General features: G+C 72.9%; 102 protein-coding genes and 1 riboswitch (1 of these 103 cut by a window edge). Of the genes, 42 read left to right on the forward strand and 60 right to left on the reverse strand.

The window, feature by feature from the left end:
- Positions 1-116 precede the first annotated feature (116 nt).
- Positions 117-1589 carry a CoA transferase gene (locus ACFV88_RS02615; RefSeq protein ID WP_385485205.1) on the forward strand — a complete coding sequence of 491 codons (1473 nt, stop codon included), beginning with the start codon at positions 117-119 and terminating at the stop codon, positions 1587-1589.
- Between the two features lie 35 nt (positions 1590-1624).
- Positions 1625-2719, forward strand: coding sequence for a CopD family protein (locus tag ACFV88_RS02620; protein WP_385485207.1), 1095 nt, complete (start codon positions 1625-1627; stop codon positions 2717-2719).
- 15 nt (positions 2720-2734) lie between these two features.
- On the opposite strand, the gene ACFV88_RS02625 is transcribed toward ACFV88_RS02620, so the two are convergent.
- The 4 genes from ACFV88_RS02625 to ACFV88_RS02640 all read right to left on the reverse strand — a co-directional run bounded on the left by ACFV88_RS02625 (position 2735) and on the right by ACFV88_RS02640 (position 5892).
- Complete coding sequence (locus ACFV88_RS02625) at positions 2735-3778, reverse strand: zinc-binding dehydrogenase (RefSeq protein WP_385485209.1); 1044 nt, start codon at positions 3776-3778, stop codon at positions 2735-2737.
- A gap of 51 nt (positions 3779-3829) precedes the next feature.
- A complete protein-coding gene (locus tag ACFV88_RS02630) occupies positions 3830-4552 on the reverse strand; it encodes a lysoplasmalogenase (RefSeq protein WP_385485211.1) in 723 nt (240 codons plus the stop codon).
- Between the two features lie 219 nt (positions 4553-4771).
- Entirely contained in the window at positions 4772-5503 is a 732-nt protein-coding gene (locus ACFV88_RS02635) for a VIT family protein (RefSeq protein WP_385485213.1), read from the reverse strand.
- Between the two features lie 62 nt (positions 5504-5565).
- Positions 5566-5892, reverse strand: a complete 327-nt coding sequence (locus ACFV88_RS02640) for an antibiotic biosynthesis monooxygenase family protein (protein ID WP_385485215.1) — start codon at positions 5890-5892, stop codon at positions 5566-5568.
- A 268-nt stretch (positions 5893-6160) separates the two neighbouring features.
- Here ACFV88_RS02640 and ACFV88_RS02645 point away from each other — a divergent pair, with 268 nt between their 5' ends.
- The 4 genes from ACFV88_RS02645 (at position 6161) to ACFV88_RS02660 (ending at position 11766) form a co-directional block, all read left to right on the forward strand.
- On the forward strand, positions 6161-8755 hold the full coding sequence (locus ACFV88_RS02645) for an MXAN_6230/SCO0854 family RING domain-containing protein (protein WP_385485217.1): 2595 nt from the start codon (positions 6161-6163) through the stop codon (positions 8753-8755).
- A 154-nt stretch (positions 8756-8909) separates the two neighbouring features.
- Positions 8910-9947, forward strand: coding sequence for a DEDDh family exonuclease (locus tag ACFV88_RS02650; protein WP_385485219.1), 1038 nt, complete (start codon positions 8910-8912; stop codon positions 9945-9947).
- 185 nt (positions 9948-10132) lie between these two features.
- The gene (locus ACFV88_RS02655; protein ID WP_385485221.1) at positions 10133-10936 is read left to right on the forward strand and encodes an SURF1 family protein; all 804 of its coding nucleotides are present in this window, start codon (positions 10133-10135) and stop codon (positions 10934-10936) included.
- Positions 10937-11013: 77 nt separating this feature from the next.
- Positions 11014-11766 (forward strand): SDR family oxidoreductase, encoded by a 753-nt coding sequence (locus ACFV88_RS02660; protein WP_385485222.1) that lies wholly within the window; start codon positions 11014-11016, stop codon positions 11764-11766.
- A 24-nt stretch (positions 11767-11790) separates the two neighbouring features.
- Here ACFV88_RS02660 and amaP read toward each other — a convergent pair whose 3' ends face one another.
- The 5 genes from amaP to ACFV88_RS02685 all read right to left on the reverse strand — a co-directional run bounded on the left by amaP (position 11791) and on the right by ACFV88_RS02685 (position 14136).
- Complete coding sequence (gene amaP, locus ACFV88_RS02665) at positions 11791-12378, reverse strand: alkaline shock response membrane anchor protein AmaP (RefSeq protein ID WP_385485224.1); 588 nt, start codon at positions 12376-12378, stop codon at positions 11791-11793.
- Positions 12375-13040: a DUF6286 domain-containing protein gene (locus tag ACFV88_RS02670; RefSeq protein ID WP_385485226.1), complete on the reverse strand. Its 666-nt coding sequence runs from the start codon at positions 13038-13040 to the stop codon at positions 12375-12377. Before ACFV88_RS02670 ends, amaP begins: the two co-directional genes overlap by 4 nt.
- Complete coding sequence (locus ACFV88_RS02675; protein ID WP_385485228.1) at positions 13037-13378, reverse strand: Asp23/Gls24 family envelope stress response protein; 342 nt, start codon at positions 13376-13378, stop codon at positions 13037-13039. Before ACFV88_RS02675 ends, ACFV88_RS02670 begins: the two co-directional genes overlap by 4 nt.
- A 3-nt stretch (positions 13379-13381) precedes the next feature.
- Complete coding sequence (locus ACFV88_RS02680) at positions 13382-13567, reverse strand: hypothetical protein (RefSeq protein WP_385485230.1); 186 nt, start codon at positions 13565-13567, stop codon at positions 13382-13384.
- A gap of 74 nt (positions 13568-13641) precedes the next feature.
- Positions 13642-14136 carry an Asp23/Gls24 family envelope stress response protein gene (locus tag ACFV88_RS02685; RefSeq protein WP_385485232.1) on the reverse strand — a complete coding sequence of 165 codons (495 nt, stop codon included), beginning with the start codon at positions 14134-14136 and terminating at the stop codon, positions 13642-13644.
- Positions 14137-14227: 91 nt separating this feature from the next.
- Between ACFV88_RS02685 and ACFV88_RS02690 the strand changes: the two genes are divergently transcribed.
- Complete coding sequence (locus ACFV88_RS02690) at positions 14228-15022, forward strand: nucleopolyhedrovirus P10 family protein (RefSeq protein ID WP_385485234.1); 795 nt, start codon at positions 14228-14230, stop codon at positions 15020-15022.
- A gap of 39 nt (positions 15023-15061) precedes the next feature.
- Here ACFV88_RS02690 and ACFV88_RS02695 read toward each other — a convergent pair whose 3' ends face one another.
- From ACFV88_RS02695 to abc-f, 3 genes are all read right to left on the reverse strand, one after another.
- On the reverse strand, positions 15062-15871 hold the full coding sequence (locus ACFV88_RS02695; protein WP_385485236.1) for an enoyl-CoA hydratase/isomerase family protein: 810 nt from the start codon (positions 15869-15871) through the stop codon (positions 15062-15064).
- A gap of 187 nt (positions 15872-16058) precedes the next feature.
- Positions 16059-16280, reverse strand: coding sequence for a helix-turn-helix domain-containing protein (locus ACFV88_RS02700; protein ID WP_249590717.1), 222 nt, complete (start codon positions 16278-16280; stop codon positions 16059-16061).
- Between the two features lie 441 nt (positions 16281-16721).
- A complete protein-coding gene (gene abc-f, locus ACFV88_RS02705; RefSeq protein WP_385485238.1) occupies positions 16722-18320 on the reverse strand; it encodes a ribosomal protection-like ABC-F family protein in 1599 nt (532 codons plus the stop codon).
- Between the two features lie 313 nt (positions 18321-18633).
- On the opposite strand from abc-f, the gene ACFV88_RS02710 reads away from it, so the two are divergent.
- Positions 18634-19047, forward strand: coding sequence for a VOC family protein (locus ACFV88_RS02710; protein ID WP_385485240.1), 414 nt, complete (start codon positions 18634-18636; stop codon positions 19045-19047).
- Positions 19048-19066: 19 nt separating this feature from the next.
- Here ACFV88_RS02710 and ACFV88_RS02715 read toward each other — a convergent pair whose 3' ends face one another.
- Together ACFV88_RS02715 and ACFV88_RS02720 are read right to left on the reverse strand one after the other, a co-directional pair.
- Positions 19067-20557, reverse strand: a complete 1491-nt coding sequence (locus ACFV88_RS02715; protein ID WP_385485242.1) for a hypothetical protein — start codon at positions 20555-20557, stop codon at positions 19067-19069.
- Between the two features lie 246 nt (positions 20558-20803).
- Complete coding sequence (locus ACFV88_RS02720) at positions 20804-21934, reverse strand: alpha/beta hydrolase family protein (RefSeq protein ID WP_385485244.1); 1131 nt, start codon at positions 21932-21934, stop codon at positions 20804-20806.
- 393 nt (positions 21935-22327) lie between these two features.
- On the opposite strand from ACFV88_RS02720, the gene ACFV88_RS02725 reads away from it, so the two are divergent.
- From ACFV88_RS02725 to ACFV88_RS02755, 7 genes are all read left to right on the forward strand, one after another.
- Positions 22328-23584, forward strand: a complete 1257-nt coding sequence (locus ACFV88_RS02725; protein ID WP_385485246.1) for an anion permease — start codon at positions 22328-22330, stop codon at positions 23582-23584.
- A 9-nt stretch (positions 23585-23593) separates the two neighbouring features.
- Positions 23594-23830, forward strand: coding sequence for a hypothetical protein (locus ACFV88_RS02730; protein WP_385485248.1), 237 nt, complete (start codon positions 23594-23596; stop codon positions 23828-23830).
- 181 nt (positions 23831-24011) lie between these two features.
- Positions 24012-24138, forward strand: a riboswitch (cobalamin riboswitch).
- A gap of 144 nt (positions 24139-24282) precedes the next feature.
- The gene (locus ACFV88_RS02735; protein WP_385485250.1) at positions 24283-25260 is read left to right on the forward strand and encodes a cobalamin biosynthesis protein; all 978 of its coding nucleotides are present in this window, start codon (positions 24283-24285) and stop codon (positions 25258-25260) included.
- Positions 25260-26801 (forward strand): cobyric acid synthase, encoded by a 1542-nt coding sequence (locus tag ACFV88_RS02740; protein WP_385485992.1) that lies wholly within the window; start codon positions 25260-25262, stop codon positions 26799-26801. Before ACFV88_RS02735 ends, ACFV88_RS02740 begins: the two co-directional genes overlap by 1 nt.
- Positions 26802-26991: 190 nt before the next feature.
- Positions 26992-29115: a putative cobaltochelatase gene (locus tag ACFV88_RS02745; protein ID WP_385485252.1), complete on the forward strand. Its 2124-nt coding sequence runs from the start codon at positions 26992-26994 to the stop codon at positions 29113-29115.
- Positions 29115-29741 carry a cob(I)yrinic acid a,c-diamide adenosyltransferase gene (cobO, locus tag ACFV88_RS02750; RefSeq protein ID WP_385485254.1) on the forward strand — a complete coding sequence of 209 codons (627 nt, stop codon included), beginning with the start codon at positions 29115-29117 and terminating at the stop codon, positions 29739-29741. Before ACFV88_RS02745 ends, cobO begins: the two co-directional genes overlap by 1 nt.
- 19 nt (positions 29742-29760) lie before the next feature.
- A complete protein-coding gene (locus ACFV88_RS02755) occupies positions 29761-31185 on the forward strand; it encodes a cobyrinate a,c-diamide synthase (protein WP_385485256.1) in 1425 nt (474 codons plus the stop codon).
- A 50-nt stretch (positions 31186-31235) separates the two neighbouring features.
- Here the strand turns inward: ACFV88_RS02755 and ACFV88_RS02760 are convergent, their stop codons facing one another.
- Complete coding sequence (locus tag ACFV88_RS02760; RefSeq protein ID WP_385485258.1) at positions 31236-31964, reverse strand: ZIP family metal transporter; 729 nt, start codon at positions 31962-31964, stop codon at positions 31236-31238.
- A 107-nt stretch (positions 31965-32071) separates the two neighbouring features.
- On the opposite strand from ACFV88_RS02760, the gene ACFV88_RS02765 reads away from it, so the two are divergent.
- Both ACFV88_RS02765 and cobC read left to right on the forward strand, forming a co-directional pair.
- The gene (locus tag ACFV88_RS02765) at positions 32072-32644 is read left to right on the forward strand and encodes a cobalamin biosynthesis protein (protein WP_385485260.1); all 573 of its coding nucleotides are present in this window, start codon (positions 32072-32074) and stop codon (positions 32642-32644) included.
- Positions 32634-33719, forward strand: coding sequence for an Rv2231c family pyridoxal phosphate-dependent protein CobC (gene cobC / locus ACFV88_RS02770; protein ID WP_385485262.1), 1086 nt, complete (start codon positions 32634-32636; stop codon positions 33717-33719). The genes ACFV88_RS02765 and cobC overlap by 11 nt, the downstream gene beginning before the upstream one ends.
- 166 nt (positions 33720-33885) lie before the next feature.
- On the opposite strand, the gene ACFV88_RS02775 is transcribed toward cobC, so the two are convergent.
- From ACFV88_RS02775 to ACFV88_RS02785, 3 genes are all read right to left on the reverse strand, one after another.
- Positions 33886-34827, reverse strand: coding sequence for an SCO1860 family LAETG-anchored protein (locus tag ACFV88_RS02775; protein ID WP_385485264.1), 942 nt, complete (start codon positions 34825-34827; stop codon positions 33886-33888).
- Between the two features lie 337 nt (positions 34828-35164).
- Positions 35165-36256, reverse strand: coding sequence for an amidohydrolase family protein (locus ACFV88_RS02780; protein ID WP_385485266.1), 1092 nt, complete (start codon positions 36254-36256; stop codon positions 35165-35167).
- A gap of 75 nt (positions 36257-36331) precedes the next feature.
- Positions 36332-37201: a hypothetical protein gene (locus tag ACFV88_RS02785; protein WP_385485268.1), complete on the reverse strand. Its 870-nt coding sequence runs from the start codon at positions 37199-37201 to the stop codon at positions 36332-36334.
- Positions 37202-37538: 337 nt separating this feature from the next.
- On the opposite strand from ACFV88_RS02785, the gene ACFV88_RS02790 reads away from it, so the two are divergent.
- The 5 genes from ACFV88_RS02790 (at position 37539) to thpD (ending at position 42504) form a co-directional block, all read left to right on the forward strand.
- Positions 37539-38582, forward strand: a complete 1044-nt coding sequence (locus ACFV88_RS02790) for a pyridoxal-phosphate-dependent aminotransferase family protein (protein ID WP_385485270.1) — start codon at positions 37539-37541, stop codon at positions 38580-38582.
- Between the two features lie 557 nt (positions 38583-39139).
- Positions 39140-39694, forward strand: a complete 555-nt coding sequence (ectA, locus tag ACFV88_RS02795) for a diaminobutyrate acetyltransferase (RefSeq protein WP_385485272.1) — start codon at positions 39140-39142, stop codon at positions 39692-39694.
- 88 nt (positions 39695-39782) lie between these two features.
- Positions 39783-41054: a diaminobutyrate--2-oxoglutarate transaminase gene (gene ectB / locus ACFV88_RS02800; protein WP_385485274.1), complete on the forward strand. Its 1272-nt coding sequence runs from the start codon at positions 39783-39785 to the stop codon at positions 41052-41054.
- 147 nt (positions 41055-41201) lie between these two features.
- Positions 41202-41600, forward strand: coding sequence for an ectoine synthase (locus ACFV88_RS02805; protein WP_385485276.1), 399 nt, complete (start codon positions 41202-41204; stop codon positions 41598-41600).
- Between the two features lie 4 nt (positions 41601-41604).
- The gene (gene thpD / locus ACFV88_RS02810) at positions 41605-42504 is read left to right on the forward strand and encodes an ectoine hydroxylase (protein ID WP_385485278.1); all 900 of its coding nucleotides are present in this window, start codon (positions 41605-41607) and stop codon (positions 42502-42504) included.
- A 79-nt stretch (positions 42505-42583) separates the two neighbouring features.
- Here the strand turns inward: thpD and ACFV88_RS02815 are convergent, their stop codons facing one another.
- Positions 42584-43630, reverse strand: coding sequence for an aminotransferase class V-fold PLP-dependent enzyme (locus tag ACFV88_RS02815; protein ID WP_385485280.1), 1047 nt, complete (start codon positions 43628-43630; stop codon positions 42584-42586).
- A 182-nt stretch (positions 43631-43812) separates the two neighbouring features.
- Between ACFV88_RS02815 and ACFV88_RS02820 the strand changes: the two genes are divergently transcribed.
- From ACFV88_RS02820 to ACFV88_RS02830, 3 genes are all read left to right on the forward strand, one after another.
- Complete coding sequence (locus ACFV88_RS02820) at positions 43813-45105, forward strand: sensor histidine kinase (RefSeq protein WP_385485282.1); 1293 nt, start codon at positions 43813-43815, stop codon at positions 45103-45105.
- 82 nt (positions 45106-45187) lie between these two features.
- Positions 45188-45880, forward strand: coding sequence for a response regulator (locus tag ACFV88_RS02825; RefSeq protein ID WP_385485284.1), 693 nt, complete (start codon positions 45188-45190; stop codon positions 45878-45880).
- 103 nt (positions 45881-45983) lie between these two features.
- Positions 45984-47453 carry a peptidoglycan D,D-transpeptidase FtsI family protein gene (locus tag ACFV88_RS02830; protein ID WP_385485286.1) on the forward strand — a complete coding sequence of 490 codons (1470 nt, stop codon included), beginning with the start codon at positions 45984-45986 and terminating at the stop codon, positions 47451-47453.
- A gap of 43 nt (positions 47454-47496) precedes the next feature.
- On the opposite strand, the gene ACFV88_RS02835 is transcribed toward ACFV88_RS02830, so the two are convergent.
- The 3 genes from ACFV88_RS02835 to ACFV88_RS02845 all read right to left on the reverse strand — a co-directional run bounded on the left by ACFV88_RS02835 (position 47497) and on the right by ACFV88_RS02845 (position 49554).
- Positions 47497-48042: a GNAT family N-acetyltransferase gene (locus tag ACFV88_RS02835; RefSeq protein WP_385485288.1), complete on the reverse strand. Its 546-nt coding sequence runs from the start codon at positions 48040-48042 to the stop codon at positions 47497-47499.
- A gap of 53 nt (positions 48043-48095) precedes the next feature.
- Positions 48096-48683, reverse strand: a complete 588-nt coding sequence (locus tag ACFV88_RS02840; protein WP_385485994.1) for a TIGR03086 family metal-binding protein — start codon at positions 48681-48683, stop codon at positions 48096-48098.
- A gap of 268 nt (positions 48684-48951) precedes the next feature.
- Positions 48952-49554 (reverse strand): TetR/AcrR family transcriptional regulator, encoded by a 603-nt coding sequence (locus ACFV88_RS02845; protein WP_385485290.1) that lies wholly within the window; start codon positions 49552-49554, stop codon positions 48952-48954.
- Between the two features lie 97 nt (positions 49555-49651).
- Here ACFV88_RS02845 and ACFV88_RS02850 point away from each other — a divergent pair, with 97 nt between their 5' ends.
- From ACFV88_RS02850 to ACFV88_RS02860, 3 genes are all read left to right on the forward strand, one after another.
- The gene (locus ACFV88_RS02850) at positions 49652-50218 is read left to right on the forward strand and encodes a hypothetical protein (RefSeq protein ID WP_385485292.1); all 567 of its coding nucleotides are present in this window, start codon (positions 49652-49654) and stop codon (positions 50216-50218) included.
- A 50-nt stretch (positions 50219-50268) separates the two neighbouring features.
- The gene (locus ACFV88_RS02855) at positions 50269-51462 is read left to right on the forward strand and encodes an MFS transporter (RefSeq protein ID WP_385485294.1); all 1194 of its coding nucleotides are present in this window, start codon (positions 50269-50271) and stop codon (positions 51460-51462) included.
- Between the two features lie 75 nt (positions 51463-51537).
- The gene (locus tag ACFV88_RS02860; protein ID WP_385485296.1) at positions 51538-52770 is read left to right on the forward strand and encodes a TerD family protein; all 1233 of its coding nucleotides are present in this window, start codon (positions 51538-51540) and stop codon (positions 52768-52770) included.
- A 115-nt stretch (positions 52771-52885) separates the two neighbouring features.
- Here the strand turns inward: ACFV88_RS02860 and ACFV88_RS02865 are convergent, their stop codons facing one another.
- Positions 52886-54445, reverse strand: a complete 1560-nt coding sequence (locus ACFV88_RS02865) for a hypothetical protein (RefSeq protein WP_385485298.1) — start codon at positions 54443-54445, stop codon at positions 52886-52888.
- Positions 54446-54796: 351 nt separating this feature from the next.
- Between ACFV88_RS02865 and ACFV88_RS02870 the strand changes: the two genes are divergently transcribed.
- Complete coding sequence (locus tag ACFV88_RS02870) at positions 54797-56644, forward strand: endonuclease/exonuclease/phosphatase family protein (RefSeq protein WP_385485300.1); 1848 nt, start codon at positions 54797-54799, stop codon at positions 56642-56644.
- Positions 56645-56695: 51 nt separating this feature from the next.
- On the opposite strand, the gene ACFV88_RS02875 is transcribed toward ACFV88_RS02870, so the two are convergent.
- From ACFV88_RS02875 to ACFV88_RS02895, 5 genes are all read right to left on the reverse strand, one after another.
- Positions 56696-57862 (reverse strand): hypothetical protein, encoded by a 1167-nt coding sequence (locus tag ACFV88_RS02875; RefSeq protein ID WP_385485302.1) that lies wholly within the window; start codon positions 57860-57862, stop codon positions 56696-56698.
- Complete coding sequence (locus ACFV88_RS02880) at positions 57859-58440, reverse strand: SigE family RNA polymerase sigma factor (protein WP_385485304.1); 582 nt, start codon at positions 58438-58440, stop codon at positions 57859-57861. Before ACFV88_RS02880 ends, ACFV88_RS02875 begins: the two co-directional genes overlap by 4 nt.
- Positions 58441-58606: 166 nt before the next feature.
- On the reverse strand, positions 58607-59596 hold the full coding sequence (gene dapD, locus ACFV88_RS02885) for a 2,3,4,5-tetrahydropyridine-2,6-dicarboxylate N-succinyltransferase (RefSeq protein ID WP_385485306.1): 990 nt from the start codon (positions 59594-59596) through the stop codon (positions 58607-58609).
- 87 nt (positions 59597-59683) lie between these two features.
- Complete coding sequence (locus ACFV88_RS02890) at positions 59684-60226, reverse strand: TetR/AcrR family transcriptional regulator (RefSeq protein WP_385485308.1); 543 nt, start codon at positions 60224-60226, stop codon at positions 59684-59686.
- Positions 60226-60546, reverse strand: coding sequence for a DMT family transporter (locus ACFV88_RS02895; protein ID WP_385485310.1), 321 nt, complete (start codon positions 60544-60546; stop codon positions 60226-60228). Before ACFV88_RS02895 ends, ACFV88_RS02890 begins: the two co-directional genes overlap by 1 nt.
- A gap of 194 nt (positions 60547-60740) precedes the next feature.
- On the opposite strand from ACFV88_RS02895, the gene ACFV88_RS02900 reads away from it, so the two are divergent.
- A complete protein-coding gene (locus ACFV88_RS02900) occupies positions 60741-62207 on the forward strand; it encodes an MFS transporter (RefSeq protein WP_385485312.1) in 1467 nt (488 codons plus the stop codon).
- Positions 62208-62290: 83 nt separating this feature from the next.
- Here the strand turns inward: ACFV88_RS02900 and ACFV88_RS02905 are convergent, their stop codons facing one another.
- The 8 genes from ACFV88_RS02905 to ACFV88_RS02940 form a co-directional block, all read right to left on the reverse strand.
- Positions 62291-62626, reverse strand: a complete 336-nt coding sequence (locus ACFV88_RS02905; RefSeq protein WP_385485314.1) for a metal-sulfur cluster assembly factor — start codon at positions 62624-62626, stop codon at positions 62291-62293.
- Positions 62623-63081 (reverse strand): Fe-S cluster assembly sulfur transfer protein SufU, encoded by a 459-nt coding sequence (gene sufU / locus ACFV88_RS02910; RefSeq protein ID WP_385485316.1) that lies wholly within the window; start codon positions 63079-63081, stop codon positions 62623-62625. The genes ACFV88_RS02905 and sufU overlap by 4 nt, the downstream gene beginning before the upstream one ends.
- 10 nt (positions 63082-63091) lie before the next feature.
- On the reverse strand, positions 63092-64360 hold the full coding sequence (locus ACFV88_RS02915; RefSeq protein WP_385485318.1) for a cysteine desulfurase: 1269 nt from the start codon (positions 64358-64360) through the stop codon (positions 63092-63094).
- Positions 64357-65121: a Fe-S cluster assembly ATPase SufC gene (gene sufC, locus ACFV88_RS02920; RefSeq protein WP_385485320.1), complete on the reverse strand. Its 765-nt coding sequence runs from the start codon at positions 65119-65121 to the stop codon at positions 64357-64359. Before sufC ends, ACFV88_RS02915 begins: the two co-directional genes overlap by 4 nt.
- Before the next feature lie 7 nt (positions 65122-65128).
- The gene (locus ACFV88_RS02925) at positions 65129-65446 is read right to left on the reverse strand and encodes a non-heme iron oxygenase ferredoxin subunit (RefSeq protein ID WP_385485322.1); all 318 of its coding nucleotides are present in this window, start codon (positions 65444-65446) and stop codon (positions 65129-65131) included.
- Positions 65443-66627: a Fe-S cluster assembly protein SufD gene (gene sufD, locus ACFV88_RS02930; protein ID WP_385485324.1), complete on the reverse strand. Its 1185-nt coding sequence runs from the start codon at positions 66625-66627 to the stop codon at positions 65443-65445. The genes ACFV88_RS02925 and sufD overlap by 4 nt, the downstream gene beginning before the upstream one ends.
- Positions 66628-66704: 77 nt before the next feature.
- On the reverse strand, positions 66705-68126 hold the full coding sequence (gene sufB / locus ACFV88_RS02935; protein ID WP_385485326.1) for a Fe-S cluster assembly protein SufB: 1422 nt from the start codon (positions 68124-68126) through the stop codon (positions 66705-66707).
- On the reverse strand, positions 68123-68977 hold the full coding sequence (locus tag ACFV88_RS02940) for a helix-turn-helix transcriptional regulator (RefSeq protein ID WP_385485328.1): 855 nt from the start codon (positions 68975-68977) through the stop codon (positions 68123-68125). Before ACFV88_RS02940 ends, sufB begins: the two co-directional genes overlap by 4 nt.
- 254 nt (positions 68978-69231) lie before the next feature.
- On the opposite strand from ACFV88_RS02940, the gene ACFV88_RS02945 reads away from it, so the two are divergent.
- From ACFV88_RS02945 to ACFV88_RS02955, 3 genes are all read left to right on the forward strand, one after another.
- Positions 69232-70164 (forward strand): ABC transporter ATP-binding protein, encoded by a 933-nt coding sequence (locus ACFV88_RS02945; protein WP_385485330.1) that lies wholly within the window; start codon positions 69232-69234, stop codon positions 70162-70164.
- Positions 70161-70976 carry an ABC transporter permease gene (locus tag ACFV88_RS02950; protein WP_385485332.1) on the forward strand — a complete coding sequence of 272 codons (816 nt, stop codon included), beginning with the start codon at positions 70161-70163 and terminating at the stop codon, positions 70974-70976. The genes ACFV88_RS02945 and ACFV88_RS02950 overlap by 4 nt, the downstream gene beginning before the upstream one ends.
- Positions 70977-71051: 75 nt before the next feature.
- The gene (locus ACFV88_RS02955) at positions 71052-72047 is read left to right on the forward strand and encodes a heme A synthase (RefSeq protein ID WP_385485334.1); all 996 of its coding nucleotides are present in this window, start codon (positions 71052-71054) and stop codon (positions 72045-72047) included.
- Positions 72048-72110: 63 nt separating this feature from the next.
- On the opposite strand, the gene ACFV88_RS02960 is transcribed toward ACFV88_RS02955, so the two are convergent.
- The 4 genes from ACFV88_RS02960 to ACFV88_RS02975 form a co-directional block, all read right to left on the reverse strand.
- A complete protein-coding gene (locus ACFV88_RS02960; RefSeq protein ID WP_385485336.1) occupies positions 72111-73214 on the reverse strand; it encodes an amidohydrolase family protein in 1104 nt (367 codons plus the stop codon).
- The gene (locus tag ACFV88_RS02965; protein ID WP_385485338.1) at positions 73214-74551 is read right to left on the reverse strand and encodes a glutamine synthetase; all 1338 of its coding nucleotides are present in this window, start codon (positions 74549-74551) and stop codon (positions 73214-73216) included. The genes ACFV88_RS02960 and ACFV88_RS02965 overlap by 1 nt, the downstream gene beginning before the upstream one ends.
- 621 nt (positions 74552-75172) lie before the next feature.
- Complete coding sequence (locus ACFV88_RS02970; RefSeq protein ID WP_385485340.1) at positions 75173-75559, reverse strand: hypothetical protein; 387 nt, start codon at positions 75557-75559, stop codon at positions 75173-75175.
- A 68-nt stretch (positions 75560-75627) separates the two neighbouring features.
- Positions 75628-76569 (reverse strand): heme o synthase, encoded by a 942-nt coding sequence (locus tag ACFV88_RS02975; protein WP_385485342.1) that lies wholly within the window; start codon positions 76567-76569, stop codon positions 75628-75630.
- Between the two features lie 605 nt (positions 76570-77174).
- On the opposite strand from ACFV88_RS02975, the gene tkt reads away from it, so the two are divergent.
- From tkt to pgl, 5 genes are read left to right on the forward strand one after another with little or no spacing between them, the layout of a single operon-like run.
- Positions 77175-79262, forward strand: coding sequence for a transketolase (tkt, locus tag ACFV88_RS02980; protein ID WP_385485344.1), 2088 nt, complete (start codon positions 77175-77177; stop codon positions 79260-79262).
- Positions 79263-79304: 42 nt separating this feature from the next.
- Positions 79305-80423, forward strand: a complete 1119-nt coding sequence (gene tal / locus ACFV88_RS02985; RefSeq protein ID WP_385485346.1) for a transaldolase — start codon at positions 79305-79307, stop codon at positions 80421-80423.
- Positions 80424-80427: 4 nt separating this feature from the next.
- Entirely contained in the window at positions 80428-81960 is a 1533-nt protein-coding gene (zwf, locus tag ACFV88_RS02990; RefSeq protein ID WP_385485348.1) for a glucose-6-phosphate dehydrogenase, read from the forward strand.
- Complete coding sequence (gene opcA / locus ACFV88_RS02995; RefSeq protein WP_385485350.1) at positions 81957-83024, forward strand: glucose-6-phosphate dehydrogenase assembly protein OpcA; 1068 nt, start codon at positions 81957-81959, stop codon at positions 83022-83024. Before zwf ends, opcA begins: the two co-directional genes overlap by 4 nt.
- On the forward strand, positions 83021-83821 hold the full coding sequence (pgl, locus tag ACFV88_RS03000) for a 6-phosphogluconolactonase (RefSeq protein ID WP_385485352.1): 801 nt from the start codon (positions 83021-83023) through the stop codon (positions 83819-83821). The genes opcA and pgl overlap by 4 nt, the downstream gene beginning before the upstream one ends.
- 94 nt (positions 83822-83915) lie before the next feature.
- Here the strand turns inward: pgl and pgi are convergent, their stop codons facing one another.
- The 13 genes from pgi to ACFV88_RS03065 form a co-directional block, all read right to left on the reverse strand.
- Complete coding sequence (gene pgi / locus ACFV88_RS03005) at positions 83916-85568, reverse strand: glucose-6-phosphate isomerase (RefSeq protein ID WP_385485354.1); 1653 nt, start codon at positions 85566-85568, stop codon at positions 83916-83918.
- 254 nt (positions 85569-85822) lie between these two features.
- Positions 85823-86158 carry an RNA polymerase-binding protein RbpA gene (locus ACFV88_RS03010; RefSeq protein WP_173263245.1) on the reverse strand — a complete coding sequence of 112 codons (336 nt, stop codon included), beginning with the start codon at positions 86156-86158 and terminating at the stop codon, positions 85823-85825.
- Positions 86159-86364: 206 nt separating this feature from the next.
- On the reverse strand, positions 86365-86601 hold the full coding sequence (gene secG, locus ACFV88_RS03015) for a preprotein translocase subunit SecG (protein ID WP_385485996.1): 237 nt from the start codon (positions 86599-86601) through the stop codon (positions 86365-86367).
- Between the two features lie 180 nt (positions 86602-86781).
- Complete coding sequence (gene tpiA, locus ACFV88_RS03020; RefSeq protein WP_385485356.1) at positions 86782-87564, reverse strand: triose-phosphate isomerase; 783 nt, start codon at positions 87562-87564, stop codon at positions 86782-86784.
- A gap of 7 nt (positions 87565-87571) precedes the next feature.
- Positions 87572-88783: a phosphoglycerate kinase gene (locus ACFV88_RS03025; protein WP_385485358.1), complete on the reverse strand. Its 1212-nt coding sequence runs from the start codon at positions 88781-88783 to the stop codon at positions 87572-87574.
- 162 nt (positions 88784-88945) lie between these two features.
- The gene (gap, locus tag ACFV88_RS03030; protein WP_385485360.1) at positions 88946-89956 is read right to left on the reverse strand and encodes a type I glyceraldehyde-3-phosphate dehydrogenase; all 1011 of its coding nucleotides are present in this window, start codon (positions 89954-89956) and stop codon (positions 88946-88948) included.
- A gap of 237 nt (positions 89957-90193) precedes the next feature.
- Entirely contained in the window at positions 90194-93148 is a 2955-nt protein-coding gene (locus ACFV88_RS03035) for a M14 family zinc carboxypeptidase (RefSeq protein WP_385485362.1), read from the reverse strand.
- 134 nt (positions 93149-93282) lie between these two features.
- Positions 93283-94284 (reverse strand): DNA-binding protein WhiA, encoded by a 1002-nt coding sequence (gene whiA, locus ACFV88_RS03040; RefSeq protein ID WP_385485364.1) that lies wholly within the window; start codon positions 94282-94284, stop codon positions 93283-93285.
- Complete coding sequence (gene yvcK, locus ACFV88_RS03045) at positions 94275-95327, reverse strand: uridine diphosphate-N-acetylglucosamine-binding protein YvcK (RefSeq protein ID WP_385485366.1); 1053 nt, start codon at positions 95325-95327, stop codon at positions 94275-94277. The genes whiA and yvcK overlap by 10 nt, the downstream gene beginning before the upstream one ends.
- Positions 95324-96217 (reverse strand): RNase adapter RapZ, encoded by an 894-nt coding sequence (gene rapZ / locus ACFV88_RS03050; RefSeq protein ID WP_385485998.1) that lies wholly within the window; start codon positions 96215-96217, stop codon positions 95324-95326. Before rapZ ends, yvcK begins: the two co-directional genes overlap by 4 nt.
- Before the next feature lie 149 nt (positions 96218-96366).
- Positions 96367-98535, reverse strand: coding sequence for an excinuclease ABC subunit UvrC (gene uvrC, locus ACFV88_RS03055; RefSeq protein WP_385485369.1), 2169 nt, complete (start codon positions 98533-98535; stop codon positions 96367-96369).
- A gap of 246 nt (positions 98536-98781) precedes the next feature.
- On the reverse strand, positions 98782-99693 hold the full coding sequence (locus tag ACFV88_RS03060) for a hypothetical protein (RefSeq protein ID WP_385486000.1): 912 nt from the start codon (positions 99691-99693) through the stop codon (positions 98782-98784).
- Positions 99694-99698: 5 nt separating this feature from the next.
- Positions 99699-100361 carry a papain-like cysteine protease family protein gene (locus ACFV88_RS03065; protein ID WP_385485371.1) on the reverse strand — a complete coding sequence of 221 codons (663 nt, stop codon included), beginning with the start codon at positions 100359-100361 and terminating at the stop codon, positions 99699-99701.
- 229 nt (positions 100362-100590) lie between these two features.
- On the opposite strand from ACFV88_RS03065, the gene ACFV88_RS03070 reads away from it, so the two are divergent.
- Positions 100591-101538, forward strand: a complete 948-nt coding sequence (locus ACFV88_RS03070; protein ID WP_385485373.1) for a hypothetical protein — start codon at positions 100591-100593, stop codon at positions 101536-101538.
- 64 nt (positions 101539-101602) lie between these two features.
- Here ACFV88_RS03070 and ACFV88_RS03075 read toward each other — a convergent pair whose 3' ends face one another.
- The gene (locus ACFV88_RS03075; protein ID WP_385485375.1) at positions 101603-102034 is read right to left on the reverse strand and encodes a Rieske 2Fe-2S domain-containing protein; all 432 of its coding nucleotides are present in this window, start codon (positions 102032-102034) and stop codon (positions 101603-101605) included.
- A gap of 327 nt (positions 102035-102361) precedes the next feature.
- Between ACFV88_RS03075 and ACFV88_RS03080 the strand changes: the two genes are divergently transcribed.
- On the forward strand, positions 102362-103270 hold the full coding sequence (locus ACFV88_RS03080) for a carbohydrate kinase (protein WP_385485377.1): 909 nt from the start codon (positions 102362-102364) through the stop codon (positions 103268-103270).
- A gap of 57 nt (positions 103271-103327) precedes the next feature.
- Here the strand turns inward: ACFV88_RS03080 and uvrA are convergent, their stop codons facing one another.
- Positions 103328-106384 carry an excinuclease ABC subunit UvrA gene (uvrA, locus tag ACFV88_RS03085; protein ID WP_385485380.1) on the reverse strand — a complete coding sequence of 1019 codons (3057 nt, stop codon included), beginning with the start codon at positions 106382-106384 and terminating at the stop codon, positions 103328-103330.
- 230 nt (positions 106385-106614) lie between these two features.
- Here uvrA and ACFV88_RS03090 point away from each other — a divergent pair, with 230 nt between their 5' ends.
- Entirely contained in the window at positions 106615-107301 is a 687-nt protein-coding gene (locus tag ACFV88_RS03090; protein WP_385485382.1) for a maleylpyruvate isomerase family mycothiol-dependent enzyme, read from the forward strand.
- Between the two features lie 105 nt (positions 107302-107406).
- Positions 107407-108063: an MBL fold metallo-hydrolase gene (locus tag ACFV88_RS03095; RefSeq protein WP_385485384.1), complete on the forward strand. Its 657-nt coding sequence runs from the start codon at positions 107407-107409 to the stop codon at positions 108061-108063.
- 12 nt (positions 108064-108075) lie between these two features.
- Here the strand turns inward: ACFV88_RS03095 and aroQ are convergent, their stop codons facing one another.
- From aroQ to ACFV88_RS03120, 5 genes are all read right to left on the reverse strand, one after another.
- Positions 108076-108558 (reverse strand): type II 3-dehydroquinate dehydratase, encoded by a 483-nt coding sequence (gene aroQ / locus ACFV88_RS03100; RefSeq protein ID WP_385485386.1) that lies wholly within the window; start codon positions 108556-108558, stop codon positions 108076-108078.
- Between the two features lie 101 nt (positions 108559-108659).
- Positions 108660-109769: a calcium:proton antiporter gene (locus ACFV88_RS03105; protein WP_385485388.1), complete on the reverse strand. Its 1110-nt coding sequence runs from the start codon at positions 109767-109769 to the stop codon at positions 108660-108662.
- A 216-nt stretch (positions 109770-109985) separates the two neighbouring features.
- Complete coding sequence (locus ACFV88_RS03110; protein ID WP_385485390.1) at positions 109986-110972, reverse strand: TerC family protein; 987 nt, start codon at positions 110970-110972, stop codon at positions 109986-109988.
- A 314-nt stretch (positions 110973-111286) separates the two neighbouring features.
- On the reverse strand, positions 111287-113266 hold the full coding sequence (locus ACFV88_RS03115) for a TerD family protein (protein ID WP_385485392.1): 1980 nt from the start codon (positions 113264-113266) through the stop codon (positions 111287-111289).
- Positions 113267-113366: 100 nt separating this feature from the next.
- Positions 113367-113963, reverse strand: partial view of a TerD family protein gene (locus ACFV88_RS03120; RefSeq protein WP_385485394.1) — the 3' portion only. The gene runs 39 nt beyond the window's last position; 597 of the gene's 636 nt are visible here — the last part of the coding sequence; its start codon lies off the right edge, out of view — the gene reads right to left on this strand; it ends in the stop codon at positions 113367-113369.

Here is a 113963-nt window from a genome sequence, read left to right on the forward strand (position 1 = left end):
GGGGCGCCGCGGACGCCCTGGACGCCGACAGCAAGTAGGGGCAGCGGGGGCGCGCCGCCCGCCGCCGGCGCGCCCCCGGTTCCCGATCGCGCCACGGGTGCCCTACCTTCGCGTCCATGATCCACGAAGCCCCTCCGAACGCCCCGGACCTCCGGTCCGCCTGGACCGCGCTGGGCGGCGACCCCGCGCTGCCGTCCCGGGTCACCACCGTCGTCCGGGCCGGCGCCCTGCCCTCGCCGCTGCCGGTACGGGAACTCGCCCGCGCCTGTGTCGGGGCCGCCTCGCTGGCTGCGGCCGAACTCGCCGCGGAGCGGGGCGCGCCCGCCGGGGTGCCCGCCGTCGAGGTGGACGACGGGGCGGTGGCCACCTCGTTCGTCAGCGAACGGCACCTAAGGGTCGGCGGTCGGGCGCCGGTGGCGTTCGCCCCGCTGTCCCGCTGGTGGCGGACGGCCGACGGCTGGCTGCGCACCCACGCCAACTACCCCCACCACCGGGCGCGCTTGCTGACCTCGCTGGGGCTGCCCGCGGACACCGGCGACGAGGACGCCGTGGAGCGGGTCGCGCAGGTGCTGGCCCGGTGCGACGGCCCCCGCGCGGAGGACGCCGTGTACGCGGCCGGAGGTCTGGCGGTGGCCCTGCGCACGCCCACCGCCTGGGCCGCGCACCCGCAGGGCGCCGCGGTGGCCCGGCTGCCCCTGGTGGACCGCGCGGTGCTCCCCGGCCGGCCGGACGGGGCACGCCCGCTGCCCCCGCCGGACGGTGTGCCGCTGCTGCCCGCCGCCGGGGTGCGGGTCCTGGACCTCACCCGGGTGATCGCCGGGCCCGTCGCCACCCGCACCCTCGCCCTGCTCGGTGCGGACGTGCTGCGCATCGACTCCCCGGAGCTGCCCGAACTGCCCGACCAGTACGCGGACACGGGGTTCGGGAAGCGGTCCACGGCCCTGGACCTCGCCTCCCTCTCCGGGCGCCGGGCCTTCGACGCCCTGGTGGAACGGGCCGACGTCGTCGTGACGGGGTACCGGCCCGGCTGTCTCGACCGCTTCGGGCTCGACCCGGCCGCCCTCGCCGCCCGACGGCCCGGGCTGGTGGTGGCCCGGTTGTCGGCCTGGGGTCCGACCGGTCCGTGGGCACGGCGGCGGGGCTTCGACAGCCTGGTGCAGGCCGCCTCGGGCATCGCGGCCACCACGGGGTCGCCCGAGCGGCCCGGCGCGCTGCCGGCCCAGGCACTCGACCACGGCAGCGGCCATCTGCTGGCGGCCGGGGTGCTCCGCGCCCTGACCCTGCGCCAGCGGGACGGCGCCGGACGGTCCGTCGAGGTGTGCCTGGCCCGCACCGCGGCCTGGCTCACCGGCACTGCTCCCGGTGCCGTGGCCAAGACGGCCCCGGGTCCGTCCCGTACGGTCGGCGCGCCGTACCGACCGCAGGCGCCGGGCGGAACGGACCGGTGGCTGACCGAACGGGACGGGCCACAAGGGCGACTGCGGTACGCGCTGCCGCCCGTGCGCTTCGCGGGCGGCCCCGCCGACTGGGCGACCCCGCCCGGCCCGTGGGGAACGGACCCGGCCCGCTGGCGGGGCGATCCCGCCTGACTTGCCCCGTCCGTCCCCGGTGGTGAAGATTCGGTGTGGACTCCCTACCCCCGATACCCGGGGCGGACGACGCGGCGTTGGCCCGGCCCTCGCCCCTGTCCGCCGCCGCCCGGCCGGCGTGGCGCGCCCCCCTCGCCCGTACGGTCACCGTGCTCCTCCTGCTGCTGCTCGCCGGTCTGATCCCGCTGCTGGGACCGTCGTTGGCCCTCAGCGGCACCGGGGAGGACCCGGCCCCCGGAACCGCCGGCATCGGCCTGTTGCGGACGGTCCTGTTCGCGGCGCTGGCGATCCAGTGCGGGGAACTCTTCGGCGGGCTGCTGGCGCGCCGGGTACCCGAGGTGCCGGAAGCGGGCCCACCGCCCCCGTGGTCGGGGTACGCGGCGCTCGCCGGGACGGTGGCCGCACTGGGCCTCGCCTCGATCGTGGCCACCGGGAACCTGGTGCCCGGCCGGCTGTCGGACATGGACGTCGGAGGGCTCTACCAGACCCGGGACGGGGCGCTGGCCCTGGTGGAGGTGAACGCCTTCCTCGTGGCGGGGTTGCTGTCCCGGTCGCGCAGGACCGCGGTGCGGGCGCTGCCGCTCGTGGCGGTCGTGGTCGCCGAGGCCCTGCGGGCGCACCCGGTGACGGAGTTGCGGCCGCTGGTCGGGGCGGGGCTGACCCTGGTGCACCTGACGAGCGCCTCCCTGTGGGTGGGCGGTCTGGTGTACGCGGTGCGGGTCGGCTGGCGGTGGCGGGAGCGGGACCCCCGTGCGGGCACCGTACTGCTGGCGCTCTACGCGCGGGTGGCGGTGGTCCTGCTCGCCGCGGTGACGGCCACGGGACTGGTGAGCACGGTGCGCCGGATGCCGCCGGACACCCTCTTCGAACAGCTGCGGACCACCGCCTACGGGCGGGTGCTGCTGGCCAAGGCACTGCTGATGGTGGTGGTCACGGTGCTGGCGCTGGTCGCCCGGCGCCGGTTGCTCCGGGCGACCCGGCCGCGCCGTAGAAGGGCCCGGCCGGCCGATCCGCTGGGCGCGTTCGCGCCCGCGCGCGTCGAGGTCGTCGTCCTGGGCCTGGTGGTGGCGGTGTCGGCCCTGCTGACGGCCCTGCCGGTGCCGATCCGGTGGGGTGCGCTGTGGTGGTGAGGCGGCGCGGCGGGTTCACGGGGTGACGAGGACCTTGAGGGCGGTGCGCTCGTCCATCGCCCGGTAGCCGTCGGCGATCTGCTCCAGACCGACCGTCAGGTCGAACACCGGTGAGGGGTCGAGGGTGCCGTCGAGGACGTCGGGCAGCAGGTCCGGCAGATAGGCGCGGACGGGGGCGACACCGCCGCGCAGGGCGATGTTCCGGGCGAACATGACGCCGAGGTCCACCCCGGAGGCGCTGCCGTGCGGCACGCCGACGAAGCCGACCGCCCCGCCGTCGCGGGCGATGCCGAGGGCGGTGCGCATGGACTGTTCGGTGCCGACCGCCTCGACCACCGCGGGGGCGCCCTCGCCACCGGTGAGCTCCCGGACCGCCTCGACCGCGGCCTCCCCCCGCTCGGCGACGACGTCGGTGGCACCGAAGCGACCCGCCAGCGCGGTGCGTCGGTCGTGTCGCCCCAAGGTGACGATCCGTTCGGCCCCGAGCCGGCGGGCGGCCAGCACCGCGCACAGGCCGACCGCACCGTCCCCGACCACGGCGACCGTCACACCGGGGCGCGCGCCCGCGCCGAGGGCCGCGTGGTGGCCGGTGCCGAGGACGTCGGACAGGGTGACGAGCGCGGCCAGCAGCCGGTCGTCGTCGAGCGCGTCCGCGGGCAGGGTGACGAGGGTGCCGTCGGCGTACGGCACGCGCACCGCCTCGCCCTGACCCCCGTCGTACCCGGGACCGCCCCAGGCGCCCCCGTGCACGCAGGAGGACGTCAGCCCGTCCCGGCAGTACGCGCACACGCCGTCGGACCACAGGAACGGCGCCACCACCAGGTCCCCGGGACGCACCCGGGTCACTTCGGCGCCGGCGTCCTCGACGAGGCCCAGGAACTCGTGCCCCATGCGCTGCCCCGGCCGGCGCCGCGCGGCGCCCCGGTAGGCCCACAGGTCGCTGCCGCACACGCACGCCCGGACGACGCGGACGACGGCGTCGGTGGCGTACTGGACGCGGGGCGCGGGCACGTCGTCCACCCGGATGTCACGGGTGCCGTGGATGGTGGTGGCGCGCATGGGCGAGTCCTGTGCCGTGCGGGCCCCCGGACCGGGTCCGGGAACCGCCGTTCAGATCCGTTCCTCACGGTACGCCGGGTTGCCGCCGGGGTGCGCGGTGGCGGCGGCGAGGACGCCGGTGGTCAACAGGAACTGGGCGGTGAGGTAGGTGAGCATGACCCAGAAGTCGGGGCGCGGCAGCTGGGGCCAGTCGGCGATGCCGGTGGCGATGAGGGTGTCGGACAGCAGGAAGAGCGCGCCCCCGAGCCCGGTGACCGGCCCCAGGAGCCCGGCGCGGAACGCCATCACGGTCAGGAGCACGCTGTAGAGGGCCACCGGGACGCGCAGCCCGGCCGGGAGGTCCGGCCACAGCAGGGCGACGGTGCCGACCAGGGCGAGGGCGTACGCGGCGCCGAGGGCGGCGCGCCCGTTCCGGGCCCGGGGGTCACGGCCCGGGCGGCCGTAGCGGGCGAAGAGCGCCAGGTAGCAGAGGTGGCCGACGGCGAAGGAGGCCATGCCGGCGAGGAACGCCAGGTCGTGGTCGACGAGCAGCAGGACGTCACCGCCCCAGCCGAACAGCAGCGCCACGGTGAGCAGGCGCGGGCCGCCGCTGAGGGCTGCGTAGGCGGCGAGCAGGAGCAGCAGTACGGGTTTGACGGCGGTGTGGCCGGCGGGGGACCCGGCGAGCAGGGCCACGAGGTCGGCGGTGGCGGCCACGGCGTAGGCGGCGAGCAGTCCACGGAGCAGGGTGGCGTGCCGGGCGGTCGGCTCGGCGGGCAGGAGGCGCGGGATCACTCGGGGTCTCCGGGGGACGGGACGGGAGCCGTGGGGGGTCGGGCGGCATCCGTCAAAGGGGGCATGGATGCACCGTAGGGGGCGTTCCGGGCCACCACCAGACGTGATTACCCACAAGTATTACCGCTGAGTAGGTCGCCACTTCTGTGCACTTCGCCCCTTGTCAGGACGGTGCCGGGGCCGGCCGGACCGGCGCAGGCCCTGCCGGGGCGGGCCGGGTCAGACGCCCGCCGCGCCGAGCAGCGAGCCGACCGCGTAGGTCACGCCCATCGCGAGCGCGCCGCCGACCACGTTGCGCAGTACCGCGCGCCGCGGGTCGGCGGCCCCGAGGCGGGCACTGGTCCACCCGGTGGCGACGAGCGCCGCCAGCACCGACAGGACGGTCACCGCGAGGCGCCAGTGCGCGGGCGGCAGCACCATCGCGAGCAGCGGCAGCAGGGCGCCGGCGGTGAAGGCCAGGAAACTCGCCCAGGCCGCGTGCCAGGGGTTGGTCAGCTGGTCCGGGTCGATGCCCAGCTCCACCCGTGCGTGGGCCCGCAACGCATCGCGCGCGGTGAGTTGCTCGGCCGCTGCCCTGGCGACGGCGGCGCTCATTCCGCGGTCGGTCAACAGGCCCGTCAGCTCCGCGAGTTCGGCCTCCGGCTCGTCCCGCAGCTCCCGACGTTCCTGGGCGAGCGCCGCCTGCTCGGAGTCCCGTTGGGTGGACACCGACACGTACTCGCCCGCGGCCATCGACATCGAGCCCGCGAGCAGTCCCGCGAGGCCGGCCGTGAACAGGGCCGACCGGTCACCGGTGGCGCCCGCGACGCCGACCACCAGGCCCGCCGTCGAGACCACGCCGTCGTTGGCGCCCAGGACGGCCGCCCGCAACCAGTTGAGGCGCCCGCCGAGCGCACCGCCGTGGGCCTCGTCGTGCGGCGGCTGACCGCCCGGGGGTGTCGGTTCGCTCACCGCTGGAGCGTCTCACCCCCGGGCGACGGCACGGGGACGCCGCTCCGGGGCGCCCGGCGGCGTCAGCCCTGCTTGGGCGCGGCCTGCTGGACGACCTCGAAGGACCACACCGTCGAACCGGACGCGGCGGGCTTGGGCCGCTCACCCGGGGCGGCGCCGCCCCGGTGGGCCGCCTGCATGGGCCCGTCCATCCACTTCTGGAAGTCCTCCTCGCTGCGCCAGCGGGTGTACACCAGGTACTGGTCGGTGCCCTCGACCGGGCGCAGCAGCTCGAACCACTCGAAGCCGTCGGAGCCCTCCACCGATCCCGCGCGGGACGCGAACCGCTGCTCCAGCACCTCGCGCTGTTCAGCCGGGACGGTCAGGACGTTGATCTTCACGATACTCATGCGTCCATCCTGCCGTGCCCCGATCCGGGGGTGACGGAGGGGGGCTCTCCACGGCACGGTGCCGACCGGTGCGCGCCCGCGCCGGGTCGCCCACGCGCGCCCGTTCGCCCGGGAGCGGGCGGCCCGTCCCGTGGCGGGGCGTGCACGGCGCCCCATAGAATCCCCCTTCGCGGGGGCGGCTCCGCGGCGTGCTTCCTTCTCCTCCTCTGCACGAGATCCGTAGTGCGCCCGCTCTCCGCCCCCGCTCATCACGTCCCGGGGGGCCCAGATGACCGAACTCGCTCTCGTGCTGCTCCGCCGGATGCGCACCGTCTACCTCGACGCACCCGCGCCCGCGACGGGCCACGAGCCGGTGGCGGACTCGTCGACGATCGTGGCCGGCGAATCGCTGTTGCTGGAACGGGGCCACACCCTCAGCAAGCCGCTGCGCGACGCACTGGCGGGGCTCGGCCGGCTCCGGCAGCGGATGGCGCTCAACACGCTGGTCAAGCAGCTCGACTCGCTGGTGGGCGCCGACCGTCCGCACTTCCCGCTGTTCCGTCGTTTCCCGCTGTCCCCGCCGGACGACACGCACGAGCTGTACGTGCAGCGGGTGTTCACGCTGCTCCTCCAACACCCCGAGCAGCCGTGCGTGCGGTGCGCGCGGGCCGGCTCGGTGCACCCGGTGTCGCCGTGCGCCCATCTGGTGTGCCGGTCCTGCTGGGACGGCGCCGACTACACGGGCTGCCCGTTGTGCAACCGCCGCATCGACCCGGACGACCCCTTCCTGCTGCCCGCCGCTCCCCCGGACCCGAAGCGGTTCACCGTTCCCGTCGGGCCGCTGAGCCCGCTGGTGCTGGGGGGTGACCGGGCCGCCGACTGCGGGCGGGCGCTGGCCCGGCTGCTGGCCCGCCGCACCCCGTTGTCGCCGCAGGACCGGGACGACCTGACGGTGCTGCTCGCGCACGCACCGTGCCCCTCGCGGTGGCTGCCCCTCGACATCCCCGTCCGGGAGACGAAGGCCCTGGTCCTCGGCACCCTGCTGCGCGAGCCCGCCACCCGCGAGGCGGTGCGCCCGCTGCTCGACGGGCGGCTGACCACCGCCACCGACGTGCTGCGGCTGCTGCGGGTGTGGTCGGACGGCGGAGGCGACCTGATCGGCGGGCATCCGCTGCGGTCCCTGCCCCGTGCGCTGCGCCGTGACCTGTTGGCGGCCCTGGACGGTCTTGAAGTGTCCTCGTCGGTCGAGGACATGGCCCGGCACCCCGGTCTGTGGAAGGCCGCGGGGCAGGTGCTGCACCCCTTCGAAGGGCACCAGCGGCATCCGCGGGCGGCCCTGGCGTTCGCCGTCGTGCGCGGCACCCCGCTCCGGGACGACGCGCTCGGTCGTGCACTGCGCGCGACGGCCCACGCGCACCCGGACGCGGTGCGGCGCGACGGGCGGCGGCTGCGGCCCGTGCGGTTCGGCGCAGGGGTGGAACGGGCGCTCGCCGCACGGGACACCGGGGAGGCGTTCGCCCTGCTCGCCCGGCGGCCCGGCGAGCTGCTGCGCCGGCTCGACCACCTGCTGCGGCTGTCGGGCGACCCGGAGCTGCCCGGGGCGACGGCCGATCTCCTGCGTCAGGCGCTGCCCCGGGCGGGCGCGGGACCGCTGCTCGCCGCGTACGGGCGGTTGCGGGTGCGCCACCTGCCCGGCGGACGGCGGGTGTTCCTGCCCCGGGGCCGGGCGACGCACGCCTTCACGATCTCCGACACCAGGGCGCCGCTGCCGGCGGAGCTCACCGCCCGGGTGGGCGCGCTGCTGGAGGACGAGGTGCTGCGCAGGCTGTCGCGGGCGCCCGGCGTGGACCTCGCGGTACTGGACGCCTCCCTCGTGGACCTCCCCGTGCCGGCGGCCGAACACAGCGCGGCGAAGAGCCTGGTGTCCCTCCCGCGCGGCAGTGTGCGCCCGCTGCCGCAGGGGCCGATCGTCCGGCTGTTCCTGCACTGGCGGCAGCGCGGGCAGCAATCCGTCGACCTGGACCTGTCGGTGGCGCTGTACGACGCGGACTGGGCGTTCACCGGCCTGTGCGACTTCACGGAGCTGACGTTCGGTGAGCGCGCGGCCGTGCACTCCGGTGACCTGACCTCCGCGCCCGCGCCGCACGGCGCCACCGAGTACGTGGACCTGGACCCGGTGGCCCTCGCCCGGACGGGGGCGCGTTACCTAGTCCCGGTCGTGTTTAGCTTCGACAACACCCCCTTCGACGCGTTGGCGGACGGGTTCGCCGGGTTCATGGCCCTGCCGTACGAGGGCCGCAATGCGCGCTTCGAGCCGGGGGCGGTGCGCCAGCGCTTCGACCTCGCGGGTCCCGGTCGGGTCCAGCTGCCGATGCTGGTGGACCTGGAGCGGAGGGTGAGCGTGTGGACGGACGTGCAGGTGCCGACCTCCGAGGGGTACCACCACGTCGCCCGCCACCGCTTCCGGTTGGGCCGCGTGGGGCGGGACCTCCAGGCGCACCTCGGGGCCGGCCGCACCACGCTGTGGGACCTGGCGGTGTGGCACGGTGCCGCGCGCGCCGAGGAGGTCGCCGTGGTCCGCCGGGCGCCGGGGCCCGAAGAACCGGACGAGCTGTGGGTGTACCGCAGGGCGGACAGGGAAGGGCGTGCCCGGTTCGCGGCCCGGATCCGCGACGGCGGCCCGCCCGAGGAACGCCGCCCCGGTGCGGTGGACGCGCTGGCCGCCGCGGCGGCCCGGGGCAAGCGGGTCCTGCTCGCCCTGGTGGAGGGGGACGTCGCGCCCGACGAGGTCAGCGGGGAGGTGTACCGACTGCTTCCGGGGCCCGTCGACGGGTGCGGTCTCGACCGGCTCGCGGCCCAGGACCTGGTGGCCGCACTCGGTTGACCCGACGTCGGGACGAGCACGCGGTACCGGGTGGGCCGTCAACCTCGTGCCGCACCGCGCCAGTTGTACGTCGACCGGGCGGGGCGCCGCGTTCCGGGGCGCGGCCGGGTGGCGCCGGACGCGGTGTCAGCCGCGGGACGTATCCTCAATGACCATGCTCGACGACCGTACGACCGCAGCGCACCCGCCCGAGTGGCCGACCGCGTACCCCGAGGGGTACGCGGTGGTCGACGTCGAGACGACCGGTCTCGCCCGGGACGACCGGATCGTGTCCGCCGCGGTGTACCGGCTGGACGCGCGCGGGGACGTCGAGGACCACTGGTACACGACGGTGAACCCCGAGCGTGACCCGGGACCGGTGTGGATCCACGGTCTGACGAGCGAGGCACTGGCCGACGCGCCGCTGTTCGTGGACATCTCCGAGGAGTTCGCCGCCCGGCTCGACGGCCGGGTGCTCGTCGCGCACAACGCGGTGTTCGACTGGTCGATGATCGCCCGGGAGTACGCGCGCGCCAGCCGGACTCCCCCGGTGCGCCAGCGGCTGTGCACCATCGCCCTGTCCAAGGAGCTGGGCCTGCCGTTGCCCAACCACAAGCTGGAGTCGTTGGCGGCGCACTTCGGGGTCGTCCAGCAACGGGCCCACCACGCGTTGGACGACGCACGGGTGCTCGCGGAGGCGTTCCGCCCGAGTCTGCGGGCGGCGGCGCGGGGCGGTCTGCGGCTGCCGCTCTTGGAGTGCCGTCCGCTGACCGAGTGGTCCCCGGGCTCAGCGGCCCCGGCGGCGGTGATCGGCCGCCAGGCGTCGTACGGCGGTTCGTCCGGGTACGCCGGGAGCTGGCGGCAGTCCCGCAAGCGGCCCCCGTGCCCGTACCCCAATCCGGGCCGTTACGCGGTGGGCGGGGCGTTGAAGCAGGGCATGCGGGTGGCCTTCTCCGGTGACACCTCCGTCGATCGGGAGCTGTTGGAGGACCGGGCGATCGAGGCGGGGCTGCACATCGCGACGAGCCTGTCCCGGCTGACGAGCCTGTTGGTGACCAACGACCCCGATTCGGGCACCTCCAAGACGGTGAAGGCCGCGCAGTTCGGCACCCCCGTGATCGACGAGGCGGCCTTCGGGCAGTTGCTGCGGGACGTGGAACCGGCCGATCCGGTGCCCGCGAAGACCGCGCGCCCACGAGCGGCTGACGGCTGACGGCACCCCTGTGCGAGCACTGCCGCGTCCAGCTCATCGGGCAGGGCGTCGAGGGCGAGGGGCGCGGGTCCTGCGGCGCCCACTGCTCCCGGGCGGACGGCCGCACGGGCATCGTGGACCGGGTCCGACGCCGACGCCGGGACCCTGACGCGGAACGACGCGGGGGCGAGTTGTACGGTCGTGGGGTGTACCGCTTCCTGTTGTCCCGGCAGTGGGTGATCCTCACCCTCCTCGCCCTCGTCCTCATCCCCGTGATGATCGAGCTGGGCTTCTGGCAGTTCCACCGGCACGAGAACCGCGTCGCCCACAACAAGCGGATCGAAGCAGCGATCACGGCGGCTCCCGTGGCGGTCGGGGAACTGACCTCACCGGGGCACGCGGTGACCGACGCCGAACGGTACCGCCGGATCACGGCGACCGGCAGCTACGACGACGAGAACCAGTTCGTGGTGCGCCGCCGCACCAACAGCGACGACCAGGTCGGCGTGCACGTCCTGACTCCGCTCGTCCTCGACGACGGCAAGGTGCTGCTGGTCAACCGGGGCTGGATCGCCGCCGACGGACCGCAGACCCAGCTGCCGCGCATCCCCGCGCCGCCGGGCGGCGAGGTCACCGTCACCGGGCGGCTGATGCCCGACGAGACCACGGCGAAGAGCGGCATCAAGGACCTCAAGGGCCTGCCCGACGGAATGATCATGCTGATCGGCAGCGCCGCGATGGCCGAAGTCCTGGATCGGCCGGTGCTCGGCGGCTTCGTCGAGCTGTCCGCCCCCGACCCCGCCGGCGGCACACCGCAACTGCTGTCCGCCCCCGACCACGGCAGCATCGGCGCCCACATGGCCTACGCCGTGCAGTGGTGGCTGTTCACCGCCGCCGTTCCGGTGGGGTGGGTGATCCTGGTCCGTCGGGAGTTGCGGGACCGGGCCGCGGCGGCGGCGAAGGAGTCCGGCACCACCCCGACCGGGCCGCCCGCGACCGCGACGGTCTGACCGGCGGGACGACGGGGACCGGCCCCGACTGCCGGGGTCGGTCCCCGTCGTCCCGCACCCCGGGGCAGGATGGGGCCATGGATCTTGGACTGAAGGACCGTGTCTACGTCGTCACCGGCGCCACCCGGGGACTGGGCAACGCCACCGCCCGTGCACTCGTCGCCGACGGCGCCAAGGTGGTGATCACCGGGCGCGAGGAGTCCGGCGCCGTCGAAGCCGCGACCGCACTGGGCCCGAACGCGGTCGGGGTCGCCGCGGACAACGCCGACCCCGCCGCCGCGGACCGCCTGGTCGCGACGGCCCGGGAGTTCGGCGGCTTCGACGGCATCCTCATCAGCGTGGGCGGACCCGCACCCGGGTACGTGGCGGACAACACCGACGACGAGTGGCGGGCCTCCTTCGAGTCGGTCTTCCTCGGTGCGGTCCGGCTCGCCCGGACGGCCGCCGCCGAACTCGGCGAAGGCGGGGTGATCGGCTTCGTGCTGTCGGCGTCCGTGCACGAGCCGATCCCCGGTCTCACCGTCTCCAACGGACTGCGCCCGGGCCTCGCGGGCTTCGCCAAGTCGCTCGCCGACGAACTCGGGCCCCGGGGCATCCGGGTGGTGGGCCTGCTCCCCTCGCGGATCGACACCGACCGGGTGCGACAGCTGGACGCGCTGTCCGCCGACCCGGAGGCGACCCGGGCCGGCCACGAGTCGAAGATCCCGCTGCGCCGCTACGGCACGCCCGAGGAGTTCGGCCGGGTGGCGGCGTTCACCCTGTCGCCCGCGGCCTCGTACCTGACGGGGATCATGCTGCCCGTCGACGGGGGCGCCCGGCACGGCTTCTGAGCACCGGCCGGTCGGGCGCGCGGGTCAGCTCACGCGTTCCGCGTGGTGCCGGACCGTGCGCAGTCGGACCGTGGCGGGCAACCGGGCCAGGCCGGTGGAGGTCCGGGCGCCCGCGAGGACCTCGTCGTCGAGCCGCCGCAGGGTCCCGCGGGGCGCGGCGTGCGGCTCCAGGGTGAGTCGTACCCGGGCCGCCGGGGTGGTGCGGCGGCCGGTGAGGGTGACCTCGGCGCGCTCCACCCCGTCGAGGTCCTCCGCCTCGGCGGCGAGGGCGGCCTCCAGGGCGCGGCCCCGCACAGTGGCGTCGTCGCCGTCCCCGGTGTCGACGAGGACGGCGGCGAGACGGCGGCGACGCAGCACCGAGGACAGCCACCACAGGGCGAGCAGGACGAGGACCGCCAGGACCGCGATCACCGTGGGCCACCACCAGCCCTCGTCCCGCCAGCGGGTTCGCCGGGCGGTCGTGAGCAGGACGTCGTGACGGTCGTCGTACACCCACCAGGAGGGCGGCCGCACGCCGAGTCCGACGGCGAGGACGGAGCCCCCGCCGAGCAGCAGGACGAGTCCCAGCGCGCCGAGGAGCACCCGGTTGACGGTCCTGAGCACGGGCCTCACCTCTTCTTGCCGGGTCGTCGCACCCGTAGCCGGAGCGCGGGGGGACGGCCGAGGCCGAGTTCGTCGACGCCCTCGGCGAGGGCGGATTCCAGGTCGGCGCGGACGTCGTCCAGTTCGCGGAAGTGGGAGACGGCGCGGACCTCCGCCTTGCGGCGCCGCACCCGTACCCGTACCGACTGCACCCCGGACACCTCGGCGGCGCGGTCCCGCAGCGCGGTCGCCGCGGCCTTGCGGTGCAGTGCGGCCCGCAGGTCCGGGTCGGTGCCGCGCATGGGGAGCAGGGAGCGTTGACCGGGGGTGAGCGCGAGGACGAGGAGCAGGAGGCCGAGTGCGGCGGCGACGCCCGCGCCGGTCAGGACCCATGGATCGTCCAGGGGGCGGGTGGCGAGTCCGTCGGCGAGGGTGCGGCGCCAGCCCATCGCGGGGCGGCCCGCGCGCACGGCGGCGACGTCGTAGAGCAGCAGGCCGGTGCCGGCGACCAGGAGCAGGGCGACGATCCCGGCGGGCACCCGGCGGGCCGACCAGAAGCGGCGGGGCCCGGCGCTCTCGGAGGGGTCCGTGGCGTGCGGGGCCGGGGTGTCGGCGGGGTCGTGGGGCCGGTCGAGCACGGGGGTCCGGCGGGGGCCGCCGGTCGCCTTCGGGGGCGGCTCGGGCTCGCTCATCGAATCCTCTCCCGCGCTCCGCCCGCCGAGGGCGGGTGCAACCGTTCCACGTGCACCGTGACTTCGGGGACCTCCATGCCCGCCAGCGCCCTCACCCGTTCGGTGACCCGGCGGCGCACCGCGGCGCACTGGGCTCCGAGGTCGCCGGGGTAGTCGAGTTCGAGGGTGACGCGGACCCGGGCGCTGTTCTGGTGGACCTCGACCGTGGTGTGCGGGGCCCCGCCCGCGGGGACGGCCCCCAGCGCCTCGCGGGCCGCTCGCGCGGCGATCTTCGCGATGACGCGGTCGGCGATCCGGGTGGCCCCGCGCTCGGCGGCCTCGACGACCTGAGCGGCCACCCGTCACCCCCGCCGGTCGCCGCGGGAGCGGAAGAACTCGCCGGGTTCCAGGTCGCCGTCCAGGAACCGGCCCGCCACGAAGCCGACGGCGCCGAGCGCCGCCACCAGCAGGAAGGCTCCGAAGCCGCCGAAGTACCCGGCGAAGCCCAGTGCCATTCCGGCGATCATGCCGACCAGGGCCATGCTCATCGTGCGCTCCTCTGCGCGAGTTGCGGTGCTGCCGACGTGTGGACTCCCCCGCCCCGCCCGGTGGCCCGGTGGGCTCACTGGAGCCGTGACTCGGGTTCTTCGTCCTCTTCGTCGGGCAGCTTGACGTCGCTCACCGCGATGTTGACCTCGACGACCTCCAGTTCGGTCATCCGCTCCACCGCCGTGACGACGTTCTCCCGCACGGCACGTGCCACCTCCGCGATCGACACGCCGTACTCGACGACGATCTCCAGGTCGAGGGCGGTCTGCACCTCGCCGACCTCGGCCTTGACCCCGCGGGACACGGACTTGGAGCCGCCGGGCACCCGGTCGCGGACCGCGCCGAAGGTGCGGGAGAGTCCGCTGCCCATCGCGTGGACCCCGACGACGTCGCGGGCGGCCAGCCCGGCGATCTTCTCGACCACTCCGTCCGCGATGGTGGTGCGACCGCGGGTCGCCGGGTCGCCGCCGCCCCGCCTCGTCGTCGGGGACTTGCGCAGCGACTCGCGCTGCTCGTTCGAGGACTGTGCCGGATTGTCCGGGCCCTTCCGCTGCGTGGTGTCGGTCATCGCCGTTCCCTCTCCACCGGGGTCGTGGTCCTGGAGCCCACACTAAGCGCGGTTGCCGGCTCGCGCGTCCGGGATGGGGCAGGGTGGAGCAATGACCGCTGACGGGTGGACGCAGGTGGTACGGGAGCAACTGGGACTGGGGGCTCTGCTGCCCTTGGGCGGGCCGGGTGACGGTGTCTGGATCGCGGAGTCGGCGGCCCGTGCTGGGGTGCGCCGTCAGGTGGGGGCGCTGCCCGGGGCACGGCTCGGTGCGCTCGGTTTCTCCGCCGTGGAGGACCGGGTGGCGGCGGACACGGAGACCGGGGTGCCGGCGCCGCCGACCGCGTTGCCGCCGGGTCCGTTGCGGATCACCGGGGAGCTGACGGCGACGCTCGACGCCCCGCTGCCGGTGACGGTGGCCCGGGCGAGGGCGGCACTGGCAGCGGCGGCCCGGGTCGTCGGGCTCGGGGTGGTGGAGGTGGACCTCCGGGTGACGGAGGTGCTGGATGCGGGCCCCGGCGGGGCACCGGAGCCGTCCGAGGGGGCGGCCCACCCCTCCGGGGCCGCTTCGCCCGCCCCGGACGCTCCCGACGACTCGGGTGATGCCGGTCATTCAGGTGATGCCGGTGACGATGTGGCGCGGGTTGCGGCGGTGGCGGTCCGGGTGCCGGGGGTCGCACGGCTGACCGGGGCCCTGGGCGGGCTGGCCGCCCCGGTGCGGATCACCGAGCCCACCGCTGCGGAGCCGGGCGGTGCGCCGGCGCTGCCCCGCCGTCACGTCCGGGTCGAGCTGGCGGTGGCGGCGGACACGGGTCCGTTGGAGGTGGGGCGGGCGGTGCGCCGGGCCGTCACGGACGCCTTCCCGGACCATCCCTCGGTGGCGGTGCTGGTGACGGCGTGGGGCTGACGGCCCCGTGCCGGCGCGTGGCTCGGTCGCCGCGGCCGGTCAGTCGCCCAGGCCGGTGAGGTCGCGCAGCCGCCGGGCCTGTGCGGCACGCTCCGCGGCCCGCTGTTCCTCGTAGCCGCGCGCGGCGGCGCCCTGGAGGAGGGCCTTGGTCTCGATGACGGCGTCCCGGGGGGCGGCGAGCAGCGCGGCGGCGAGGTCGGCGGTCGCGGCGGACAGCTGACCGGTCGGGACGACGAGGTTGGCGAGGCCGACCCGTTCGGCTTCGGCGGCCTTGACGAAGCGGCCGGTCACGCACAGTTCGAGGGCGCGGGCGTAGCCGACGAGCTCGACCAGGGGGTGGGTACCGGTGAGGTCGGGCACCAGTCCGAGGCTCGTCTCGCGCATGGCGAACTGCACGTCCTCGGCGACGACCCGCAGGTCGCAGGCGAGGGCGAGCTGGAAGCCGGCGCCGATGGCGTGCCCCTGGACGGCCGCGACGGACACCAGGTCCCGTCGCCGCCACCAGGTGAACGCTTCCTGGTACCCGGCGATGGCGGCGTCGAGCGCCGCATCGGTGCGGTGGGCCAGATCGGTGAAGGACGGTTCGCCCGGAAAGCCCTCCGGGGTGAACGCCTGCCGGTCGAGCCCGGCGGAGAAGGACATGCCCTCGCTGCGCAGCACCACGACCCGGACGGTGCCGGGCAGCGCGCGGCCGACCTCGGTCAGGGCGCGCCACAGGGCGGGGCTCTGGGCGTTGCGCTTGGCCGCGTTGGTCAACGTGACCGTGGCGAGTTCACCGTCCACGGTCAGCCGAACGCCGTCCCGGTCGAGTAGGGGTTGCGGTGACCGGGGCAGTGACTGTGACGACACGGGGCGCCTCCGAGGTGCGGTCCGGTGGTGCCGGACATCACACTCGGTACTCGGCACACGAGGCGCGCCGTGTGACCGGTGTACGCGGGCACCCGTAAGTGACTGCACAGTAACCACCCGGTCGGTCGGACGACCGACCGGGTGGCCACACCGGAGCCGAGGTAGAGCCGGTGGAGCCGCCCGGACGTCAGCCGGCGGCTGCCTTCTTCCCTCGTGTCGCCCCGCCGCGTCCCCGCAGCGTGACGCCGGACTCACTGAGCATCCGGTGGACGAAGCCGTACGAGCGGCCGGTTTCCTCGGCCAGCGCTCGAATGCTCGCACCGGAGTCGTACTTCTTCTTCAGGTCTGCCGCGAGCTTGTCGCGCGCGGCGCCGGTCACCCGGCTGCCCTTCTTCAGAGTCTCGGCCACCCGTGCCTCCTCATGGGAAGTGCGCTCTGGACTTCTCATGATCACCCCTCCCGCGCTTCCTGGCCACCCATTCGGCAAGGTCGGTACGACACCGGGAGCCGTTTGGGAAGCGATCAGCACGGGGGGAACCTTTGCCTCCGCTTCATCGCGAGCGGGACCGCATGCGGAGCCGTCGGCGAATCAGCAGGTCAGGAGGGTCGCCCACGCGAGAAGCGGAACCTTTTCCTCCGTCCACAAAAATCCGTGTAGGACGCACCGCTGCACTAGGCGATCTCACACCATTGATGGATCACCACTAGGCCGAATGATCCATACGCAGTGGATCACCCTTTCGATCAAGCACGTTCCCGCCCTCACTCGTCCGGGGTTCGGGTGCCCGCCGGCGGAGGGAAACGCGCGATCGGGCACCCACCCCGATCGGCGGGTGCCCCACGGGCGGGATCAGGCGAGGCTGACCAGGTCCGCGTAGTCGGCGCCCCACAGGTCCTCGACGCCGTCCGGCAGCAGGATGATCCGCTCGGGCTGGAGCGCCTCGACGGCACCCTCGTCGTGGGTGACGAGGACGACAGCGCCCTGGTAGGTGCGCAGCGCGCCGAGGATCTCCTCGCGGCTCGCCGGGTCGAGGTTGTTGGTGGGCTCGTCCAGGAGCAGCACGTTCGCCGCGGAGACGACCAGGGTCGCGAGGGCGAGGCGGGTCTTCTCCCCGCCGGAGAGCACGCTCGCCGGCTTGTCGACGTCGTCGCCGGAGAAGAGGAACGAGCCGAGCGTCTTGCGCACCTGGACCAGGTCCAGGTCGGGGGCGGCCGAGCGCATGTTCTCCAGAACCGTGCGCTCCGGGTCCAGCGTCTCGTGCTCCTGGGCGTAGTAGCCGAGCTTGAGGCCGTGGCCCTCGACGACCTCGCCGGTGTCGGGCTTCTCCACCCCGGCGAGCAACCGGAGCAGGGTGGTCTTGCCGGCACCGTTCAGGCCCAGGATGACGACCCGGGAGCCCTTGTCGATGGCCAGGTCGACATCGGTGAAGATCTCCAGCGAGCCGTACCACTTGGACAGGCCCTCGGCGGTGAGGGGGGTCCGGCCGCAGGGCGCGGGGTCGGGGAACCGCAGCTTGGCGACCTTGTCGGACTGCCGGACGTCTTCGAGTCCGGACAGCAGCCGCTCGGCACGGCGGGCCATGTTCTGCGCGGCGACCGTCTTGGTGGCCTTGGCGCGCATCTTGTCGGCCTGCGCGTTGAGTGCGGCGGCCTTCTTCTCGGCGTTCTGGCGCTCGCGCTTGCGGCGCTTCTCGTCGGCCTCGCGCTGCTGCTGGTAGAGCTTCCAGCCCATGTTGTAGACATCGATGGCGGAGCGGTTGGCGTCCAGGTAGAAGACCTTGTTGACGACCGTCTCGACCAGGTCGACGTCGTGGGAGATCACGATGAAGCCGCCGCGGTACGTCCTGAGGTAGTCGCGCAGCCAGACGATGGAGTCCGCGTCGAGGTGGTTGGTCGGCTCGTCGAGGAGCAGGGTGTCGGCGTCCGAGAAGAGGATGCGGGCCAGCTCGATCCGGCGGCGCTGGCCGCCGGAGAGGGTGTGCAGCGGCTGACCGAGGACCCGGTCGGGCAGGTTGAGCGCGGCGGCGATGGTGGCGGCCTCGGCCTCGGCGGCGTACCCGCCCTTGGTGAGGAACTCCGTCTCCTGCCGCTCGTACTGCCGCAGGGCCTTCTCGCGGGTGGAGCCCTGGCCGCTGGCGATGCGCTGCTCGTTCTCGCGCATCTTGCGGATCAGGGTGTCCAGACCTCGGGCGGACAGGACGCGGTCGCGGGCGAGCATGTCGAGGTCGCCGGTGCGGGGGTCCTGCGGGAGGTAGCCGACCTCGCCGGAGCGGGCGACCGTGCCGGCGGCGGGGATGCCCTCCCCGGCGAGCACCTTGGTGAGGGTGGTCTTGCCGGCGCCGTTGCGGCCGACGAGGCCGATGCGGTCGCCCTTGGCGATGCGGAAGGTGGCGGACTCGATGAGGACGCGGGCGCCGGCGCGCAGCTCGATACCGGAAGCGGTGATCACGGACGGACTCCTGGGCGGATGGACGGCGAGATGGGCGGCGAGGGCGGTGACGCCGTCTAATGCACGAGGAGAACAGCCATGGGACAAGTCTAACGGGCGTACGCAAGCGGATTCCCCGCCGCGGGGCGGGCTCCCGAGGTGCGCGGGGGTGTGCGGCCCGTGGCAGCGGGGGCCGACCGGGAGGGGCCGGGGGTGGCGGGCGGCGGCTCGACAGGGCGTTGTCGGACCCCGGTGCCAGACTGGTCAGCAGTCACGTTTTCGACGACGGGACCGGCCCGGGAGCCGGGTCGGTCCGGCCGAGGAGGGACTTCCCATGGCGCGCACGAACGACGGCCCCCCGACCGTCTACCCGTCGCTGCTGTACGCGGACGCGCACGCGGCGATCAAGCTGCTCACGGAGGCGTTCGGCTTCACCGTGGTGAGCGTCTTCGAGGGGGAGGACGGCCGGGTGCTGCACGCCGAGCTGTCGTACGGCAACGGCGCGGTGATGCTCGGTTCCCTGGGGCGCGGCGGACCCTTCGACCAGGCGTTGTCGGGTGCCGGCCCGTGGGGGACGTACGTGGTGGTGGACGACGTCGACGCCCACCACCGGCGGGCGGTGGCGTACGGCGTGCAGATCGTGCTGCCGCCCACCGACCAGGACTACGGGTCGCGGGACTACCTGGCCCGCGACCACGAGGGCAACGTGTGGAGCTTCGGCACCTACGCGCCCTCGATCGGCGGCTGAGCGCACCGCAGCCGGCCGGTCAGCCGCCGCCGGTGTGCACCTGGAAGGCCGCCCGGCGCACCGCCTTGGCGAGGGCGGGGTCGGGGTGGGCGGCGGCGAGCGCGACGAGCACCTGCACGGTGCGCGGATGTCCCACGCCCCGGATGTCCTCCAGCAGCGCCGGGACGGTGGGGTGGGGCGCGGACTCCAGGTGGCGCACGAGCAGTTGGGCCTCGCCGTGGTCGGCGACGGCCGCCGCGGTGTCGACCCAGAGCCAGACCTCCTCGTCGTGGGTCAGCACGGCGTGCGCGTCCTCGGGGTCCACCCCCTCTATCTCGGCGAGCCAGAGCAGGGCGTACGGCCGGAGCGAGGGCTCCTCCCGGACCTGGCGGACCTCCGCTTCGGCGGGTGCGCCGACGACCCGCAGGGCGTCGAAGGCCAGTCCGCGCAGCAGGGCGTCCTCACCGCGGGCCGCGGCGATCAGCTCGGTGACGGCACTGGAGACCGTCCGGGCGGCGAGCCAGGCGCGGTACTCGGCGCGGGCCTCGCTGGGCCGCAGTCGGGCACAGCCGCGGAGCATCGCCTCGGCGGAGTGTTCGATGTTGCCCCCGGCGGTGCTCTGGGCGGCGACGCAGATCTGTTCCAGCTTGACCCACACGGCCCAGCTGCCGAGCGGGGTGAGGGTGGCCTGGCCGGCGGAGCAGGTCAGGGCGCCGACGGCGGTGAGCGCGTGCAGGGCCCAGTCGAGCAGTGCCGACACCCGCGGCGGGGCGACCGGGTCCGGCGCGGTGCCCACGGGTTCGGGTCCCGGTCCGTAGGGGATCTCGCAGCGTTCGGTGCGCAGTTCGGTGACCCGCTGTTCCAGCAGGTCGAGCAGTTGCGGCACCGGGACGGGGCCCGCGGACAGCTGGAGGAACGACAGGACCTGCGGCATGGCCTCCACCACCTCGGCGACGGCCGCCGCCTCGGGCTCCCCGGGGGCGGGGTGGGCGAGCGACCAGGCGTCGAACAGGGCCACCCAGCCGCGGAGCACCGCGGCGTCGTCCCGGTCCCAGGCCCGTAGCCGCCAGCCGGCGCGGGCGTAGTCGCCGTGCACCTCGACGAGCCCGGACAGTCGGGCGGTGTCCCAGTCGGCGCGGACCTGACGCGGGGACAGCCCCAATTCGGCGGCGGCGCGTTCGGCGGTCGCCGCCGAGAGGTTGCCGCCGCCGTCGGGGAGGGTGGCCAGGGCCGGGGAGGGGACGTCCGGGGCCGGTCCGGTCGGCTGGGCGGGGACGCTGCGCGGGGCGCCGGCCCCCGGGTCCCGGTGGGCGGAGGGGCGTAGCGCGGCGTCCGCCCAGCGGGCCACCCGTACGGCCCCGGCGAGGCCCGCCCGGGCGGTGCGGGCCAACTCCCAGGGCGCAGGGGTGCCCTCGGGCGGCCTCGGTGCGGGGCGGCGGGAACGCCTTTCCCCGACCGCCGGGGTGGCGGCGGTCAGGGAACGCGGACGGACGAGTCGGAGCCTGGAGTCGCGCGGGGTACGGGACGTCACAGGGGCAGTCTTCCGGTTGACGGTCCGAAAACCCAAACGGAATGCCCCGCGAGGAGCGGGTGAACCCCTGTGCGGTGGTCCGTGTCCTGTTCGAGAGAGCCGAAGCGGAGCCGCCCGGGAGGTGGGGCGGGTGGGGCTGAGGGGGCTGGTGCGGGCAAGGCGTCGACCACAGGGGGTATGGGGCCCGGTCGCCCGGGCTGAGGACGACGGGGAGCAGGGGTCGGCCCGGGGGACGGGACGTCGGGGTCAGCCCAGAGGGGTGAGGAAACGACGCAGCGCCTCCTCGTACCCCGTGGGGTCCGCGTTCCACATGGCGCCGTGCGGGGCGCCGGGGACGGCGTGCAGGGTGACCAGTTCGGGGCGGCTGCGGGCGAAGGCCCGGGACAGCGCCCAGGGCGCGACCGCGTCGTCCGGGCCGTGCACCACCAGCGCGGGCACCCGGAGGTCACGGATGTCGGCCCGTTCCCGTACCCGGTGCGGGCGCAGTCCGGTGCGGCCCTGGGCGGCGCGGACGGCCAGCGGCAGCAGGGCGTCCGGCACGTGTCGCGCGGTGGCGAGGGCACGGACGGTGGCCTCCCAGTCGAGCACGGGCGAGTCGAGGACCAGTCCGGCGACGCGGTCGCGCAGCGCGGAGTGGGTGGCGGCGCGCAGTGCCATGGTGGCGCCGGTGGACCAGCCGTGCAGGACGATGCGCTGCGCGCCCTGGCGGACGGCGTGGCGCATCGCGGCGTCCAGGTCGCGCCATTCGGTCTCGCCCAGGTGGCTGAGGCCGTCCGGGGCGCGGGGCGCGCCGCGGTCTCCCCGGTAGGCGAGGCACAGCACGGGGAAGCGGCGGCGGTGCAGGAAGTCCATGACGACCATCGGGTGTTCACGGGTGGTGCCCAGGCCGTGCACCGCGATGACCCAGGTGTCGCGGGCGGAGGGCACCAGCCAGGCGGGCAGCGGGCCCGTCTCGCCGAGGATCTGGACGTCCTCGTGGTCCAGGCCGAGGGCGGTGCGGGGGTCACCGACGTGGACCTGGGGGGTGAGCCGGACCTCGGCGCCCGCGTCCAGGGTGCCGTGGGTGACGCGTTCCAGGCGGCGCACGACCGTGTCGGCGGTGTGGGGGGCGTCCGGGAGGACCGGGCCCACCACCGCGTGGACGCCGTGGCCGGTGAGGCCGTAGGTGCCGGGGCGCAGGCTGGAGAGGTCCCGGGTGAGGGTGACCCGGTCGGCGGTGACCGTGTGGACGGTGAGCCGGGGGTCGGTGGGCAGCGGGTGGCCGGGACGGGGTCTGAGGGCGGCGTTGCTGGCGAAGCGGCCCGCGGCCAGGGCCAGCAGGGCGGTGGTCGCTGTGGTGGCGGTGGCGGCCGCGGCCGCCACTCGGGCTGTACGCACGTCTCCCAGTGTCGGGGTGGGCGGGGCCCGCGGCCAGCGGGGACGCGCCGCGGCGGGGGGTGCGGGCGGGGTGTGATCGTCGGGTGGGAGGGTGGGGTGATGTTCCTTACTTATTTGGGGCAAAGCGGATCGTCGGGTCGCCGGGTGGAGTGAGGGTCGTACAGTCGGATGAGGTGGTGAACCGACCCCCCGGCAGAGTGCGGCAACCGCTTGCGCCGGGAGCCCCGGAGCCCACCGTTCCGGCCTCGCGGCACCGCCCGATCATCCGGTCCCCCCATGCGGAATAGCCTTGCTCCAGATTGAGACACCGCGATGCCCGCCTCAGTTCATCTTCCGTTCACTCAGGTTGCCTACGTTCCAACCGCCACTGTCGTCCAACAGAAGCCTGGGTAAATGGAAAACATCACGCTCCTCCTCGGAATCGTGATCGTCACCGCTCTCGTGTTCGATTTCACGAACGGTTTCCACGACACAGCCAACGCGATGGCGACGACCATCTCGACAGGCGCAATGAAGCCCAAGACGGCGGTGGCCATGTCCGCCGTGCTCAATCTGGTCGGAGCCTTCCTTTCGGTCGAGGTCGCCAAGACGATCTCGGGCGGCATGATCAACGAAGACGGCATACAGCCAGAGGTGATCTTCGCGGCGCTCGTCGGCGCCATCCTCTGGAACCTGTTCACGTGGCTCCTGGGCCTGCCGTCCAGCTCTTCGCACGCCCTGTTCGGTGGCCTCATCGGTGCCGCCGTCATGTCGGCCGGCTGGGACTCGGTGAACGGCTCGACCGTCGTCACCAAGGTCCTGATCCCCGCCGTCGCCGCTCCGCTGGTGGCCGGTCTGGCCGCGATGCTCGCGACCCGCCTGACCTACAAGATCGGCAAGAAGGCCGACGACAAGTCGACCTCCAAGGGCTACCGCATCGGGCAGATCTCCTCGGCCGGACTCGTCTCCCTCGCGCACGGCACCAACGACGCGCAGAAGACCATGGGCATCATCACCCTGGCGCTGGTCACCGGTGGTGCCCTGGCTCCCGGGTCGAACCCGCCGGTCTGGGTCATCGCCTCCGCCGGTATCGCCATCGCGCTCGGCACCTACCTCGGCGGCTGGCGCATCATCCGCACGATGGGCCGCGGTCTCACCGACCTCCAGCCCCCGCAGGGCTTCGCCGCCCAGACCAGTGCCGCGACGGTCATCCTGGCCTCCTCGCACCTGGGCTTCTCGCTCTCCACCACGCAGTCCTGCTCCGGTGCCGTGATGGGCGCGGGCCTCGGCCGCAAGGGCGGGGTCGTCCGCTGGTCGACCGCCACCCGGATGTTCGTCGCCTGGGGTCTGACCCTGCCGGCCGCCGGTGTGGTCGGTGCGCTCGCGGAACTGCTCACCAAGCAGGGCCCCTGGGGCATCGCCGTCACGGGCGCGCTGCTCGTCGCCGGGTCGACCGCGATCTGGCTGATCTCCCGCCGGGAGGTCATCGACCACACCAACGTCAACGACGTCGACGAGCCCGCGGGCGTCGTCACCACCGCCATCGCCGCGGTGACCCCGCCGCCGGCCGGTCCGGTCGCCGACGCCACCGCCCTGGGTGACCTCACGGCCACCCTCCCGGCGAAGCAGGACCCCTCGACGGAGTCCGCGCCGCGGACCGCCAAGGTGTAAGGAACCTCCATGAATATCGACTGGGCAGCACTCGCCTCCGTGTTCGGCGTCAGCCTCGTGGTCACGGTGGCTCTCGTGGGTCTCTTCACCCTCGGCATCGTCGGACTCTCCAAGCGGGAGGCGGCGCTCGCCGCGGAGGGCGGTCCCAAGGGCGGATCGGCGGCCGTCGCCGCCACCGGCGCCTACGCCTGCTTCGCCCTGTGCGTGGCCGCCGTCACGTACGGCATCTACCTGATCGTCGCCTGATCACCCCCTGATCCACCGGACCCGCACGGGTCCTGACGGTCCGGCCGGTCACCGCTCCCCCGCGGTGACCGGCCGGACCGTTCGCATGTGGGTCTTCACACACTGCCCCGCCGCAGGTCAGCGCGCGGTTGACGGGTGTTCTCGGGGCGTGGTGGACTTCCCGAGCCATTACGGCGGCAGCAGAGGAAGCCGGTGCGAATCCGGCGCGGTCCCGCCACTGTCACCGGGGAGCGCTCCCCCACACCGGACGTCACAGCCCCAGCGGCTGGAAGACCGGGGGAAGCGCCGATCCGGGAGCCAGGAGACTCTCGCCGACGTATCCGTCGACCCAGGGCGCGGACCCTGAGTGAGGACCACCACGATGCCGGGGCGCCCGTCTCCCGGTCCCGTACGCCACGGCGCGGGACCCCTCCACCCTTCGAAGGTCCTCCGGGGCACGGCGGACTGAGCCGATGCGGGCCGGGCGAACCTTCGCGTACGGCGCCACCGCCGGACTGATCGGCGACCTGTTGTTCGGTGACCCCCGACGGGGCCACCCGGTCGCTGCCTTCGGTCGTGCCGCGGGCGCCGTCGAACACGTGCTGTGGCGCGACCACCGCGGCTGGGGCGCACTGCACACCGCGCTGTGCGCCGGGGGCGTGACGGCAGCTGCCGCGCTGGCCGCCCGCGCGGCCGACCGCTCCCCCGCCGCGTCCGTCGCGCTGACCGCCGCCGCCACCTGGACGGTGCTCGGCGGGACCAGTCTGGGCCGGGAGGCCCGGGCGATCGGCGCCGCGCTCGCCGCGGGCGAGGTGGCGGCGGCCCGCGCACGGCTGCCGCACCTGTGCGGGCGCGACCCGCGGTCCCTGGACGCCGACGGGATCGCCCGCGCGGTGGTCGAGTCGGTCGCCGAGAACACCTCCGACGCCGTGGTCGGCGCGCTGGTGTGGGGGGCCGTCGGCGGGGTGCCCGGACTCGTCGCCTTCCGGGCCGTCAACACCCTGGACGCCATGGTCGGCCACAAGTCGCCGCGCCACCGCCGCTTCGGCTGGGCCTCGGCGCGGCTCGACGACGTCATGGGCTGGCCCGGGGCCCGACTCACCGGTGCCCTCGCGGTACTGGCCGGCGGCGCCCCCGCGGCCTCGGCCCGGGCCTGGCGCGCCGATGCGGGACGCCATCCGAGCCCCAACGCGGGCGTCGCCGAAAGCGCGTTCGCCGGCGCCCTCGGCGTCCGGCTCGGGGGCACCCTGTCCTACGGCGGGCGGATCGAACACCGACCGGTGCTGAACGGCGCCGGACGGGCCGTCGCGCTCGGGGACGTCGAACGGGCGGTACGGCTGTCGCGGCGGGTGGGCTGGCTGACGTTGGCCGTGTGCGCGGCGGGGCGCGGGCTGCTCACGGCCCGCCGCGTCCGGCGCACCGGTACGGGCACCGGACGGGAGCGGGGATGATGCGGGGCGGACTGCTGGTCGCGGGGACGACGTCCGACGCGGGCAAGAGCGTGGTGACCGCCGGGATCTGCCGGTGGCTGGCGCGCCAGGGCGTGAAGGTCGCGCCGTTCAAGGGACAGAACATGTCCCTCAACTCCTTCGTCACCCGGGACGGCGCCGAGATCGGCCGGGCCCAGGCCATGCAGGCCCAGGCCGCCGGGGTGGAGCCCAGCGCGTTGATGAACCCGGTGCTGCTGAAGCCGGGGGGCGACCGCACCAGTCAGGTCGTGCTGAAGGGGCGCCCGGTCGGCGAGATGAGCGCCCGCGGCTTCTTCGGCGCGCGCGGCGGGCCGACCGAGGGCGAGCCGGTGCCCGGGGGGCGCGAGGCGCTGCTAGGCACCGTCGTGGAGTGTCTGGAGGAACTGCGGGCCACCCACGACGTGGTGGTCTGCGAGGGTGCTGGCAGCCCCGCCGAGATCAATCTGCGGCGCACGGACATCGTCAACATGGGGATCGCCCGGGCGGCGAGGCTGCCGGTGCTCGTCGTCGGCGACATCGACCGCGGCGGGGTGTTCGCCTCGTTCTTCGGCACCACCGCGCTGCTGGCCCCCGAGGACCAGGAACTCGTCGCCGGCTACCTGGTGAACAAGTTCCGCGGCGACGTCTCGCTGCTGGAGCCGGGGCTCGACATGCTCCGCAGCCTCACCGGCCGCCCCACCTACGGGGTGCTGCCCTTCCAGCACGGGCTGGGCATCGACGAGGAGGACGGCCTGCGGGTGTCGCTGCGGGGCACCGTCCGCGAGTCCTCGGCCGCTGCTCCGGTCGGCGCGGAGGTCCTGCGGATCGCGGTGTGCGCGGTGCCGTTGATGTCCAACTTCACCGACGTGGACGCGCTCGCCGCCGAACCGGGCGTCGTGGTGCGCTTCGTCGACCGGCCCGAGGAAGCGGCGGACGCCGACCTCGTGATCGTCCCCGGCACCCGGGGGACGGTGGCCGCACTGCGCTGGCTACGGGAGCGGGGGCTCGCCGAGGTGCTGCTGCGGCGGGCCGCCGAGGGCCGGCCCGTGCTCGGGATCTGCGGCGGGTTCCAGGTGATGGGCGAACGCATCGAGGACGAGGTCGAGTCCCGCACCGGCACCGTGGACGGGCTGGGACTGCTGCCGGTACGGATCCGGTTCGCCCGCGAGAAGACCCTCGCCCGGCCGTCGGGCACGGCGCTCGGCGAGCGGGTCGACGGCTACGAGATCCACCACGGCGTCGCCGACGTACGGGGCGGGGAACCCTTCCTCGACGGCTGCCGGGTGGGCTCCGTGTGGGGCACCCACTGGCACGGTTCGCTGGAGTCGGACGGCTTCCGGCGGGCCTTCCTGCGGGAGGTCGCCGCGCGCGCCGGCCGCCGCTTCGTCCCCGCGGCGGACACCTCGTTCGCCGCGCTGCGCGAGGAGCAACTCGACCGCCTCGCCGATCTGATCGAACACCACACGGACACCGACGCACTGCGCGACCTCATCGTCTCGGGCCCGCCGCCCGGCCTGCCCTTCGTTCCGCCGGGCGCCCCGTGAGGCGCCCGGCCGGCGGACCGGCCACGGCGGCCCGCGGACGCGGGGCGCCCGGCGCAGGAGCACACCGAGCCCACGGGGCGACGGACACCGAAGCGGGGACGCGGGCCGACGCCCATGCACCCGGGACACCGTCCGCGCCCCGCGGGAACCCGATCGACCCCATCGACCCCATCGACAGGGAGGGCCACGGGTGACCACCCCGTATCCATTCACCGCCATCGTCGGCCAGGACGACCTCCGGCTCGCACTGCTGCTGAACGCGGTGTCACCCGCGGTCGGCGGCGTCCTGGTGCGCGGCGAGAAGGGCACCGCCAAGAGCACCGCGGTCCGCGCCCTGGCCTCGCTGCTGCCCGAGGTGGCGACGGTCACCGGCTGCCGCTTCTCGTGCGCGCCGCACGCCCCCGACCCGGGCTGCCCGGACGGCCCCCACGAGCCGGGCCCCGCCACCGACCGGCCCGCCCGCATGGTGGAACTCCCGGTCGGCGCGTCCGAGGACCGGCTGGTGGGCGCCCTGGACATCGAACGGGCCCTCGCCGACGGGGTGAAGGCGTTCGAGCCGGGGCTGCTGGCCGACGCCCACCGCGGCATCCTCTACGTGGACGAGGTCAACCTCCTCCACGACCACCTGGTGGACCTGCTGCTGGACGCCGCCGCGATGGGCGCCTCGTACGTCGAGCGCGAGGGCGTGTCGGTACGGCACGCGGCACGGTTCCTGCTGGTCGGGACGATGAACCCGGAAGAGGGCGAGCTGCGCCCCCAGTTGTTGGACCGGTTCGGTCTGACCGTGGAGGTGACCGCGTCCCGGGAACCGGAGCAGCGGGTGGCGGTCGTCAAGCGGCGGCTCGCCTACGACGACGCGCCCGGGGCCTTCGCCGAGCGCTGGGCGGGGGACGAGTCCGCGCTGCGCGAGCGGATCGTCACGGCCCGCGCCCTGCTGCCCGAGGTGCGGCTCGGGGACGGCGCGCTGTTGCGGATCGCGGCGGCGTGCGCGGCCTTCGAGGTCGACGGGATGCGCGCGGACATCGTGATGGCGCGCACCGCGACGGCACTGGCCGCCTGGGCGGGCCGCCGGGACGTGCGCGCCGAGGACGTCCGGCAGGCGGCGCTGCTCGCGCTCCCGCACCGCAGGCGCCGCAACCCCTTCGACGCGCCCGGTCTGGACGAGGACAAGCTCGACGAGGTGCTGGACGGGTTCGGACCGGACGAACCCGAACCGGAGCCGGAGCCGGAACCCCACGCAGCGCAGGACGGCGCCCCCGACGAGGAGGAGCCGGAACCCGACCCGGACGGCCCCGAAGGTCCCGACGACGGCGGACCCGGGGGCGGCCCCGGTGCGCCGCCCCCGCCCCGGGACGCCCCGGACGATACGGCGGCACCCGACTCGGCGGGGACCGACCCGGGCGACGCGCCCCGACCCACCGAGGCACCGGACGCCCCCGCCGGACAGCCGGTGGGCGTGGCCCCCGAGCAGCCCGCGGCGGCGGCCTCGGAAGCCTTCCGCACCCGGACGCTGACCGTGCCCGGCCTCGGTGAGGGCGCCGCAGGTCGGCGTTCCCGGGCCCGCACCGAACACGGCAGGACCACGGGGGACCGCCGGCCTCGGGGCGCCCTGACGAAGCTGCACCTCTCGGCGACCGTCCGGGCCGCCGCCCCGCACCAGCGGGCGCGCGGCCGGTCGGGTCCGGGCCTGCTGGTGCGCCGCGACGACCTGCGCCAGGCGACCCGGGAGGGTCGGGAGGGCAACCTCGTGCTGTTCGCGGTGGACGCGTCCGGTTCGATGGCGGCCCGGCGGCGGATGAGCGCCGTCAAGGGTGCGGTGCTGTCGCTGCTGCTCGACGCCTACCAGCGGCGGGACAAGGTGGGGTTGGTGACCTTCCGGGGCGCGGACGCCGCGCTCGCGCTGCCGCCGACCTCGTCGGTGGACACCGCGGCGACCCGGCTCGCCTCCTTGGCGACCGGTGGTCGCACCCCGCTGGCGGCGGGGCTGTTGCGGGCCCGTGAGGTGCTGCAGGTGGAGCGGCTGCGGGACCCGGCGCGACGGGCGCTGCTGGTGGTCGTCACGGACGGCCGGGCGACCGGGGGCGTGGAGCCGGTGCGCCGGGCCTCGCGCGCGGCGGGACTGCTGGCGGCCGACCGGGTCGCCTCGGTGGTCGTGGACTGCGAGTCGGGTCCGGTGCGGCTGGGGCTCGCCGGACGGTTGGCCGCCGACCTCGGCGGCACCCCGGTGACGTTGGAGGAGCTGCGGGCCGATGCGCTCGCGGGGCTGGTCAAGGACGTACGGGGCGCCGCGGGCGCCCGGGGAAGGGTCGCGTAATGCCACAGGGACAGCCGTCCGTCGTCCCGAAGGACGGACTCACCACGCGTCAGCGCCGCAACCGGCCGCTGGTGATGGTGCACACGGGCATCGGCAAGGGCAAGTCGACGGCGGCGTTCGGGATGGCGCTGCGCGCCTGGAACCAGGGCTGGCCGATCGGGGTGTTCCAGTTCGTCAAGTCGGCGAAGTGGAAGGTCGGCGAGGAGAACGCGCTCCGGGTGCTGGGCGCGAGCGGCGAGGGCGGCACCGTCGACTGGCACAAGATGGGCGAGGGCTGGTCGTGGATCCAGCGGGCGCCCGTCGCCGAGGCGGAGGGCGTCGACTCCAACCAGGTCAACGCGGAGAAGGCCCGGGAGGGCTGGGAGCAGATCAAGCGCGACCTCGCGGCCGAGACCTACCGGCTCTACGTGCTGGATGAGTTCGCGTACCCGCTGCACTGGGGCTGGATCGACGTGGCCGAGGTGGTGTCGGTGCTGCGGGACCGGCCCGGCAACCAGCACGTGGTGATCACCGGACGCAACGCCCCGCCCGCGTTGGTGGAGTTCGCGGACCTGGTGACGGACATGTCGAAGGTGAAGCACCCGATGGACGCGGGTCAGAAGGGTCAGCGGGGCATCGAATGGTGACGCGAACGGTGACCCGCACGTGATCGACGTACCGAGGCTGGTCGTCGCCGCGCCCGCGTCGGGCACCGGCAAGACCACCGTGACCACGGGCCTGATGGCGGCGTTCGCGCAGCGCGGGCTGCGGGTGTCGCCGCACAAGGTCGGGCCCGACTACATCGACCCCGGGTACCACGCCCTCGCCACCGGTCGCCCGGGCCGCAACCTCGACGCGTACATGTGTGGAACCGACCTGGTGGGGCCGCTGTTCGCGCACGGTGCGCAGGGCTGCGACCTCGCCGTGGTCGAGGGGGTGATGGGTCTGTACGACGGGGCGTCGGGGCAAGGCGAGCTGGCGTCGACGGCACAGGTCTCCAAGCTGCTGCGGGCGCCGGTCGTGCTGGTGGTGGACGCGTCCTCGCAGTCCCGTTCGGTGGCCGCGCTGGTGCACGGCTTCGCGTCCTTCGACCCGCAGGTGCGGATCGGTGGCGTGATCCTCAACAAGGTCGGCTCCGACCGGCACGAGGAACTGCTGAGGGACGCCCTGGAGGAGGCGGGCATGCCGGTGCTCGGCGCGCTGCGGCGGGCCGAGGGGGTGACCACCCCGTCCCGGCACCTGGGTCTGGTGCCCGTCGCGGAGCGGCACCGGGACGCGACCGCGGCGGTGGCGGCCATGGCCGAGACGGTGCGCCGGGGGTGTGACCTGGACGCGCTGTGGGCGCTCGCCCGGACCGCTCCCCCCGTGGACGCGACCCCCTGGGACCCCGCCGGCGCGGTGCCCGTGCGCCCGGTGGACGGCGCCCGGCCGGTGATCGCGGTGGCGGGCGGCCCGGCGTTCTCGTTCCTGTACGCGGAGCACCCCGAACTGCTGACCGCGGCGGGCGCGGAGGTCGCCGTCTTCGACCCGTTGCGCGACGAGCGACTGCCCGAGGGCACGACGGGCCTGGTGATCGGCGGCGGCTTCCCCGAGGTGTACGTGGGCGAACTGGCCGCGAACGAGCCGCTGCGGGCGGCGGTCGCCGCACTGGCTGCGTCGGGCGCCCCGCTGGCCGCCGAGTGCGCGGGCCTGCTGTACCTGGCCCGGTCGCTGGACGGGGAGCCGATGTGCGCGGTGGTGCCCGGGGACGCGCACATGTCGGGACGGCTCACCCTCGGGTACCGGGACGCGGTCGCCGTGTCCGACAGTCCGCTGGCGGCGGCGGGCACCCGGATGCGGGGCCACGAGTTCCACCGGACGGTACTGGAGCCGGGTGCCGGCGCCACGCCCGCGTGGGGGCTGCGCGGGCCGCAGCCCCGGGTCGAGGGCTTCGTCATCGGCGGGGTGCACGCGAGCTATCTGCACACCCACTGGGCCGCCGGACCGGGCGTGGCCGCACGGTTCGTGGAGCACGCCGACCGGTTCCGGGCGGCGGGGCCGACGGGCGCCGGGGCGGTGCCGCAGGGGCGGGCGCGGTCGTGCGCGGGCTGAACGCCTGCGGCCCCCGAACAGCGGGGGCGGGCGCGGGTTCGGGTGCGGTTCTAGTGCACGGCCGATCCGATCACCAGCCACATCAGGGCCGCCCCGGCGACCGTGCACAGCAGCGTCGAACGGGCGGGGTGGCGGTGGCTGGCCTCGGGCAGGATCTCGGCCGCCGCGATGTACAGCAGGGCCCCGCCGAAGAAGCCGAGGTACCCGGCCAGGGCCCCGGCCCCGATGGTGAACAACAGGGTGGACGCGGCTCCCACCACGGGGGCCACGGCATCGGCGAGGAGCATGGCGAAGGCCTTGCGCCGGTCGTTGCCGTAGGCGCTGGTGACGGTGTACGTGTTGAACCCGTCGGCGAAGTCATGGGTGATGACGGCGATCGCGACGGTGGCCCCCATGGCCGCGTCGACCTGGAACGACGCGCCGATGGCGATGCCGTCGGCGAGGCTGTGCGCCACCATCGCGGCTCCCGCGCCCAGCCCGACCTGCGGCACCCGGTCCGGCTCGTGCGCCCCGTGCTCGGCCTGCCGCAGGGCCAGCAGCCGCTCCCCCACATGGGCGGTGAGGAACCCCCCGACGAACAGGAGCAGCGCCAGCGGGACGCCGTGCACGGGCCGGGCCGCGCCCTCCAGTGCTTCGGGCAGCAGGTCGAAGCCGACCACGCCGAGCATCAGCCCGCCCGCGAAGCCGAGCACCAGGTGGCGCCGGTCGACGACCCGGTGCGCCGCCCACCCCCCGACGAGCGTCATCACGAACGAACCCAACGCCACCAGCACGGCCATGGTCCCTTGCTAGCGGATGCGCGGCCCCGAAGCACGGACGCGATCCGCTGATCACCCGACCGGCGCCCGTTCCCCCCACCACCACGCACCCCGAGAGGAGCCCGCGGATGACCCGGTCCCGGTTGCCGGACGGCGTCGGTGTCGTCGCCGGGGTCGGCGCGGCGCGCGGAGTTCCGTACGCGGAAGTCCTGGCGCTGGTGCGCCGGGTGCTGGCCGAGGCCGGGGTGTCGCCGGCCGCGCTGGTGGCCCTGGCGACGGTCGACCGGCGGGCCGAGGAGCCGGGGGTCGTCGGTGCCGCGCGGCGACTCGGGGTGCCCCTGTGGGGTCATCCGGCGGCGGACCTGGCGCGGATCGCGGTCCCGCATCCGTCGGACGCGACCCTGGCGGCGGTGGGCACGCCCTCGGTGGCCGAGGCCGCCGCGCTGCTCGGGGGCGGTGAACTGCTCGGGGGCGGTGAACTGCTCGTCCCCAAGCGGAAGTCGGTGGGCGCGGACGGGCGTCCGGCGCGGGCGACCTGTGCGCTGGCCCGGCACGTCCGGGGCGGCGCCGCGCGCGGCCGGGGCCCGGGCGCGCATGTGACCATGGCGGGCACGGCGCCGGAACCGATCGGTGTCGGACGGGAACGAGAGGCCGGTGGCGGACGACCACCGGCGGCGGGCGGGAGCACGGATGTCCACTGAGGTGAGGCCGGCGGGACGGGGCACGGCCGGGTACGACCTGCGCCACCACGGGGACGCGGAGGTGCGCGGCGACGGGCGGTCCCTGACCGATCTCGCGGTGAACGTCCGGGCGGGGACGCCGCCCCCGTGGCTGCGGGAGCGGATCTCCGGTGCGCTCGACGGGCTCGCCGCCTATCCGGACGGGCGGGCGGCCCGGGAGGTGGTCGCCGCGCGGCACGGGGTGGCGGCCGAGCGGGTGCTGTTGACCTCGGGGGCCGCGGAGGCGTTCGTGCTGCTCGCGCGGGCGTTGTCGCCGCGGCGGGCCGTCGTGGTGCACCCCCAGTTCACCGAGCCGGAGGCGGCGTTGTTGGACGCGGGGCACCGGGTGGGCCGGGTGCTGTTGCGGGCGGAGGACGGGTTCCGGTTGCGGGACGGGGCGGTGCCCGAGGACGCGGACCTCGTAGTGGTCGGGAACCCGACGAACCCGACCTCGGTGCTGCACCCCGCCGACGCGTTGCTGCGGCTGGCGCGCCCGGGGCGGACGCTGGTGGTGGACGAGGCGTTCATCGACGCGGTGCCCGGGGAGCGGGAGGCGGTCGCGGGGCTGGACGTGCCCGGGCTGGTGGTGTTGCGGAGCCTCACCAAGACCTGGGGGCTCGCCGGGCTGCGGGTCGGGTACGTGGTCGCCGGCGCAGAGACGGTGCGGCTGCTGGAGCGTGCACAGCCGCTGTGGCCGGTGTCCTCGCCGGGGTTGGTGGCGGTCCAGGCGTGTCTGTCGGAGCGGGCCCGGGCGGAGGCGGCCGGTTTCGCGGAGGCGGTGGGCGCGGACCGGGCCGGGCTGCTCGCCGGGTTGGCCCGGCTCGCGCCCGCCGGGGTCCGGGTGTACGGGGTGCCCGAGGCGCCGTTCGTGCTGTTCCGGGTGCCCGACGGGCTCGACGTGCGGGAGCGGTTGCGGGGGCACGGCTTCGCGGTGCGGCGGGGGGACACGTTCCCCGGGCTGGGGCCCGACTGGCTCCGGGTGGCCGTCCGGGACGGCGCGACCTCCGCTGCGTTCCTCGCGGTGCTGGAACAGGTGCTCTCCCCCGCCGGGGCGTGAGCGGTCCCGACGGGGGGCGTCGTGCACGGTTGTCCCGCGGGGTCCCGGCGGGCGCTCGGTCGTGACCGAGGGGCCGCCGGGGCCGGGTGGCGCCGGGTGGCGCCGGGCGACGGTGCGGCGCCCCGGGGGCGGGGCGTCGGGTGCCGCTCGGCGGCCACGGCGGGGATCAGGACTGGCGGCGGGCCCGCCGGGTGACGTACAGGGCGCTCACGCCGCCGGCCAGCAGGAGGGCCGCGCCCCCGGCGATGTAGGGCGTGGCCGAGCTGCCACCGGTCTCGGCGAGGTCCTCACCGGGGCCGGTCTGGGGCTTGGTGCCCTGGTCCGCCGGCTTGACCGACGCCTCGGGCTCCTGCCGCGGCGGCGTGGACGGGGCGGCCGACGCGGGGGCGGCGGGCGTCTCGCAGGTGGCCCGGGCCAGGGTGACGGTGCCGTTCACTTCGGCGACGTTCAGCTTCAACGGGTTGATGGACACCTTCAGTTCCAGTGCCGTCGCGGCGGCGGTCCGGGTGGTCGTGGCCCGCCGGGAGAGGTCGAGCCGCACCTCGCCGACCCCGGGCACCTCGACCTCGGTGGTGCCCCGGGCGGTCAGGGTGACCGTCTTGCCGAGCACGGTGACGTGACCGAGGACGTTGGCTTCGGCCACCGGCTGCCGGCCGACCGCGCAGACGGCCTTGGCGGTGACCTTCTCCACTTCGATCAGGGACAACAGCGGCAGCCCCGGGACGTTCACCCGGGCCCGTACGAGGTTGCTGGACCCCTCGGCGCGCCCCCGTTCGACGGTGGCCCGGGCCTGGGCGGCGGCCGCGCGCAGAACGGTGAACGGCTTGCCGCCCTCCACCCCGTCGAGGCGTGCGGTGAGTGCGGTTTTGTCGGCGCTGGCCGGCGCCTGCACGTCGTTCAGGGAGACCGTGAGCGGCACGTTCACGGTCTTGTTGAGCAAGGAGACGTCGAGTCCGGTGCGGAGCACGACGGCGCTCGCCTTGCCCTCGCCGCCGGTGGCGTGCGCGGAGCCGGCGCCGACGAGGACCGTGGACGCGGCGGCCAGCGCGGTGGCGGCGGCGGTCACGCCGAGACGGCGCGCGGGCAGGCGAAAGGCGTTGCTGTTCAAGGTGGTGGGACCCCCACGAGAGACATCGGAACTGAACGGCGGGGTCGCTCGGGGCACCGCGACGGGGACCGAAGCGGGCGGCGACCGTGCCGTTGGAGTGAATACTCGCGCACCGAGAGTGAACAGCCGGCAACCTGGCGTGAGTTCACCCCAAAGTGGGGTTTTCGTGCTCTTGTTTGAATATTCGGGCACGGATGTGCACGTCCGTCACCCAGGTGACCGCCCACCTGCGGCGTCCCGGCCGATCAGCGGACGCCCCGCCCCTCGGACGCACCCCCGGCCGGGAGGGTGGATGACGTCACGTCAACCACCGTCCCGGAGCCGGGAGATGATCGGCTCAGCCGACGATCCGGCCGCGCAACACGATCCGGCGCGGCACGGCGAGCATCCGCACGTCCGCCCGGGGGTCGCCCTCGTACACGACGAGGTCCGCCGGGGCCCCCTCGGTCAGCCCGGGGCGGCCCAACCAGGCGCGGGCTCGCCAGGTGGTGGCGGAGAGCGCCTCGACGGGCGGGATGCCGGCGCGGACGAGTTCGGCGACCTCCGCGGCGACCAGGCCGTGGGCGAGGGAGCCGCCCGCGTCCGTCCCGACGAAGACGGGCACCCCCGCGTCGTAGGCGGCGCGCACGGTGTCGTAGCGCCGGGCGTGCAGTCGACGCATATGGGCCGACCAGCGTGGGAACTTGGCCTCGCCGCCGTCCGCGAGCCGGGGGAAGGTGGCGATGTTGACGAGGGTCGGCACGATGGCCACGCCGCGCTCGGCGAACAGCGGGATCGTCTCCTCGGTGAGGCCGGTCGCGTGCTCGACGCAGTCGATGCCGGCCTCCACCAGGTCGCGCAGGGAGTCCTCGGCGAAGCAGTGCGCGGTGACCCGGGCGCCCCACCGGTGGGCCTCGGCGATCGCCGCCTCGACGGCGTCCCGGGGCCAACAGGCCGTGAGGTCGCCCGCCTCGCGGTCGATCCAGTCCCCGACGAGTTTGACCCAGCCGTCCCCGCGCCTGGCCTCCCGGGCGACGTACGCGACGAGGTCGGCGGGTTCGACCTCGTGGGCGTAGTTGCGGATGTAGCGGCGGGTGCGGGCGATGTGACGGCCGGCCCGGATGATCCGCGGCAGGTCCTCGCGGTCGTCGATCCAGCGGGTGTCGGAGGGCGAGCCGGCGTCCCGGATCAACAGGGTGCCGGCCTCCCGGTCGGCCAGCGCCTGCCGTTCGGCGGTCTCGACGGAGACCGGGCCGTGGGCGTCGAGCCCGACGTGGCAGTGCGCGTCCACCAGCCCGGGCAGGGCCCAGCCCTCGACGGTGGTCACCTCGCGGGCCCCGGCGGGCCGCTCGTAGGTGACCCGGCCGCCGACCACCCACAGTCCGTCCCGCACGTCCTCGGGGCCCGCCAGTACCCGCCCCCTGACGTGCAGCACCGTGTGATCCGTCATGTCCAGCACCCTAGTGTCCCCGCCCGGGCCTGCCGCCCGGGCCGGGCGGGGAACCCGAGGGTGCCTACGGGCGCCTCACAGCAGCAGTCCCAGGGGCAGCGCCGCGGCATCGGCGGCGGGCCGGGACAGGTACAGGTCGGCGTGGTAGTAGCCGTCCGCCTCCCGGTCCGCGGTGCGCAGCCCGATCCCGGCCAGGGCGTCGAACGCCGCTTCCCGTTCGGCGTCGTCCGCGAAGCGGCGCTGGCGGAAGGTGCGGGCGGGCAGCTTCTCCGTCACCAGCCCCGAACGGGCGAGGAGATCGGCGATCGCCTGGTAGGGCACGGTGCGCAGCACGAACGCGGCGACCCACGGCGGGTGGGCCACGCAGTCGAGGAGGGTGTGGAAGGTCCGGGTGCGGACGTAGCCGATGCCTCCGGTCACGGTGATGAGGTCCGTGGCCGCCAGTGCGCGGCGCAGGGCGGGGCTCGCCGCGGCGACTTCGAGGTTCTCCGCGAAGGAGTGGTCGTGCAGGCCGGTGTCGCGGGCGTACCCGACGGCCCGGGGCGCCGCGTCGATGCCCGTCACCGACACGGCTGCGGGTGTGCGGCGCGCGTCGAAGAAGGCCCGGTCCTCGATCGCCAGGTCCCGGGAGGACAGTGCGGCCACCCGGGGGGAGGCGTACCGGGCGTACAGCTCGGCCAGGGTGACCCGGTGGTTGAGGAGCGCCGCGTTGATCCCGTACGAACAGCACAGGTCCACCACGGTCAGGGGCGTGCGGCCGGGGTGCAGACCGTGCAGGGCGTCGACCAACACCCGGAAGACGGCCTGGCCGTGGTGGGGTATCTGGTACCCCAGCGGGCGCAGCGTCTCGAAGTACGGGCGCGGGTCGGGACAGTCGTAGATGCTGCCGAAGTTCGCTTTGCCCCAGTCTGCACTTGCGGGAGGACTGCTCGGCCCTGCCGTCACGGGAGGTCCCTCCTGACGTGCGTCGCCATGCAAAGGACTCGACGTTCCGCAGAACTGCGGAATCTGTGCGCCGGTGCGCCACGGCTCCTGCTTCCGCCTTCGCGGCGGCGCCCGGGGAGGGGCGGGCCGGGCGGGGCTGCACGCCCACAGTGTCACCAGCCCCGCCGGGCCGGTGCCAGCGGGAAACCGGCCAACACACCGGCGGCCCCCGACGGGGGCCGCCGAACGGCTGTTTCCCCGCCGGTCGGGCTCCCGCCCGGTCCCCCGTCACCTGCGGTTACGCTCATGAAGTCCGCTGGCGATCCGCGGGCCTTCGTTGACCGGAAAGAGCACCGCCGTGACGCACCCCCTTCTCGACCTGGCGCCCCTGACCGCCGACCGCTTCGCCGCGATCGAGCGGCGCGTGGCGGGGTTGCTGGACACCGAACAGGACGTCGTGATCACCCAGGGCGAGGCCCTGCTCCCCCTGGAGGGCTGCATCCGCAGCGCGGCCGGCCCGGGCACCACCGCACTGAACGTCATCACCGGGCCGTACGGTCAGACGTTCGGCGACTGGCTGCGGGACTGCGGTGCGAAGGTCGTCGACCTCGCGGTTCCGTACCACGCGGCGGTGTCGCCCGAGCAGGTCGAGGAGGCGCTGGCCGGCCACCCGGAGATCGACTTCGTGTCGCTGGTCCACGCGGAGGCCGCGACCGGGAACACCAACCCCGTCGCGGAGATCGGCGAGGTCGTGGCGCGGCACGGCGCGCTGTTCATGGTGGACGCAGTGGCGTCGGTGGCCGCCGAGCCGCTGCTGCCCGACGCGTGGGGGGTCGACCTGTGCGTGATCGGGGCGCAGAAGGCGATGGGCGGGCCCGCCGGGGTGTCGGCGGTGTCGGTGAGCGAGCGGGCGTGGCAGCGGATGGCGGCGAACCCGCGCGCGCCGAGGCGTTCGTACCTGTCGCTCCTCGACTGGAAGGAGCGGTGGATCGACGCGGGGCGCAAGGCGCTGCTGCACGCCCCCGCCCAGTTGGAGATGCTGGCGCTGGAGGCGTGCATCGAGCGGATCGAGGCCGACGGGCTGGACGCCGTGACGGCGCGGCACGCGACGGCCGCCCGCGCGGTCCGGGAGGGTGCGGTGGCGCTGGGCGCGGGGCTGGAGCCGTACGTCCACGAGGCCCGGCACGCGGCGCCGGTGGCGACCACCTTGCGGGTGCCGGACGCGGTGGACGCCTCGGCCGTGGTGGCGCGGGCGCTGGCGCTGGACCCCGGGCTGCCGCTGGTCGCCGGGGGCGGCGCTCTGGCCCACGAGATGATCCGGGTGAACCACTACGGCCCCGCTGCCACCGCGGAGACCGTCGAGCGGTCGCTGGCCGCGCTGGGCCGGGCGCTGGCCGCCTGAGCCGGTCGGCACGGCCGTCGGAGCCGGTCAGCACGGCCGTCGGAGGTCCGGGCCGAGGTCCGGGCCGAGGCTGGTCGGAGGCTGGCCGGTGGGCTGCGACACGGCTGCCGGGTCGGATGTCGGGGGCGGGCGTCGGGCACCTCCCGGAACCGCCCCGGCGCCCCCGCGCACGGCCCGGTGCGCGGCGGTCTTGACACGAATCACCTGCGTGGGACGTAATTCATGGAACTTCGGTTGCCTCGTCGCCCATAAATTCAGAGTTATTTTCCAGGCAATGGGCCCCTATTCTTCTGCCCGGTTCCACAAAGGCTAAACGCTAAGATTTCGCGAACATCGCGTAACACCGATCGGCGTAATTCCGACAGCTTCCCCAGGTGTCGCGACCCTGTGACCCATTCCACACCAAGCCCGCTTCGTACGCATAAATCCCGTACAAAGCGGGCTTTTCGCTGCCTTCTCGCGCGGACCCACGCGCCCGCGTGATAACACAGCACCCCGTTCGCCGTAACCCCGCAGGGCCATGCAATCCAAAGAATTGGTCGGTAAATTAAATCCGCATGACCGCTGCACGAGCAGACCTGAAAGAACAATTCCGAGAAATGCCCGCCGGATTGCGGATGGACCGTCCAGAGGTGGCTGACGGTGCCGCCGTATGGCGGATAGCCCGCGACTCGGGGACCCTCGACCTCAACTCCTCGTACAGCTACCTCCTGTGGTGTCGGGACTTCGCCGACACCTCGGTGGTGGCGCGGGACGGGAGCGGGCAGCCGGTCGGATTCATCACGGGTTACGTGCGCCCCGCCCACCCGGGCACCCTGGTCGTGTGGCAGGTGGCGGTCGACGCGGCGCACCGGGGCCGGGGCCTCGCCGCCGCCCTGCTCGACGGGCTCACCGCACGGGTCGCCGCGGACCTCGCGTCCGCGCCCTTCGCCCTGAACCGGGTGGAGACCACCATCACGCCCGGCAACACGGCCTCCGAGCGGCTGTTCACCTCCTTCGCCGCACGCCACGACGTCCCCGTGAACCGTGAGGTGCTGTTCGACTCCGGTGCCTTCCCCGACGGCGGTCACGCCCCGGAGATCCTCTACCGCATCGGCCCGTTCGGCACCTGACCCGTACCGGACGGGGGCCGCCTCCCCACGGCCCCGCACCGCGACCGCTCGCCCCGCCCCTGTCACCCCGACCAGCCAGGAGAACCCCGTGAGCATCACCCAGCCCGACCTGAGCGTCTTCGAGACCCTGGAGTCCGAGGTGCGCAGCTACTGCCGCGCCTGGCCCACCGTCTTCGACCGCGCGCAGGGCAGCCGCATGTACGACGAGGACGGCCACGCCTACCTCGACTTCTTCGCCGGTGCCGGTTCGCTCAACTACGGGCACAACAACCCGGTCCTGAAACGCGCCCTGATCGACTACCTGGAACGGGACGGGGTCACCCACGGCCTGGACATGTCGACGTCCGCGAAACGGGCGTTCCTGGAGTCGTTCCAGAACCTGGTGCTGCGGCCCCGCGACCTCCCGTACAAGGTGATGTTCCCCGGCCCGACCGGGACCAATGCGGTGGAGTCCGCGCTGAAGCTGGCCCGCAAGGTGAAGGGCCGGGAGTCGATCGTGTCGTTCACGAACGCCTTCCACGGGATGTCGCTGGGCTCGCTCGCGGTGACCGGCAACGCCTTCAAGCGGGCCGGTGCGGGCATCCCCCTGGTGCACGGCACCCCGATGCCGTTCGACCACTACCTCGACGGCCGCGTCCCGGACTTCCTGTGGTTCGAGCGGCTGTTGGAGGACCAGGGGTCGGGGCTCAACCAGCCCGCCGCGGTGATCGTGGAGACCGTGCAGGGCGAGGGCGGCATCAACGTGGCACGGGCCGAGTGGCTGCGCTCGCTCGCGGACCTGTGCGCCCGCCGGGACATGCTCCTGATCGTCGACGACATCCAGATGGGCTGCGGACGGACCGGCGCGTTCTTCTCCTTCGAGGAAGCGGGCATCGTGCCGGACGTCGTCACCGTGTCCAAGTCGATCAGCGGCTACGGGCTGCCCATGTCGCTGTGCCTGTTCAAGCCGGAGCTGGACATCTGGGAGCCCGGGGAGCACAACGGCACCTTCCGCGGCAACAACCCGGCGTTCGTGACCGCCGCGGCGGCCCTGGAGACGTACTGGTCGGACGGGCCGGCGATGGAGAAGCAGACCCTGTCGCGCGGGCAGCAGGTCCAGGAGGCGCTGGGCTCGCTGGTCGACGAGCACCGCGACGAGGTCAAGGACTACCGGGGCCGCGGCCTGGTGTGGGGCGTGGAGTTCCACGACCGGGGTCGGGCCACCCGGGTGGCCCGACGCGCCTTCGAGCTGGGGCTGCTGATCGAGACGTCGGGCCCCGAGGGCGAGGTCGTCAAGCTGCTCCCCGCACTGACCATCACGCCGGACGAGTTGGAAGAGGGTCTGCGCACCCTCGCCCGAGCGGTGCGCGAGACCGCCTGACCGACCCGGGCCCCGGGCGCCCCGCCCCGCTCGGCCGACGCCGCCCGGACACCGGCCGGCCGAGCCCCCCGTACCGCACGGGACCCGTAGCCGCGGGAAACCCGTAGCCGCAGAACTCACAGCACACACAGAAGGGCAGCACACCAAGTGATCGTCCGATCGTTCAAGGACATCGAGGGAACGGACCGGCACGTGAGGTCACGCTCCGGGACCTGGGAGAGCAAGCGCATCGTGCTCGCGAAGGAGCGGGTGGGCTTCTCCCTGCACGAGACGGTCCTGTACGCGGGCACGGAGACGTCGATGTGGTACGCGAACCACATCGAGGCCGTCGTGTGCGTCGAGGGCGAGGCGGAACTCACCGACGACGAGACCGGCGAGACGCATCTGATCACCCCCGGCACGATGTACCTGCTCGACGGCCACGAACGGCACACCCTGCGACCGCGGACGGACTTCCGGTGCCTGTGCGTGTTCAACCCGCCCGTCACCGGGCGCGAGGACCACGATGAGAACGGCGTCTATCCGCTGCTGACCGAGGAGGCATGACCCCATGACCACCACGACCCCCGGGCGAGTCGACCTGTACCCCAGCCGAGGCGCCTCGGAGGTGTCCGTACCGCGACGGGACCCGGTCGTCTGGAGCGGCCCGGACACCCCGGGTCCCGTCGCCCGCGAGGACCTGGCCTCGTACGAACGGGACGGCTTCCTGACCGTCGACCAGCTCATCACCCCCGCCGAGGTGGCGGTCTACCGCGCGGAACTCGACCGCCTGGTGACCGACCCCGCGATCCGCGGCGACGACCGGTCCATCATCGAACCGTCGTCACGGGAGATCCGCTCGGTCTTCGAGGTGCACCGGATCAGCGAGGTGTTCGCGGGCCTGGTGCGCGACGAACGGGTGGTCGGCAGGGCCCGGCAGATCCTCGGTTCGGAGGTGTACGTCCACCAGTCCCGGATCAACGTGAAGCCGGGGTTCGGGGCGTCCGGGTTCTACTGGCACTCCGACTTCGAGACCTGGCACGCCGAGGACGGGCTGCCGAACATGCGGACGGTGTCCGTGTCGATCGCGCTGACCGAGAACCGCGACACCAACGGCGGGCTGATGATCATGCCGGGTTCGCACCGGACGTTCCTCGGCTGTGCGGGGGCCACCCCGGAGGACAACTACAAGAAGTCGCTCCAGATGCAGGACGCGGGCACCCCGTCGCACACGGCGCTCACGGACTTCGCCGACCAGCACGGCATCCGGTTGTTCACCGGCGCGGCGGGCTCGGCGACCTGGTTCGACTGCAACTGCATGCACGGCTCCGGGGACAACATCACCCCGTACCCGCGCAGCAATGTGTTCATCGTCTTCAACAGCGTCGAGAACGCGGCGCAGGAGCCGTTCGCGGCACCGGTCCGACGTCCGGAGTACATCGGCGCCCGGGACTTCACCCCCGTGCACTGACCCCCGGCCGGACGCACGTCCACCCGGGCGGTGCACCCCGAAGGGGCGCGGGACCCGCGCGCCCGCGCCCCGCCCCGGGTCACAGCCGGTCGAGCAACTGGTCCACGTCCGCCTCGGTGTTGTACAGGTGGAAGGCCGCCCGCAGGTTCCCCGCCCGGTCGGACAGCTCGATGCCCGCCCGGCTCAGCTCGCCCTGCCGCGCCCCCAGACCCGGCACCGCCACGATCGGCGAGCCGGGGGACGGGATCGGTTCCAGACCGCGGGCGGCCAGTCCGGCGCGGAAGCGGTCGGCGAGGGCCAGGTCGTGGGCCCCGATCCGCTCGGTGCCCAACTCCTCGATGAGGGCCAACGAGTGGCGCGCCGCGGCGTACGCCAGGGTGCTCGGGCTCTCGTCGAACCGGCGGGCCGAGCGGGCCAGTTCGGTGACGGGACCGTAGCAGCTGTCCCAGGGGTTCTCGCCGGACGCCCAGCCCGTGAAGACGGGCCGCAGCCCGCCCAGGTCCTCCGGGACCACCAGGAAGGCGACTCCGCGCGGGCACAGCAGCCACTTGTACGCGACGGCGGAGACGAAGTCGTACGCCCCGGCGTCCAGCGGCAGCCAGCCCAGGCCCTGGGAGGCGTCCACATAGGTGCGCGCCCCGTGGGCGAGCGCGGCCTCCCGCACCGCCGCCAGGTCCGCGACCCGGCCGTCCGCCGACTGGACCGCGCTCAGCGCGACCAGGCTCGTACTGGGGCGGACCGCGTCCGCGACCCGCTCCAACGGGACCTCCCGCACCAAAAGGTCGCCCCGGGTGTGGAACGAGGCCACGGTGGAGCTGAAGTCCTGCTCGACGGTGAGCACTTCGGCGCCCGGCGGCAGCGCGGCGGCGATCAGCCCCGTGTACACGGCGACGGACGCCCCCGCGGCCACCCGGCTCGCCGGCACCGAGACGATCCGGGCGAAGCTCTCCCGGCTCCGGTGCACATCGCCGAACAGGTCGGTCGGCCGGCCGGTCGTCGCGGCCTCCACCGCCGACCGCAGCGCCGTCACGGTCCGGGCCGGCGACAGCCCGGTGCTGGCGGTGTTCAGATAGGTCGTCTGGGGGGCGAACTCGGCGCGGACCGTGGTTTCGTCAAGCTTCTCCATGCTCCTCACTGTGCCCCTCCCGGGCCGTCCGGTCCATGCCGCGCCGGCCGAACGGGGCTCCCCTCCCCCCACGCGACGGAGCCGGGCACCGGGCCGGTGGGCGGTGAACGGGCCCCGGCACACGGCGGGTTGGGTCCAGCGGCGTCGACGCCGGTGACCTGCTGCTCGCCTACGCTGGGCGGATGTTCCGTGCCGCCCTCGCCGCCGCCCCGAAGGCACTGTTCGGCGGCCGTGCGCGCCGCCGTTGGACGCATCTGGTCCTCGGTGGCGCGCTCGCCATGCCCTTCCTGCTGGCCGGTTCGGTCCTCCTGGTCCTCCTCGGGGTCGGCGGGGGGACGGGGCTGCTCGACACGCCCCGGAACCAGGTGCTGTCCCTGGCCGTGGGGCTGTCGTTCGTCCCGTTGGTCGCGCTCTTCCCGGTGGCCCGGTCGGTGGCGGTGGCCGCGGTGCGCGCCCTGCGCGTGGCGGGGTCGGGGGACGGGCTGGGGGACGGGCCCGCCCGCTCCTGGGCCGCCCGCGGACGCACCTCGGCCTGGTTCGCCCTGCACCTCGTCCTCGGGGTGGCGGTCAGCGGGGCGACCCTCGGGGTCGTTCCGCTGGGGCTGGCGCTCGTGGTGCTGCCCCCCGTGTCCGCACTGCGCGGGGAACCGTTCGGGGATTCCCACCCCGCGTTCTCCGGCTGGGGGTACGTCCTGGCCCCGTTCGGGGGGTTGGCGGCCTTGGTCGCGCTGGCCGCGTGCGCGGCGGCGGCCGGGGCGGTGCTGGCCCGAGCGGTGCCCGTACTGCTCGGCCCGGGGCCGGCGGACCGGCTCGCGGCGGCCGAACGTCGGGCCGCCGACCTCGCGGTGCGCAACCGGCTGGCCCGTGAACTGCACGACTCCGTGGGGCACGCGCTCAGTGCGGTCGGCCTCCAGGCCGCGGCGGCCCGCCGGGTCCTGGACCGCGACCCGGAGTTCGTCCGCACCGCCCTCACCGCCATCGAGGAGACGACCCGGCGCACCGTCGGCGAGCTCGACGCCGTGCTCGGGGTCCTGCGCGAGGGTGACGCCGGTGCCCCGACCGCGCCGGCGCCGACCCTCGCCACCGACCTCGACGGGCTGCTGCGGCGAACCGGGGCCACGGGGCTGCGCGTCGAGACCGCCCTGGAACCGGGGCCGCACGGCCTGGCCGCGTTGCCGCCGCAGGTGTCCCGGGAGGCGTACCGGATCGTGCAGGAGGCGCTGGGCAACGCACTGCGGCACGCGGGCACCGGGACCGCGGTGGACCTGCGGGTGACGGTCACCGCCGCGGGGCTGGAGATCACGGCGGAGAACCCGTTGCCGCCCGCCCCCCGGCCGGCTCCGCGCACGGGGGGCGGCCACGGGCTGCCCGGGATCGCCGACCGGGTCCGGCTGCTGGGCGGCACGGTGACGGCGGGCGCTCACGACGGCCGCTGGTCCTTGTGCGTGCGGCTGCCGCTGCGGGACGGTGCGTGACGGCGGCGCACCCCGGGACGGAAACGACCGCCGCACCCGCAGGAGTCGGGTGGGACCCACCGGACACAGGAGACGAACAGGCATGACGACGCTGGCGCCGACGACCTCGCCCGAAGGGACCCGGCCATCCGTCCGGATCGTGCTCGCCGATGACGAGGCCATGGTGCGCACCGCGCTGCGGGTGATCCTGGAGGACGAACCGGACTTCACCGTGGTGGGTGAGGCACGGGACGGCGTGGAGGCGGTGGCCGTGGTGCGCGAGACCCGGCCGGACGTGGTCCTGATGGACGTCCGGATGCCGGGGATCGACGGCATCCGGGCCACCGAGCTGATCGTCGCGGGGGGCGACGCACCGCCGCGGGTCGTGGTGGTCACGACCTTCGAGAACGACGCGTACGTGTACGAGGCGCTGCGCGCCGGGGCGTCGGGGTTCCTGCTGAAGCGCAGCGACCCCGAGGTGCTGGTGCAGTCGGTGCGGCTGGTGGCGCGCGGCGACACGCTGCTGTTCCCGGCGGCGGTGCGCGCCCTGGCCGGGGAGCACGCCCGCACCGCGTCGGCGGCCCCCGCCTGGGTGTCACGGCTGACCGGGCGGGAGGCGCAGGTGCTGCGGCTGATGGCCCGGGGGCTGAACAACGCGGAGATCGCCCGGCGGATGGAGGTGGGGGCCGCGACCGTGAAGACCCATGTGGCGGGGGTGCTGGCGAAGACCGGGGCCCGGGACCGGACGCAGGCCGTGATCGCCGCCTACGAGGCCGGGCTGGCCGGTCGGGAGTGAGGGGGCCCGGGACGCGGGCGGGCTCCGTGAGACGGGGCACACCGGCCGGGGCCCGGGCGCGGGCAGGAACTGCGGGTGCCGCCCGTTCGTCCTTCCCGACAGGATGAACAAGACGATCAGGCGTGCCTCGGTCTTCTCGCTGCTGCTGGTCCTGGCCCTGTTGGGCCGGGCCACCTGGGTGCAGTTCTACGAAGGCCGGGCCCTCGCGGACAACAAGGAAAACCGGCGCAAGGCGATCGAGCAGTACGCCTATCCGCTGGGCGACATCATCGTGGCCGGGGAGGCGATCACGGGTTCCGAGCGCACCGAGCACAGCGATCTCGCGTACAAGCGCACCTACCGGGACGGCGCGCTGTACGCCCCGGTGACGGGCTACAGCTCCCATGTGTACGGGGCGAACCTCCTGGAGGGGGTCTACCAGGACGTGCTGGACGGCACTGCCGTGGAGCTGCGGAGTCCGCTGGACACGATGACCGGCAAGCGCGGCGAGCCGGGCAACGTGGTGACGACGATCGACCCGGACGTGCAGCGGGCCGCGTTCGAGGGGCTCGGCGACAAGAAGGGCGCCGCCATCGCGTTGGAGCCGGCGACGGGCCAGGTGCTCGGCATGGTGTCCACGCCCTCGTACGACCCGTCCCGGATCTCCGGCTCCGGCAGCTCGGACGCCCGTGCGTGGGCCGGGTTGAACGAGAAGGCCGAGAAGGGCACGGAGGCCGACGAGCCGCTGGTGAACCGGGCGATCCGCAAGCCGTTGGCACCGGGCTCGACGTTCAAGCTGGTCGTCGCGGCGGCGGCGCTGGAGAACGGACTGTACGACTCGGTCGACGAGCGGACGAAGAGCCCCAGCCCCTACACCCTTCCGGACTCCAGCACCGTCCTGGAGAACCTGATCCGCACCGCCCCCTGCGAGGACGCCTCCCTGCGGACGGCCCTCCAGTACTCGTGCAACAACGTCTTCGCCAAGGCCGCGGTCGACCTGGGGCAGGACAAGGTGCGGGCCATGGCGGAGAAGTTCGGCTTCAACGACGCCGAACTGGACGTTCCGGTGCGGGCGTACGAGAGCGTGTACCCGAAGGACATGGACCGTCCGTCCACCGCGTTGACCGGCATCGGCCAGTTCGAGGTGACGGCGACCCCGCTCCAGGTCGCCATGGTGACGGCCGCGATCGAGAACGGCGGCGAGTTGGTCACCCCGAACCTGGTCAGCCGGGTCACCGACGCCGACGGGAACGTGCTGGAGGACGTCGACCCGGCGTCCGAGCGGGTCCTGAGCGAATCCACGGCCCGGCAGTTGCGGTCCGCGATGGAGACGGTGGTCGAGGACGGCACCGGAGGCAACGCCCGGATCGCCGGGGCGAAGGTCGGCGGCAAGACGGGCACGGCCCAGCGCGGGGTGAACAACAGCGAGACGCCGTACGTGTGGTTCACCTCGTACGCGCAGGACCCCGACAGCGGCAAGCAGGTCGCCGTCGCGGTCCTCATCGAGCAGTCGGACGCGGCGCGTTCGGAGGTCAGCGGCAACGGCCAGGCCGCGCCCATCGCGAAGGCGATGATGGAGGCCGCCCTGCGCTGACCGGACGACGACCGCGCGCCGAGGGGCGGACCCCGGGGCGCGGTCAGTCCAGGGACTTGCTCATGAACAGGGCGATCTCCCCTTCCGCGGGGGTGCCCACGTAGAGGCTGGTGTCGAGCCCGCACACCTCGAAGCCGAAGCGTCGGTAGGCCCGTACCGCGGGGGCGTTGACGTGGGTGACCTCCAGCCAGAGGGTGCGGGCGCCCGCCTTGCGGCCGTAGGACTCGGCGCGGGCCATCAGCGCGCCGCCGAGGCCCTTGCCGCGGTACTCGGGGTCGACGGTGATCTGCTCGATCCGGGCGCGCTGGTTCCACTCGGCGTAGGAGACGGTGACGAAGCCGAGGATCCGCTCGCCCTCCACCGCGACGACCGTGTGGTGGCCGTCGTCGACCTCGTCTTCGTCATCTCCGAGGTCGGCCTCCGGGTCCGCCGGGTACTCCTTGCGCAGCGGCGGTTGCACCGCCACGCTGCGGATCTCGAAGCCGGAGTCGCCCCCCGTGACGTGGAAGATCCGGTCGGTGGTGAAGGAGTCGTCGAGGGCGTCGATCCGGTCGTAGTCGGCGCTGCTGGCCACACGCATATCGATCATCGGGCCAGTTTCCCAAATTCCGGGCGGGCGTGGTGCGGTGACCGAAGCGTTGGTCACGGGGTCCAGCGGGGGTCCCGGCCGCTCAGGGCGATCACCCGGTCCAGCAGGGGCGCCCCGTCCGGTACGGGCACGGGCGGACCGAACAGTCCTCCTCCGTCGGCAGGCTCGGCGGCGGCCAGCACGAGGAAGCGTTCCGCGGCGCGCAGGGCCTCGTCGTCGGGCGCGTACTCCTGTCCGGTGGCGCGGGCCAGGTCCCAGCCGTGGACGACCAGTTCGTCCACGGCGACCAGCCCGGCCACGGCACCGGGCAGCGACACCCCGCCCGCCCGGGTATCGCCCTCCCAGGCGGCCGGGTCCTGCCACGCCCCGGCCAGCTCGCCGAGGAGCCCGAACAGCTCCCGCCGCCAGCCGGGCTCCAGCTCGGGCAGGACGTCCCCGGGCGGGGTGTCGGTGGTGGGTCCCGGCTCCTTGCGCGCGGCGTCCCGGAAGGCGGCGGCCAGCCCGACGAGGTGGGCGAGCAGATGGCTCACCGCGTAGTCGGGGCAGGGCGTGGGCGCGTCGAGTTGCTCGTCGCGGACCGCTTCGGCGAGTCGGGCGATCGTCAGGGTCTGCGGACCGAGGTCAACGGGCGGCACGGACATCATGAGCTCCTTCGGCGGGGCGGAACGGACGGGGCGACCGTCCGTGAGGGCGTCACCTTCTCCCTCCACCAGTGCAGACCCCCCGACGACCCGCAACTCATCGGTGCGCGTACGCGATGCGCGGCGCCTTTCGCGCAGTTCCCCGCGCCCCGCCAGGGGCAACGCACCCGGACCGGAGCGCCCCAAAGGGGCGCGGGGAACGGCGCGAGCAACCGAAGCGCACCCGCAGAACACCACGCAGCGGAGCGAACGAAAGGCGCGCAGGCCGTCAGCCGCCGTCCGGCACAGGACCGGCGCCCGGGCCCACCGGCGGGGTGCGGGGGCGGTCGAGGAGCAGGTCGGCAGCCCGGTCGAGCACCTGGGCACGGGTGAACCCACCGTGGTCGGCCGCGAGGAAGTGAGCACCGATCGCCGCGCAGAAGGCGAGCAGACTGCGGGCCTCGACCTCCTCCGCATCGGCGCAGAAGGTGCCCATCGCCGCGCGCAGCAGTCCCATCCGACGGTTGTCGACCCGGCGCAGGCGCTCCGCGACGGCCTCGTCGTGCCGGGCCCACGCGCGGATCGCGAGGTCGACGGGGAGCAGTCGGTCGTCGGAGAAACTGAGTTCGCCCGCCCGTTGGGCCCGGGACTTCGGGTCTCCGCCCTCCTCCTCGATGCGGTCGATCACGTCATGGGTGCTCTCCCGCTCCCAGGCGTCGAGCATGGCCACCAGCAGTGCGTTGCGGTCGGCGAAGTACCCGTAGAAGCCGCCCTTCGTGACGCCGATCCGTTTGGCGAGCGCCTCGACGCGGACGGCGTCGGGGCCGGCTTCGGCCAGTGCCCGCAGGCCCTCCTCGATCCAGCGCTCCCGCGGTGTCCGTGGCGCGCCCATCCGTTCCCCGTCCTGTTCTCCCACCGATCTGTACGGCGGCGTACAACCGAGCTAATCTGGATCTATACACTACCGTATACATCTACGGAGGACGCGCATGACCCGCTCCCGCCGGAAACCGCGATCCGCACGCCGGGAGTCCGCCCCCGACGCCCCGCGCAGAGGCGCCGTGCAGGGCGCGGCGGGCGTGCACCGGACGCCGGAACCCCTCCGTTCCCTCAGCGGACTGCCCTCCCTCGACTACGCCGACCACTTCACCCTGCGGACGGACACCGCCGCCGCGCCGGAGCGCTGGGCCCGGGCCATGTTCGGTGACGTGCCCGGCCCCGCCGAACGCTTCATCTGGCGCGGCCTGCTGGGGCTCCGGCTCAGCCGCGGGCGGTCACCGGACACCGTGGCCGGCTGGCGCGTCACCGCCCGCGGCGAGGACTGGATCCGGTTGGAGGCCGCCTCCTGGTTCCTGGCCGGCGCCCTGGTGGTCCGGGCACCCCGCAGCCAGGTGACGCTGGGCACCTTCCTGCACTACCGGCGCCGCCCCGGCCGCGCGATCTGGCCCCCGCTGTCCGCGGTCCACCGGCGGTTGGCTCCGGGACTGCTCCGCGACGCCGAAGCCCGCGTCCGTACGGTCCGGACCCCCGACGAGCCGAACGCGGCCGTGAGTTAAGGCATCCGGACGATCCTGGACGGGGGGCCTTAGCCGCACGATCAGCTCGCATGACGGCAACGGGAACGGTGACCAGGGTCCTGCGGGACCGCGAGGCTGGCTTGTACCTGGGCGGGGTGGTGGGCGGCGGCCTCGCGGGCTCGCTGCTGTGGCTCACGGCGGGCGTCTGGGTGAAGGACCTGACGGGGTCGAGCGCGCTGGCCGCACTGTGCACCTTCGCCGTGTGGGCGCCCACCCTGTTCGGCCCGGTGCTCGGCACCCTCGCCGACCGCACCCGGCGCCGCCCGCTGCTGGTCCACACCCAGCTGGCCCTGGCGCTGCTGCTCCTGACGCTGTGCGCGGTGGACTCCGCGGACGGGCTGTGGCTGCTGTTCACGGTGCTGGTCCTGTACGGGGCGACGGGCGTCGTCCAGGACGCGGCCCGGGGCGCCCTCGGCCCCCGCGTGGTGGACCGCGACCTCCTGGGCGACTTCAACGGGCTGCGGACCACCGCGGGCGAGGGCGTCAAGCTGGTCGCGCCGCTGCTGGGAGCCGCCCTGTACACGGCGCACGGCGGCGCTGCGGTGGCGGTGCTCACCGCGGCGCTGTTCGCCCTGACGGCGGGCCTGTACGCGGCGCTGCGGGTTCCCGAGCCGCACCCCGCGCCCACCACGGCCGGCTGGCGGGAACAGGTGGCCGCGGGCGTCGGGGCCCTGTGGCGGGCACCGGCGCTGTTGCCCCTGGTGGTGGGCGGCGGCGCGGTCATGCTGCTCGCCGGGGTGAACGGGGCGCTGGTGTTCGCGGTCGTCGACGAGGGGTTGGGCCGCCCGCCGGGCTGGGCGGGGGTCCTGTACGCGGCACAGGGCGCGGGCTCGGTCGTGCTCGGCCTGCTGGCCGGGCGGCTGTTGCGGCGGTGGGGCGACCACCGGTTCGCGGCGGGCGGGACGGCACTGTTCGCCGTCGGGGCGGCCCTGCGGGCGGTGCCCCACGAACCGGTGGCCCTGGTGGCGTCCGTGGCGATCGGTGCGGGGCTGCCGTGCGTGTTGATCGCGGCGTTGACGGCGGTCCAGCGGGAGGTGCCGGACGAGGTCCTGGGACGGGCGGTGGCCACCGCCCACACCCTGCTCTTCGTTCCGAACGCCCTCGCCCTGGGGCTGGGCGCGGCGCTGGTCGCGGTGGCCGACCACCGCACGGTCCTGGTCGTCCTCGGGGTGTGCGGGACGGCGGTGGCCGTGGCCCTACTGGCCCGCCGGCAGCCCGGGTGACGGCCGAACGGGGGCATTCGCGGCGCGCGGCACGTGCGGGGGAACGGCCCGGCGACACCGTTCGTTACTTCGGGCATGACAGCTATGACCCCCGGCTCGAACCTTCCCCTCAGTGCCGCCCGGGTGGCGGTCGACGTCGCCGCTCCGGCGCGGCTCGACGTTTCGGGCCTGCTGCTCACCGCCGACGGCAAGGTGCGCTCCGACGACGACTTCATCTTCTACAACCAGCCCGCAGGTCCGGGCGTGACGTACCGCTCGGGCAACGGCGCGGCGCCCGACGCGATCATCATCGACACGGCGGCCCTTCCGCCGGACATCGAGAAGATCGTCGTGACGGCGAGCCCGGACTCCGCCGGGACCTTCCAGGGGGTGGAGCCCACGGCCACGGTCCGCAACGTCGAGGACGGCTCCGTCCTGGCCACGTTCACCCCGCCGCAGCTCGGCACGGAGACCGCGCTGGTGATCGTGGAGGTCTACCGCCGCAACGGCGTGTGGAAGGTGCGCGCGGTGGGCCAGGGCTATGCGAACGGCCTCGCGGGCATCGCCACCGACTTCGGCGTCAGCGTGGAGGAGCCGGCCCCCGCCCCGGCCGCTCCCCCGGCGCCCGCCCCGGCCCCGGTCGCCCCGGCTCCCGTAGCTCCCCCGGCGGCCCCGACCCGTTCGGTGGCCTCCACCCCGCAGCAGGCCCCGCCGCCGGCCGCCGCGCCCGCCGCCGCGACCCTGGGCGCCGGCAAGATCAACCTCGACAAGGGCCGGGTCAGCCTCCAGAAGAACCAGACGGTCTCGCTGGTCAAGGGCGGTCGTCCGCTGCTCTCCCAGGTGAAGATGGGCCTCGGCTGGGAGCCGGCCTACCGGGGCAAGGACATCGACCTCGACGCCTCGGTGATCGCGTACGGGCCGCAGCGCAACCACCTCGACAGCTGCTACTTCGGCAAGCTGTCGATCCTGAACGGCTCCGTCAAGCACTCCGGTGACAACCTGACGGGCGACGGCGCGGGCGACGACGAGGTCATCGTGGTCGACCTCGGCCGGCTCCCGCAGGAGGCGACGGGCCTGGTCTTCACGGTGAACTCGTTCTCGGGCCAGAAGTTCACCGAGGTCGCGAAGGCCTACTGCCGTCTGATGGACGCGGCGACCGGTGAGGAGTTGGCACGCTTCGACCTCACCAGCGCACAGCCCCAGACGGGTGTCCTGATGTGCAAGCTGATCCGCCAGTACAGCGGTGAGTGGGAGATGACCGCGCTCGGTGACTTCGTCAAGTCCCGGACGGTGCGCGGCATGGTGAAGCCGGGCGCCCAGATCCTCTAGGCCCGCCCCGGCCCGGGAGGCCGTTCACCCGTCCGGCAGCACCGGGCGGGTGAACGGCCTCCTGGCGTACCGGTCCGCGTGGCCGGAGGTCGCTCCGCGTGGCCGGAGGTCGGGATCAGGACCGGTGGGAGCGGGCCTTGAACGCCGCCTTCCGGGCCTGCTTCGCCACCGCCTTGTCGGGGTGCAACCGCCCCATCGCCTCCAGGACGTCGGCCGTCGCCGGGTGCTCGACGCGCCACACCACGTCGAAGAACCCGGCGTGCTGCGCGGCGAGCCCTTCCACCAGCGCCTGGAGCTCCTCGGAGTTGCCCTCGGCGGCGAGTTGGGCGGCCACCGTGTCGACGGTGAGCCAGAAGATCATGTCCTCGCCGGGCGGCGGGACGTCAGCCGCGCCGTGCTCGGCGAGCCACACCCGGGCCAGGCCACCCAACTCGGGGTCGTCCAGCACCTCGCGCAGTGCGGGCTCCGCCTCGGCGCCCACCAGGGAGAGCGCCTGCTGACAGCAGAGCCGGCGCAGCGGGCCGTCCTCGTCCGAGCCGCGGGCCGCGGCGAGCAGTTCCCGGGCCGCGGCCAGCGGGACGCGGTCGGCGAGCCACAGCGAGGTCTCGGTACGGGCCGCCGCGGCGGGGAAGAAGGCCGTGCGGTCCAGCAGGACGTCCGCCCCCTTGTCCGCGAGGTCTCCGACGGCCGGGGCCTCGACGCCGGCCTCCACCATCCGGGCCCGGACGCCGTACAGCCCGAGCGGGGTGAGCCGCACCATGCCGTACCGGCTGACGTCGAGGTCGTCGTCGTCCGGTGAGGCACCGGCGGCGGCCGCCGCGTCCTGCTCGTCGTCGACCATCAGTGCTTCGTCCACCGGCTGGAAGTCGACCAGTCCGATCGGCGCGAGCATCCGGAACTGCCCGTCGAGCTTCAGCATCGCGTCGGACACTTCTTCGAGGACGTCGTCGGTGGGCTCGCCCATGTCGTCGGGCACCAGCATCGACGCGGCCAGCGCGGGCAGGGGCACCCGGCCGTCCTCGGGGCCGTCCTCGCTGGCGGTCAGCAGGTACAGGTTGCCGAGTACCCCGTCGAGGAAGTCCGCCTCGGCCTCCGGGTTCCAGTCCAGCTCGCCGAAGTCGACCGTGCCCCCGTCCTCGATGGCGTCGACCAGGTCGTCCAGGTCGGGCAGGCTGGCGTCGGCGAGGACGGCGTCAAGGGCGGCCAGCCACAGGGTGAGGACGTCCTGCGGGGAGCCCGAGGTGATGAGCTCCAGGTCTTCGGCCGGGGCGGCGGTCCCCTCGGCGGCGGCCCCGTCGTCGGCGGCCGGGTCCGGCGCCTCGAAGGTCTCGATGAGTCCGATGTCGACGGCCACCCGCCAGGCCTCACTGGCGTCGGCGAGGGCGTCCTCGACGGCTTCGGTGGCGAGCTCCGCCGACTCCGCGGAGTCGACCGGGCGCGGGTCCTCGGAGCCGTCGGGCAGGCCCACGGCCGCCGCCGGGAGGAGACCGAGTTCCACCGCGGCGGCCGGGAGCAGTTCCTCCGCGAGTTCGCCGCCGGCGCCCACCCGGCGGTCGGGGCCGGCCCACCGCGCGAGGCGGACGGCGCGGGAGAACAACGGGGAGGCGAGCGCGTCCCTGGCGAGTTCCGCCTCGGGGCGCAGCCGCACCGGGGGCAGCGGGGAACGGTCGGTCATGGGCGGCTTCTCCTCCGGGCAATGTGGTCCTGCCGCTCAGCCTAGACGGATTTCTCCCCATGCCGTCTGGTTCATGTACTCGTCAAGCGTGGTACCCCTCCGGGACCTTGACAACTCCCCCGTGGACCCAAGAGATTGACGCGCGTAGAAACCGGTCGGTAACGGGACCGGGACACCAAGTGCCCGCTCCCGAGCCGGCCGGACGGTCTCCCGCGCTCCTCCCGCACCACCCGTCACCACCCCGCACGCCGATTCGCCCCCGGCACCACCGGAGGCCGCCACGGTCCCCGCCGCGGTCGCCGCACCCGGTCGCGCCGCTTCCGTACGCCCCACCCACCCGGAGGGATTCCCTTGCCGAGCAGAACCTCGACCCGTCTGGCCGCGCTCACCGTCGCCGCCGTCTGTTCCACGCTGACGTCCGTGGCGCTGACCGTCCCGGCGCACGCGGCGGACCCCGCCCCGTCCCCGACCGCCATCCACGACGTCCAGGGCGCCACCCGGACCTCCCCGCTCGTCGGCACGCAGGTCAGCGGCGTCTCGGGAATCGTCACCGGCGTCCGGGCCTACGGCTCGTCCCGGGGCTTCTGGTTCCAGGACACCGCCCCGGACGACGACCCGGCGACCAGCGAGGGCCTGTTCGTCTTCACCGGCTCCACCCCGACGCTCACGCCCGGCGACGCGGTGCAGGTGTCGGGAACCGTCACGGAGTTCGTCCCGGGCGGGGCCGCCAGCGGCAACCAGTCGCTCACCCAGCTCAGCCGGCCGACCGTGACGGTCGTGTCCACGGGCAACCCGCTGCCCGCCCCGACCACCCTGGACCGGCGGTCCGTTCCCGACGCGTACGCCCCCACGGGTGATGCCACGGCGGGCGGATCGGTCAACGGCCTCCCCCTGCGCCCGCGCACGTACGCCCTCGACCGTTACGAGTCGTTGGAGGGCATGAACGTCCGGGTCGGCACCTCCCGGGTGGTGGGCGCGACCGCGTTCAGCGAACTGTGGATCACGGTGAAGCCGGACGAGAACGACAACCGCCGCGGCGGCGCCGTCTACGGTTCCTACCGGGACCAGAACACCGGACGGCTCAAGGTCCAGTCGCTGGTCCCGGTCGCCGAGCGGCCGTTCCCCACCGCGAACGTGGGCGACGCGCTGAAGGGCGGCGCCGAGGGCCCCCTGGACTTCAACCAGTTCGGCGGCTACACGCTGGCCGCGCGGACGCTCGGCACGGTCGTGGACCGCGGACTGGAACGGGAGCGGACCCGCCCGCAGCACGACAAGGAACTCTCGGTGGCGACGTACAACGTCGAGAACCTCGACCCGGGCGACCCGCAGGAGAAGTTCGACGCGCTCGCCGAGGCCGTCGCCACCAACCTGGCCTCGCCGGACGTGCTGGCCCTGGAGGAGGTCCAGGACAACAACGGGCGCACCCAGGACGGCACGGTCGCCGCCGACGTCACGATCGGCAGGTTCGTCGACGCGATAGCGGCTCACGGCGGCCCGCGCTACGACTGGCGGTCCATCGATCCGGTGGACGGCCGGGACGGCGGTGAGCCGGGCGGAAACATCCGTCAGGTCTTCCTCTTCAACCCCGAGCGGGTCTCCTTCACCGACCGGCCCGGCGGGGACGCCAGCACCGCGACCGGGGTGACCCGGGTGGACGGCCGGGCCGCCCTGACCCTGTCGCCGGGGCGGATCGCTCCCGCTTCCGAGGCCTGGACCGACAGTCGCAAGCCGCTCGCGGGGGAGTTCGTCTTCCGGGGCCGTACCGTGATCGTGATCGCCAACCACTTCGCGTCCAAGGGCGGGGACCAGGCGCTGACCTCGCAGTTCCAGCCCCCGGCCCGCTTGTCGGAGGTCCAGCGGCACCGCCAGGCGACGGAGCTGAACGCCTTCGTCAAGGACGTCCTGAAGGTGCAGCGCGACGCCGATGTGATCGCCCTGGGCGACATCAACGACTTCGAGTTCTCCCGGACCACCCGGCTGCTGGAGGACGGCGGCGCCCTGTGGTCGGCGGTCAAGTCGCTGCCGGCAGGCGACCGCTACTCGTACGCGTACCAGGGCAACAGCCAGGTGCTCGACCAGATCCTGGTGAGCCCGTCGGTGCGGTGGGGCCGTTTCGCGTACGACTCGGTGCACCTCAACGCCGAGTTCGCCGACCAGAACAGCGACCACGACCCGCAGGTGCTGCGACTGCGGCCCTGAGCGGGCGGGGTCCCGGGGCGGGTCGGCGTCCGCCCCGGGACCCGCGGCCGGTCAGCGCGGTGCGAACACCGGCTCCCAGTGGCCCACACCGTTCTCCGAGCGGGCCCCGCTGAGCGGGAGGGAACGGCCGGTGCGGGTGTCGACCAGGGTCAGCCTCCCGGTCGCCCCCTCGCCCTTGCAGGACTTCGGCACACAGCGCCAGACGATCGCCCGGTCACCGCCCGGCCAGGCGACGGGCTTTTCTCCGGCGTTCGGCTCTTTGGCGTCCACCGTGGGAACCTCGCCGCCCCCTTCCAGCGGGCGGCCCTCCGTGATCTTCGAGTCCGAGGGCCGGACCGGCTTGCCGTCGAGATTCCGGACCCCCGCGCCCTGCGGCCCCGAGAACACCACGTCCGGCGACACGTACCCGGGGGCCGAGTTCGGGACGTGGACCCGCTTCCCGTCGGCGGTCCAGTCGAAGTCCTGCCGTCGCTGGCTCTCCCTGGCGCGAGCGCCGAACGCGACCTCGGCGAGGGTCACTTCCTTCGTCGGGCGCCACTTCTCCTCGCCCGAGGCGATGTCGATGATGCTGAATCCGGTCCGGTCCGAGGGCCCGATTTCCTCCCTCAAGGACCCGATGTCCGGGTTCGCCCGGTACGTGGTGCCCACCAGCCGGGTCCCGTCCGGGGAGAAGGCCACGGCCGCGACCGCTTTGCGCACCGTGATCCACCGGGTGACGTTCCCGGTGTCCAGGTCGACCAGGCCGATCCGGCGGGTCGGCAGGGTGCCCTGGAGGACGGCGGCGGTGCCCAGCCCCGGCGCCACGTCCACGTACATCCACGGCACCCTCTCGTACCTGCCCGACGACCGGTCGAGCAACTGGTACGCGCGGTGGTACTCCGTTCTGCCGATCCCCTTCCTGCTCGTGCTGACGGTGTAGTGGGCGCCGACCGCCAGGCCCCCCGCGGCGATCAGTTCGCGCGGCGGGGACTGGTCCGGGCGGGCGAGCACGTCGTCGTCCGACCACTCGGCCGCCGGGGTGGAGGCCGCCGTGTCCCCGGGGAGCACCTGGCTCCCGGTGAGCCCCAGCGCGATCACCGCGGCGACCGCCGCCGCGCCCCGCAGTCGGTTGCCCCGGCGGCGGGCGGCGAGCACCCGGTCGGCGAGGTCGGCGGGGGCCGGGGCCACCACGGTGGCCTGCGCGCGCAGTGCTTCCTTCAACAGGCCCTCGGTGTTCACCGGGCCACCTCCTCGTACACGATGCCGTCAGGGGTCCACGGTGCGCTGCCGTCGTCCGGTGGTGCGTCGGGTGCGGTCGCCACCCGTGCGGTGAGTTCCGGGGCGAGGGTGCGCAGCCGGGCCAGCGAGCGGTGGGCGGTGGAGCGCACGGTGCCGACCGAGCAGCCGAGCGCGTCGGCCACCTCGGCCTCGGGCAGGTCCTCGAAGTAGCGCAGCACCAGCACGGTCCGCTGGCGCGCGGTGAGCCGGGCCAGGGCGCCCAGCAGGACGATCCGCAGTTCGGCGTTCGCATGGGCGTCGGCCGGTGCGGCGGCGTCGGGCAGGTCCGCGACGGGCAGTTCCCGTCGGGGCCACTTCAGCCGCCAGCGGTCGACCTGCTGTCGGTACAGGACGCGGCGCACGTACGCCTCGTGGTCGTCGATCCGGTGCCAGCGGGCCACGACCTTGAGCAGGGCGCCCTGGAGCAGGTCCTCGGCCGCGTGCCGGTCGCCTCCGGTGAGCAGGACCGCGGTCCTCAGGAGGGCGGAGGACCGGTTCGCCACGAACTCCCGGAACCCTCGTTCGTCTTCGGCATTCATCGACACCTTCCCCACTCGGCGGGCGACCCGGTCGGGGCGCCTCCGCTCCTGGGGACGGGGCGGCGGGCGGCCCGCTATGCGGCCCGGCCGGTACCCGGGTGCACACGACGGAGGGCGGCCCGGTCGGCGTACCACCCGCCGTCCGGACCGCCCTCGGGGCCACGGGTCAGTTGTGGCTGTGCAGGACCTCGTTCAGGCCGCCCCAGACGGCGTTGTTCGGGCGGGCCTCCACGGCGCCGGTGACGGAGTTGCGGCGGAAGAGGATGTTCGAGGCGCCGGAGAGCTCGCGGGCCTTGACGATCTGACCGTCGGGCAGCGTGACACGGGTGCCGGCGGTCACGTACAGGCCCGCCTCGACGACGCACTCGTCGCCGAGGGCGATGCCGACGCCCGCCTCCGCGCCGACCAGGCAGCGCTCGCCGATGGAGATGATGACGCTGCCGCCGCCGGAGAGGGTGCCCATCGTGGAGGCGCCGCCGCCGATGTCGGAGCCGTCGCCCACGACGACGCCCGCGGAGATGCGGCCCTCGACCATGGAGGTGCCGAGCGTGCCGGCGTTGAAGTTGACGAAGCCCTCGTGCATGACCGTGGTGCCGGCGGACAGGTGCGCGCCGAGACGGACCCGGTCGGCGTCCGCGATCCGCACCCCGGTCGGGACGACGTAGTCCGTCATGCGGGGGAACTTGTCGACGGAGGTCACCTGGAGGTGCAGGCCCTCGGCCCGGGCGTTGAGGCGGACCTTCTCGATGTCGTCGACGGCGACCGGGCCCAGCGAGGTCCAGGCGACGTTGGCGAGCAGCCCGAACACTCCGTCGAGGCTCTGGCCGTGCGGCTTGACCAGCCGGTGGGAGAGCAGGTGCAGTCGTAGGTAGGCGTCGTGGGCGTCGAGCGGCTTGTCGTCCAGGGAGGCGATGACCGTGCGGACCGCGACGACCTCGACACCGCGGCGGGCGTCGACGCCCACCGCCTTGAGCGCACCCTCACCGAGGAGTTTCGCCGCGTGCTCGGCGGTCAGCCGCTCGGTGCCGGCCGGGCCGGGCTCGGAGGTGAGTTCCGGGGCGGGGAACCAGGTGTCGAGGACGGTGCCGTCGGGGGTGACGGTGGCGAGCCCGGCGGCAACGGCGCCGGTGGTGCGTGCAGCAGTCGTGTCGGTCATGGGGAGAACCTAACCGGCGCGGCGGCGGGGAAGCGAACTCGTGCCCGGCCCGGTACGTCCCCCCGCCACGGCAGCGTTCGGATTCGGTCACGGAACGAGCAGGCGGCCCAGCATCTCCCGGGCGTACGCCTCGTCGTAGGGGACGCCGGTCAGCAGGACCTGGAGGCAGATGCCGTCCACCAGGGCGACCACGGCCCGTGCCGTGTCCGGGTCGGTGCGCGCGGCCAGGCGTCCCCCGAAGGACTGCGTCCACTGTGCGGCCACCTCGCGCAGTGCGGGGCGGCGCAGGGCCGCGAGGTACAGCTCGTACTCCAACTCGACGCCGACCCGTTCGCCGGCAAGCCACTGCCCGGTGAGCTCGGCGATGACGGCGGCCAGTTCGGCGGCCGGTCGGTCGGGCGTCCCGAGCCGGTCGGCGAAGAACGCGGCGCTGCCCTCGTTGACCTGCCGCAGCGCCGCCACCAACAGGTCGTCCAGGGTGGCGAAGTGGTAGGTGGTGGAGCCGAGGGGGACATCGGCCTCGGCGGCCACGGTGCGGTGGCTGAGCCCGCCGATGCCCCGGGCGCCGATGACCCGGATCGCGGCGTCGACGATCCGCTGTCGCCGGTCGGGGTCGTAGCGGCGGGCCATCAGTGGGCCCCGCCGACGTTGAGCAGGACGACGCCGGCGATCACGAGCGCGATGCCGCCGACCTTGGCGGCGGTCAGCGCCTCCCCGAGGAAGAGCATGCCGATGGCGGCGATGGCCGCGGTGCCGACGCCGGACCAGATGGCGTAGGCCGAGCCGACGGACATGGTCTTGAGGCACTGGGCGAGCAGGGCGAAGGCCACCAGGTACCCGGTGGCGGTGACGACGGACGGCCAGAGCTTGGTGAAGCCCTCGCTGTACTTCATCAACGTGGTGGCGACGACCTCGAACGCGATGGCCCCGGCGAGGAACAGATATCCCATGCGTACGAGTGTACGCATCGATGGGTACGCCCGTACACATCGCCTTCCCGCCTGCCCCGCAAGGCGTTTCGCCCCTGCACCGGCGGTGGAGACCTCCCGCCACTCCCCCGCCCCGTGGACGCCCCTGACCAGGCGGAACTCCCGGAACTGCCGTTGCAGGCCTCCGGGTTGGCTTCAATGGAACGCTCGAATGCATGACCTCCAACAACGCGTTGAACCCTCCTGCTGCACCCCCGGACGACCGGCTGGGCCCGGAGCACCGGGGGCCCGCCCTCCTGATGGCGGCGGGCGTCCTCGTCGGCGCCGTCAACATCTATCTGGCGTCCAGCCTGCTGCCGACCACCGTCGCGGACATCGGCGGCGAACGCCTCTACGCCTGGGGCATGACGGTCTATCTGGTCGCGATGGTGGTGGCCACCATGCTGGTCAGCCGGTTGCTGGCGCGCCGCGGCGCCGTCCGGGCGTACGTCGCCGGCTTCGCGTGTTTCCTCGCCGGCTCCCTGGTGTGCGCGGTCAGCCCCTCGATGCCGGTCCTGCTCACCGGCCGACTGGTCCAGGGACTCGGCGGCGGACTGCTGTCGGGCCTCGGCTTCGCGGTGATCCGCGCGGCCCTGCCCCGCCGGCTGTGGACCCGCGGCAATGCGCTGATGTCCGCGATGTACGGCGTCGGGAACCTCGCCGGACCGGCCCTTGGCGGGCTGTTCGCCCAGTCCGGTTCGTGGCGGGCGGCGTTCGTCGTGATGGCGGTGTTCGCCGCGGTGTGCGCGGTGGCGGTGCTCCGGGTGATGCCGCGGCTGCCGCACGGCGGTGACCCGGGCCGGGTCCCCACCGGCTCGCTGGCCCTGCTGACCGCCGCCACTGCCGCGGTGAGCATCGCCGGGGTGGTGCGCGGGCCCTGGGCGCGGGCGGCCGGGGTCGCCGGGGGGCTGGCCCTGCTGGTGCTGTTCGTCGTCCACGAGCGGCGGAGCCCCGCGCGGGTCTTCCCGGCGCTCACCTACCGGTCAGGTTCCCCGCTCGGCCCGGTGTACCTGACCCTCGCCCTGCTGTCCTTCGGGGTGGCCGTCGAGGCGTTCGTGCCGCTGTTCGGGCAGCGGCTCGGCGGGCTGGAGCCGCTCGCGGCCGGGTTCCTCGGCGCGGCCCTGTCGCTGGGCTGGTCCTCGGCACAGTTCGGGGGTGCGTCACTGGCCCGACGACCGGAGGTGGTGCCCCGGCTGCTGGTGGCCGGACCGCTGCTGCTCGGCACGGGGCTGGCGGCCCTGGCGCTGCTCCAACGGGCGGACGCCCCGCTGTGGCTGGTGGCCCTGTGGGTGCCGGTGCTGTGGGCGGCGGGGGCCGGCATCGGCATCGCGTACCCGCACCTCTCGGTGGCGGCGATGGCGTCCACCGACGATCCGGCCGAGGGTGCCCGGGCGGCGGCGGGTGTCGCCACGGTCACCTCGCTGGCCACCGCCTTCGGTACCGCGGTCGCCGGGGTGCTGGTCGCGGTCGGCGGGCCGCAGCCGCTGGGCCAGGCCCGCGGAACGCTGCTCGGGTTCGCGGTGATCTGCGCGGCCGGGGCGGTGAGCGCGCGGGCCGCCGTGGCCCGGGGCCGGGCCCGCGCGCGGTCCGGCGGGCGGGCCGCCGCAGGCGCGGAGGACGCGCAGATCGCAGACGGGGCCTGATCGGGCGGGCGACGGGCCCGGACACGCGTCGAGGGGTGCCACCGGATCGCGGTGGCACCCCTCGCGGTACGGCGGGGACGGGCTCAGACGTTGAACCCGAGGGCCCTCAACTGCTCACGGCCATCGTCCGTGATCTTGTCCGGACCCCACGGCGGCATCCACACCCAGTTGATGCGCAGTTCGCTGACCAGGCCTTCGGTGGCCGACTTCGCCTGGTCCTCGATGACGTCGGTGAGCGGACAGGCCGCCGAGGTCAGCGTCATGTCGATGGTGGCGATGTTGGCGTCGTCCACGTGGACGCCGTAGATCAGCCCCAGGTTGACCACGTCGATCCCCAGCTCGGGGTCGACCACGTCGAGCAGCGCCTCGCGGACCTCTTCCTCCGAGGCGGGCTTCATCAGGGTGTCGTTGTCCGTCATGCGGTCTTCGCCTCCTCCGCGAGGGCCTGGGCCGTCGCATCCTTCCAGGCCATCCAGCTCAGCAGGGCGCACTTCACCCGTGCCGGGTACTTGGAGACCCCGGCGAACGCGACCGCGTCCTCCAGGAGCTCTTCCATCTCGTCGTCCGGTTCCACCCGGCCCTTGGACTGCATCAGCTCAAGGAACACGCCCTGGATCTTCTGGGCCTGGGCGAGTTCCTTGCCCACGAGCAGGTCGTTCAGCACCGATGCGCTGGCCTGGCTGATCGAGCAGCCCTGGCCCTCGTAGGAGATGTCGACGATCCGCTGCCCGTCGTACTTGACCCGGAGCGTGATCTCGTCGCCGCACGTCGGGTTGACGTGGTGCACCTCGGCGTCACCGTCCCTCAGACCACGCCCGTGCGGGTGCTTGTAGTGGTCGAGGATGACGTCCTGGTACATCGAATCAAGCTTCACCGTGTGACCCCTAGCCGAAGAAGTTCCGTACGTGTTCCAACCCGTCGACCAGTGCGTCGATCTCGGCCGGAGTGGAGTACAGATAGAACGACGCCCTGGTGGTCGCAGGAATTCCGTACCGCAGGCAGACCGGCCGCGCACAGTGGTGGCCGACCCGGACCGCGATGCCCTCCTCGTCGAGCACCTGACCCACGTCGTGCGGGTGGATGTCGCCGAGGGTGAAGGAGATCGCTGCGCCCCGGTCCTCGGCCGTGGTGGGGCCGATGATCCGCAGGTCGGGCACGTCCAGGAGCCGCTTGACGGCGTACTCCGTGAGGGCGTGCTCGTGCTGGGCGATCCGCTCCATGCCGATGCCGCTGAGGTAGTCGACCGCCGCGCCCAGCGCCACGGCCTGGGCGATCGGCGGGGTGCCCGCCTCGAACTTGTGCGGGGCGGGCGCGTAGGTCGAGGAGTGCATGGACACCGTCTCGATCATCTCGCCGCCGCCGAGGAACGGGGGCAGGTCCTCCAGGAGCTCCTGGCGACCCCACAGCACCCCGATGCCCGTCGGTCCGCACATCTTGTGGCCGGTGAAGGCCACGAAGTCGGCCTGGAGGGCCTGGACGTCCATCGGCATGTGCGGGGCGGCCTGGGAGGCGTCGATCAGGACCAGGGCCCCGACCTCCTGAGCACGGCGCACGATCGCCTCGACCGGGTTGACGGTGCCGAGGATGTTGGAGACCAGCACGAAGGAGACGATCTTCGTCTTCTCGGTGATGACCTCCTCGATGTTCGACAGGTCGAGCCTGCCGTCGTCGGTGAGGCCGAACCACTTCAGCTTCGCGCCGGTGCGCTGCGAGAGCAGCTGCCAGGGCACGATGTTGGAGTGGTGCTCCATCTCCGTGATGACGATCTCGGTGTGCTGGTCCACCCGGTAGGGCTCGTCGGCCCAACCGAGCATGTTGGCCACCAGGTTCAGCGACTCCGAGGCGTTCTTGGTGAAGATCACCTCGTCGCGGCTGGGCGCGTTGATGAACGCGGCGACCTTGTCGCGCGCGCCCTCGTACAGCGCGGTGGCCTCCTCGGCCAGCACGTGCACACCGCGGTGGACGTTGGCGTTGTGCTGTTCGTAGTACTCGGCGATCACGTCGAGTACCTGGCGCGGCGTCTGCGAGGTCGCCGCGTTGTCCAGGTAGACGAGCTTCTTCCCGTCGTGGATCACCCGGTCCAAGATCGGAAAGTCCTTGCGGAGCGCCTCAGTGTCGAGGAGACCGGGGAGCCCCTGTCGGGCTGCTGTCACGCGGACGCGCCTCCCTTCACGTATGCCTCGTAGCCTTCGTTCTCCAGCTTGTCGGCGAGTTCGGCGCCGCCGGACTCGGCGATCCGGCCGTTGGCGAAGACGTGGACGTAGTCCGGCTTGATGTACCGCAGGATGCGGGTGTAGTGCGTGATGAGCAGGGTGCCCACCTCGCCGGTCTCGCGGACGCGGTTGACGCCCTCGGACACCACGCGCAGGGCGTCCACGTCGAGGCCGGAGTCGGTCTCGTCGAGGATGGCCACCTTCGGCTTGAGCAGTTCGAGCTGGAGGATCTCGTGGCGCTTCTTCTCGCCGCCGGAGAAGCCCTCGTTGACGTTGCGCTCGGCGAAGGCCGGGTCCATGTGGAGGCGCTCCATGGTCTCCTTGACCTCCTTGACCCACGTCCGCAGCTTGGGGGCCTCACCGCGGACGGCGGTGGCGGAGGTGCGCAGGAAGTTGGAGACGGAGACGCCGGGGATCTCGACCGGGTACTGCATGGCGAGGAACAGGCCGGCGCGGGCCCGCTCGTCGACGGACATCTCCAGGACGTCCTCGCCGTCGAGGGTGACGGTGCCGGCGGTGATCTGGTACTTGGGGTGACCCGCCAGCGAGTAGGCGAGGGTCGACTTGCCGGAGCCGTTGGGGCCCATGATGGCGTGCGTCTCGCCCTGCTTCACGGTCAGGTCGACGCCCTTGAGGATCTCCTTCGTGGCGTTGTCGGCCTCGACGGTGACGTGCAGGTCTCGGATTTCAAGCGTTGCCATGGGTGCCTCAGGACTCCTGGGTGAGGGAGACGAGCACATCGTCCCCTTCGATCTTTACGGGGTATACGGGGACGGGGCGCGTCGCGGGAAGGCCGGACGGCTTGCCGGTGCGGAGGTCGAAGCTGGAGCCGTGCAGCCAGCACTCGATCTGACAGTCCTCCACCTCGCCCTCCGACAGGGAGACGTTCGCGTGGGAGCAGATGTCGTAGATGGCGAACACCTCGCCTTCGGTGCGTACGACCGAGACGGGCAGGCCGTCGAGCTCCACCCTCATCGGGGTGTCGTCCTCCAGCTCGCTCAGTCCGCAGGCGCGTACGTACGTCATGCGACGGAAGCCTCCAGCTCTTGTTCGATCTTGGCGATCAGCCGCTCCTCGACGTCGGGCAGTCCGATCTGCTGGACCAGCTCGGCGAAGAAGCCGCGCACCACGAGGCGCCGGGCCTCGTGCTGGGGGATGCCGCGGGCCATCAGGTAGAAGAGCTGCTCGTCGTCGAAGCGGCCGGTCGCGGAGGCGTGTCCGGCACCGACGATCTCGCCGGTCTCGATCTCCAGGTTGGGGACCGAGTCGACCCGGGCGCCGTCGGTGAGGACGAGGTTCCGGTTCATCTCGTAGGTGTCGGTGCCCTCGGCCGCGGCCTGGATGAGCACGTCGCCGATCCACACCGCGTGCGCGCCCTGCCCCTGGAGCGCGCCCTTGTAGACGGCGTTGGACTTGCAGTGCGGCGTGTTGTGGTCGACCAGGAGGCGGTGCTCCTGGTGCTGCCCGCGGTCGGTGAAGTACAGCCCGAACAGCTCGGCCTCGCCACCGGGAGCGGCATAGGCGACCCGGGGGTGGAGGCGGACCAGGTCGCCGCCGAAGGTGACCACGACGGAGCGGAAGGAGGCGTCCCGACCGATCAGCGCGTTGTGCTGGGCGACGTGGACGGCGGTGGCGTCCCAGTCCTGGACGGAGACCACGGTGAGCTTGGCGCCGTCCCCGAGGACGTAGTCCACGTTGGAGGCGAACACGGCGTCACCGGTGTGGTCCACGACCACGACGGCTTCGGCGAAGGCGCCCAGCTCGACGACCTGGTGGCCGTAGGCGGTGCCGCCCTCGCCGTGCACGGCGATGCGGACCGGCTCGGTCAGGACGGTGTCCTTGGGCACGGTCACCACGGTCGCCGTGGTGAAGCCGGAGTACGCCTGCGCGGCGACCCGGTCGACGGGGGTGCCGGCCCGGCCGAGACGGGCGTCGCCGCGGCCCACCGTCTCGACGGTGACGGCGGCGGGCGCGTCGACCACGACCTTGACGCCCGAGTCGGTGGCGACGGCGGTGCCGTCGTGCAGCCCGCGCAGTCGGTTCAGCGGGGTGAACCGCCACTCCTCCTCCCGGCCGTGCGGCACGGGGAAGTCCGCGACGTCGAAGGACGGGGGCGCGCTCATGCGGGTGGCGACGGTCGACTCCGCCGCCACCGCGATGGCGCCTGCGGTGGTGGACCCCACCGGGGTGTTCTGAGCCTCAGCCATGGCTGTCTTGGTGCTCGCTTTCTGATGAAGACGTGACGCTGCGGGGGCCGCGCGGGCCCCGGGGGGCGGGGGCCGGGTCAGCCGACCGCGCCCTCCATCTGGAGCTCGATCAGCCGGTTCAGCTCAAGGGCGTACTCCATGGGCAGCTCCTTGGCGATCGGCTCGACGAAGCCGCGCACGATCATCGCCATCGCCTCGAACTCGGTGAGGCCGCGGCTCATCAGGTAGAAGAGCTGGTCCTCGGAGACCTTGGAGACGGTCGCCTCGTGGCCCATCGACACGTCGTCCTCGCGGACGTCCACGTAGGGGTAGGTGTCGGAGCGGGAGATCGTGTCCACGAGCAGTGCGTCGCACAGCACGTTCGACTTGGCGCCGGGCGCGCCCTCACCGATCTCGATGAGGCCGCGGTACGAGGTGCGTCCGCCGCCCCGGGCCACCGACTTGGAGACGATGTTCGAGGAGGTGTTGGGCGCCATGTGGACCATCTTGGCGCCCGCGTCCTGGTGCTGGCCCGCGCCCGCGAAGGCGATCGACAGGGTCTCGCCCTTGGCGTGCTCGCCCATCAGGTAGACGGCCGGGTACTTCATGGTGACCTTGGAGCCGATGTTGCCGTCGACCCACTCCATGGTCGCGCCCTCGTAGGCCACGGCGCGCTTGGTGACCAGGTTGTAGACGTTGTTCGACCAGTTCTGGATCGTCGTGTAGCGGCAACGGCCGCCCTTCTTCACGATGATCTCGACCACCGCGGAGTGCAGGGAGTCCGACTTGTAGATCGGCGCCGTGCAGCCCTCGACGTAGTGGACGTAGGCGTCCTCGTCGACGATGATCAGCGTCCGCTCGAACTGGCCCATGTTCTCCGTGTTGATGCGGAAGTAGGCCTGGAGCGGGATCTCCACGTGCACGCCCTTGGGGACGTAGACAAAGGAGCCGCCGGACCACACGGCCGTGTTCAGCGAGGCGAACTTGTTGTCACCGACGGGGATGACGGTGCCGAAGTACTCCTTGAACAGCTCCGGGTGCTCCTTGAGCGCGGTGTCCGTGTCCAGGAAGATGACGCCCTGCTCCTCCAGGTCCTCGCGGATCTGGTGGTAGACGACCTCGGACTCGTATTGCGCGGCGACACCGGCGACCAGGCGCTGCTTCTCGGCCTCGGGGATGCCGAGCCGGTCGTACGTGTTCTTGATGTCCTCGGGCAGGTCCTCCCAGGACTCCGCCTGCTTCTCGGTGGAGCGCACGAAGTACTTGATGTTGTCGAAGTCGATGCCCGACAGGTCCGAGCCCCAGCTCGGCATGGGCTTCTTGTCGAACAGGCGCAGGCCCTTGAGACGGAGCTTGGTCATCCACTCCGGCTCGTCCTTCTTGGCCGAGATGTCCCGGACGACGTCCTCGCCCAGTCCGCGCTTGGCGGAGGCACCGGCTTCGTCGGAGTCGGCCCAGCCGTATTCGTACGTACCCAGGCCCTCTAGTTCGGGGTGGGCAGTCTCCGTGGGGAGAGTCATGCGGGGTTCCTCCCGGCCGTGCTTGCTGATGGGTGACGCTCTGTTCGGGGTGGTGTGCGCGGTGCCGTCCGGCCCGGTGGGTCCGGCGGCTGACGGGGTCCGTCCGGGTCCGGCGCCACCTCGGCGTCCGAACCGTCCGGGGCGTTCGGGATGTACGTGGTGCAGACGCCGTCGCCGTGGGCGATGGTCGCCAGCCGCTGGACGTGCGTCCCGAGGAGACGGGAGAAGATCTCCGTCTCGGCCTCGCACAGCTGTGGGTACTGCTCCGCCACGTGGGCGACCGGGCAGTGGTGCTGGCACAACTGCTCGCCGCGCTGGCGGCCGGGCGCGCTACGCGCCGTAGCAGCGTACCCGTCGGCGGTGAGGGCCCTGGCCAGCGCCTCGGTCCGCTTCTCGGGCGGCGCGGCCTCGATCGCGGCGCGGTACGACTCGGCCAGGGTCTCGATCCGGTCGCGCGCGAAGGCGGCGACGGCGGCCTCGCCGACGGCTCCGCCGCCGGCGGTCCGCGCGATCCAGCGCAGCGCGTCGGCGGCCAGCTTGTCGTACGACTGGTCGAAGGCGTCGCGGCCGCAGTCGGTCAGCGCGAAGACCTTGGCGGGTCGACCCCGGGTGCGGGCCCCGTAGACGCGCTGTTCGCGGGCCTCGACGACGTCGTCGCCCACCAGGGCGTCCAGATGGCGCCGGACGGCGGCCTGGGTGAGACCGAGGCGGCCCGCGAGGTCGGCCACCGTCGACGGGCCGTGGTCCAGGATCGAGCGCGCGACCCGGTTGCGCGTCGAACGCTCACCGGTCGCGGAGTCTTCCTGCGGCACCCCCTGAGGGGCTGCCCGGACCTCGCCGACGTTTTTCACAACGCCATTGTTGCGTAATTCCCCGAGGGCGGACAAGCGACCGAGGTCAGCCAACACGGTGGCATCCGTCACTAAGGGTTACCTAACCGGCTCTGGTCTGCTAAGGAAGCCGGAACCCGCTCCGCCACCCCGCGCAGAACGCCCGCACAGTGTCCCCCATCCGGCCCGGTGCCCCGCTCCGCCCCCGCACCCCGCCGGCCGGCGAGACACCCCGCGGACCCGGCACCCGGCGCGGCTCCCTAGACTTGCGCCTCATGCGAAGCGAGCCCGTCCTCCAGGTCCAGGGCCTGGTGAAGCGGTACGGAACCAGGCGCCCCAAGACCGCCGTCAACGGCCTCGACCTGGTCGCCGGGCCCGGGATCACCGCCGTGCTGGGCCCCAACGGCGCGGGCAAGACCTCCACCATCGAGGTCTGCGAGGGCTACCGCGCACCGGACGCCGGCACCGTCCGCGTCCTCGGCCTCGACCCCCAGCGCGACGCCGCGGCGCTGCGCCCCCGGATCGGGGTGATGCTCCAGTCCGGCGGCGTGTACTCCGGCGCCCGCGCCGACGAGATGCTGCACCACGTCGCCCGGCTGCACGCCCACCCCCTCGACGTACCCGCCCTGATCGACCGGCTCGGCCTCGACAGCTGCGGACGCACCACCTACCGGCGGCTCTCCGGCGGACAGCAGCAGCGGCTCGCGCTCGCCATGGCCGTCGTGGGCCGGCCCGAGCTGGTCTTCCTCGACGAGCCCACCGCCGGGCTCGACCCCCAGGCCCGCCGCGCCGCCTGGGGCCTCGTGCGCGACCTGCGCGCCGACGGGGTGAGCGTCGTCCTCACCACGCACCACATGGACGAGGCCGAGCAGCTCGCCGACGACGTCGCGATCATCGACGCCGGCCGGGTCATCGCCCAGGGCTCCCCCGAGCAGCTGTGCCGGGGCGGCGCCGAGAACACCCTGCGCTTCAGCGGACGCGTCGGACTGGACGTCGGCGCCCTGCTCAAGGCCCTGCCCCCGGACTCCCAGGTCGACGAGGTGAGCCCGGGCGCGTACCGCGTCGCGGGGACCGTCGACCCGCAGCTGCTGGCCACCGTCACCTCCTGGTGCGCGCAGCACGGGGTGATGCCGGACCGGATCTCGGTGGAGCGGCACACCCTGGAGGACGTCTTCCTGGAGCTGACCGGTAGGGAGCTGCGCTCATGACCGCCGAGGCGAACACCGCCGCCGACACGCCCGCCCGCGCGGGTGGGGGACCCGGCACCTTCGTGCCCCGCCCCGGGGCGGCCCCGCTGCCCCGGATGATCGCCGCGCAGGCCGTCCTGGAGACCAGGATGCTGCTGCGCAACGGCGAACAGCTGCTGCTGACGGTGATCATCCCGGCCCTGCTGCTCGCCCTGTTCAGCTCGGTCGACATCGTGGACACCGGAGAGGGGAAGGCCGTCGACTTCCTCGCACCGGGGGTCCTGGCCCTCGCCGTGATGTCGACGGCGTTCACCGGGCAGGCCATCGCCACCGGCTTCGAACGGCGGTACGGGGTGCTGAAGCGCCTCGCCGTCTCCCCGCTGCCGCGCTGGGGGCTGATGACCGCCAAGTCCCTGTCGGTCCTGGTGGTCGAGGTGCTCCAGGTGGCGCTGCTGACCGTGATCGCGCTCGCCCTCGGCTGGTCGCCGCACGGCAACCCGCTGACCGTCCTGCTGCTGCTCGCGCTCGGCACGGCCGCCTTCTCGGGTCTCGGGCTGCTGATGGCCGGGACGCTGAAGGCGGAGGCGACGCTCGCTGCCGCGAATCTGGTCTTCCTGTTGCTGCTGATGGGCGGCGGCGTGGTGGTGCCGCTGGACAGGTTCCCGGAGGCGGCACGCACCGTGCTGGAGTTCCTTCCGATCGCCGCGCTGTCCGAGGGACTGCGTGACGTGCTGCGGGACGGCGCCGGGATTCCCTGGCGTGACCTGGGCGTCCTCGCGGTGTGGGCGGTCGCGGGGCTGGGTGCGGCGGGGCGCTTCTTCCGCTGGGAGTGAGCGCAGTCCGACGCGGGGGCACGCGAAACGTCCCCCTCGTGAAGGCGTGCACAAGCACCCGCATACCATGTGCACGTGCCAAAAGTGACCCGAGACGACCTCGTTGAGGCCGCGCGCAACCCGCTCGCCTACATCGCCGATCGTTGGACCCCCACCACCCGCATCGTGCAGCGCGCCGCCATGGCGGCGCTCGTGATGATGGTCGTCATCGTCGTCACCGGCGGGGCCGTCCGGCTCACGGGCTCCGGCCTCGGGTGCCCGACCTGGCCCAAGTGCACCGACGACTCGCTGACCGCGACCCGTGAGATGGGCCTCCACGGGATCATCGAGTTCGGCAACCGGCTGCTGACGTACGTGCTGTGCGCGGCCGTCGGCTGGGCCATCATCGCCGCCCGCTCGCAGAAGCCGTGGCGACGCTCCCTGACCCGGCTCGGCTGGGCCCAGTTCTGGCTGGTCATGGGCAATGCGGTGCTGGGGGGCATCGTCGTCCTGGTGGGCCTCAACCCGTACACGGTCGCCGCCCACTTCCTGCTGTCCACCGCCCTGATCGCGGTGGCGACGGTGATGTGGCAGCGCTCCCGGGAGGGCGACGCACCGGCCAAGCCGCTGGTCGGCAAGGCCGTGCAGCAGCTGGTCTGGGTGATGGTCGTGGTGACGGGGCTGCTGATCGCGGTCGGCACGGTGGTCACCGGTGCGGGGCCGCACGCGGGTGACTCCAGCGACGTGCCCCGGATGGACGTCAACTGGGAGGCCGTCACCAAGGTGCACGCGGTCCTCGCCTGGGTCGTGGTCTCCCTGACCTTCGCGCTGTGGTTCGTGCTGAAGGCGGTGGACGCGCCCCGCGGCCCGCTGAACCGGACCCGGGACCTGTTCCTGATCCTCATGGCCCAGGGCGCCGTCGGGTACGTGCAGTACTTCACGGACCTGCCGGAGGTCCTGGTCGGGGCGCACATGCTGGGCTCGTGCCTGGTGTGGATCGCGACCCTACGGGTGCTGCTCGCGCTACGGGAACGACCGGAGCTGCCGGTGCAGGTGCCCGCCCAGAGCGGTTCCGCACTGTCGTCCGTCTGACCCCACCGGGGTCGTACGCCTCGCCGGGGCCACCAGAGCACCGCTCCCGTGGCCCCTTCGGCGTCAGAGCCGGTAGACGCGGCGGGCGTTGGCCGAGGCCAGCATCTTCGCCACCCGATGGGCGTCCGGGTACCCCCAGGAGCCGTCGCGCACCCACTCGCCCAACAGCTCCTCCAGGGCGGTGCGGAACAGTCGGGCCCCGATCACGTACAGCTCCGGCAGGGCGTAGCCGTCGGTGGAGAACAGCAGCTTGCCGAAGGGGGTGAGCTCCAGCATCTCCGCGAGCAGCGCCCGGGCCCGGGCTCCGGTGTGGCCGAGGGTGAGCCCCATGTCGGCGTAGACGTGCGGGAAGACGGCCGCGAGGTAGCCCGCGCCCCGGTGGTAGGGGTAGCCGTGCAACAGCACCAGGTCGCAGCCGCTCCCGGCGGTCGCCTTCACGAAGTCGGTGAGCAGCAGCGGGTCCGCGTGGTCGAGCCGTAGGTCGGGGTCGCCGAAGCCGGTGTGCAGCTGGAGCGGCAGCCCGGTGTCGACCGCGGTCCACAGCAGGTGGCGCAGGAGGACCGGGTGGGTGAGCCGGTCCCCCGGGCCGCGGGCGCCGAGCCACTGTCCGGCGGCGGTCAGCACCTCGGCTGCGGTCGGGGCCTCGGGGGCGAGGGCGAGACCGTGCCGGTAGGCCACCACGGACTTGAACCCGACGGCGGTCCGCGCCGCGGAGTCCACCGAGGTGTCCAGGGCGTCCACGAACGTCCGGGCGTCGTCGAAGGCGTCGGCCGCCCGCTCGGCGAGGACTTCGAGCCGGACGATCTCCCGTGCCCGCCCGCCCCCCGCCCGGGACAGTTCCTCGGGGGTGGTGAGGTCGCCGGACAGTCCGGTGTCGACCAGGAAGGTGCCGATGCCGGTGGCGCCCAGGAGCCTGCGGTTGGCCTCCGCCGCGCCGAGTTCGCGGCGGCGGGCCAGGTAGCGGGCCGGTGAGGTGTACGGATCGAGCCCGAGCAGCGGAGGGCACCAGCGGCGGACGGCGAAGCCGGCCTGGGTGTCGAAGAAGCTGGTGCCGGGCGCGGCCGGGGCGTCGGACTCGGTGAGGTACGAGGCGAACACGTCGGCGTCCGGATCGTCGAGGAGCACGCCGTGGCAGTGGTGGTCCACGAGCGGGGGCAGATCGAACATCAGTACCGCCAGCGGGTGTCGGCGGCGATGCGCTCCGGGTCGCTGTCCGCGAAGTCCTCGGCCTCGGCCCGCCGCACCGCGAGCACGGCCCCGTACAGCACCTCGCCCATGGCCTCGCGCAGTTCGTCGCTGGCGGTGAGGTGGTCGACCGCCTCGTCCAGTGAGCGCGGGAGCCGCGGTACGTCGGCGAGGCCGGCGGGGTCGCCCGTGACCGGGTCGGGGAGCTTGGCCCCTTCGGCGATGCCCGCGAGGCCGGCGGTGATGACGCTGCCGGCGAGGAGGTACGGGTTGGCGGTGGCGTCGAAGCACTTCAGCTCGGCGTGTCCGTCGCCGGGGACCAGGCGCAGCGCGGCCTCCCGGTTCTCCACCCCCCAGCAGCGGTAGGCACCCGCCCAGCGGGAGGGGGCGAGTCGTAGGTAACTCGCCGGGGACGGGGCGCCGACGGCCAGCAGCGCGGGCAGCCGGTCCAGGACTCCGGCGAGGAAGGCCGCCGCGTCGGGGGCGAGGCCGTACGGTGCGCTGGGGTCGCGGTGCAGGTCGGTGCCGTCGTGGTGCAGGCCGAGGTGGAGGTGGCAGCCGTTGCCGACCTCGCCGGCGGTGAAGGTCGGCGCGAAGGAGGTGCGCAGCCCGTGCCGGGCGCTGACCGCGCGGATGGTCTCGCGGACGAGGACGAGGTCGTCGGCCGCGGCGACCGGGCCGTCGGCGGGGGCGGTGGAGATCTCGAACTGGCCGGGTGAGTACTCGGGGTGGAACTGGAGCACCCGTACGCCCTGGTCGGTGAGGGCCCGCAGCAGGTCACGGCCGTAGTCGGCGAGTTCCACGATCCGGGTCATGCCGTAGGCGGGCCCGGTGGTGGGGCAGGTGCCGTCCGGGCGCCGCAGGATCCACTCGGTCTCGAACCCCATGGTCAGGGTGAACCCCAGCGCGGCGGCCCGGTCGGCGGCGGACTTGGCGAACAGACGTTGGCAGGAGGCGTAGGGACGGCCGTCCTGTTCGTAGCGGTCGGCGGGCGACCAGGCCCAGCCGGGTTGGGCGGCCAGCGGGACGATGCGGTCCGGGTCGGGGAAGAGCCGCAGGTCCCCGTCGGGTCCGCCGAGGTGCGGTGAGCTGACCATGCGGTCGGCGGAGGTGTAGACGTCGAAGCAGGGGGCCATGCCGACGCCGCGTTCGGCGACCTCGGTGAGCCGGGCCAGGGGGAAGGTCTTGGCGCGGCAGATCCCTGCGTTGTCGACGATGGTCAGGGCCACTGTCTCGACGCCCCGGGCGGCCAGTTCCGCGGCCCGGACCCGCCACTCCGACTGCGCCGCACGTCCGTCGCTGGCGTCCCTGGTACCCATGGCGCGCTCCTCGTTTCGACCGATGATCCCTGACACCTTCCCTGGGATAACGGTCGGGACGCGTGGGGGGCACGTTGGCCCGTGCGGGGGCGTTGGCGGGTTTGCGTAGTTCCCTCTGGGTGCGCTGTTCCCTGCGGGTGCGCTGTGGATTTCGCGCAGTTCCCCGCGCCCCCTATCGGGCGCGTCCTCAGCAGGCGCGCTGTCCCCTGCGGGTGCGCTGTGGGTTTGCGCAGTTCCCCGCGCCCCTATCGGGGCACTACCGGCGGGTGCGTTGTTCGCTGCGGGTGCGTCGTGGGATTGCGCAGTTCCCCGCGCCCCTATCGGGGGCGTCCTCGGCGGGTGCGTTGGCCGGTGCGGGTGCGCTGTGGAGTTGCGCAGTTCCTCGCGCCCCTGTCGGGGCGCTACCCAGCGTTTCCTGCGAGCGGGCCGGACGGCGGGAGTGAAGGCGCCCCGATAAGGGGCGCGGGGAACTGCGCGAACACCGGACGCACGACAACCGAACCGCACACGCCCAGTGGAACGCACCCAAGGGGCGCGGGGAACTGCGCGAACATCGGACGCACGGCAACGGGACCGCAGACGTCCGGCGGATCGGAGCCCCGAGGGGCGAACCGCACCGTCTCACGGGGCCGAAGAGCCGCCGACCTGGATACCGGCCATCCGGGACCACTCGTACGGCCCGGTACGGACCCGAGCCGCAAACTCACCGTCGAACGCCTCGTGCACCGTGATCCCGGCCCTGGCCACCACCGCAGCCGCGACCTCACAGGACGGGACCACCAGGTCCCCCCACGCTCCGTCAGCACCGACGAGAACGATCCGAGCACCCTTGCGCCCGAGGTGGGCGACCTGCCCCTCCGCTCCCCCGTGCGCCGCGGCAAAGGCACCGATCTCCTTGGCCAGCCGACGCTCACGGCGTTCCGCACGGGCCGCCGTCCACTTGCTGACGCCGCCGTCTTCGCCGGGAGCGCCCTGCGCGTTCACGTTCGCGTTGTCCGCGTTATCCATGGAGTGAGCCTACCGACGAGTAGGTCAATGGGGGAACGTGTCGTGGCCCACGCACGGGGCCGACCGGCTCAGCGCAGGAACGGGTCCACGGCGACGGCCACGAAGAGCAGCGAGACGTAGGTGATGGACCAGTGGAACAGCCGCATCTCCTTGAGCTTCGCCCCGGTGACCCCGCTCTTCGCCCGGGCGAGCAGCGCATGCGCCTCCCACAGCCACCAACCGCCGGTGGCGAGGGCGACCGCGGTGTAGAACCAGCCGGTGTACCCCAGCGGAGTCAGCAGCAGCGACACCGCGACCATCAGCCAGCTGTACGCCACGATCTGCCGGGCGACCACCTTGTTGGAGGCCAGCACGGGCAGCATCGGCACGCCCACCCGCGCGTAGTCCTCCTTGACCTTCATCGAGAGCGGCCAGTAGTGCGGGGGCGTCCAGAAGAAGATGACCAGGAAGAGGATGACCGCGGCCCAGGAGACCGAGTTGGTGACGGCCGACCAGCCGATCAGCACCGGCATGCAGCCCGCGATCCCGCCCCAGACGATGTTCTGGGTGGTGCGCCGCTTCAGGATCATCGTGTAGACGACCACGTAGAAGAGGAGCGCGCCGAGGGAGAGCCAGGCGGAGAGCCAGTTGACGAAGTAGCCGAACCACAGGGTGGAGATGACGGCGAGCGCGAGGCCGAAGACGAGCGTCTCGCGGGGCGAGACCATTCCGGTGACCAGCGGCCGGCGGGCGGTCCGCTCCATCAGGGCGTCGATGTCCCGGTCGATGTACATGTTCAGCGCGTTGGCGCCGCCCGCGGAGAGGTAGCCGCCGATCGTCGTCATCAGGACGAGCTTCAGGTCGGGCACGCCCTGCTGGGCCAGGAACATCACGGGGATCGTGGTGATCAACAGCAGTTCGATGATCCGCGGCTTGGTCAGCGCCACGAACGCCATGACCCGGGCTCGCAGCGGCCGGTGTCCCCGGCTCGTCCGCAGCATTCCCGCCGGACGGGATTCAACGGCCGTCACGCACACCCCTGACAGAGACATCAAAGCAAGCCTTGGACCTGTGAAGTCCGGGTAACGGCTCGCGCGTACCACGCCACTGTAGACGTTGCCCTTACCTCGCCCTTCGCGGGGGTCACTCGTGTTGAGGGGTGCTCGCGAGGAGGTGCGCGACCTCGTCGTTCACCCCCTGACGGCGGGCACGGGGCCGTTCGGGGGACGGCCGACGGACGGTCGGCGGAACAACCGGCTCCGGCCACGGGCGGACTTCACCGTTCCCCGCGCGCGGGGAACGGTGACGCAGGAGGTGCCCCGTCGACGGTGTTCCGGGGCGGGCGGGAGGAGTCGGGGCGGCGGCTGCCGTCCGATCGGACGGGTGGGGCGGCAGCGAATGGGGGGACGGAGGAGGTCAGCGCCCCGAGAGGCGAACGGCGCTGAGCCCCGGCAGTCTGGAAATGAGCCGAAAAGTGCACGTGACGACGGCGGTAGGCTCGGCAGCAAGCCGGTGGGCTCTCGGACACACCGGTTTCGGCGTCATGCCGAGCAGGCGGACGTCCCACCGCGCACGCGGGCCCGGGCGTCCGCCATCCCGAATGTCCCGAGCATGTGGAGAGGAGCCCTGACCCAGGGTGAGCACCAAGCCGACCACGACAGACCTTGAATGGACCGAACTGGACCAGCGTGCCGTGGACACCTCCCGTGTCCTTGCCGCTGACGCCGTGCAGAAGGTCGGCAACGGCCATCCGGGCACCGCGATGAGCCTTGCCCCGGCCGCCTACACCCTCTTCCAGAAGGTGATGCGACACGACCCCGCGGACCCCGATTGGACGGGCCGCGACCGTTTCGTGCTGTCCGCGGGACACTCGTCCCTGACGCTGTACATCCAGCTCTACCTCGCCGGCTTCGGCCTGGAGCTGGACGATCTGAAGGCGTTCCGCACCTGGGGCTCGAAGACCCCGGGCCACCCGGAGTACGGCCACACCGCCGGCGTCGAGACGACGACCGGGCCGCTCGGCCAGGGCGTCGCCAACGCCGTGGGCATGGCGATGGCCGCCCGTTACGAGCGCGGTCTGTTCGACCCGGAGGCCGCCACCGGCGCCTCCCCCTTCGACCACCACGTCTTCGTGATCGCCGGTGACGGCTGCCTCCAGGAGGGCATCTCCGCCGAGGCGTCCTCGCTGGCCGGTCACCAGAAGCTCGGCAACCTGGTCATGCTGTGGGACGACAACCACATCTCGATCGAGGGCGACACCGAGACCGCCGTGTCCGAGGACACCGCCAAGCGGTACGAGGCGTACGGGTGGCACGTGCAGCGCGTGGAGCCGAAGGCCAACGGCGACCTCGACCCGCAGGCGCTGTACACGGCGATCCAGGCCGCCAAGGCCGAGACGGGGCGCCCCTCGTTCATCGCGATGCGTTCGATCATCGCCTGGCCCGCGCCCAACGCCCAGAACACCGAGGCCGCCCACGGCTCGGCGCTCGGCGACGAAGAGGTCGCGGCGACCAAGCGCGTCCTCGGTTTCGACCCCGAGCAGAGCTTCGAGGTCACCGACGAGGTCCTGGCCCACACCCGGAGCGCGCTGGACCGCGGTCGCGAGGCCCGGGGCGAGTGGGAGAAGGGTCTCGCCGCCTGGCGCACCGCGAACGTCGAGCGGGCCGCCGAGTTCGACCGCATCTCGGCCGGTGAGCTGCCGGCCGGCTGGGAGGACAAGCTCCCGGTCTTCGAGACCGGCAAGGGCGTCGCGACCCGGGCCGCGTCCGGCAAGGTGCTCCAGGCGCTCGGCGCGGTGATCCCCGAGCTGTGGGGCGGTTCCGCCGACCTCGCCGGCTCGAACAACACGACGATCGACAAGAACTCGTCGTTCCTCCCCGCCGACAACCCGCTGCCGGAGGCCCAGCCGTACGGCCGGACCATCCACTTCGGCATCCGCGAGCACTCGATGGCCGCGGAGATGAACGGCATCGCGCTGCACGGCAACACCCGTGTCTACGGCGGCACGTTCCTCGTGTTCTCCGACTACATGCGCAACGCGGTGCGGCTGTCCGCGCTGATGCACCTGCCGGTGACGTACGTGTGGACGCACGACTCGATCGGCCTCGGCGAGGACGGCCCGACCCACCAGCCGGTCGAGCACGTCGCGTCGCTGCGGGCGATCCCCGGGCTGAACGTGGTCCGACCGGCCGACGCCAACGAGACGGCGATCGCCTGGCGGGAGATCCTGCGCCGCTACACCAAGGTGTTCGGCAAGGGCGCCCCGCACGGTCTCGCACTGACGCGGCAGGGCGTGCCCACGTACGACCCGAACGAGGACGCGGCCAAGGGCGGCTACGTGCTGTTCGAGGCGGAGGGCGGCGCCCCCGAGGTGCTGCTGATCGGCACGGGTTCCGAGGTGCACCTGGCGGTGGAGGCCCGGGAGCGGCTCCAGGCGTCCGGCGTGCCCACCCGGGTGGTGTCCATGCCGTCCGTCGAGTGGTTCGAGGAGCAGACCCAGGAGTACAAGGACGCGGTGCTGCCGCCGTCCGTGAAGGCGCGGGTCGCCGTCGAGGCGGGCATCGGGCTGACCTGGCACCGCTACGTCGGTGACGCGGGCCGCATCGTGTCGCTGGAGCACTTCGGCGCCTCGGCGGACGGCAAGGTCCTGTTCCGCGAGTTCGGCATCACCTCCGAGGCGGTCGAATCCGCCGCGCGGGAATCCCTGGCCGCCGTTCAGCGCTGACGCCCACAGACGACTAAAGATCAAGTAGGAGATGCAATTCCCATGACGGACGCACTCAAGCGCCTTTCCGACGAAGGCGTAGCGATCTGGTTGGACGACCTTTCGCGCAAGCGGATCACGTCCGGCAACCTCGCCGAACTGATCGACCAGCAGCACGTGGTGGGCGTCACGACCAACCCGTCGATCTTCCAGAAGGCGATCTCGGGCGGTGACGGCTACGAGTCCCAGCTCAGTGACCTCGCGGCCCGCAAGCTGACGGTCGACGAGGCCGTGCGCATGATCACCACGGCGGACGTCCGGGACGCGGCCGAGGTGCTGCGCCCCCTGTTCGACTCGACGGGCGGCCAGGACGGCCGGGTGTCGATCGAGGTGGACCCGCGACTCGCGCACGACACCCGGGCGACCATCGCCGAGGCCAAGCAGCTCGCCTGGCTGGTGGACCGGCCCAACACCCTGATCAAGATTCCGGCGACCAAGGCGGGCCTGCCCGCGATCACCGAGGTCATCGGCCTCGGCATCAGCGTCAACGTCACGCTGATCTTCTCGCTGGAGCGCTACCGCGCGGTGATGGACGCCTACCTGGCGGGCCTGGAGAAGGCGAAGGCCGCGGGCCTGGACCTGTCCAAGATCCGTTCGGTGGCCTCGTTCTTCGTGTCCCGGGTGGACGCCGAGATCGACAAGCGGCTGGACGCCCTCGGCACCCCGGAGGCCAAGGCGGCGCGCGGCAAGGCCGGCCTGGCCAACGCCCGGCTCGCCTACCAGGCGTACGAGGAGGTCTTCTCCTCCGACCGCTGGCTGGCCCTGGACAAGGCCGGCGCGCACCCGCAGCGTCCGCTGTGGGCGTCGACCGGGGTCAAGGACCCCGCGTACAAGGACACCCTGTACGTCGACGACCTGGTCGCGCCGGGCACCGTGAACACGATGCCGGAGGCGACCCTGGAGGCCGCCGCCGACCACGGCGTCATCACCGGTAACACCATCGCCGGCACCTACGAGCAGTCGCGCGCCGACCTCGACGCCGTCGAGAAGCTCGGGATCGCCTACGACGACGTGGTGAACCTGCTGGAGGACGAGGGCGTCGAGAAGTTCGAGGCGTCCTGGAACGACCTGCTCGCATCGACCGAGGCGGAGCTGAAGCGCCTCACCCCTTCGGAGGGCTGAGACCTTGACACCCGTCCACGGAGCCAATCCGCTTCGTGACGCCGCGGACCGACGGCTCCCGCGCATCGCGGGGCCGTCGGGCCTGGTGATCTTCGGCGTCACGGGCGACTTGTCCCGCAAGAAGCTGATGCCCGCCGTCTACGACCTCGCGAACCGGGGTCTGCTGCCGCCCGGCTTCTCGCTGATCGGGTTCGCCCGTCGCGAGTGGCAGAACGAGGACTTCGCCCAAGAGGTCCACGACGCCGTCAAGGAACACTCCCGCACCCCCTTCCGGGAGGAGGTCTGGCAGCAGCTGATCCAGGGCATGCGCTTCGTCCAGGGCGACTTCGACGACGACAACGCCTTCGAGCAGCTGAAGGCCACGATCACCGATCTGGACAAGGCCCAGGGCACCGGCGGCAACTTCGCCTTCTACCTCTCCGTTCCGCCGAAGTTCTTCCCCCTGGTCGTCAAGCAGCTCAAGAAGCACGGGCTGGCCGACCAGGAGGAGGGGTCCTGGCGGCGGGCGGTCATCGAGAAGCCCTTCGGTCACGACCTGACGTCGGCGAAGGAACTCAACGCGATCGTCCACGAGGTGTTCGCCCCGGACCAGGTCTTCCGGATCGACCACTACCTCGGCAAGGAGACCGTCCAGAACATCCTGGCGCTCCGGTTCGCCAACACCCTGTTCGAGCCGATCTGGAACCGGTCGTACGTCGACCACGTGCAGATCACCATGGCCGAGGACATCGGGATCGGCGGCCGGGCCGGGTACTACGACGGCATCGGCGCCGCCCGGGACGTGATCCAGAACCACCTGCTCCAGTTGCTCGCGCTCACCGCGATGGAGGAGCCCTCCTCCTTCGACGCGGACGCGCTGGCCGCCGAGAAGACCAAGGTCCTCGGGGCGGTCAAGCTCCCCGCGGACCTGGGCACCGACACCGTCCGCGCCCAGTACGTCGCCGGATGGCAGGGTGGCGAGAAGGTCATCGGTTACCTCCAGGAAGACGGCATCGACAGCAAGTCGAAGACCGACACCTACGCGGCGGTGAAGCTCCAGATCGACAACCGCCGCTGGGCGGGGGTCCCCTTCTACCTGCGCACCGGCAAACGCCTCGGCCGCCGGGTGACGGAGATCGCCGTGGTCTTCCAGCGCGCCCCGCACTCGCCCTTCGACCACACCGCGACCGAGGAGCTGGGGCAGAACGCCCTGGTCATCCGGGTCCAGCCGGACGAGGGCGTGACCGTGCGCTTCGGCTCCAAGGTGCCGGGCACCTCGATGGAGGTCCGGGACGTGTCCATGGACTTCGCCTACGGCGAGTCGTTCACGGAGTCGAGCCCGGAGGCGTACGAGCGGCTCATCCTGGACGTCCTGTTGGGCGACTCGAACCTCTTCCCCCGCACAGAAGAGGTCGAACTGTCCTGGCGCATCCTCGACCCGATCGAGCAGCACTGGGACGCGCACGGCAAGCCCGCCCAGTACAAGTCCGGGACCTGGGGCCCCGCCGAGGCGGACGAAATGCTCGCACGAGACGGACGGAGCTGGCGTCGGCCATGAACATCGACCTTACGGACACCACGGCCAGCCGGATCAACAAGGCGATGGTCGAAGGGCGCCGTGCCATCGGCTCCCCGGCCGTCGGCATGGTGCTCACCCTGGTCATCGTCACGGACGAGGAGAACGCCTACGACGCGTTGCGGGCGGCCAGCGAGGCCTCCCGCGAGCACCCCTCGCGCACCCTGGTGGTCATCCGCCGGGTGTCGCGGTCGCCGCGCATCCGCACCACCTCCCGGCTGGACGCCGAGGTCCGGGTGGGCGGTGAGGCGGGCACCGGGGAGACGGTCATCCTGCGGCTGTACGGCGAGGTCGTCGAGCACGCGCAGTCGGTGGTCCTGCCGCTGCTGCTGCCGGACGCCCCCGTCGTGGTGTGGTGGCCGATCAATTCTCCCGCCGACCCGGCGCGCGACCCGCTGGGCGCGCTCGCCCAGCGCCGGATCACCGACGCCTACTCCGCCGAGCAGCCGGTGGCGGAGCTGACGTCCCGCGCCGACACCTACGCCCCCGGGGACACGGACCTGTCCTGGACCCGGATCACCCCCTGGCGCTCGATGCTGGCCGCCGCGCTGGACCAGATCGCCTGCACGGTGACCGCGGCCGAGGTCGAGGGCGAGGAGTACAACCCCAGTGTGGAACTGCTGGCGATGTGGCTGGCGGAACGATTGGGCACGCCCGTGACCCGGACCGTGTCGAGCGGCCCCGGGCTGACGGCGGTACGGCTCCAGACGGACTGCGGGCCGATCGGTCTCGACCGACCGGACGGGTCGCTGGCCACGCTGTCGATCGCGGGTCAGCCGGACCGCGCGGTGGCGTTGAAGCGGCGGGAAACCGCGGAGCTGATCGCGGAGGAGCTGCGGCGCCTGGACCCGGACGACATCTATGCGTCCGTGCTGCGGTTCGGGGTGAAGGGGCTGGCCGAGTCGACGGCGAGCGTCCCCGCCCGCACGGAGGCGGCCGGCGAACCCGGCGGTTCCCCGGACGACTCCGCCGAGGGCGAGGGCGCCGGCGACGACAAGACGCCACCGGCGAAGAAGTCGGTTCCTGCGCGCAAGGCCCGCACGTGAGCACACCCCAGCTCGTGGTGCACCGCGACAAGGAGCTGATGGCGCAGGCCGCGGCGGCCCGGCTGATCACGAAGATCGTGGACGCCCAGGCCGCGCGCGGCTCGGCGTCGATCGTCCTGACCGGCGGGCGCAACGGCAACGGCGTGCTCGCCGCGCTGGCCGCCGCGCCCGCCCGGGACGCGATCGACTGGTCCCGCCTCGACCTGTGGTGGGGTGACGAGCGCTATCTGCCCGAGGGCGACCCCGAGCGGAACGTGACCCAGGCCCGTGCGGCGCTGCTGGATTCGGTGCCGCTCGACCCGAAGCGGGTGCACGCCATGCCCGCCTCGGACGGCCCCTACGCCACCGGGGGTCCGGCCGGGGACGGGGTGGACACGGCTGCTGCCGCGTACGCCGCGGAACTGGCCGCCGCGGCGGGTCCGGAGGACCACGGTCCGGTGCCCACCTTCGACGTCCTGATGCTGGGGGTCGGCCCGGACACGCACGTGGCCTCGCTCTTCCCCGAGCTGCCCGGCGTCCGGGAGACCGAGCGGACCGTCGTCGGCGTCCACGGGGCGCCGAAGCCGCCGCCCACCCGGATCTCCCTGACGCTGCCCGCGATCCGGGCCGCCCGTGAGGTGTGGCTGTTGGCGGCGGGCGAGGACAAGGCTCAGGCCGCGGCCATCGCCCTGTCGGGCGCGGGCGAGATCCAGGCGCCGGCGGCCGGCGCCCGGGGACGTGCGCGGACCCTGTGGCTGCTCGACTCGGCGGCGGCCTCCCAGCTGCCGCGCGCTCTGTACCCGCCCGCTTCGCCCTAGGGCGAAGCGGTGGTCACCACGGGCTCCGTGGTGACCGGGGAAGTACGGCCCGGTGCCGGGCGTCCAGGAGGACCGGACGCCCGGCACCGTCGCGTCAACGGCCGCGCAGCTCGCGGTACTTGGCGACCAGGGCCGTACTGGACGCGTCGAGGCCCGGGACCTCGGCGCCCTCGGTGAGCGCGGGCTCCACGCGCTTGGCGAGCACCTTGCCCAGTTCGACGCCCCACTGGTCGAACGAGTCGATGTTCCACACGGCCCCCTGGACGAACACCTTGTGCTCGTACAGGGCGATGAGCTGGCCGAGCACCGAGGGCGTCAGCTCCTTCGCCAGGATGGTGGTCGTGGGGCGGTCGCCCCGGAAGCTCTTGTGCGGGACGAGCTCCTCGGGGACCCCTTCGGCGCGGACCTCCTCGGGCGTCTTGCCGAAGGCGAGGGCCTGGGTCTGCGCGAAGAAGTTCGCCATCAGCAGGTCGTGCTGGGCGACGAGCCCCGGGTGGAGATCGGCGACCGGCTCGGCGAACCCGATGAAGTCGGCGGGCACCAGCTTGGTGCCCTGGTGGATCAACTGGTAATAGGCGTGCTGCCCGTTGGTGCCCGGCGTGCCCCAGACCACGGGGCCGGTCTGCCAGTGGACCGGTTCGCCCTCCCGGTCGACGGACTTGCCGTTGGACTCCATGTCCAGCTGCTGGAGGTACGCCGTGAACTTGGACAGGTAGTGCGAGTACGGCAGCACCGCGTGCGCCTGGGCGTCGTGGAAGTTGCCGTACCAGATGCCCAGCAGACCGAGCAACAGCGGGACGTTCTGCTCGGGCGGGGCGTTGCGGAAGTGCCGGTCGACGGTGTGGAAACCGTCAAGCATCTCCCGGAACCGGTCCGGCCCGATCGCGAGCATCAGGGAGAGCCCGATCGCCGAGTCGAACGAGTAGCGTCCGCCGACCCAGTCCCAGAACTCGAACATGTTCGCCGTGTCGATGCCGAAGTCGGCGACCTTCCCGGCATTGGTCGACAGGGCCACGAAGTGCTTGGCCACCGCCTCCTGACCCGCCCTCAGCTCGGTGAGGAGCCAACTGCGGGCCGAGGTGGCGTTGGTCAGGGTCTCGATGGTGGTGAAGGTCTTGGACGCCACGATGAACAGCGTCTCGGCGGCGTCCAGGTCCCGGACCGCCTCGTGCAGATCGGCCCCGTCGACGTTCGACACGAACCGCACCGTGAGGCCGCGGTCGGTGTAGGAGCGCAACGCCTCGTAGGCCATGGCGGGGCCGAGGTCGGAGCCGCCGATGCCGATGTTGACGATGTTCTTGATGCGCGCGCCGGTGTGACCGGTCCAATCACCCGAACGGACCCGGTCGGCGAACACGCCCATGCGGTCGAGGACTTCGTGCACCGCGGGGACGACGTTGCGACCGTCGGCCTCGATCACCGCGCCGCTCGGGGCGCGCAGCGCGGTGTGCAGGACCGCGCGGTCCTCCGTCGTGTTGATCTTGTCGCCGCGGAACATGGCGTCCCGCAGTGCGTACACCCCCCGGGCCTCGGCGAGCTCGCGAAGCAGTCGGAGTGTTTCGTCGGTGATGAGGTGCTTGGAGTAGTCGACGTACAGGTCACCGACCTGTAGCGCGTATCCGGTGGCGCGGTCCGGGTCCGCCGCGAACAGATCGCGCAGCCGCATCTCGCCCTGTTCTTCCCGGTGTTTGACCAGGGCGGTCCACTCGGGCGTCTGGTTGAGCCTGGTACGGCCTTCTGCATTCATCTCGGACGTCGTCCTTCTCTCTGCCGTCGCCTGGTCTGGGCGCCTTGCCGCAGCACCCTCCAACCTAATTGATCAGGACGGCGAACGGACGGCCGTCGGGTGCGGGCGCGGCCGGACACGTTCACCGTCACGAGTGGCTCCCCACGTTGACCGCCCCCTCGCCGTGCGCTCCCACGGGCCGGGGCGGTCTCCCCCGGCACACGCACAGCGGGCCGGACACCTGGCTCAAGGTGTCCGGCCCGCTGGTCAATCCGTCAGATCTCGCCGCGCAGTTTCGCCAGCGCCTCGGCGAGGATCGCCTCGCCGTCCGCGTCACTGCGCCGCTCCCGCACATAGGCGAGGTGGGTCTTGTACGGCTCGGTCCGTGGTGGAGCCGGGGGGTTGTCCCGGTCCTGACCTGCCGGAAAACCGCACCGCGGGCAGTCCCAACTGTCCGGGACCTGCGCGTCGCTGGCGAAGCTCGGCTGTGTCTCGTGCCCGTTCGAGCACCAGAAGGAGATGCGCAGCCGCGGCGCGGACTCGCCGCGCTCGGCCTCGCCCATCGGCCCCGCCCCGACCCGGCTTCCCCGGATCGCGTTGCCACTTGCCACGGTCGTAACTCCCTGCGTGATGGTGCCGCGAAGCGAGTCGGCGTAACGCTTCGCCGGGGGCGCCTCAGTCTACGTAAGGCCCAACGCGCGTCCAGTGAATGGAGTTACACCCCACCCCGAGACGCAAGCCCCATGATAGGCCGCGCCGGGGGGCGCGTACCCGTCATGGGGCTCAACGTGGTGTGCGTGTGCGACGGTGATGAGGCTCAGTTGTCGAGCTTCATCATGATCGCGAGGGCGACGATGCAAGCGAACCACAGCAGACCGACCACGACGGTGATGCGGTCGAGGTTGCGCTCGGCGACCGAGGACCCGCCCACGGACGACTGCATGCCGCCGCCGAACATGTCGGACAGACCGCCGCCCTTGCCCTTGTGCATCAGCACCAGCAGCGTCAGCAGCAGGCTGAAGGCGATCACGGCGATCGAGAACCCGAAAACCACAGTGAACTCCCTTTCCGGGGTCTTCCCTCGGATCTTGATGGACGGCGCGAGGACCGCGGCCGGTCGGGCGAGCCGACGGACGTCCGTGCGGGACACCTCCCGGTGCCCGCGCCCAGCGCCCGCTCGCCTTACCGGCCAGCGGCCCCCGCAAGGGTACGACGGATCGTCGCTAGCGCCTACTCACGCCTGTTCGAAGCGGACGATCTTGACGAACTCGTCGACGTCGAGCGCGGCTCCCCCGATGAGGGCGCCGTCCACGTCGGGCTGCGCCATGATCGCGGCGACGTTCCCGGACTTCACGGAACCGCCGTACTGGATGCGCACCTGCTCGGCCAGCTCCTTGGAGTAGAGCTCCGCGAGCCGGCCGCGGATCGCCCCGCAGACTTCCTGGGCGTCCTCGGGCGTGGCGACCTCACCGGTGCCGATGGCCCACACCGGCTCGTAGGCGATCACGATCGTCTCGGCCTGCTCCGCGGGCAGGTCCTTGAGCGCCCCGTCGAGCTGGGCGAGGGTGTGCTCGACCTGCTGGCCGGCCTTGCGGACGTCCAGGCCCTCGCCGACGCAGAGGATCGGGGTGAGGCCGTGCTTGAACGCGGCCTTGACCTTGGCGTTGCACAGCTCGTCGGTCTCGCCGTGGTACTGGCGGCGCTCCGAGTGGCCGACGGCGACGTAGGCGCACTTGAGCTTGGCGAGCATCGCGCCGGAGATCTCGCCGGTGTAGGCACCGGACTCGTGCGCGGAGATGTCCTGCGCACCGTACTTGATCTTCAGCTTGTCGCCGTCGACGAGGGTCTGCACGGACCGCAGGTCGGTGAACGGCGGCAGGACGGCGACCTCGACGGTCTCGTAGTCCTTGTCCGCGAGGGCGAAGGCGAGCTTCTGGACGTGGGCGATGGCCTCAAGGTGGTTGAGGTTCATCTTCCAGTTGCCGGCCATCAGGGGCGTACGGGTCTGCTTCGTCATGGAAGGTTCAGTTCTCCAGTGCGGCGAGGCCGGGGAGCGTCTTGCCCTCGAGGTATTCGAGGGAGGCGCCGCCACCGGTCGAGATGTGTCCGAATGCCTGCTCGTCGAAGCCCAGGATGCGTACGGCCGCGGCGGAGTCGCCACCGCCGACGACCGTGAAGGCCGAGGAGTCGAGCAGGGCCTGGGCGACCGCTTTGGTGCCCTCGGCGTAGTCGGGGTGCTCGAAGACACCCATGGGGCCGTTCCAGAAGATGGTGGCCGCGTCGGCGAGCTTCGCCGCGTACAGCTCACACGTCTTCGGGCCGATGTCCAGGCCCTGCTGACCCGACGGAATGGCGTCCGCGGCGACCGTGAGCGGGTGGGCGGGGGCCTTGGTCTTCAGGTCGGGGAACGAGGTGCCGGTCAGGACGTCCACCGGGAGCACGAACTCCACACCGCGCTCGGCGGCCCGCTTGAGGTAGTCCTGGACGGCCGGGACCTGGTCCTCCTGGAGCAGCGAGTTGCCGACCTCGTGGCCCTGGGCCTTGAGGAAGGTGTAGACCATGCCGCCGCCGATGATGATGCGGTCGGCCCGCTCCAGCAGGTGGTCGATCACTCCGAGCTTGTCGGAGACCTTGGCCCCGCCGAGGACGACGACGTAGGGGCGCTGCACGTCCTCGGTGAGCTTCTTCAGGACGCCGACCTCGGTGGCGATGAGGTAGCCGGCGTAGTGCGGGAGCCGGGCCGGGAGGTCGTACACCGAGGCGTGGCGCCGGTGCACCGCACCGAAGCCGTCGCCCACGTACACGTCGGCGAGGGCGGCGAGGCGGTCGGCGAACTCGCCGCGCTCGGCGTCGTCCTTGGAGGTCTCGCCGGGGTTGAAGCGCAGGTTCTCCAGGACGGCGACCTGGCCGGGCTGGAGGCCGTCGACGGCGCCGTGGGCGGCGGGCCCCACGGTGTCCTGGGCGAAGGCGACGGGGGCGCCCAGCAGCTCGCCGAGGCGTTCGGCGGCGGGCAGCAGCGAGAACGCCGGGTCCGGGGCGCCCTTGGGGCGTCCCAGGTGGGAGGCGACGACGACCTTGGCGCCCGCTTCGGCGAGGGCCCGCACGGTGGGCAGGACCGCGCGGATGCGGCCGTCGTCCGTGATGACGCCGTCGGCGAGCGGCACGTTGAGGTCGGCGCGGACGAAGACCCGCTTGTCGTCGACACCCTCGGCGAGGAGTTCGTCGATCGTCTTCATTCAGTGGCTCCTAGGAAGGCTCGCGGGGCGGTGGCGAGGAGCTGCGGGAGTCGCAGGGGGCTCCCGCAGAGCGGTGCGCACGTGACAGGGCCCGGACGGCGCCCCTTCGCGCCGCCCGAGCCCTGTCCTTCACATGAGGGTGCCTGCCGTAGCGGGTACGGGTCAGAGCTGCTCGCCGACGAAGACCGTCAGGTCCACCAGGCGGTTGGAGTAGCCCCACTCGTTGTCGTACCAGCCGAGGATCTTCACCGTGTTGCCCTCCTGGACCATGCTCAGGGAGGAGTCGAAGATGCAGGACGCCGGGTCGCCGACGATGTCGGAGGACACGATCGGGTCCTCGGTGTACGCCAGGATGCCCTTGAGGGAGCCGTCCTCGGACGCCTTCTTGAACGCGGCGTTGACCTCGTCCTTGGTGGTCTCGCGCTGGAGCGTGACGACCAGGTCGGTGGCGGAGCCGGTGGGGACCGGGACGCGCATGGCGATGCCGTCCAGCTTGCCCTTGAGCTGCGGCAGCACCAGGGCGGTGGCCTTGGCGGCGCCGGTCGTCGTCGGGATGATGTTCTCGGCGGCGGCCCGGGCGCGGCGCAGGTCCTTGTGCGGGAAGTCCAGGATGCGCTGGTCGTTCGTGTACGCGTGGACCGTCGTCATCAGGCCCTTGACGATGCCGAAGTTCTCGTCGAGGACCTTCGCCATCGGCGCCACACAGTTGGTGGTGCAGGAGGCGTTGGAGATGACGTGGTGCTGCGCCGGGTCGTACTGGTCCTGGTTGACGCCCATCACGACCGTGATGTCCTCGTCGCTGGCCGGAGCCGAGATGAGGACCTTCTTGGCGCCGCCGGCGATGTGCTTGGCGGCATCGGCCTTCTTGGTGAAGATGCCGGTCGACTCGATGACGATGTCGACGCCCAGCTCGCCCCAGGGGATGTCGGAGGGGTTGCGCTCGGACAGCACCTTGATGGTGTGGTCACCGACGGTGATCGTGTCGGCGGTGTGCGACACCTCGGCCTTCAGACGGCCCAGGATGGTGTCGTATTTCAGCAAGTGAGCAGTGGTCGCGGTGTCACCCAGGTCGTTGACAGCCACGATCTCGATGTCTGCACCCTGCTCCAGCAGCGCGCGGAAGTAGTTACGACCGATGCGGCCAAAGCCGTTGATGCCTACGCGGATCGTCACGAACCGATCTCCTCGTTGGAGCGCCGGGTTTCGACGCCCGGCGAGTTGTATGGGATGTCCCCGACCGCCTCCGACCCTACCTCCCCGGGCCGTCCGGGGTGACATCGAGCTGCCCTTAACACAACGCGGCACGGGCCCGCACCGTCGCGGTGCGGGCCCGTGGACCTCCCGGCGGTGCCCGGCGGGAGGTGTCCGGGGCCGGTGGGGGCGCCCCGGACACCGTCCGGCCGGTGCGGCTCAGCGCCGCAGGGCGGCCAGGGCGCGCCCCATCAGCCGGGCGCGTTCGGCGGCGTCCGGCACGTGCTCGAAGCCGAAGCCGAGGAGCACGCTGTCACGCGCTGTGACGGAGGCGTACGAACGGTAGAGCTCGCCGGTGCGGGCCCAGTCGCCGGTGACGGTGGGGCTGCCGACCGGGGACTGGCCCACGCCCCACGTGCCGAGGGAGGTCTCGAAACCCTCGGTGTCCTGCACCTGGCCGCCGACGAGGAGCTGGGCCTGGTCGGCGAAGACGCCCCGTTCGCCGCTGCCCGGGTCGGTGACGTAGGCGAGGGAGAGTTCGACCTTCTTGCCCGCGTAGGCGCTCAGGTCGAAGGCCACCTGCTTCCAGCCGGCGGAGGAGCCGGTGAAGCTGTTCCACTGACCGGTGCTGCCGCCGCCCGTGCAGGCGCCGGTGCCCCGGGCCAGGTAGTGGCGGAGGAACGGGTGGCCGTTGAGGAAGTACCCGGCCTCGCACTCGGTGGGCACGGCCTGGGAGCTGGCGCCGTTGCGGTCGGGGAGCGTGGTCCAGTCCTCGGCGCCGACGGTGTGCGCCTCCAGCAGGACGTGGTCGTAGCCGTCCTCGACGTTCCAGTTCAGCGCCAGTTGCAGGGCGGGCGCGTCGGCGGCGCTGACCTGGGTGAGGTCCACCGTGCGGGTCAGCCGCTTCCAGTCGCTGTCCGCGTGGACGGCGGAGGCCATGCCCTGCCCGGTGTGCGGCGCGTACGGGTTGGTGAGCCCGGGGTACCCGCCGCCGGAGCCGCTGCGGAACTGCGGGAAGCGGTCGGCGGGCAGCGCGTCGGAGGTGACGAGGTAGCGGCCCGCCGCGTCCAGGGGGTTGCCCGGGGCGTCGCCGAGCCCCGCGCCGGCCCCGGCGAGCCGGCCCTCTCCGGCGAAGGAGGTGACGCCCGGTGCGGCCAGCCGCTCGTACGCGCCGAGGTAGTACTGCGCGAAGTCGTTCGAGACGGCGCGGCCCAGTCGGACGTTGCCGCCCGCCCGCTCTCCGGCCTCGACCAGCTTGCCGCCCTCGTTGAGGTAGGCCCGCAGGGCGAGCTGAGTGGCCCCTGAGGGCACCTGGGCGCCCGTGTAGTGGACGACGACCGGGAAGTGGGCCAGGACCGCCAGGGCGTGCGGCGCACCCCGTGTGGCGACGTCCCAGACGGTCGCGTCCTTGCCGTTCGCCTTGAGCGCGGCCACGTAGGCAGCCGTCTGCTGGGCGGTGGCGCCCTCCTCGGCGAGCACCAGGACCGAGGACTTCGGGCGTTCGGCGACGGTGTACGCGAACGGTTCGCTGGAGACCCGCCCCGCCCTGGTGCGGCCGGTGAACCACACCTCGACCCGGTCACCGGGGCGGGCGTCCTCGACCTCGGCGCGGTACTCGTCGAAGTACAGGTTGTCCTCGCCGCCGAAGGTCTCGCCGCCCTTCCAGCGGCGCAGGTCCTCGTCGTGCACGCGTCCGCCGTTGATCCGGTACTTCAGCTCCTTGTCCCGGACCGACGTGCGGGCGGTGACGGCGACCTCCTGGTCGCCGCCGCGGGCGAAGGACGTGTCGAAGGTCGCGGGGGTGAAGTCCGGGGCCTCGATGCCGGTCACCGACACGGGACGGTCCGGGTGGGCCGCCGTCTCGGCGACGGCGAGCGCGAACGGCACGTTGGCCGTGAACTCCTCCTGGATCAGCTTCTCGTCGTCCGGGAAGGTGAACACGGAGGCGCAGTCCCGGGCGTTCCACGGGTCGTCGGGGTAACGCGCGGACACCGTCTGGCAGGTGGACATCTCGGGGGTGAACATCGCGATGCCGTTGACGTTGCCGCCGTGCCCGTCGGCCTCGCCGTTGGTGGTGTACAGCTCGGAGGACACCTGGGGGCGGTAGCCGGGGATCGCCGGCTTCTCGGGGGTGCCGGCGAGTGCCTTGTACAGCACGTCGTCGGGCGTGTCGGTGGCGACCTGCCAGCCGACGCCGTAGAGGATCAGCTCGGCGGCGGAGTGGTAGTTGATGCCGTACTCGAAGCCGATGCGCTTCTGGAAGCGGTCGAGGACCTGGGTCTCGGGTTCGGACATGGGGCCGGCGCCGCGGTAGGTCTCCGAGGAGGGCGCGGGCGACGAACCCTCGTCGTCGTAGCCCCACTTGTAGGCGAAGTTGCGGTTGAGGTCGACGCCGTCGCCCGCGGAGGTCTTGCCGTCACCGTTGACGTCCCGCAGGTTCTTGCGCCACTGGCGCTGGCCGTCGGCGGCGTGGGTGAAGTCGTACCCGTCGGGGTTGGCGGACAGGACGAACCACAGTTCGGTGGTGTCCACGATCTTCTTGATCCGGCGGTCGGTCTCGTAGCGGTCGAGGTAGTGGTGCAGCAGCCGCCGGGTCATCTCCGGGGTGATCCACTCCCGGGCGTGTTGGTTCGACAGGTAGAGCGTGGCGGGTTTGGCGCCGTCCTTGGTGGTGCGGGCGTCCTTGCTGACCTTGACCGCGAGGATGTCCTGTCCGTTCAGGGACTTCCCGATCGAGACGACCTTGGTCAGGTCCGGGTGCGCCTGTCCGGTGCGGACGATCTCCTCCTTCAGCCCGCCCGCTCCGCCGTAGGGGCGGAAGACCCCTTCGCCCGCGGCGGCGACCCGTTTCTCGGTCGCGGCGGACACCTTCCGCTCGGTGACGTCCACGCCTTGGCGCTCCAGCTTCCGGGCCTGGACGTCGGTGAGGTACAGCTCCACGCGTGCGGTTCCCCGGGCGGGTGCCCGCTCGGAGAGTTCGTGCGCGTCCTGCCCGGCCTTCAGGAGCAGGGGTATCTGCTCCTGGGTGACGTCGGCCTCGAACACCTTGACGGCGTCCGCGGCCTCGACGGCGGGCGCGGCGGCCCGCGGTCCGGCCTGGGCGAGGGGCGTGGCGGTGGTGCCGCCGAGGATCAGTGCGCCCATCGCGAGGATCGCTCTCGCTCTTCGTCTCATCAGTCCCCCTTGCGGTGGTCCTGCTCTGGTGTGGGCGCAAGGCTCATGGGACTTCATGATCATGTCAATAGGGCCCTTGGGTCGCCCCCTTGCCAGGAAACGCCCCAGGGGGACGCTGTCCGGGGCCGGAAGCCCTAGCCGACCAAGTTGTCGGCCAGGCTGTCGGCCAGGTCTTCCGTCAGGTTCGACTCGGTTCCGGGAATGCCCAGGTCACTGGCGCGCTTGTCGGCCATCGCCAGCAGCCGGCGGATCCGCCCGGCCACCGCGTCCTTGGTCAGCGGCGGGTCAGCTAGCGCCCCCAGCTCCTCCAGCGACGCCTGCTTGTGCTCCATCCGCAGCCGGCCGGCCGCGGCGAGGTGCTCGGGCACCTCCTCGGCGAGGATCTCCAGGGCCCGCTGGACCCGTGCGCCCGCGGCCACGGCGGCCCGCGCCGAGCGGCGCAGGTTCGCGTCGTCGAAGTTGGCGAGCCGGTTCGCGGTGGCCCGCACCTCACGCCGCATCCGCCGCTCCTCCCAGGCGAGGACCGACTCGTGCGCGCCCAGCCTGGTCAGCAGGGCCCCGATCGCGTCCCCGTCCCGGACGACCACCCGGTCCACCCCGCGCACCTCACGGGCCTTCGCCGCGATCTGGAGGCGGCGGGCCGCCCCGACCAGGGCGAGCGCGGCCTCGGGTCCCGGGCAGGTGACCTCCAACGAGGAGGAACGGCCCGGCTCGGTGAGCGAGCCGTGCGCGAGGAACGCCCCGCGCCAGGCCGCCTCCGCATCGCAGGTGGCCCCCGAGACCACCTGCGGCGGCAGCCCCCGGATGGGACGGCCCCGGCCGTCCACCAGACCCGTCTGACGCGCGAGCTGGTCGCCGCCCGCCACCACGCGGACCACGAAGCGGGAACCGCGGCGCAGACCGCCGGGAGCCATCACGATCAGTTCGGAACTGTGGCCGAAGATCTCCAGGATGTCCCGCTTCAGACGGCGGGCCGCGATCCCCGTGTCCAGCTCCGCCTCGATCACGATGCGTCCGCTGACCAGGTGCAGCCCGCCCGCGAACCGCAGGATCGACGAGACCTCCGCCTTTCTGCAGCAGGTCCGGGTGACGGGGAGCCGGGAGATCTCGTCCTTCACCGCTGCCGTCATCGCCATGGGCCGATCCTTCCATGCATCCGAAAAATACGGTCGTACGCGGCGGCCAACAGCTCCGGATCATGCCTCGGGCTGCCGTCGGTCCGGGCCACCGGGGCCAGCTCGACCGCGGCACCGAACCCCAGTGCGGCTTCGGCGAGTGACTCGCGGTCGGGCACGGCCGCCTCGTCGGCGAGCACCACGTCCAGGGCGAGTTTAGGGGCGTGTCGTCCCAAAACCTCCAAATGACGTTGCGGAGAGAAGCCCTCGGTTTCGCCGGGTTGCGGAGCGATGTTCAGGGCGAGCACCCGGCGGGCCTTGGTCTCGGTGAGCGCGTCCCGCAACTCGGGAACCAGCAGGTGGGGGATGACCGAGGAGAACCAGGAGCCGGGCCCCAGCACCACCCAGTCGGCGTCCAGGACGGCTCCCACCGCCTCCGGCACGGCCGGCGGGTCGTTGGGGACCAGGTGGACCGACTGGACCTCACCGGGGGTGAGGGCCACGGTGGCCTGTCCGCGGACCGTGTCCACATCGTCGGGACGCTCCGGGTCATGGCCCCTGACCAGGGCTTCCAGCTCCAGCGGCACCGCCGACATGGGCAGCACCCGACCGTGCGCGCCCAGCAGTTTGCCGACCAGGTCCAGGGCGAGCACGTGGTCGCCGAGCTGCTCCCACAGCGCCACGATCAGCAGGTTGCCGACGGCGTGGCCGTGCATCTCGCCGGCCGAGTGGAAACGGTGCTGGATGACCCGGGCCCAGGTCTGGCCCCAGTCGTCGTCACCGCAGAGCGCTGCCAGGGCTTTGCGCAGGTCACCGGGGGGTAGCACGCCCAGTTCAGCGCGCAGCCGCCCACTGGAACCGCCGTCGTCGGCGACGGTGACGACGGCGGTCAGATCGCCGGTGATGCGGCGCAGACCGGCCAGCGATGCGGACAGTCCCATGCCCCCGCCGAGGGCGACCACCTTGGGCTGCGCACCGCGCCGACGGACCCGTACCGGCTTTTCACCCGGACGGAGGGGGGTGGAACGGCCGGCGCGGCGCAGCCGGAGTGAACGCGCGGTCATTCGCGACCCATGTCCCGGTGCACGACGACGGTCTCGACGCCCTCGGCCGCCAACCGCGCGGCGAGCTTCTCCGACATCGCGACGGAACGGTGCTTGCCGCCGGTACAGCCGACGGCGATGGTGACGTACCGCTTGCCCTCGCGGCGGTACCCCGCAGCGATCAGCCGGAGCAGTTCGGCGTACCGGTCGAGGAACTCCTTGGCCCCGGGCTGGTTGAAGACGTAGGCCGCCACCTCCTCGTTGAGCCCGCTGAAGGGACGCAGCTCGGGCACCCAGTGCGGGTTGGGCAGGAAGCGCATGTCCACGACGAGGTCGGCGTCGACCGGCAGCCCGTACTTGAACCCGAACGACATGACCGTGGCCCGCAGTTCCGGCTCCTCCTCGCCCGCGAACTGGGCGTCCATCTTGGCCCGCAGTTCGTGGACGTTGAGACTGGAGGTGTCGATCACCAGGTCGGCGTCGCCGCGCAGCTCGCGCAGGAGTTCGCGTTCGGCGGCGATGCCGTCGACGATCCGGCCGTCGCCCTGGAGCGGGTGCGGGCGGCGCACCCCTTCGAAGCGGCGGACCAGGGCGTCGTCGGAGGACTCCAGGAAGACGATGCGCCGGGTGACGTGCTTGGCCTCCAGGTCGGCGAGGGACTCGCGGAGGTTGTCGAAGAAGCGGCGGCCCCGGACGTCCACGACGACCGCGATCCGGGCGACGTTGCCCTGGGAGCGGGCGCCCAGCTCGACCATGGTCGGGATCAGGGCGGGCGGCAGGTTGTCGACCACGAACCAGCCGAGGTCCTCCAGGCACTTCGCGGCGGTGGAACGACCCGCCCCGGACATCCCGGAGATGATCACCAGTTCGGGGATGGCCGCCTCGGGGACTCCCGCGGCATCGATCGTCATGCCCGCACCCGCCTGTGCTCCGTCGCTGTCCGGTTCCGTATGTGCACCGTGTCCGTCCTCGTCCCGTGCGGTGGCCCCGACCGGGGTGTCCGGCCCGGCCGCGGCGCCCGTATCGCGCGTGTCGTGCGCGTCGTGTGCATCCTGGTTCGTCATGGTTCCTGCCCCCGTCGGTTCTCCGAGGTGCCCGCGGATACGGGCTCCTCGTCTTCAATGATCTCTCCGGTCGCCGTGTTCACGGCGGGTGCGGCCGGTGCCGCCCTGGCGAAGGCGGCAGCGATGGACTCGGCCGTCTTGCGACCTATGCCGGGCACCTCGCAGATCTCGTCGATTGTCGCGGACCGGAGCCTCTTGACCGAACCGAAGTGCTTGATGAGGGCTTGCTTGCGGGTCTCCCCCAGACCGGAGACGTCGTCGAGGGGGCTCGCCCGGAAACGTTTGGCGCGTTTGGCCCGCTGGTAGGTGATCGCGAAGCGGTGGGCCTCGTCCCTGACCCGTTGGAGCAGGTACAGGCCCTCGCTGGTGCGCGGCAGCACCAGCGGGTCGTCCTCACCCGGCACCCACACCTCTTCGAGGCGCTTGGCCAGCCCGCACACGGCGATGTCGTCGATGCCCAGCTCGTCCAGGGCCCGCTGGGCGGCGTTGACCTGGGGCTGTCCGCCGTCGACCACGACGAGCTGCGGCGGATAGGCGAACCGCCGGGGCCGGCCGTTGTCGTCGGTCGGACCGGTCGGGGTGTCGGGCGTGCCGTCCGCGCGCAGCACGTCGGGCGCGGCTGCCTCCGGGGTGGCCGGGACGGCCGGGGTGCCCGCTGCACCCTGCGCGTCGGCCGTCGGGCCTTCGGCGAGCGCCTCGGGGGGGTCGGATTCCGCGGTGGCCCACTCGCCCGTGCGCTCCTTCTCGGCGAGGTAGCGCTTGAAGCGGCGGGTGATCACCTCGTGCATCGAGCGGACGTCGTCCTGCCCCTGGCCGTGCCAGAGCTGGGTGTCACCGGCGCGGCCCTTGATCTGGAACCGGCGGTACTCGCTCTTGCGGGCGAGCCCGTCCTCGAAGACGACCATGGACGCGACCACGTCGTCGCCCTGGAGGTGGGAGACGTCGTAACACTCGATCCGCAGCGGGGCGCTGTCCAGTTCGAGGGCGGCGGCGATCTCCTCCAGGGCCCGGGAGCGCGTGGTGAGGTCGGAGGCGCGCTTCGTCTTGTGCAGGACGAGGGACTGCTGGGCGTTGCGGGCGACGGTCTCCATCAGCGCCTTCTTGTCGCCGCGCTGGGGCACCCGCAGGGACACGCCGGCGCCGCGGCGACCGGTCAACCACTCCTGGACGGGCTCGGCCGGCTCCGGTAGCGCGGGGACCAGCACCTCCTTGGGCACCGCGTCGCCGCTCTCCTCGCCGTAGAGCTGCTGGAGGGCGTGCTCCACCAGGTCACCCGTGGTGACGGCCTCGACCTTGTCGGTGATCCAACCCCGCTGACCGCGCACCCGACCGCCGCGCACGTGGAAGATCTGCACGGCCGCTTCCAGCTCGTCCTCGGCGAGGGCGATCAGATCGGCGTCGGTGGCGTCGGCGAGCACCACGGCGCTCTTCTCCATCGCCGTGCGCAGCGCCTGGACGTCGTCGCGCAGCCGGGCGGCCCGCTCGTACTCCATCTCCTCGGCCGCTTCCTGCATCCGCTCTTCCAGCCGGCGGATGTAGGTACCGGTGCGTCCGGCCATGAAGTCGCAGAACTCGTCCGCGAGTTCGCGGTGCTCCTCGGGGGTGACCCGGCCGACGCAGGGCGCGGAGCACTTGCCGATGTAGCCGAGGAGGCAGGGGCGGCCGGTGCGGGCGGCGTTCTTGAAGACGCCCGCCGAACAGGTCCGCACGGGGAAGACCCGCAACAACAGGTCGACCGTGTCGCGGATGGCCCAGGCGTGCCCGTAGGGGCCGAAGTAGCGCACGCCCTTGCGTTTGTGGCCGCGCATCACCTGGACCCGGGGGAACTCCTCGTTCATCGTGACCGCGAGGTACGGGTAGCTCTTGTCGTCGCGGTACTTGACGTTGAACCGGGGGTCGAACTCCTTGATCCAGGAGTACTCCAGCTGGAGCGCCTCGACCTCCGTGGACACGACGGTCCACTCCACGGAGGCGGCCGTGGTGACCATCGTGCGGGTGCGCGGGTGCATGCCCGCGACGTCCTGGAAGTAGTTCGCGAGCCGCTGGCGCAGGCTCTTCGCCTTGCCGACGTAGATCACCCGGCGGTGTTCGTCCCGGAACTTGTAGACCCCCGGCGAGTCGGGGATCTGTCCCGGCTTGGGGCGGTAGCTGGAGGGGTCTGCCATGTCTCACACCCTACTGGCGGGCACTGACGATCGTGCCGCGGACCAGGGCGGTCGACGGGTGCGCGGGCCGGGCGCGACACGGGGTCGTCCGTGCCGCGCCCGGCTGCCCCGGGCCCGAAGGCCCGACCCGGTGCCCTCGCGGGGTGAGTGGTCCCGTGAGGGCACCGGGGGTCGGGGGCGCGGTGCCCCGGACGGCGAGCGCCCGGAGCGGACCCGGGGCCGCACGGCGGTGCGGCCCCGGGTGGTTCAGCCGCCCGGGTGCCCGGCCCAGCGGCGCAGGGCGGTGCCGGCCCACAGCAGCAGGGCGAGCAGGCCCACTCCGGCCGCGCCGGCGCCGACCGCGACCGGCACGCTCAGGGCGCCGTCCGGCTCGGCCGCCCGGGTCGCGGGCGTGTCGTGGGCGGCCGGTCCGTGCGCCCGTTCGGCGCCCCGGGCGGCCTCGGCCGGCCCGTACCCGCCCGCCTTGCCGGACTTCGCGTAGCCCGAACCGCGCAGCTTGTCGCCGTAGGCGCTCCGCACGTGCTTGCGGTACTCGGCGAGGGTCGCGCCGTCGGCGCCCACCGCACGGCGCGCCTCCCCGTCCAGGGGCACCACGCGTGCACCCCGCTGGACGTACCAGGCACCGATCTGGGGCTCCTGGAAGACGGTTCCGCCGGGCAGCTTCCGCTCGCCCAGGGCCGCGTACCGGGTCTCGTCGTCACCGGTCGCGATGTTCACGACCTGCCAGCGGCCCTCGTGCCGGGCCGTCCACAGGGAGGCGGTGCGGCCGTCCGGGGCGACCGCCCGGCTGGCGTGGAACACCGGGACGGCGACCGCGGCGCCGGGCTTGCCCGCGACGAAGTCGGGGGACAGGTGGTGCACCGGCACCGCACCGTCCTCGACGCGCGGTTCACCGGTGGCGGACGCCCGTGCGTCGGCGGCGCCGGGCGGACGGGTCTGGCCGCCGTCCTGGGCGAAGAACCGGGTGAGGGTGTCGAGCGTGCCGGCGCTGGTGGCCGCCTTGTCGGCCGCCGCGCTGGCCGCCGGGTCGGTGGCCGGGGGTGCGTCGGCGGTGGCCGCGGGGGCGGCCAGGACGGTCAACAGGGCCGCCGCGCTGAGGGTGAGCGCGGCACGGGGCAGGGTCCGGGCGGCGCTCTGGTGTCGTGTGGTGGATCGCACCGGTCTCACGCCCCGATCCGGTAGAGGGAGTGGGTCCAGCTGAAGGTGGAGTTGTTGACGTACCAGTTGTGGGAGGCCCAGCTGTAGCGCTGGCTGCTCGGCCAGGGGTCACCCCAGTAGACCCAGCTGCCCGAGTCGTCGTAGCCGTACAGGACGTGCATGTGGCCGCCGCCGGACGACCACTGGATGCGGGTCTCCACGGGCCGGTTGGCGTTGATCTCGGTCTGGAGCGCCGGGTAGCGCAGCCAGCCGTTGATGTACGAGCCGGGGTTGACGCCCGTCCAGCGCAGCCCGGTCTGCACATCGCCCAGGGTGGCCTGGGAGTTGGGGCACTGGGAGCTCTGCGAGCGGCCGAAGGCGGCGTTGCAGAACTGGTTCTGTGAGTACGAGCGGCCGTACCAGGCGGCGATCGTGTTGCCGGCGGCGGCCCAGCACCAGTTGGACTTCTGCTGGGCCTGCATGGTGATGTCCAGCCGCTTGGTGGCGAGGGCGGAGACGTCACCGGGGGCGGCCCGGCCGTCGGTGGCCGCCGCGGCAGTGGTCGGCGTGGTGGGCGGCGCCGCCTGGGCGACGGGCGCCGTGAGTGCCGCCAGGGCCGCGGCGGCGACGGTCACCGCGAGCAGCGCTGACCGCCGCGGTGGGGTGGTGTGAGGGTTTCTCTTGCGCATCGCGTTCCTCCCACTGGGGGGATGGGTGAGCGGAGGAGCGCGTCCGGACGCTGGGGTTGAGCATCAGGTGTTGTCCAGTGCAGGTCAACACGCTTCAATGCGGGGGCACACGGGTCCGTGAACGGGGGCGCACCCGTGTGAACGCGTCGGGGAGGACGGCCAGGTCAGCCCCGGCACCGGTACCGGCGACCGGTCGGGCCGTTGTGGACATTCACAGAAGGGCCCCTGGATGCGGCACGGCACACCTCCGGCACAGGCTCCGGCCGAGGACCTCGAAACGGTGTTGAAGGCAGGCCCCTTCCACACCGCCCTGCGGGCCGCGATCGCCGCGCGCAGCCTCTCCCTCCAGCGGGTGCAGCACCATCTGGCCCGGCTCGGCGTGCACGTCGGGGTGACGAGTCTGAGCTACTGGCAACAGGGCGCCCGGCGCCCGCAGCGCGCGGAGTCGCTCCGGGCGGTCCGTGCCCTGGAGGAGGTCCTGCACCTGCCCGAGGAGTCCCTGATCCGGCTCCTCGCCCATCCCGAGGGCACCAAGGGCTCCGGGCGCCCCGCAGCGCGCACCTACCGTTCCCTGGTGGAGGCCTCGGACGTGCTGGAACAGCTCCTCGGGGAGTTGGAGTCGCCGCTCGACGGCGGACTGCACACCGTCGGGCACCACGAGCGGGTGCACATCGGCACCCGCCGCGAACTGTTGGGCCGCGAGTCGCACCAGATCGTGCGCGCGCACAAGGACGGGGTCGACCGGTACGTGGCCATCCACCACGGTGACCCCGGCTGCGCCCCCGACCGGGTCGTCGTCCGGGCGTTGGAGAACTGCCGGACCGGCCGGGTGCGTTGGCACGGCGGGACCGGGGTGCTGGTGGCGGAGTTCCTGTTCGACACCGTGCTGCGGGGAGGTGACACCCATCTGTTCCGCTACGCCTTCGAGGACGGTACGGCGGGCACCTCGCAGGAGTACGTGCGCGGCTTCAGCTTCGCCGGGGGGCAGTACCTGCTCCAGGTGAGCTTCGCGGAGGAGGCGCTGCCGGTGCGCTGCCACCGGTTCGCCCAGAACTCCGCGGCGGCACCGCGCTGCGGGCGCCGGGAGCTGTTGCTGAGCGGGCGCCACCGTTCGGTGCACTTCGTGGAACCGCAGGTGCGGGCGGGACTGTTGGGGATCACCTGGGACTGGGGCTGACCGGGGCACGGCCGGCCGTGCCCCGGCCCGGGGTGCTCAGGCCGGGGTGCTCAGGCCGGGGTGCTCAGGCGTCGGCGGGGCCGGCGACCAGTCGGCCGCCCTCGACCCGGACGGGTACCTCGGGCAGCGGCACGGTCGCGGGGCGTTCCAGCACCTCGCCCGTGGTGGCGTCGAAGCGGCTGCCGTGGCAGGAGCAGATCAGGGTCGTCCCCTCCAGCTTGTTCATGGGGCAACCGGCGTGGGTGCACACGCTGCCGAAGGCGGTGAGACCGCCGTCCTCGGCCCGGGTGACGACCACCTTCTGCTCCTTGAACAGCTTGGTGGTGCCCTTCGCCACCTCGCCCTCGGGCCCCAGTTCCACCGGGGCCGTGGGGGTCGCGCTGGCGGCCCGGGGGTTCCCCTCGGTGGAGCAGCCGGCGAGACCGAGTCCGACCACCGGAACGGCGGCGGCCCCTTGGAGCAGGGTGCGGCGGCTCGGAGTCGAGTGGGCAGACATGACGTCTCCATGTGTTCGTGCAGGTCAACGGAGTCCGGCTGGCCCGGGGGCCGCTGACGACCCTACCGGCCGCGGCCGGGGCGACCGGGCAGGGGTGGCACGGACGCCGTGGCCGGGGGCGGTAGGACTCCGTGGCCGGGCAGCAGGGGGTGGCCGTGGCGGCGTGGTAAGGGGGGCGTGGCGGCGCGGGAGGGGCGCCCGACCGTCCGCGTACGCTGCGGTGCGGGACGCGCCGCGGTCCCGTGGCCGCCCCTCGGTCGACCGACCCGGCCGGCCCCCGACGGACGGCCCCCGGGGCCCGACCGGAACCGTAGAAGGGACCCGTACGTGATCGTCGTCGCCGGAGAGGCCCTGATCGACCTGGTGCCGGAGCGGGAGGGGCCGCTGGCCCCGCTGAGCCCCCGGCCCGGCGGCGGCCCGTACAACACCGCGGTGGCCCTGGGGCGGCTCGGCTCCCCCACCGCGTTCCTGTCCCGGCTGAGCACCGACGGCTACGGTCAGGCCCTGCTCGACGGGTTGCGCGGGGCGGACGTGGACGTGTCGCACGTCCAGCGGGGGCCGGAGCCGACGACGCTGGCCCTGGCCACGGTGGGCACGGACGGTTCCGCCGGGTACGCGTTCTACGTGGACGGCACCGCCGACCGGCTCTTCACCGCACCCGCGGGGCTGCCCGAAGGGACGCGGGCGGTGTCCTTCGGCACCTGCTCGCTCGTCCTGGAGCCGGGGGCCAGCGCCTACGAGGAGTTGCTGCACGGGTGCGCCGGTCCGGGCGTCCTGACCGTCCTGGACCCGAACGTCCGCCCCGCCCTCGTCCCGGACGCCGAGGCCCACCGGGCGCGGTTCCGGTCCTGGCTGCCCTCCGTGGACCTGCTGAAACTCTCGGTCGAGGACGCGCAGTGGCTGGGCGGCACCCCGCGGCAGTGGTTGGCCGCGGGCCCCGCGGCGGTGGTGCTGACCCGGGGGGCGGCCGGGCTGTCCGTGTACACCCGGGGGGCCGGCGAACTCGCGGTTCCTGCCGTACCGGTGCGGGTGGTCGACACGATCGGCGCGGGCGACACCGTCACCGCGGCGCTGCTCCACCGGCTGAGCGCGCACGACGCGCTGTCCGCCGCGGCGCTGGCCGCGCTGCCCCGGCCCGTCTGGACGGACGTCCTGGACTTCGCGGCCCGGGCGGCGGCGGCCACCTGCGCCCACCGGGGCGCCCGGTCCCCGCGGGCCTGCGAACTGGCCTCCTGAACGCCTCGGGGTCCGCACCGGCACGGTGGGGACCCCGAGGGACGGTTCGCTGCCCGCCTACGCCTTGCCGGCCCGGGTGCTCCGGGGCGACGCGGCCTTCTTGGTCGCCGCTGACTTGCTCGCGGCGGTCTTGCTGGTCGCCGTCTTGGTCGCGGCCTTCTTCGTCGCGGCCCTCTTGGTCGCGGCCGTCTTGCTCTGGGTGGTCTTGGCGGTGGTGGTCTTGGCCGCCGTCTTGCGCTTGCGCGCCGGGGGGACCGCTGCGGCACCGACCCGGTCGGCACCCAGGATGTCCTGGAGGAACTTGCCGGTGTGGCTGGTCGGGACCGCCGCGATCTCCTCGGGCGTGCCCTCGGCGACGACCAGACCGCCGCCGTTGCCGCCCTCGGGGCCCATGTCCACGACCCAGTCCGCCGTCTTGATCACATCGAGGTTGTGCTCGATCACGATCACCGTGTTGCCCTTGTCCACCAGCCCGGACAGCACCGTGATCAGCTTGCTGATGTCCTCGAAGTGCAGGCCCGTGGTCGGCTCGTCCAGGACGTAGACCGTGCGGCCCGTGGAGCGCTTCTGCAACTCGCTCGCGAGCTTCACCCGCTGGGCCTCGCCGCCCGAGAGCGTCGGCGCGGGCTGTCCGAGGCGGACGTACCCGAGCCCCACCTCGTGCAGGGTCTTGAGGTGGCGGGCGATGCCGGGGACCGCCTCGAAGAAGTCGAGCGCCTCCTCGATCGGCATGTCCAGCACCTCGGCGATGGACTTGCCCTTGTAGTGGACGTCGAGCGTCTCCCGGTTGTAGCGGGCGCCGTGGCAGACCTCGCAGGGGACGTAGACGTCCGGCAGGAAGTTCATCTCGATCTTGATGGTGCCGTCGCCGGAGCAGTTCTCGCAGCGCCCGCCCTTGACGTTGAACGAGAACCGGCCCGGGAGGTAGCCCCGCACCTTCGCCTCGGTGGTCTCGGCGAACAGCTTGCGCACGTGGTCGAAGACGCCGGTGTAGGTCGCCGGGTTGGACCGGGGGGTGCGACCGATCGGCGACTGGTCGACGTGGACCACCTTGTCGACGAGGTCGTCGCCGTCCACCCGGGTGTGGCGTCCGGGCACGCTCCGGGCGCCGTTCAGCTCGCGCGCCAGGTGGGTGTAGAGGATGTCGTTGACCAGGGTCGACTTGCCGGAACCGGAGACCCCGGTGACGGCGGTGAGGACGCCCAGCGGGAAGGACACGTCGATGTCCCGCAGGTTGTTCTCACGGGCGCCGTGCACGGTGAGCCGTCGGGAGGGGTCCAGGGGACGGCGGATCTCGGGCAGCGGGATGGACCGCTGCCCGGAGAGGTACGCACCGGTGATCGACTCCTCGTTGGCCAGCAGTTCGGCCATGGTGCCGCTGTGGACCACCTCGCCGCCGTGCTCGCCCGCGCCGGGGCCGATGTCGACGACCCAGTCGGCGACCTTGATCGTGTCCTCGTCGTGCTCCACCACGATCAGGGTGTTGCCCATGTCGCGCAGCCGGACCAGGGTCTCGATCAGCCGGTGGTTGTCCCGCTGGTGGAGGCCGATCGACGGCTCGTCCAGGACGTACAGCACGCCCACCAGGCCCGAGCCGATCTGGGTGGCCAGCCGGATGCGCTGGGCCTCGCCGCCGGACAGGGTGCCCGCCGCGCGGTTCAGCGACAGGTAGTCGAGGCCGACGTCCACCAGGAACCGCAGCCGCTCGTTGACCTCCTTGAGCACGCGCTCGGCGATCTTCTTGTCGCGCGCGTTCAGCTTCAGCCGGCCCAGGAAGTCCGCGCAATCGCTGATCGACATGGCGGCGACCTCGGCGATCGACTTCTCCATCACCGTGACGGCCAGCACGATCGGCTTCAGCCGGGTGCCCTCGCAGGTGGGGCAGGGCACCTCGCGCATGTAGCCCTCGAAGCGCTCACGGCTGGTGTCGCTCTCGGCCTCGCTGTGCCGCCGCTTGACGAACTGCACGGCGCCCTCGAAGGCGGTCGTGTAGACCCGCTCGCGGCCGTAGCGGTTGCGGTAGCGGACCTCGATCTGGGTGCGGTGGCCGTGCAGGAGGGCCTTCTTGGCCCGCTGCGGCAGCCCTGCCCAGGGGATGTCCGTCCTAAAGCCCAGGGCGTCCGCGAGGGCGCCGATCAACCGGCTGAAGTAGTCCTTGGTGGCGCCGTGGGACCAGGGGTGGATCGCCCCCTCGTCCAGGGACTTGTCCTCGTCCGGGACGATCAGCTCCGGGTCGACCTCCATGCGGGTGCCGATGCCCGTGCAGTCCGGGCAGGCGCCGAACGGCGAGTTGAACGAGAAGGAGCGCGGCTCCAGCTCCTCGAACGAGAGGTCGTCGTAGGGGCAGTAGAGGTGCTCCGAGTACATGCGCTCGCGCTCGGGGTCGTCCTCGGGGAGGTCCACGAAGTCGAGGACGACCATGCCGCCGGACAGGCCGAGCGCGGTCTCCACGGAGTCGGTCAGCCGCCGCTTGGCGCTGTCCTTCACGGTGAGGCGGTCGACGACCACCTCGATGGTGTGCTTCTCCTGCTTCTTCAGCGCGGGCGGCTCCGAGAGCTGGATCGTCTCGCCGTCAACCCGGGCGCGGCTGTAGCCCTTGGTCTGGAGGTCGGCGAAGAGGTCCACGAACTCGCCCTTGCGCTCGCGCACCAGCGGCGACAGCACCTGGAAGCGGCTGCCCTCGGGCAGTTCCAGGACCTTGTCCACGATGGCCTGCGGCGACTGCCGGGAGATGGGACGGCCGCACTCGGGGCAGTGCGGCTTGCCGATCCTGGCGAACAGCAGCCGCAGGTAGTCGTAGACCTCGGTGATCGTGCCGACGGTGGAGCGCGGGTTGCGCGAGGTGGACTTCTGGTCGATGGAGACGGCCGGGGACAGGCCCTCGATGAAGTCGACGTCGGGCTTGTCCATCTGGCCGAGGAACTGCCGGGCGTACGAGGACAGCGACTCCACGTAACGCCGCTGCCCCTCGGCGAAGATCGTGTCGAAGGCGAGCGACGACTTGCCCGACCCGGACAGCCCCGTGAAGACGATGAGCGAGTCACGCGGCAGGTCGAGCGAGACGTTCTTCAGATTGTGCTCGCGGGCACCACGGACGATGAGACGGTCGGCCACGCCGGTCCGCACCTTTCTTGAGTGGAACTACAGGGGCGGGGCCCCCGTCCTCCCGGACTGTGAGGGGCCGCCGTCAGCGATGGGCGGTTCTGCTGGGCGGGACGTCTGGAACACGGTCCCGACTATCAAGCATGCACGATGCCGAGTCCGACCTTATAGCACGTGCATTCGATTTCCGTCTGTGGGACGCCGCCTTCACCCGAACGTGTGGCGGGGCTATCGTCGTGGGCATGAATGATCATGTACGCGATCTGACAGCTGTACGTGACGCGACCGAACGGCTCCTCGGCGCGGTCGCCCCCATGGACAACGCCTCGCTCGCCGGACCGTCACGGCTGCCGGGCTGGACGCGGGGCCACCTCCTCGCCCACCTGGCCCGCAATGCCGACGCCCTCGTGAACGTCCTCGCCGGTCACCCCATGTACAGCAGTGCCGACGCACGGAACAACGACATCGAACGCGACGCCCACCGTGACCTGGACACCCAGGCCAAGGACGTCCGTGAGAGCGCGGAACGCCTGTGGACGGCCGCCCAGATCCCGGCGGACTGGTCCCGCACGGTGGAACTGCGGGGCGGGGTCCGGGACACGGCGTCGCGCATCCCCTTCCGTCGTCTGGTGGAGGTCGAGCTCCATCACGTCGACCTGGACGTCGGTTACGAGTTGGAGGACCTGTCCCCCACGTTCGTCCAGCAGGAGATCCTCTTCCTGGCGGAGCGGTTCCGCGGTCTGGACGGGGTTCCCGCCGTACTGATCCGGCAGGACGACGGACGGGTGGTCCCCACCGGGAGCCACGGCGGGACCCCGCTCACCGTCACCGGCCGTCAGCCCGACCTCCTCGGCTGGCTCGCCGGACGCCGCGACGGGTCGACGCTCACCGCCACCGGAGGCCCGCTGCCCGCCCTGCCGCCCCTGTGACGCCCCCGGCGGGGGCGGGACCGGTTCTCGTGGTCCCGCCCCCGCCCCCGCCGCGGGAACCCCGGAGCAGGCCCCCGGACGCCGGCCGCTGAGTAGGCTGGGCCCATGACGTACAGCGGAGTGGTGAAGGTCGGCGGGCCCGCGGACGTGCACGAGTTGCAGGACCTGATGATCTCCAAGGTCGCCGTCGGCCCGATGGAGAACAACGCCTATCTGCTGCGGTGTCGGGCCACCGACGCGCAACTGCTGATCGACGCCGCCAACGACGCCCGGACCCTGCTCACCCTGATCGGCACGGACGGCATCGGCTCCGTCGTCACCACCCACCGGCACGCGGACCACTGGCAGGCCCTCGCCGAGGTCGTCGCCGCGACCGGCGCCCGCACCTACGCGGGCCGGTACGACGCCGAGGGCATCCCCGTCCCGACGGACGTCCCGGTCGCCGACGGGGACACCCTGCGGGTCGGCCGCGTGGAGTTGCGCGCCGTCCACCTGAGGGGCCACACCCCCGGGTCGATCGCCCTGGTCTACGACGACCCGCACGGCCCTCCGCACGTCTTCACCGGCGACTGCCTCTTCCCCGGGGGCGTCGGTAACACCCGCAAGGACCCCGTCGCCTTCACCCACCTGCTGAACGACGTGGAGACCAAGGTCTTCGACGTACTGCCCGACGAGACCTGGGTCTACCCGGGCCACGGCAAGGACACCACCCTGGGCGCCGAACGCCCCCAGCTCCCCGAGTGGCGGGCCCGCGGCTGGTGACGGCCGGGACGGTCAGCCGGCCGCCTCCCGCTCGACGGCCAGGGCCACCACCCGCTCGACGCCGAACGCGTACCCCTGGATGCCGCAGCCCGCGATGACCCCGTCGGCGCGCTGCGAGACGTAGGAGTGGTGCCGGAACGCCTCGCGCCGGTGGACGTTCGAGATGTGCACCTCCACCACGGGCAGCCCGTCGCAGGCGTTGAGCGCGTCGAGCAGCGCGACGGAGGTGTGGGAGTACGCGGCGGGGTTGATGACCACGCCGAGGTGGTCGAGGCGCGCCTCGTGGATCCAGTCCACCAGCTCCCCCTCGTGGTTGGACTGCCGGAAGTCGACCGTGCCCCCGTGGGCCGCGGCCGTCCGCGTGCACAGCGCCTCCACGTCCGCGAGCGTGGCGTGGCCGTAGACATCGGGCTGACGCAGTCCCAACAGGTTCAGGTTGGGACCGTTCAGGACCATGATCGGCGCAGTGGCGAGGGAGCGGGCGGGACGGGTCATCGCGGGGCCTCCGGGTCGGTGCGGCACGTCAGGGGAGGTCTATCACGCGCCCGCGCACGCCCTGCCCGGGCGCTGGACAGGGCCGCGTAGGGCCGCGTAGGTCAGGGGTTCACGGCGAGCACCAGATAGGCGGCGAGCAGGACCAGGTGCACCCCGCCCTGGAGGGGGGTGGCCCGGCCGGGCACCACGGTGAGGGTGCCGACCACGACCGTGAGCGCGAGCAGCACCATGTGGGTGGCGCTCAGCCCGAGCACCAGCGGGCCGGACAGCCAGATGGAGGCGACGGCCACGGCCGGGATGGTCAGCCCGATGCTGGCCATGGCCGACCCGAGGGCCAGGTTGAGGCTGATCTGCACCCGGTCGCGACGGGCGGCGCGCAGTGCGGCGATCGTCTCGGGCAGCAGGACGAGCAGGGCGATGATCACACCGACCACGGCGTGCGGCATCCCGGCCGCTTCGACGCCGGACTCGATGGTCGGCGAGACCCCCTTGGCGAGCCCCACGACCCCCACCAGGGCCAGGGTGAGCATGGTCAGGCTGGTGTAGGCGGCACGGTTGCTCGGCCGCTCGGCGGTGTCGTCCGCGGAGGCCGTGTCGATGACCTCGCCGCGGCGGTTGATCGGCAGGAAGTACGACCGGTGGCGCACGGTCTGGGTCGCGACGAACAGTCCGTACAGGACCAGGGACGCCAGGGCGGCGAAGGTGAGCTGCGAGGTGGAGAACTCGGGGCCCGGCTTGCTGGTGGTGAAGGTCGGCAGGACCAGGCTGAGGGTGGCGATGGTGGCCACGGTGGCCAGGGCCGCGCCGGTGCCCTCGGGATTGAAGACGGCGACCCGGTGGCGCAGGGAGGCGGCGAGGAGGCTCAGGCCCATGATGCCGTTGCAGGTGATCATGACGGCGGCGAAGACGGTGTCGCGGGCCAGCGTGGCGCTCTTGTCGCCGCCGTCGAGCATCAGGGTGACGATCAGCGCGACTTCGATGATCGTCACGGCGACCGCCAGCACCAGGGAGCCGAGGGGTTCGCCGACCCGGTGGGCGACGACCTCGGCGTGGTGCACGGCGGCGAGCACGGCCAGGGCCAGCACCAGGGTGACCAGGCCGACGGAAACGCCGGCCAGGTCGCGCCGCCAGGTGACGGCGAGGAGCAGCACGGCGAGGACTGGCACCGCCTCGGTCCAGCGGGATGCGAGCTCTCGAAGCCGAACGATCATGTGTCTGATCGTACGATCACGCACCAAAGGGTTCCAGACGGGTCAACACCCATGCGGAGCCGGGCGAAGCGCGCCGTTCGACTGCGGGGGCGCGGCAAAACGGCCGACAGCCGCCGACCTGGACGGTCGGCGGCTGTCGCTCGCGTGCGGGTCCCGGTCCGGGGACCGGGTGCGGCCGGTGGGCGGGGCCCACCGGCCGGCGGGGTCAAGCGGGGATCAGAGGTCGACGCCCTGGTGCTCGGCGGCCTCGGCCTCTTCGCGGGCCTTCTTCTTGGAGGCCATGAGGCTGGTGATCGTCGTGATGACGAGCACCGCACAGATCACGCCCAGCGAGACCGGGATGGAGATCTCCGGAACGTTGACACCGCTCTCGTGCAGCGCGTGCAGCACGAGCTTGATGCCGATGAAGCCGAGGATCACCGAGAGGCCGTAGCTGAGGTGGACCAGCTTCTTGAGGAGACCACCGATGAGGAAGTACAGCTGGCGCAGACCCATCAGGGCGAATGCGTTGGCCGTGAAGACGATGTACGGGTCCTGGGTCAGGCCGAAGATCGCGGGGATGGAGTCCAGGGCGAAGAGGATGTCCGTGGTGCCGATGGCCAGCATGACCACCAGCATCGGGGTCATGATCTTCTTGCCGTTCTCGACGATCCAGAGCTTGGTGCCGTGGTACTCGCTCGCCACGCCGAAGCGCTTCTCCGCGGCCTTGAGGAGGCGGTTCTCGTCCCAGTCCTCGTCGTCCTCGTCGGCACGCGCCTCCTGGATCAGCTTCCAGGCGGTGTAGATGAGGAAGGCACCGAAGATGTAGAAGACCCAGGAGAAGTTGGCGATGATCGCGGCACCGGCCGCGATGAAGATCGCCCGGAGCACCAGGGCGATGAGCACGCCGATCAGCAGCACGCGCTGCTGGTACTGGGTCGGAACCGCGAACTTCGCCATGATCAGGACGAAGACGAACAGGTTGTCGACGCTCAGTGACTTCTCGGTGATGTATCCGGCGAAGAACTCACCGGCGGGGGTGGCACCGCCCCAGATCCAGAGGCCGATACCGAACAGGGCGGCCAGCACGATCCAGACGATTGTCCAGATGCCGGCTTCCTTGATGGACACGTCGTGCGGCTTGCGACCGATGAAGAAGTCGGCCCCGATCAGGACACACAAGCCCACGATGGTGAGGACCCATAGGGTCATAGAAACATCCACTGCGCCTCCGGCAGTACGTAACGGCAGGTTCCAGCGTCGTCCGCTGCCGGAGGTCTCTTCCACCCGAAGAGCGCGGGACGTGTGACGTCCTGTGTTCCATGGGCCGGCGCCCCGGGTCCCTGTCGGGTCCGTATTGACGGGTACGCCGCAGATTAGGGAGTACTCCCCTCCGCGTGAGCCAGGTTACCCGAAGGATCAAAGAGCGGTAAAGCAGAAGGTAAAGTGAGAGCCAAGTCACCTGGTCAGGATGGGTTTTAGGGCATCTTGTCACCTACATTGACCCATTCGGGTGGCATTGACCGGCCCTCGTGCCCTCAGCTGCCCCGTGTCCGCCGGGCGGCGGCCACCTCGGCCAGCACCCGGTGGAGGACCCGCCCGCCGGACGGCGGGAGCAGCGGCTCGTAGGTCCAGGCGTGTCCGACCCAGGGATCGGCGAGGTGGTCGTCCGGAACGGGCGTCAACCGCAGGAGCGAGCGCCAGAGCGGATCGAGCAGCGGACCGTAGGCGGCGGCGTCCTCACGGTCGGCGACCATCAGGAGGTGCACCCCGACCTCGGGCCCCTCGTCGGCGAGGTAGCGCAACCGGGTGACGGCCCGGTCGTCGAAGCCGTGCGGGAAGTCGTGGAGGATCAGGAGCTGCCGCGCGGTGTCCAGGTCGTCGGGCAGGGCGTCCACGGCCTGGTTGCGCAGCGCCATCTGGACGAGGTCGACCCGCCGGGTGAGGTGTTCCAGCGTCCGGTTCACCCCGTGGGCCCCGCGCGCCGGGGGCGCGGCGAGGACTCCGCTGTCGAGCAGCGGGGCGAGCGCGTTCGTACCGGCCCCGGCCGCGTCGATGACGTGGAGGGTGAGCTGGCCTGGCGGGTGCGCCGCGAGCATGCGGGCGGCGTGGGCGACCGCGGTCTCCAGGGCGAGGCGCCTGAGGGTGTCCCCGTCGGCCGAGGAGGCGGGAACACCCTCAAGGCGGCCGCTGTCGATCCACAGGCCGCGCTCCAGCGGGAGCCGTACGAGCATGGGGATGCGCAGCCGGTCCGCCTCGGGCAGGTGGAGGTCGCCCATCCGCAGTGCCATGGGGGCCTCGTCCGGAGCCCGGTACGCCTGCCACACGGCGTTGTCCCAGCGGGCGAAGGCGGCGGGCAGGGCGGTTTCCACGACGGCGGACTCGGCCGTGAGCTGGGCGAGGTCGCGGTCGAGGACGGCCCTGGCCCGGTCGACCAGGGAGACGTACTTGGCCCGGGCCGACTCACGGGCCGCGTCACTCGCCCCGCCGATGCGGGCGTGGGGGTCCGCGAGGGCGCGGTCGAGTTCCTGTTCGCGGCGGGACTCGGCGAAGTCGACGGCGCTGCGGTACGCGGAGACGCTCCGGGCCAGGTCTTCGAACATGCCCCAGACCTGGTTGTAGAGCCGCTCGTCCGGCGACCAGCCGGCGGCGTCGCCCGCGACGGGGCCCCGACCGGCCGACGCTGACGGCACGGACGGCACGGACGGTGGAGGCGGTGAAGCGGCCGGGCCGGGCGCGTCGACCGGGGCTGCTGAGGCTGTCGGGGCCGGTGGAGCAGCTGGGGCCGCTGGAGCGCGGTGACGGTGGGTGTAGTCGATGGGGCCGTCGTCGTTCCGGGCCGGCGGAGCGGTCGGCAGGGGCTTCGCGGGGCTACCCGTTCCCGCGGAGCCCCCCGCGGCGCCGTCGACGGTGGCGGAGCGCTCGACGGGGACCCCGGCCGCCCGGGTCCCGCCGGTGGGGCGGGGCTCGCTGCGGGCCACGGCTTCGTCGATCGCGGCGGCCAGCTCGGCCGCCCCCGGCAGACCCTGGTCGCCGAAGAGGTCGACCAGACCGCCCGCGTACCCCTGGCCGACCGCGCGGACCTTCCAGGCGTCCCGTCTGCGGTAGATCTCCAGGGCGACGACCGCGGACTCGGCGCCCAGCCCGGTCACCGTGTAGCTGACGAGCTCGGTGCCGTCGGGACCGACGAGGGCCGTGAAGGGCGCGGGCAGCGCCCCGAAACCGGCCGGACGCTCACCGGACCTCGGGAGGGCGAGCAGGAGGTGGACCCGGTGCACGGTGTCCGGCAGCGCCTCCAGGTCCAGGGCGAGACGGTGGTCGGCGGCGGCGCCCGGGGAGGTCTCCAGGCCGGGGATCGACGGGGCACCCGGGTGGGCGACCCCGTCGGTGTCGAGCACCCGGCCCGATGCGTCACCGAGCGTGGCGGCGACGACGACCCGTCCGCCGGCCGACACCCGTACCTCCAGACGGGTCCGGGTGAGGGGGTGGTTCTGCCCCCGGACCAGTTCGGCCGTCATTGCCCGTGTCCCCCTGTGTCTGACTGGCGTGCGTCCAGCTGGCCGGCTCGGGTGGCGAGCCCGCGGAACCCCAGGCCGGCGGCCCTGCCGGCCCCGTGGTCTACAGGTGCGGCAGGATCGCCGGCATGAGGTCCTGGAACGTGCGGCCGTTGGCCGCCTGTCCGACGGCGGTCATCTGCCAGCCGGCACCCGCGCGGTGGACCTTGGCCATGATCTGCGCGGTGGACCGCTTCCAGGCGTCGCCCACCGGCCCCGCCGGCGCCCGGCCCTTGGAGATCCCGCCGGCCTCGCTGCCGTCGAGCGAGTAGCGGGCCAGCTCCTGGCCGTTCGTCTCGTCCACGAGGCGACAGAACGCGTTCTGGACCTCGGCGAAGGTCTGCCCGGTGAAGGAGTTCACCGTGAAGACGATCTGGTCGATGTGGACCGGCAGGCGCTGGAGGTCGACGACGATGGCCTCGTCGTCGCCGCCCTGCCCGACCCCGCCGACGACGTTGTCCCCGGTGTGCCGCACGGAACCGTCATCACTGACGAGGTGCCGGAAGAACACCACGTCCACGGGGCTCTTGTCGGCGAAGAGCACCGCCGACGCGTCGAGGTCGATCTCCCGGGTGCGCGAGCCGAACAGCCCTCGGCGCGGCGCGGCCTGCCAGCCGAGTCCCATGCGCACCGCGGTCAGGGTGCCCCCGTCGTTCTTCTC

The sequence above is a fragment of the Streptomyces sp. NPDC059816 genome (assembly GCF_042732055.1).
Lineage (GTDB): Bacteria > Actinomycetota > Actinomycetes > Streptomycetales > Streptomycetaceae > Streptomyces.

Coding starts and splice junctions, on each gene's coding strand:
- ACFV88_RS03115 (WP_385485392.1), bottom strand. CDS start 113,266: ATGACGGCCGAACTGGTCCGGGGGCAGAACCACCCCCTCACCCGGACC.
- ACFV88_RS02710 (WP_385485240.1), top strand. CDS start 18,634: ATGGCGCGCACGAACGACGGCCCCCCGACCGTCTACCCGTCGCTGCTG.
- ACFV88_RS02905 (WP_385485314.1), bottom strand. CDS start 62,626: ATGACGGACAACGACACCCTGATGAAGCCCGCCTCGGAGGAAGAGGTC.
- ACFV88_RS02725 (WP_385485246.1), top strand. CDS start 22,328: ATGGAAAACATCACGCTCCTCCTCGGAATCGTGATCGTCACCGCTCTC.
- cobO (WP_385485254.1), top strand. CDS start 29,115: ATGCCACAGGGACAGCCGTCCGTCGTCCCGAAGGACGGACTCACCACG.
- ACFV88_RS02765 (WP_385485260.1), top strand. CDS start 32,072: ATGACCCGGTCCCGGTTGCCGGACGGCGTCGGTGTCGTCGCCGGGGTC.
- ACFV88_RS02625 (WP_385485209.1), bottom strand. CDS start 3,778: ATGCGCGCCACCACCATCCACGGCACCCGTGACATCCGGGTGGACGAC.
- ACFV88_RS02845 (WP_385485290.1), bottom strand. CDS start 49,554: ATGGGCGCGCCACGGACACCGCGGGAGCGCTGGATCGAGGAGGGCCTG.
- ACFV88_RS02730 (WP_385485248.1), top strand. CDS start 23,594: ATGAATATCGACTGGGCAGCACTCGCCTCCGTGTTCGGCGTCAGCCTC.
- ACFV88_RS03095 (WP_385485384.1), top strand. CDS start 107,407: ATGACGTACAGCGGAGTGGTGAAGGTCGGCGGGCCCGCGGACGTGCAC.
- ACFV88_RS02615 (WP_385485205.1), top strand. CDS start 117: ATGATCCACGAAGCCCCTCCGAACGCCCCGGACCTCCGGTCCGCCTGG.
- thpD (WP_385485278.1), top strand. CDS start 41,605: ATGACCACCACGACCCCCGGGCGAGTCGACCTGTACCCCAGCCGAGGC.
- ACFV88_RS02740 (WP_385485992.1), top strand. CDS start 25,260: ATGCGGGGCGGACTGCTGGTCGCGGGGACGACGTCCGACGCGGGCAAG.
- ACFV88_RS02970 (WP_385485340.1), bottom strand. CDS start 75,559: ATGGATAACGCGGACAACGCGAACGTGAACGCGCAGGGCGCTCCCGGC.
- ACFV88_RS02760 (WP_385485258.1), bottom strand. CDS start 31,964: ATGGCCGTGCTGGTGGCGTTGGGTTCGTTCGTGATGACGCTCGTCGGG.
- ACFV88_RS03035 (WP_385485362.1), bottom strand. CDS start 93,148: ATGAGACGAAGAGCGAGAGCGATCCTCGCGATGGGCGCACTGATCCTC.
- ACFV88_RS02680 (WP_385485230.1), bottom strand. CDS start 13,567: ATGAGCATGGCCCTGGTCGGCATGATCGCCGGAATGGCACTGGGCTTC.
- ACFV88_RS03065 (WP_385485371.1), bottom strand. CDS start 100,361: ATGCGCAAGAGAAACCCTCACACCACCCCACCGCGGCGGTCAGCGCTG.
- ectA (WP_385485272.1), top strand. CDS start 39,140: ATGACCGCTGCACGAGCAGACCTGAAAGAACAATTCCGAGAAATGCCC.
- ACFV88_RS02855 (WP_385485294.1), top strand. CDS start 50,269: ATGACGGCAACGGGAACGGTGACCAGGGTCCTGCGGGACCGCGAGGCT.
- rapZ (WP_385485998.1), bottom strand. CDS start 96,217: ATGACGATCGATGCCGCGGGAGTCCCCGAGGCGGCCATCCCCGAACTG.
- ACFV88_RS02880 (WP_385485304.1), bottom strand. CDS start 58,440: ATGAATGCCGAAGACGAACGAGGGTTCCGGGAGTTCGTGGCGAACCGG.
- ACFV88_RS02965 (WP_385485338.1), bottom strand. CDS start 74,551: ATGGGTACCAGGGACGCCAGCGACGGACGTGCGGCGCAGTCGGAGTGG.
- ACFV88_RS02890 (WP_385485308.1), bottom strand. CDS start 60,226: ATGGCCCGCCGCTACGACCCCGACCGGCGACAGCGGATCGTCGACGCC.
- ACFV88_RS02780 (WP_385485266.1), bottom strand. CDS start 36,256: ATGACGGATCACACGGTGCTGCACGTCAGGGGGCGGGTACTGGCGGGC.
- ACFV88_RS03070 (WP_385485373.1), top strand. CDS start 100,591: ATGCGGCACGGCACACCTCCGGCACAGGCTCCGGCCGAGGACCTCGAA.
- opcA (WP_385485350.1), top strand. CDS start 81,957: ATGAACATCGACCTTACGGACACCACGGCCAGCCGGATCAACAAGGCG.
- ACFV88_RS02835 (WP_385485288.1), bottom strand. CDS start 48,042: ATGATCGATATGCGTGTGGCCAGCAGCGCCGACTACGACCGGATCGAC.
- cobC (WP_385485262.1), top strand. CDS start 32,634: ATGTCCACTGAGGTGAGGCCGGCGGGACGGGGCACGGCCGGGTACGAC.
- ACFV88_RS02840 (WP_385485994.1), bottom strand. CDS start 48,683: ATGTCCGTGCCGCCCGTTGACCTCGGTCCGCAGACCCTGACGATCGCC.
- ACFV88_RS03025 (WP_385485358.1), bottom strand. CDS start 88,783: ATGAAGACGATCGACGAACTCCTCGCCGAGGGTGTCGACGACAAGCGG.
- ACFV88_RS02895 (WP_385485310.1), bottom strand. CDS start 60,546: ATGGGATATCTGTTCCTCGCCGGGGCCATCGCGTTCGAGGTCGTCGCC.
- dapD (WP_385485306.1), bottom strand. CDS start 59,596: ATGACCGACACGACTGCTGCACGCACCACCGGCGCCGTTGCCGCCGGG.
- ACFV88_RS02850 (WP_385485292.1), top strand. CDS start 49,652: ATGACCCGCTCCCGCCGGAAACCGCGATCCGCACGCCGGGAGTCCGCC.
- aroQ (WP_385485386.1), bottom strand. CDS start 108,558: ATGACCCGTCCCGCCCGCTCCCTCGCCACTGCGCCGATCATGGTCCTG.
- ACFV88_RS02950 (WP_385485332.1), top strand. CDS start 70,161: ATGACCGCCGAGGCGAACACCGCCGCCGACACGCCCGCCCGCGCGGGT.
- ACFV88_RS02640 (WP_385485215.1), bottom strand. CDS start 5,892: ATGAGTATCGTGAAGATCAACGTCCTGACCGTCCCGGCTGAACAGCGC.
- ACFV88_RS02815 (WP_385485280.1), bottom strand. CDS start 43,630: ATGGAGAAGCTTGACGAAACCACGGTCCGCGCCGAGTTCGCCCCCCAG.
- uvrC (WP_385485369.1), bottom strand. CDS start 98,535: ATGGCAGACCCCTCCAGCTACCGCCCCAAGCCGGGACAGATCCCCGAC.
- ACFV88_RS02900 (WP_385485312.1), top strand. CDS start 60,741: ATGACCTCCAACAACGCGTTGAACCCTCCTGCTGCACCCCCGGACGAC.
- ACFV88_RS02830 (WP_385485286.1), top strand. CDS start 45,984: ATGAACAAGACGATCAGGCGTGCCTCGGTCTTCTCGCTGCTGCTGGTC.
- ACFV88_RS02860 (WP_385485296.1), top strand. CDS start 51,538: ATGACAGCTATGACCCCCGGCTCGAACCTTCCCCTCAGTGCCGCCCGG.
- ACFV88_RS02690 (WP_385485234.1), top strand. CDS start 14,228: ATGACCGCTGACGGGTGGACGCAGGTGGTACGGGAGCAACTGGGACTG.
- ACFV88_RS02650 (WP_385485219.1), top strand. CDS start 8,910: ATGCTCGACGACCGTACGACCGCAGCGCACCCGCCCGAGTGGCCGACC.
- whiA (WP_385485364.1), bottom strand. CDS start 94,284: ATGGCGATGACGGCAGCGGTGAAGGACGAGATCTCCCGGCTCCCCGTC.
- yvcK (WP_385485366.1), bottom strand. CDS start 95,327: ATGACCGCGCGTTCACTCCGGCTGCGCCGCGCCGGCCGTTCCACCCCC.
- sufB (WP_385485326.1), bottom strand. CDS start 68,126: ATGACTCTCCCCACGGAGACTGCCCACCCCGAACTAGAGGGCCTGGGT.
- ACFV88_RS02960 (WP_385485336.1), bottom strand. CDS start 73,214: ATGTTCGATCTGCCCCCGCTCGTGGACCACCACTGCCACGGCGTGCTC.
- ACFV88_RS02825 (WP_385485284.1), top strand. CDS start 45,188: ATGACGACGCTGGCGCCGACGACCTCGCCCGAAGGGACCCGGCCATCC.
- ACFV88_RS02645 (WP_385485217.1), top strand. CDS start 6,161: ATGACCGAACTCGCTCTCGTGCTGCTCCGCCGGATGCGCACCGTCTAC.
- tpiA (WP_385485356.1), bottom strand. CDS start 87,564: ATGACGAAGCAGACCCGTACGCCCCTGATGGCCGGCAACTGGAAGATG.
- tal (WP_385485346.1), top strand. CDS start 79,305: ATGACGGACGCACTCAAGCGCCTTTCCGACGAAGGCGTAGCGATCTGG.
- pgi (WP_385485354.1), bottom strand. CDS start 85,568: ATGAATGCAGAAGGCCGTACCAGGCTCAACCAGACGCCCGAGTGGACC.
- ACFV88_RS02865 (WP_385485298.1), bottom strand. CDS start 54,445: ATGACCGACCGTTCCCCGCTGCCCCCGGTGCGGCTGCGCCCCGAGGCG.
- sufD (WP_385485324.1), bottom strand. CDS start 66,627: ATGGCTGAGGCTCAGAACACCCCGGTGGGGTCCACCACCGCAGGCGCC.
- ACFV88_RS02925 (WP_385485322.1), bottom strand. CDS start 65,446: ATGACGTACGTACGCGCCTGCGGACTGAGCGAGCTGGAGGACGACACC.
- ACFV88_RS02670 (WP_385485226.1), bottom strand. CDS start 13,040: ATGAGCGAGCCCGAGCCGCCCCCGAAGGCGACCGGCGGCCCCCGCCGG.
- sufC (WP_385485320.1), bottom strand. CDS start 65,121: ATGGCAACGCTTGAAATCCGAGACCTGCACGTCACCGTCGAGGCCGAC.
- ACFV88_RS02660 (WP_385485222.1), top strand. CDS start 11,014: ATGGATCTTGGACTGAAGGACCGTGTCTACGTCGTCACCGGCGCCACC.
- ACFV88_RS02735 (WP_385485250.1), top strand. CDS start 24,283: ATGCGGGCCGGGCGAACCTTCGCGTACGGCGCCACCGCCGGACTGATC.
- ACFV88_RS02685 (WP_385485232.1), bottom strand. CDS start 14,136: ATGACCGACACCACGCAGCGGAAGGGCCCGGACAATCCGGCACAGTCC.
- ACFV88_RS03105 (WP_385485388.1), bottom strand. CDS start 109,769: ATGATCGTTCGGCTTCGAGAGCTCGCATCCCGCTGGACCGAGGCGGTG.
- ACFV88_RS03090 (WP_385485382.1), top strand. CDS start 106,615: ATGAATGATCATGTACGCGATCTGACAGCTGTACGTGACGCGACCGAA.
- ACFV88_RS03075 (WP_385485375.1), bottom strand. CDS start 102,034: ATGTCTGCCCACTCGACTCCGAGCCGCCGCACCCTGCTCCAAGGGGCC.
- ACFV88_RS02820 (WP_385485282.1), top strand. CDS start 43,813: ATGTTCCGTGCCGCCCTCGCCGCCGCCCCGAAGGCACTGTTCGGCGGC.
- ACFV88_RS02945 (WP_385485330.1), top strand. CDS start 69,232: ATGCGAAGCGAGCCCGTCCTCCAGGTCCAGGGCCTGGTGAAGCGGTAC.